The organism is Streptomyces yerevanensis, assembly GCF_000716805.1.
GTDB lineage: Bacteria > Actinomycetota > Actinomycetes > Streptomycetales > Streptomycetaceae > Streptomyces > Streptomyces flaveus.
Map to the genome: position 1 here is coordinate 1 of NZ_JNWJ01000087.1, position 83,582 is coordinate 83,582.

Annotated in this window: 89 protein-coding genes, 1 tRNA gene and 4 pseudogenes; 46 read left to right on the forward strand and 48 right to left on the reverse strand. The window is 68.3% G+C overall.

What is annotated here, in order from left to right; genetic code table 11:
• Positions 1-309: 309 nt before the first annotated feature.
• Together OP79_RS44505 and OP79_RS44510 are read right to left on the reverse strand one after the other, a co-directional pair.
• Entirely contained in the window at positions 310-1,041 is a 732-nt protein-coding gene (locus tag OP79_RS44505; protein ID WP_033328874.1) for a maleate cis-trans isomerase family protein, read from the reverse strand.
• Positions 1,038-1,901, reverse strand: coding sequence for a maleate cis-trans isomerase family protein (locus OP79_RS44510; protein WP_033328875.1), 864 nt, complete (start codon positions 1,899-1,901; stop codon positions 1,038-1,040). The genes OP79_RS44505 and OP79_RS44510 overlap by 4 nt, the downstream gene beginning before the upstream one ends.
• Before the next feature lie 243 nt (positions 1,902-2,144).
• Between OP79_RS44510 and OP79_RS44515 the strand changes: the two genes are divergently transcribed.
• Together OP79_RS44515 and OP79_RS44520 are read left to right on the forward strand one after the other, a co-directional pair.
• Positions 2,145-3,122 (forward strand): D-2-hydroxyacid dehydrogenase, encoded by a 978-nt coding sequence (locus OP79_RS44515; RefSeq protein ID WP_245685671.1) that lies wholly within the window; start codon positions 2,145-2,147, stop codon positions 3,120-3,122.
• A gap of 39 nt (positions 3,123-3,161) precedes the next feature.
• A complete protein-coding gene (locus OP79_RS44520) occupies positions 3,162-4,571 on the forward strand; it encodes an amidase (protein ID WP_033328877.1) in 1,410 nt (469 codons plus the stop codon).
• A gap of 7 nt (positions 4,572-4,578) precedes the next feature.
• Here OP79_RS44520 and OP79_RS44525 read toward each other — a convergent pair whose 3' ends face one another.
• A complete protein-coding gene (locus tag OP79_RS44525; protein WP_033328878.1) occupies positions 4,579-5,079 on the reverse strand; it encodes a DUF3830 family protein in 501 nt (166 codons plus the stop codon).
• Between the two features lie 200 nt (positions 5,080-5,279).
• On the opposite strand from OP79_RS44525, the gene ehuB reads away from it, so the two are divergent.
• The 6 genes from ehuB to OP79_RS44555 all read left to right on the forward strand — a co-directional run bounded on the left by ehuB (position 5,280) and on the right by OP79_RS44555 (position 9,714).
• Positions 5,280-6,209, forward strand: coding sequence for an ectoine/hydroxyectoine ABC transporter substrate-binding protein EhuB (gene ehuB / locus OP79_RS44530; protein WP_033328879.1), 930 nt, complete (start codon positions 5,280-5,282; stop codon positions 6,207-6,209).
• Positions 6,206-6,943 (forward strand): ectoine/hydroxyectoine ABC transporter permease subunit EhuC, encoded by a 738-nt coding sequence (gene ehuC / locus OP79_RS44535; protein ID WP_033328880.1) that lies wholly within the window; start codon positions 6,206-6,208, stop codon positions 6,941-6,943. The genes ehuB and ehuC overlap by 4 nt, the downstream gene beginning before the upstream one ends.
• Positions 6,943-7,590 carry an ectoine/hydroxyectoine ABC transporter permease subunit EhuD gene (gene ehuD / locus OP79_RS44540; RefSeq protein WP_033328881.1) on the forward strand — a complete coding sequence of 216 codons (648 nt, stop codon included), beginning with the start codon at positions 6,943-6,945 and terminating at the stop codon, positions 7,588-7,590. Before ehuC ends, ehuD begins: the two co-directional genes overlap by 1 nt.
• Before the next feature lie 43 nt (positions 7,591-7,633).
• Positions 7,634-8,404: an ectoine/hydroxyectoine ABC transporter ATP-binding protein EhuA gene (ehuA, locus tag OP79_RS44545; protein ID WP_033328939.1), complete on the forward strand. Its 771-nt coding sequence runs from the start codon at positions 7,634-7,636 to the stop codon at positions 8,402-8,404.
• Positions 8,405-8,638: 234 nt separating this feature from the next.
• Positions 8,639-9,397 (forward strand): IclR family transcriptional regulator, encoded by a 759-nt coding sequence (locus OP79_RS44550; RefSeq protein WP_033328882.1) that lies wholly within the window; start codon positions 8,639-8,641, stop codon positions 9,395-9,397.
• Positions 9,398-9,637: 240 nt separating this feature from the next.
• Positions 9,638-9,714 (forward strand) — tRNA-Lys (locus OP79_RS44555).
• A 98-nt stretch (positions 9,715-9,812) separates the two neighbouring features.
• On the opposite strand, the gene OP79_RS44560 is transcribed toward OP79_RS44555, so the two are convergent.
• The 4 genes and pseudogenes from OP79_RS44560 to OP79_RS44575 all read right to left on the reverse strand — a co-directional run.
• Positions 9,813-10,328, reverse strand: a complete 516-nt coding sequence (locus OP79_RS44560; protein ID WP_033328883.1) for a DUF3592 domain-containing protein — start codon at positions 10,326-10,328, stop codon at positions 9,813-9,815.
• A 95-nt stretch (positions 10,329-10,423) separates the two neighbouring features.
• Positions 10,424-11,068, reverse strand: a complete 645-nt coding sequence (locus tag OP79_RS44565; RefSeq protein ID WP_051745593.1) for a lytic polysaccharide monooxygenase auxiliary activity family 9 protein — start codon at positions 11,066-11,068, stop codon at positions 10,424-10,426.
• Between the two features lie 94 nt (positions 11,069-11,162).
• Positions 11,163-11,843, reverse strand: coding sequence for a nucleoside/nucleotide kinase family protein (locus OP79_RS44570; RefSeq protein ID WP_033328884.1), 681 nt, complete (start codon positions 11,841-11,843; stop codon positions 11,163-11,165).
• Positions 11,844-12,011: 168 nt separating this feature from the next.
• Positions 12,012-12,797, reverse strand: a pseudogene (locus OP79_RS44575) (SPFH domain-containing protein); the annotation flags it as partial.
• Positions 12,798-12,995: 198 nt separating this feature from the next.
• Between OP79_RS44575 and OP79_RS44580 the strand changes: the two are divergent.
• The 3 genes from OP79_RS44580 (at position 12,996) to glxA (ending at position 17,913) form a co-directional block, all read left to right on the forward strand.
• Positions 12,996-13,697, forward strand: coding sequence for a FadR/GntR family transcriptional regulator (locus OP79_RS44580; protein WP_033328885.1), 702 nt, complete (start codon positions 12,996-12,998; stop codon positions 13,695-13,697).
• A gap of 329 nt (positions 13,698-14,026) precedes the next feature.
• Entirely contained in the window at positions 14,027-15,976 is a 1,950-nt protein-coding gene (locus OP79_RS44585; protein WP_033328886.1) for a glycosyltransferase family 2 protein, read from the forward strand.
• Positions 15,973-17,913, forward strand: a complete 1,941-nt coding sequence (gene glxA, locus OP79_RS44590; protein ID WP_033328887.1) for a radical copper oxidase GlxA — start codon at positions 15,973-15,975, stop codon at positions 17,911-17,913. The genes OP79_RS44585 and glxA overlap by 4 nt, the downstream gene beginning before the upstream one ends.
• 83 nt (positions 17,914-17,996) lie before the next feature.
• Here glxA and OP79_RS44595 read toward each other — a convergent pair whose 3' ends face one another.
• The 6 genes from OP79_RS44595 to OP79_RS44620 form a co-directional block, all read right to left on the reverse strand.
• Positions 17,997-19,016 carry a glycoside hydrolase family 6 protein gene (locus tag OP79_RS44595; RefSeq protein WP_033328888.1) on the reverse strand — a complete coding sequence of 340 codons (1,020 nt, stop codon included), beginning with the start codon at positions 19,014-19,016 and terminating at the stop codon, positions 17,997-17,999.
• Positions 19,017-19,343: 327 nt separating this feature from the next.
• A complete protein-coding gene (locus tag OP79_RS44600) occupies positions 19,344-20,039 on the reverse strand; it encodes a class F sortase (RefSeq protein WP_033328889.1) in 696 nt (231 codons plus the stop codon).
• A gap of 9 nt (positions 20,040-20,048) precedes the next feature.
• Complete coding sequence (locus OP79_RS44605; RefSeq protein ID WP_051745595.1) at positions 20,049-20,390, reverse strand: hypothetical protein; 342 nt, start codon at positions 20,388-20,390, stop codon at positions 20,049-20,051.
• 177 nt (positions 20,391-20,567) lie between these two features.
• Positions 20,568-21,347, reverse strand: coding sequence for an HAD-IIA family hydrolase (locus tag OP79_RS44610; RefSeq protein ID WP_033328890.1), 780 nt, complete (start codon positions 21,345-21,347; stop codon positions 20,568-20,570).
• A 124-nt stretch (positions 21,348-21,471) separates the two neighbouring features.
• Positions 21,472-22,143 (reverse strand): hypothetical protein, encoded by a 672-nt coding sequence (locus tag OP79_RS44615; protein WP_342669590.1) that lies wholly within the window; start codon positions 22,141-22,143, stop codon positions 21,472-21,474.
• Between the two features lie 256 nt (positions 22,144-22,399).
• Entirely contained in the window at positions 22,400-23,503 is a 1,104-nt protein-coding gene (locus OP79_RS44620) for an ROK family transcriptional regulator (RefSeq protein WP_033328892.1), read from the reverse strand.
• Positions 23,504-23,571: 68 nt separating this feature from the next.
• Between OP79_RS44620 and OP79_RS44625 the strand changes: the two genes are divergently transcribed.
• Together OP79_RS44625 and OP79_RS44630 are read left to right on the forward strand one after the other, a co-directional pair.
• A complete protein-coding gene (locus tag OP79_RS44625; RefSeq protein ID WP_033328943.1) occupies positions 23,572-24,657 on the forward strand; it encodes a Gfo/Idh/MocA family oxidoreductase in 1,086 nt (361 codons plus the stop codon).
• Positions 24,654-25,148: a heme-degrading domain-containing protein gene (locus OP79_RS44630; RefSeq protein ID WP_033328893.1), complete on the forward strand. Its 495-nt coding sequence runs from the start codon at positions 24,654-24,656 to the stop codon at positions 25,146-25,148. The genes OP79_RS44625 and OP79_RS44630 overlap by 4 nt, the downstream gene beginning before the upstream one ends.
• Here the strand turns inward: OP79_RS44630 and OP79_RS44635 are convergent.
• From OP79_RS44635 to OP79_RS44655, 5 genes are all read right to left on the reverse strand, one after another.
• Entirely contained in the window at positions 25,145-25,750 is a 606-nt protein-coding gene (locus tag OP79_RS44635) for a Uma2 family endonuclease (protein ID WP_033328894.1), read from the reverse strand. The genes OP79_RS44630 and OP79_RS44635 overlap by 4 nt on opposite strands.
• A gap of 121 nt (positions 25,751-25,871) precedes the next feature.
• Positions 25,872-26,729 (reverse strand): fumarylacetoacetate hydrolase family protein, encoded by an 858-nt coding sequence (locus OP79_RS44640; RefSeq protein ID WP_033328895.1) that lies wholly within the window; start codon positions 26,727-26,729, stop codon positions 25,872-25,874.
• A 139-nt stretch (positions 26,730-26,868) separates the two neighbouring features.
• Positions 26,869-27,636, reverse strand: a complete 768-nt coding sequence (locus OP79_RS44645; protein WP_033328896.1) for a YidC/Oxa1 family membrane protein insertase — start codon at positions 27,634-27,636, stop codon at positions 26,869-26,871.
• Between the two features lie 92 nt (positions 27,637-27,728).
• A complete protein-coding gene (locus OP79_RS44650; protein ID WP_033328897.1) occupies positions 27,729-28,037 on the reverse strand; it encodes a DUF6412 domain-containing protein in 309 nt (102 codons plus the stop codon).
• A gap of 60 nt (positions 28,038-28,097) precedes the next feature.
• Complete coding sequence (locus OP79_RS44655) at positions 28,098-28,661, reverse strand: winged helix-turn-helix transcriptional regulator (protein ID WP_033328898.1); 564 nt, start codon at positions 28,659-28,661, stop codon at positions 28,098-28,100.
• 146 nt (positions 28,662-28,807) lie between these two features.
• On the opposite strand from OP79_RS44655, the gene OP79_RS44660 reads away from it, so the two are divergent.
• Entirely contained in the window at positions 28,808-30,208 is a 1,401-nt protein-coding gene (locus tag OP79_RS44660) for an MFS transporter (protein WP_033328899.1), read from the forward strand.
• Positions 30,209-30,261: 53 nt separating this feature from the next.
• On the opposite strand, the gene OP79_RS44665 is transcribed toward OP79_RS44660, so the two are convergent.
• Positions 30,262-31,089, reverse strand: coding sequence for a class E sortase (locus tag OP79_RS44665; protein WP_033328900.1), 828 nt, complete (start codon positions 31,087-31,089; stop codon positions 30,262-30,264).
• Between the two features lie 351 nt (positions 31,090-31,440).
• On the opposite strand from OP79_RS44665, the gene OP79_RS44670 reads away from it, so the two are divergent.
• Positions 31,441-32,232 (forward strand): IS5 family transposase, encoded by a 792-nt coding sequence (locus tag OP79_RS44670; RefSeq protein ID WP_033328901.1) that lies wholly within the window; start codon positions 31,441-31,443, stop codon positions 32,230-32,232.
• Between the two features lie 9 nt (positions 32,233-32,241).
• On the opposite strand, the gene OP79_RS44675 is transcribed toward OP79_RS44670, so the two are convergent.
• The 5 genes from OP79_RS44675 to OP79_RS44695 all read right to left on the reverse strand — a co-directional run bounded on the left by OP79_RS44675 (position 32,242) and on the right by OP79_RS44695 (position 37,050).
• A complete protein-coding gene (locus OP79_RS44675) occupies positions 32,242-32,583 on the reverse strand; it encodes a hypothetical protein (RefSeq protein WP_051745597.1) in 342 nt (113 codons plus the stop codon).
• A gap of 28 nt (positions 32,584-32,611) precedes the next feature.
• Entirely contained in the window at positions 32,612-33,658 is a 1,047-nt protein-coding gene (locus OP79_RS44680) for an ABC transporter substrate-binding protein (RefSeq protein WP_033328902.1), read from the reverse strand.
• Positions 33,659-33,692: 34 nt separating this feature from the next.
• Positions 33,693-34,580: an ABC transporter ATP-binding protein gene (locus OP79_RS44685; protein ID WP_051745621.1), complete on the reverse strand. Its 888-nt coding sequence runs from the start codon at positions 34,578-34,580 to the stop codon at positions 33,693-33,695.
• Between the two features lie 221 nt (positions 34,581-34,801).
• Positions 34,802-36,052 (reverse strand): FecCD family ABC transporter permease, encoded by a 1,251-nt coding sequence (locus OP79_RS44690; protein ID WP_245685672.1) that lies wholly within the window; start codon positions 36,050-36,052, stop codon positions 34,802-34,804.
• Positions 36,049-37,050 carry a FecCD family ABC transporter permease gene (locus tag OP79_RS44695; protein ID WP_033328903.1) on the reverse strand — a complete coding sequence of 334 codons (1,002 nt, stop codon included), beginning with the start codon at positions 37,048-37,050 and terminating at the stop codon, positions 36,049-36,051. Before OP79_RS44695 ends, OP79_RS44690 begins: the two co-directional genes overlap by 4 nt.
• A gap of 418 nt (positions 37,051-37,468) precedes the next feature.
• On the opposite strand from OP79_RS44695, the gene OP79_RS44700 reads away from it, so the two are divergent.
• From OP79_RS44700 to OP79_RS44725, 7 genes are all read left to right on the forward strand, one after another.
• Positions 37,469-38,107: a LamG domain-containing protein gene (locus tag OP79_RS44700; RefSeq protein ID WP_033328904.1), complete on the forward strand. Its 639-nt coding sequence runs from the start codon at positions 37,469-37,471 to the stop codon at positions 38,105-38,107.
• Between the two features lie 14 nt (positions 38,108-38,121).
• Positions 38,122-38,496: a DUF3592 domain-containing protein gene (locus tag OP79_RS44705; RefSeq protein ID WP_033328905.1), complete on the forward strand. Its 375-nt coding sequence runs from the start codon at positions 38,122-38,124 to the stop codon at positions 38,494-38,496.
• A 75-nt stretch (positions 38,497-38,571) separates the two neighbouring features.
• The gene (locus tag OP79_RS44710; RefSeq protein ID WP_033328906.1) at positions 38,572-39,588 is read left to right on the forward strand and encodes an SEC-C domain-containing protein; all 1,017 of its coding nucleotides are present in this window, start codon (positions 38,572-38,574) and stop codon (positions 39,586-39,588) included.
• Between the two features lie 67 nt (positions 39,589-39,655).
• Positions 39,656-40,123, forward strand: coding sequence for a DUF3592 domain-containing protein (locus tag OP79_RS44715; RefSeq protein ID WP_033328907.1), 468 nt, complete (start codon positions 39,656-39,658; stop codon positions 40,121-40,123).
• Between the two features lie 200 nt (positions 40,124-40,323).
• Positions 40,324-43,464: a DEAD/DEAH box helicase gene (locus OP79_RS44720; RefSeq protein WP_033328908.1), complete on the forward strand. Its 3,141-nt coding sequence runs from the start codon at positions 40,324-40,326 to the stop codon at positions 43,462-43,464.
• 44 nt (positions 43,465-43,508) lie between these two features.
• Positions 43,509-44,498 (forward strand): SRA domain-containing endonuclease, encoded by a 990-nt coding sequence (locus tag OP79_RS55690; protein WP_157857483.1) that lies wholly within the window; start codon positions 43,509-43,511, stop codon positions 44,496-44,498.
• Between the two features lie 199 nt (positions 44,499-44,697).
• Complete coding sequence (locus OP79_RS44725) at positions 44,698-45,444, forward strand: hypothetical protein (protein ID WP_157857484.1); 747 nt, start codon at positions 44,698-44,700, stop codon at positions 45,442-45,444.
• A gap of 124 nt (positions 45,445-45,568) precedes the next feature.
• Here OP79_RS44725 and OP79_RS58355 read toward each other — a convergent pair whose 3' ends face one another.
• On the reverse strand, positions 45,569-46,897 hold the full coding sequence (locus tag OP79_RS58355; protein ID WP_033328910.1) for an outer membrane protein assembly factor BamB family protein: 1,329 nt from the start codon (positions 46,895-46,897) through the stop codon (positions 45,569-45,571).
• Positions 46,898-47,310: 413 nt separating this feature from the next.
• On the reverse strand, positions 47,311-47,982 hold the full coding sequence (locus OP79_RS44735; RefSeq protein WP_033328911.1) for an ATP-binding protein: 672 nt from the start codon (positions 47,980-47,982) through the stop codon (positions 47,311-47,313).
• A 203-nt stretch (positions 47,983-48,185) separates the two neighbouring features.
• Here OP79_RS44735 and OP79_RS44740 point away from each other — a divergent pair, with 203 nt between their 5' ends.
• From OP79_RS44740 to OP79_RS53005, 3 genes are read left to right on the forward strand one after another with little or no spacing between them, the layout of a single operon-like run.
• The gene (locus OP79_RS44740; protein WP_033328912.1) at positions 48,186-49,031 is read left to right on the forward strand and encodes a helix-turn-helix domain-containing protein; all 846 of its coding nucleotides are present in this window, start codon (positions 48,186-48,188) and stop codon (positions 49,029-49,031) included.
• Positions 49,031-49,231 carry a DUF397 domain-containing protein gene (locus OP79_RS53000; RefSeq protein WP_078492429.1) on the forward strand — a complete coding sequence of 67 codons (201 nt, stop codon included), beginning with the start codon at positions 49,031-49,033 and terminating at the stop codon, positions 49,229-49,231. Before OP79_RS44740 ends, OP79_RS53000 begins: the two co-directional genes overlap by 1 nt.
• A 41-nt stretch (positions 49,232-49,272) precedes the next feature.
• Complete coding sequence (locus OP79_RS53005; protein ID WP_078492430.1) at positions 49,273-49,488, forward strand: DUF397 domain-containing protein; 216 nt, start codon at positions 49,273-49,275, stop codon at positions 49,486-49,488.
• Positions 49,489-49,527: 39 nt separating this feature from the next.
• Here the strand turns inward: OP79_RS53005 and OP79_RS44745 are convergent, their stop codons facing one another.
• Positions 49,528-50,700, reverse strand: a complete 1,173-nt coding sequence (locus OP79_RS44745; protein ID WP_033328947.1) for a serine hydrolase domain-containing protein — start codon at positions 50,698-50,700, stop codon at positions 49,528-49,530.
• Positions 50,701-50,821: 121 nt separating this feature from the next.
• A complete protein-coding gene (locus OP79_RS55695; protein WP_157857485.1) occupies positions 50,822-51,310 on the reverse strand; it encodes a hypothetical protein in 489 nt (162 codons plus the stop codon).
• A gap of 62 nt (positions 51,311-51,372) precedes the next feature.
• Between OP79_RS55695 and OP79_RS44755 the strand changes: the two genes are divergently transcribed.
• Positions 51,373-51,840, forward strand: coding sequence for a hypothetical protein (locus OP79_RS44755; protein WP_033328914.1), 468 nt, complete (start codon positions 51,373-51,375; stop codon positions 51,838-51,840).
• 107 nt (positions 51,841-51,947) lie between these two features.
• Here the strand turns inward: OP79_RS44755 and OP79_RS44760 are convergent, their stop codons facing one another.
• Together OP79_RS44760 and OP79_RS57610 are read right to left on the reverse strand one after the other, a co-directional pair.
• Positions 51,948-53,174: a serine hydrolase domain-containing protein gene (locus tag OP79_RS44760; RefSeq protein ID WP_245685673.1), complete on the reverse strand. Its 1,227-nt coding sequence runs from the start codon at positions 53,172-53,174 to the stop codon at positions 51,948-51,950.
• Between the two features lie 309 nt (positions 53,175-53,483).
• Positions 53,484-53,570 (reverse strand): annotated as a pseudogene (locus tag OP79_RS57610) (transcriptional regulator); the annotation flags it as partial.
• Positions 53,571-53,650: 80 nt separating this feature from the next.
• On the opposite strand from OP79_RS57610, the gene OP79_RS44770 reads away from it, so the two are divergent.
• Positions 53,651-54,550: a hypothetical protein gene (locus OP79_RS44770; protein WP_033328916.1), complete on the forward strand. Its 900-nt coding sequence runs from the start codon at positions 53,651-53,653 to the stop codon at positions 54,548-54,550.
• A gap of 349 nt (positions 54,551-54,899) precedes the next feature.
• Here OP79_RS44770 and OP79_RS44775 read toward each other — a convergent pair whose 3' ends face one another.
• From OP79_RS44775 to OP79_RS57620, 6 genes and pseudogenes are all read right to left on the reverse strand, one after another.
• The gene (locus OP79_RS44775) at positions 54,900-55,748 is read right to left on the reverse strand and encodes an urease accessory protein UreD (RefSeq protein WP_078492431.1); all 849 of its coding nucleotides are present in this window, start codon (positions 55,746-55,748) and stop codon (positions 54,900-54,902) included.
• Positions 55,745-56,440, reverse strand: coding sequence for an urease accessory protein UreG (gene ureG / locus OP79_RS44780; RefSeq protein WP_033328917.1), 696 nt, complete (start codon positions 56,438-56,440; stop codon positions 55,745-55,747). Before ureG ends, OP79_RS44775 begins: the two co-directional genes overlap by 4 nt.
• Positions 56,441-56,469: 29 nt before the next feature.
• Complete coding sequence (locus tag OP79_RS44785) at positions 56,470-57,144, reverse strand: urease accessory protein UreF (protein ID WP_033328918.1); 675 nt, start codon at positions 57,142-57,144, stop codon at positions 56,470-56,472.
• A 117-nt stretch (positions 57,145-57,261) separates the two neighbouring features.
• A complete protein-coding gene (gene ureC, locus OP79_RS44790) occupies positions 57,262-59,310 on the reverse strand; it encodes an urease subunit alpha (RefSeq protein WP_078492432.1) in 2,049 nt (682 codons plus the stop codon).
• Positions 59,307-59,888 (reverse strand): urease subunit beta, encoded by a 582-nt coding sequence (locus OP79_RS53015; protein ID WP_245685677.1) that lies wholly within the window; start codon positions 59,886-59,888, stop codon positions 59,307-59,309. The genes ureC and OP79_RS53015 overlap by 4 nt, the downstream gene beginning before the upstream one ends.
• A pseudogene (locus tag OP79_RS57620) lies at positions 59,868-60,164 on the reverse strand (urease subunit gamma); the annotation flags it as partial. The gene OP79_RS53015 and the pseudogene OP79_RS57620, both read right to left, overlap by 21 nt.
• A 517-nt stretch (positions 60,165-60,681) precedes the next feature.
• Between OP79_RS57620 and OP79_RS44805 the strand changes: the two are divergent.
• Complete coding sequence (locus OP79_RS44805; protein WP_245685674.1) at positions 60,682-61,233, forward strand: N-acetyltransferase; 552 nt, start codon at positions 60,682-60,684, stop codon at positions 61,231-61,233.
• 147 nt (positions 61,234-61,380) lie between these two features.
• Here the strand turns inward: OP79_RS44805 and OP79_RS44810 are convergent, their stop codons facing one another.
• Complete coding sequence (locus tag OP79_RS44810) at positions 61,381-62,265, reverse strand: sigma-70 family RNA polymerase sigma factor (protein WP_033328921.1); 885 nt, start codon at positions 62,263-62,265, stop codon at positions 61,381-61,383.
• 67 nt (positions 62,266-62,332) lie between these two features.
• Here OP79_RS44810 and OP79_RS44815 point away from each other — a divergent pair, with 67 nt between their 5' ends.
• Complete coding sequence (locus OP79_RS44815; RefSeq protein ID WP_245685675.1) at positions 62,333-62,815, forward strand: carboxymuconolactone decarboxylase family protein; 483 nt, start codon at positions 62,333-62,335, stop codon at positions 62,813-62,815.
• A gap of 15 nt (positions 62,816-62,830) precedes the next feature.
• Positions 62,831-63,073, forward strand: a complete 243-nt coding sequence (locus OP79_RS44820) for a hypothetical protein (protein WP_033328922.1) — start codon at positions 62,831-62,833, stop codon at positions 63,071-63,073.
• 38 nt (positions 63,074-63,111) lie between these two features.
• On the opposite strand, the gene OP79_RS44825 is transcribed toward OP79_RS44820, so the two are convergent.
• The 3 genes from OP79_RS44825 to OP79_RS44830 form a co-directional block, all read right to left on the reverse strand.
• On the reverse strand, positions 63,112-63,516 hold the full coding sequence (locus tag OP79_RS44825) for a hypothetical protein (RefSeq protein ID WP_157857486.1): 405 nt from the start codon (positions 63,514-63,516) through the stop codon (positions 63,112-63,114).
• Positions 63,517-63,700: 184 nt separating this feature from the next.
• Complete coding sequence (locus OP79_RS55700; protein WP_157857487.1) at positions 63,701-63,871, reverse strand: hypothetical protein; 171 nt, start codon at positions 63,869-63,871, stop codon at positions 63,701-63,703.
• 459 nt (positions 63,872-64,330) lie between these two features.
• Entirely contained in the window at positions 64,331-64,513 is a 183-nt protein-coding gene (locus OP79_RS44830; RefSeq protein WP_033328923.1) for a hypothetical protein, read from the reverse strand.
• Between the two features lie 385 nt (positions 64,514-64,898).
• On the opposite strand from OP79_RS44830, the gene OP79_RS44835 reads away from it, so the two are divergent.
• The 3 genes from OP79_RS44835 (at position 64,899) to OP79_RS44845 (ending at position 67,847) form a co-directional block, all read left to right on the forward strand.
• Positions 64,899-66,068 carry a sensor histidine kinase gene (locus OP79_RS44835; RefSeq protein WP_033328954.1) on the forward strand — a complete coding sequence of 390 codons (1,170 nt, stop codon included), beginning with the start codon at positions 64,899-64,901 and terminating at the stop codon, positions 66,066-66,068.
• A complete protein-coding gene (locus tag OP79_RS44840; RefSeq protein WP_033328924.1) occupies positions 66,065-66,733 on the forward strand; it encodes a response regulator in 669 nt (222 codons plus the stop codon). The genes OP79_RS44835 and OP79_RS44840 overlap by 4 nt, the downstream gene beginning before the upstream one ends.
• 331 nt (positions 66,734-67,064) lie before the next feature.
• A complete protein-coding gene (locus OP79_RS44845; protein WP_157857488.1) occupies positions 67,065-67,847 on the forward strand; it encodes a transposase in 783 nt (260 codons plus the stop codon).
• A 38-nt stretch (positions 67,848-67,885) separates the two neighbouring features.
• Here the strand turns inward: OP79_RS44845 and OP79_RS44850 are convergent, their stop codons facing one another.
• On the reverse strand, positions 67,886-68,488 hold the full coding sequence (locus OP79_RS44850; RefSeq protein ID WP_051745605.1) for a hypothetical protein: 603 nt from the start codon (positions 68,486-68,488) through the stop codon (positions 67,886-67,888).
• Between the two features lie 255 nt (positions 68,489-68,743).
• Here OP79_RS44850 and OP79_RS44855 point away from each other — a divergent pair, with 255 nt between their 5' ends.
• The 6 genes from OP79_RS44855 (at position 68,744) to OP79_RS44880 (ending at position 73,364) form a co-directional block, all read left to right on the forward strand.
• Positions 68,744-69,358 carry a TetR/AcrR family transcriptional regulator gene (locus tag OP79_RS44855; protein WP_063742132.1) on the forward strand — a complete coding sequence of 205 codons (615 nt, stop codon included), beginning with the start codon at positions 68,744-68,746 and terminating at the stop codon, positions 69,356-69,358.
• Positions 69,359-69,426: 68 nt separating this feature from the next.
• On the forward strand, positions 69,427-69,924 hold the full coding sequence (locus OP79_RS44860) for an SRPBCC domain-containing protein (RefSeq protein ID WP_211270994.1): 498 nt from the start codon (positions 69,427-69,429) through the stop codon (positions 69,922-69,924).
• Positions 69,925-70,019: 95 nt separating this feature from the next.
• On the forward strand, positions 70,020-70,544 hold the full coding sequence (locus tag OP79_RS44865) for a hypothetical protein (RefSeq protein ID WP_033328926.1): 525 nt from the start codon (positions 70,020-70,022) through the stop codon (positions 70,542-70,544).
• Positions 70,541-71,011, forward strand: coding sequence for a GNAT family N-acetyltransferase (locus tag OP79_RS44870; protein WP_033328927.1), 471 nt, complete (start codon positions 70,541-70,543; stop codon positions 71,009-71,011). Before OP79_RS44865 ends, OP79_RS44870 begins: the two co-directional genes overlap by 4 nt.
• Before the next feature lie 140 nt (positions 71,012-71,151).
• Complete coding sequence (locus OP79_RS44875; RefSeq protein WP_051745616.1) at positions 71,152-72,360, forward strand: acyltransferase family protein; 1,209 nt, start codon at positions 71,152-71,154, stop codon at positions 72,358-72,360.
• A gap of 134 nt (positions 72,361-72,494) precedes the next feature.
• Positions 72,495-73,364, forward strand: a complete 870-nt coding sequence (locus tag OP79_RS44880) for an alpha/beta fold hydrolase (RefSeq protein WP_033328928.1) — start codon at positions 72,495-72,497, stop codon at positions 73,362-73,364.
• Between the two features lie 133 nt (positions 73,365-73,497).
• On the opposite strand, the gene OP79_RS44885 is transcribed toward OP79_RS44880, so the two are convergent.
• Both OP79_RS44885 and OP79_RS44890 read right to left on the reverse strand, forming a co-directional pair.
• Positions 73,498-74,007 carry a hypothetical protein gene (locus OP79_RS44885; RefSeq protein ID WP_033328929.1) on the reverse strand — a complete coding sequence of 170 codons (510 nt, stop codon included), beginning with the start codon at positions 74,005-74,007 and terminating at the stop codon, positions 73,498-73,500.
• Positions 74,008-74,144: 137 nt separating this feature from the next.
• Positions 74,145-74,669 (reverse strand): dirigent protein, encoded by a 525-nt coding sequence (locus OP79_RS44890; RefSeq protein WP_245685676.1) that lies wholly within the window; start codon positions 74,667-74,669, stop codon positions 74,145-74,147.
• Positions 74,670-75,306: 637 nt separating this feature from the next.
• Here OP79_RS44890 and OP79_RS44895 point away from each other — a divergent pair.
• Positions 75,307-75,885, forward strand: coding sequence for a snapalysin family zinc-dependent metalloprotease (locus OP79_RS44895; RefSeq protein WP_425428685.1), 579 nt, complete (start codon positions 75,307-75,309; stop codon positions 75,883-75,885).
• 161 nt (positions 75,886-76,046) lie between these two features.
• Here the strand turns inward: OP79_RS44895 and OP79_RS44900 are convergent, their stop codons facing one another.
• Positions 76,047-76,508 carry a peptidoglycan-binding domain-containing protein gene (locus tag OP79_RS44900; RefSeq protein ID WP_033328931.1) on the reverse strand — a complete coding sequence of 154 codons (462 nt, stop codon included), beginning with the start codon at positions 76,506-76,508 and terminating at the stop codon, positions 76,047-76,049.
• A 306-nt stretch (positions 76,509-76,814) separates the two neighbouring features.
• Here OP79_RS44900 and OP79_RS44905 point away from each other — a divergent pair, with 306 nt between their 5' ends.
• Positions 76,815-77,618 (forward strand): peptidoglycan-binding protein, encoded by an 804-nt coding sequence (locus OP79_RS44905; protein ID WP_033328932.1) that lies wholly within the window; start codon positions 76,815-76,817, stop codon positions 77,616-77,618.
• Positions 77,615-78,484, forward strand: coding sequence for a helix-turn-helix domain-containing protein (locus tag OP79_RS44910; RefSeq protein WP_033328933.1), 870 nt, complete (start codon positions 77,615-77,617; stop codon positions 78,482-78,484). The genes OP79_RS44905 and OP79_RS44910 overlap by 4 nt, the downstream gene beginning before the upstream one ends.
• 74 nt (positions 78,485-78,558) lie before the next feature.
• Here the strand turns inward: OP79_RS44910 and OP79_RS44915 are convergent, their stop codons facing one another.
• From OP79_RS44915 to OP79_RS57625, 3 genes and pseudogenes are all read right to left on the reverse strand, one after another.
• Positions 78,559-79,938 (reverse strand): erythromycin esterase family protein, encoded by a 1,380-nt coding sequence (locus OP79_RS44915; protein WP_033328934.1) that lies wholly within the window; start codon positions 79,936-79,938, stop codon positions 78,559-78,561.
• Positions 79,939-80,318: 380 nt separating this feature from the next.
• A complete protein-coding gene (locus tag OP79_RS44920) occupies positions 80,319-80,732 on the reverse strand; it encodes a hypothetical protein (protein WP_051745619.1) in 414 nt (137 codons plus the stop codon).
• Between the two features lie 94 nt (positions 80,733-80,826).
• Positions 80,827-80,940 (reverse strand): annotated as a pseudogene (locus tag OP79_RS57625) (transcriptional regulator); the annotation flags it as partial.
• Positions 80,941-80,981: 41 nt separating this feature from the next.
• On the opposite strand from OP79_RS57625, the gene OP79_RS44925 reads away from it, so the two are divergent.
• Positions 80,982-81,326, forward strand: coding sequence for a hypothetical protein (locus OP79_RS44925; protein ID WP_033328935.1), 345 nt, complete (start codon positions 80,982-80,984; stop codon positions 81,324-81,326).
• Entirely contained in the window at positions 81,323-81,649 is a 327-nt protein-coding gene (locus OP79_RS44930) for a hypothetical protein (RefSeq protein WP_033328936.1), read from the forward strand. The genes OP79_RS44925 and OP79_RS44930 overlap by 4 nt, the downstream gene beginning before the upstream one ends.
• A gap of 154 nt (positions 81,650-81,803) precedes the next feature.
• Here OP79_RS44930 and OP79_RS55705 read toward each other — a convergent pair whose 3' ends face one another.
• Positions 81,804-81,953 (reverse strand): hypothetical protein, encoded by a 150-nt coding sequence (locus tag OP79_RS55705; RefSeq protein WP_157857489.1) that lies wholly within the window; start codon positions 81,951-81,953, stop codon positions 81,804-81,806.
• A gap of 240 nt (positions 81,954-82,193) precedes the next feature.
• Here OP79_RS55705 and OP79_RS44935 point away from each other — a divergent pair, with 240 nt between their 5' ends.
• Together OP79_RS44935 and OP79_RS44945 are read left to right on the forward strand one after the other, a co-directional pair.
• On the forward strand, positions 82,194-82,625 hold the full coding sequence (locus tag OP79_RS44935; RefSeq protein ID WP_033328937.1) for a hypothetical protein: 432 nt from the start codon (positions 82,194-82,196) through the stop codon (positions 82,623-82,625).
• A 509-nt stretch (positions 82,626-83,134) separates the two neighbouring features.
• Positions 83,135-83,488, forward strand: coding sequence for a hypothetical protein (locus tag OP79_RS44945; protein WP_157857490.1), 354 nt, complete (start codon positions 83,135-83,137; stop codon positions 83,486-83,488).
• Positions 83,489-83,582: the final 94 nt, after the last annotated feature.

Sequence of the window (83,582 nt, forward strand, 5' to 3'; positions counted from 1 at the left end):
CCCCACCAGGGGCTCCGCCCCTGGACCCCGCTGGGGCTGCGCCCCAGACCCCCATCGGCCTGAACGGCCTCGTCCTCAAACGCCGGACGGGCTGACTTGTGCCTGGCTGGGCTGAGTAGCTGAGCTGAGCAGAAGCGCCCCTCAAGGAGGCCGCAGGCCTCTTGGGGGCGCGGGGCTGTGACATATGCGGCTCCGCCGCGCGGGCGCGACCAGCCACAACCGACCCGCAGCCGAAACACGACCCCTCAAGGGGGTCCGGGGGCCGGCCCCCGGAAACGGGGCCCGGGGCGGAGCCCCGAGGACCCCCCCTCAGACCTGCACGATCGGCTCGCGCGTGAACAACGTCCCCAACTCCGGCGCGTTCACCCGGCGGTCAGCCAACCGCAGCGCCTCCCACACCGTCACCTGGTTCGCCGTGAGGACCGGTTTGCCGACGGCCTTCTCCAGGGCTGGAATGTGGGACGCCGTGTGGAGGGCGGTGTCCGGGAGGAGGACCGCGTCCGCGTCGGGGTGGTCGCCCGAGCGGGCGAGGGCGAGGACCTCGTCGGCGCCCCACGTTCCGACCTCCGCCGCCGTGATGATGCCGCTGCCGCGCATCGAGACCACCTCGATTCCCGCGCCCTTCAAGAAGGCGGAGAACATCGCCGCCACATCCTCCGGATACGTCGCCGCGATCGCGACCCGTCGCGCCCCGATCTCACGGATCGCGTGGGCGAAGGCGAAGGACGTGGAGGAGGCGGGCATGCCGGCCGCCAGGGCGAGGGTGCGGACCTGCTCATGGGCGCCCTCCCAGCCGTACACGAAGCTGCCGGACGTGCACGCCCACACCACCGCCTCCGCACCGGACAGCCGCAGCTCCTCGACGCCGGCCGCGAGCCGGGCCGCCGAGCCCATCTCCAGCAGCGCGTCCTCGCGGTGGGCGTCCTCGCCGATGTCCGTGTGGACGAGCGGGAGGCGGATGTCGCTGCCCAGGAGCTGCTCGATGCGCGGGTAGTCGTCCTCGGCCGAGTGGCCCGGGTAGAGGAATCCGAGTGCCGTCATGCCCAACCTTCCTGTTCTTCCGGCAGTACGGGCCCCTGTGATTCGGACACTGCTCCCGGCATCGCTCCTGGCAGTGCGCCCGGCATTGACTCCGGCAGTGCTTCCGGCGTCACCGGACGCTGCCGCGCCGAGTGGTCGATCAGTGCCTGATAGGGCCCCACCGCTTGCGTACCCAGGTGACGCAGTGCTGCCCACATCGTCACTTGGTTGGCCGAGATGACGGGAATCCGCAGTTCGGCCTCCAGCTGCGGGATCACGTCGTACGTGGGGAGATTGGTGCAGCTGATGAACAGCGCGTCCGCGGCACCGCGCACCGCCTCGCGGGCCATGTCGACGACGTCGCGGTAGGGGACCTTCCAGATGTGCCGGGTCAGGCCGAGAGAGGAGGTGCCGATGATCTCGATACCGGCCTCGGCGAGGTACTCCTCCAGCGCCTGGGTCACGGACACGGTGTAGGGCGTGACCAGGGCGATACGGCGGGCGCCCAGCTCCTGGAGGGCTTCGAGCAGGGCGCCGGAGGTCGTCAGGGACGCCACCTCGCCGGCCCGGGTCATGGCCTCGCACATCGCCCGCTCGCCCGCGATGCCGCCGACGAAACTGCCCGACGTACAGGCGTACGCGACGACCTCGGGATGTACCGCGTTCAGCGCGCGCACCGCCTCACCGAGCGTCTCGTGCTCGCTGACCAGCCGCGCGAGGTCGAGGCTGACCTCGACGGGCACAAAAGGGGTGCGGGTCAGATGCAGTGAAACCTCGTCCGGCACCCATCGCCACAGCTCGCGATCGAGCGCGAAGTCGAAGGGAGCGACGATGCCGACACCACGCTGCGGGTGCGGTCCACCGAGGAAGGAGACGTCCATGAGCAGGCCCCAAACTCAAGTCGAGCGAGTGGTGGAGAACCGGCCAGTGGGCCGGGGGACACAAGCCGGCGCATGCCGGGACGTCGGGACAGGAAGCGGACTGCTTACGGGTCCGTGTTGACGAAGGTAGGTTCCGGTGCCAGCGTGGTCAATCCGTGCATCTCAGACGGCCGCCGCCGTTGCCCCGCAGTTGTGCCCAGATCCAAGAGAAGCGGACTCGCATTGCGAAACGGTTTCCCCCCGATGACCGGACCCATTACCCCGCACATGGCCGAAAACAAGACGACTCTTCTGGTGCTGGACACCGAGCCACCGCCCCGCCTCGGCAAGCTCACCGGACGGGTCCGGATCGAGCACGCCGACGAGTCGACGCTGGCCTCGCTGCTGCCGGCCGCGGACGTCCTGCTTGTGTGGGACTTCACATCGCACGCGGTGCGTCGCGCCTGGCCCGGCGAGGGTCCGCGACCGCGCTGGGTGCACACGGCGAGCGCGGGCGTGGACCACCTGATGTGTCCGGAGCTGGCCGCGTCCGACACGGTGGTGACGAACGCGCGCGGCGTCTTCGACCAGCCGATCGCGGAGTACGTGGCCGCGCTCGTCCTCGCGATGGCCAAGGATCTGCCGCGTACGTGGGACCTTCAGCGGGCGCGCCAGTGGCGGCACCGCGAGTCGCAGCGGGTCGCGGGCACGCGTGCGTGCGTGGTGGGTTCCGGACCGATCGGGCGGGCGATCGAGCAGACGCTGAAGGCCCTCGGCATCAAGACGGCCCTGGTGGGGCGCACCCCGCGCCCCGGCATCCACGGGCCGGACGAGCTGGACCGGCTGATGGCGCGCGCGGACTGGGTGGTGTCGGCGGCGCCGCTCACGGACGAGACGCACGGGATGTTCGACGAGCGGCGCTTCGGGCTCATGCAGCCCTCCGCGCGCTTCATCAACGTCGGACGCGGGCAGCTCGTCGACGAGGACGCACTCGTGGACGCCCTGTCGAAGCACTGGATCGCGGGGGCGGCGCTCGATGTCTTCGAGCGCGAGCCCCTCACCCCCGAGAGCCCCCTGTGGGAGGTCCCCGGACTGATCGTCTCGCCCCACATGAGCGGGGACACGATCGGCTGGCGGGACGAACTCGGCACGCAGTTCGTGGAGTTGTACGAGCTCTGGGAGGCGGGCGAGCCGCTGCCGAACGTGGTCGACAAACAGCGTGGGTACGTACCCGGGCACTGAACTCTCTTCGGACTCCGGAGAACTCCCTTGGAGGGGTGCATGACCGAGCTCACCGAGCTGACCGCGCTACAACTCGTCGACGGATACCGCAAGGGCGAATTCAGTCCCGTGGAGGCCACGCAGGCCGCGCTCCAGCGGGCCGAGGAGATCCAGCCCTCCGTGAACGCCTTCGTACGCCTCACCGCTGACGAAGCGCTCCTACGGGCGCGGGAGTCGGCCGAGCGCTGGCGGCGCGGTGAGCCGGTCGGGCTCGTGGACGGGGTGCCGGTCACGGTGAAGGACATCCTGCTGATGCGCGGCGGGCCGACCCTGAAGGGCTCCAACACCGTGCGCGCGGAAGGGCCTTGGGACGAGGACGCGCCCTCCGTGGCCCGGCTGCGTGAGCACGGCGCCGTCTTCCTGGGCAAGACGACCACGCCCGAGTTCGGATGGAAGGGCGTCACGGACTCGCCGCAGTCCGGGGTGACGCGGAATCCGCACGACGTGTCGCGTACGTCGGGCGGTTCGAGCGGCGGGAGCGCGGCGGCCGTGGCCATGGGCGCGGGCCCGCTGTCCCTGGGCACGGACGGCGGCGGCAGTGTCCGTATCCCCGCCTCCTTCTGCGGGATCTTCGCGCTGAAGCCGACGTACGGGCGGGTGCCGCTGTATCCCGCGAGCGCGTTCGGGACGCTCGCGCACGTCGGACCGATGACGCGCGACGCCGCCGACTCGGCCCTCATGCTGGACGTGATCAGTGGCACGGACGCCCGCGACTGGTCGGCGCTCACGCCGCCGCCCGGGCCGTTCACGGACGCGCTGGACGGTGGCGTACGGGGCCTGCGGATCGCGTACTCCCCCTCCTTCGGCGGCCAGGTCCCCGTGCACCCCGCAGTCGCGGCGGCCGTGCGGCGGGGTGTGGAGGGGCTCGCCTCTCTCGGCGCGTACGTCGAGGAGGCCGACCCCGACTTCACCGAGCCCGTGGAGGCCTTCCACACCCTGTGGTTCAGCGGAGCCGCCCGCGTGACGCAGAACCTCGGCCCGCACCAGCGGGAGCTGCTGGACCCGGGCCTGCGGGAGATCTGCGACCTGGGCGCCCGCTACAGCGCGCTCGACTATCTGGCCGCGGTGGACGTACGGATGGACCTGGGCCGCCGGATGGGCCGCTTCCACGAGACGTACGACCTGCTGGTCACGCCGACGCTGCCGATCACGGCGTTCGAGGCGGGCGCCGAGGTGCCGAAGGGTTCGGGGCTGGGGCGCTGGACGGGCTGGACCCCGTTCACGTACCCCTTCAACATGACGCAGCAGCCCGCGGCGTCCGTCCCCGTCGGGTCGGACGGTGACGGACTGCCGGTGGGCCTGCAGATCGTGGCCGCCCGGCACCGGGACGACCTGGTGCTGCGAGCGGCGCATGCGCTGTACGAGGCGGGGGTGGCCCAGGCGGCTCCCCCGCCACGCCGCGCCGCTTAGGCCCTGCTCAGACCCTTCGGAAGCTGAGCGTCTCCCCCAGTGCCCCGGCCCGCCACAGGTCGTTGCACGCCTCCGCCATGGCGTCCAGGCCCTCCACCACCTGGCCCCAGACGATGCCGGGCACCCAGCCGACGTCGGCGTTGATCAGCAGGTTGTTGCGTTCGTAGAAGAGGGCCAGGTCGATCACCGGGGTGCCGGCCTGGACGCCGGAGGCGCCGCCGTAGCCGTACGACTGTGTGCCCAGCTGGGTGCCGGAGAAGGAGAAGTAGCACAGGTCGCCGGGGATGGGGGTGACGGTGGGGTTTTCGAGCGGAGGCTCGGCGGGGGCGAAGGCGGGGAGCAGGGTGTAGATCTCGTTGCGGGCGTACTTCGCGTGGTAGACGTCGCTGCCGAGCGGGAGCGCGTTCCACACCGCCTCGCAGGTGATGGGAGCGCGGTCGTCGAGGAGCTTTGCTGTGCAGTGGACTCCGCGCTTGGTCAGAGAGACGTCGATGTAACGGTCGGCCATGGTCACACCCGTACCCCGCTGTGGACAGGAATCCACGGGTGGGCCGTGTGCAGCGTGTGGGTCAACGCGCACTCTCGACGGAGTCACAGGTGAGCCACCTCACACAACTAATCCCTATATACCGGGCATTGATGGATGAATTGACTCAGTGGCTGGGAAGGAAGGGCATGACTTCCATTGGTTCGGGTAGTCGCGCGCCCATGGCTCGACCACACGCAAACCGATCAGGAACCGACAACGGACCCCACAGAGGGCTCAGCCGTCGCTCACTCCTCACTGGAGCGGTGGCGCTGGGCGCTGCGGGAAGTCTCGGGGTGGCGGGCTGCAGCCGCGTCCCCGACGAAGGGAAGGTGCTGGGAGGCAGCCTGCTGGACACCTTGAAGGACCAGGGTTCCGTGAAAATCGGGATCGCCAGCGAGCCGCCGTTCGGTTATGTGGGAGACGACGGACAGGCCACCGGAGAAGCGCCCGCGATCGCCGAGGAAATCTTCGGGCGGCTGGGCATCGGCGAGATCAAGCCAGTGCCGGTGGACTTCGGCGCCCTCATTCCCGGGCTGAAGGCGCGGCAGTTCGATGTGGTGTCCGCCGGGATGTACATCAATCCCCCTCGATGCGAACAGGTGCTTTTCGCCGACCCGGACTACCTCATGCTGGACGCCTTCATCGTCAGGAAGGGGAATCCGCACGGCATCAGGACATATGAGGACATCAAGAAGAAGGGCCTCAAGCTTGCCTCGGGCAAGGCCTATGCCCAGATCGACTCCGCCAAGGGCGCGGGCATCAGCAACGTACTGATCCTGCCGGACCAGGTGGCCGGACTCGACGCGGTGTCCCAGGGACGGGTGGACGCCTTCGCCGGTACGCGCATCACGGTCAGCGACGCGGTGAAGGGATCCGCCCGGGCGGAGGCGACCGAGCCCTTCCAGCCCGAAATCGATGGAAAGCCCGTCTACGGCGCGGGCGGATTCGCCTTCCGGCTGTCCGAGCAGAACTTCCGTGACGCGTTCAACGAGGAACTGCTCAAGCTCAAGGAGAACAACTACAAGGAGCTTCTCAAGATCGTCAGGCCCTTCGGTTTCGGTATGGCCGAGATGACCGACCTCACCGCGAAGGAGCTGTGTGCCGGATGATGAGCTGGGAGTTCTTCACCACCTGGTTCCTGCCGGGCATCTGGATCACCATCCAGGTGACGGTGTACGCCGCTGCCCTCGGCGCGGCCATCGCGTTCGGAATCGGCCTCGCGCGCGATTCGCAGTACTGGATCGTACGTTTCCTCGCCGGGGTCTATTTCGAGATCTTCCGCGGTATGTCGGCCCTGGTGCTGATGTTCTGGATGTTCTTCGCCCTGCCGTTCTTCGGCTGGCAGCTGGTGCCCATGTGGGCCGGCGTCAGCGCGCTCGGCCTCACCTACGGCGCCTACGGTTCCGAGATCGTCCGCGGTTCCCTGGCCGCCGTCGCCCCGGCGCAGAAGGAAGCGGGCATCGCGCTCAACTTCACCCGCTGGCAGCGGCTGCGGCTGATCGAGATGCCGCAGGCCTGGCCCGAGATGGTGCCGCCGTTCAACAACCTGCTGATCGAGCTGCTGAAGGGCACCGCCCTGGTCTCCGTGATCACGGTGGCCGACATGACCTTCGCCGGCGGCCTGATCCGGCTTGGTACCAATGAGACGACCCCGGTCTACACGCTGCTGCTGGTCCTGTACTTCGTACTCGCTTTCATCATCACCCGCGGTATGCGGCTGGTGGAGCGCAAGGCCAAGGCAGGTATCGGGCAGCAGCCGGAGAAGCGGGGCGGGATCACCGCGAAGCTCAGCGCTCGCGGTGAGAACCTGCAGGCCAGCTCGGGTTCAGCGGGAGGCATCTGATGGACTGGGACTGGCAAGTCGTGGACGACTTCATGCCGCGGTTCTGGGACGGCGTGCTGGTCACGCTGCAGGCCCTGGCTTTCGGCACTCTGATCGCCTTCGCCCTGGGCCTGGTGTGGGCCATGGCGCAGCGCTCCACGCTGGTGTGGGTGCGCTGGCCGGTCGTCGCGGTCACGGAGTTCATTCGCAACACTCCGCTGCTGGTGCAGCTGTTCTTCCTGTTCTACGTGGTGCCGAACTTCGGCCCCTCGATGTCGCCGCTCACCACCGGCATCATCGGCCTCGGGCTGCACTACTCCACGTACACCGCGGAGGTCTACCGCGCCGGCATCGACGGCGTACCCGCCGGCCAGTGGGAGGCGGCCACGGCGCTCAGCCTGTCCAAGGGCCGTACGTGGCGTGCGGTGATCCTTCCGCAGGCGATCCGCCGCGTCGTCCCGCCGCTGGGCAACTACGTCGTGGCCATGCTCAAGGACTCCCCGATGATCGCGACCATCGGCGCCTTCGACATGCTGGGCGAGGCCCAGGCCTTCAGTAACGAGACCTTCACCACGGAGGCTCTCACCGTCGTGGGTGTGGCGTTCATCGTCATCGCCTACCCCGCTTCCCTCTTGATCCGAGCCCTGGAGCGTCGTCTTGTCCGCTGACACCCCTCTGCAGAAAGAGCCCGAAAGCAGCGAGAACCCGCCGGTGGACGGCAGTGAGCTGATCCGCTTCGACAAGGTCACCAAGCGCTTCGGCAGCAACGTCGTGCTCGACAACCTCGACTTCTCGGTGGACTCCGGCAAACACGTCACGCTGATCGGCCCGTCCGGCTCCGGCAAGACGACGATCCTGCGCCTGCTGATGACCCTGCTCAAGGCCGACGAAGGCACGATCAAGGTCAACGGCGACTACCTCACCCACGAGGAGAAGAACGGCAAGCTCGTCCCGGCGGGCGAGAAGCACATCCGCGAGGTCCGCAAGAACATCGGGATGGTCTTCCAGCAGTTCAACCTCTTCCCGAACATGAAGGTGCTGCGCAATCTCACCGAGGCGCCGGTCACCGTGCTCGGCATGTCCAAGGAGGCGGCCGAGGAACGGGCCCGCGATCTCCTCGAACTGGTCGGCCTTACCGAGCACATCGACAAGTACCCGACCCAGCTCTCCGGCGGCCAGCAGCAGCGCGTCGCGATCGCGCGGGCTCTCGCCATGCGGCCGAAGGTGCTGCTCCTGGACGAGGTCACCTCGGCCCTCGACCCCGAGCTGGTCGCGGGCGTCCTCGACGTGCTGCGGGACATCGCGCGCACCACGGACATCACGATGCTCTGCGTGACCCACGAGATGAACTTCGCCCGCGACATCTCCGACGCGGTCCTGATGTTCGACAAGGGCCGCGTCCTGGAATCCGGCCCGCCGGAGAAGATCTTCGGCGACCCGGAGCACGACCGGACGCGGGAGTTCCTGAGCGCGGTTCTGTAGGGCAGCCGTATCGCAGTCGCGTAATGCAGTCACGCGACGACGAGAGGTGAAAACGGCGATACCCGAGGTCGAGCCGCCGTGCCTTGACCCTGGCATATGCCAGAGTGGTGCGTTCCTGCTGAGAGCGCCGGAACGCGCCACTCTTCTCGTCAACAGCCGCTCCCCGTCAGCCCTTTGGCGGCTATCGTGGAAGCAGCCTCCATCCGAGAACGGCCAAGCAGCGCAGGGGGAACCGTGGCGCTCAAGCACGAGCCGACCGCGCCGTACCACTCGGCCCAGGACGCCCTGCGCGTACTGGAGACCGTGGCACGGCACACCACCGGCGTCACCGACACCCAGCTCGCCCGCACGACCGGCCTCGGCACGGAGCGGCTGACCACGCTCCTGCGGATGCTGCGCCGCGAGGGATACGTCGAGCAGGTCGCCGACGGCGCGTACGTCACCGGTGCCGCCCTGAGCAGGCTGACCTCGGCACGCGGCCGCGACCAGGCGCTGCGCGAGCAGGTCCAGCGCAACCTCGACCGGCTGCGCGACTCGGTGGGCGCCGCCGTCTACATCAGCCGTTACGTCGACGGCGAGGTCCACGTCACCCAGTGCGCCGACAGCCCGAGCACACCCGCGGTGAACGAGTGGGTGGACTTCCGGCGCTCCGCCCACGCCAGCGCGATCGGCAAGAGCCTGCTCGGCCAGCTCGACGTGAACGCCCGCCGCGATCACCTCGCCCGCCACAAGATGGCCCGCCTCACCTCGCGCACCATCACCAGCGAGCGGATCCTGCTGTCCCGCCTCGACGCCCAGGCGCCCAGCGTCCCGGTCCTCGACCTCCAGGAGTACGCGATCGGCACGGTGTGCGCGGCGGTCCCCATCACGGCCGGCTCCGCCGTGGGCTGCCTGGCACTCTCCCTCCCGGTCGCACACGCGCACCGGCTGCGGGCGGCGGCGGACACACTGAACCGGGGCGCGGCACCCGTGCTGCTGTCCCTCGCGATCTGAGCCACCGGCTCTAAGCGGACTCGGAGAAGTCGCGCCCCGAGGGGGCCGAAGGCCCTCAAGGGGCGCGGGGAACTGCGCGACCAGCCACGACGGACCTGCAGTCGCCCATGAACCGGACCCACCCTCCCGGTGGGCGCACCCGCGCGGCCCGGAGGAGCGCTGACGCGGTCACAAGCACCCCCGCGGACCGGGTATTATTTTTTCCGTCGCCGACCGCCGCAAGCGGGAGGCGGGAGTCATGCGCCGCTAGCTCAGTTGGTTAGAGCAGCTGACTCTTAATCAGCGGGTCCGGGGTTCGAGTCCCTGGCGGCGCACCACCGAAGGGCCTCTCGTGGGAGCGAGAGGCCCTTCGACGTATGCCAGGGCCCGTCGGCCCCCGGCCCCGGTCAGCCGCACGAACGTCAGATGTGGAGGGTCACGGGGTCATCGTGACGCCGTCGACGACGAAGGTGTCGGTGGTGCCGCCCGTGTCCCCGTCGAAGCCGAACTCGTCGGACATCTGGTTGTACGTGACCATGAAGCCGACGCAGAACACCGCGGCCACCCCGAGGAACACCAGGCTGGCGCCGGTGGACGCCGCCAGCCCGGCCCGGCCCGGCGCCTTCGCCGTGGCGACCACGTCGCGGCCCTCGGCGTAGTAGACGGTGACGAAGTCGCCCTCGAGGTTCGTCGCCGGGCCGTCCTCCTCCTCGAAGCGGACCGTCCGGCCGTCGCGAGCGGTGAACTCGTAGACATGGTGCAGCGTGGTGCTCACGGACGAGTCGCCGCTGCCGCCGTGCGTCGTCGTGAACATCCGCAGACAGCGCCCCTCCGCCGTCAGGCCGCTTTTCCAGGCGCTTCGGATCTGCAGCGAGCGGCGCACCACGTGGTACGCGCCGAAGAGGACCACGGCCAGGATCAGGCTGGGCACGAGGTAGAACAAGAAGTCCATGATGCTTCCCCCGAGGTCAGGTACTGCTTGTGGGGGAACCTACCCCCGGGGGAAGCACGCCTGTCTCAAGTAACGCTCAGAGATCCGGAGTCGGGTCAGAACGTGACGTCCGAGCAGGCGTAGAACGCGTTGCCCGTGTCGGCGACCGTCCACACCGCGAGGATCACGTGGTGCCCGCTCTTGCCGGACGGCAGGGTGCCGCTGTGGGAGAGCGTCGCGGGCGGCTGGCCACTGTAGGGGACGGTCAGGAACGGGGTGGCGTCCAGGGCGGCCCGGGTCAGCGGGGCGTTCTGGTTCCAGCCGTTCTTGGTGACGTAGTACCGGAAGTCGGTCGTCGAGTGCCGTGCCGTGAACTGCCAGCGGAACGTGTAGCTCTGCCCGCCGGTGACCTGGGTGGTGGGCCAGGCGCCGCCCGACGGGGTCCTCGGCTGATCGAGCGCGCCGAAGTTGCCATGGCCCGCGGAACAGATCTGCCCGTCCGCGGGTCCGGCCGACGGGAAGCCCTTGGGGCCCTCGACGCTCTGGGGCTCGTACTGGATGGCGCCGCAGCCGGTCACCGTGCCGTTGGCGCAGAGCTTCTGCCGGCTGACGGGGAGGTCGGTGTAGCCGTGGCCACTGGCGCCGCCGCTGGAGAGCACGAACGCTCCCGTGGTGGCGAGGCCGACCACGGCCGCGTACCACTTGGTCCGCTTCTTGGACTGTTTCCCATGATTCTCGTGATTCCCGATGCTTTTGCGCATGCTGCCGCTCCTGGAGAACGTGGGGGATTTCCGTGAGCTGTGCGTGCGCATCGCGATGCGTGGAGCGATGGTTCAGGTCTAGACCAAGTTCAGATTATTGCTGACCCCTGAACATGTCCATACCAATCACGGAAACGTCCGTACCAATCGTCGAAACGATCCGATGGCACCGATCCCGCGACTCCTCCACCAGCTTCCCGTTCGGGTCGTCGTTGGTCCTCACCCAGTCCCGGGCCGCCACCTCACTCCTCCCACCCGCCAACTGCCGCTCCACCAGCCTCACTTGACGCACCTCCCCGGGCGCTTCCACATACCAGCACTCCCGCATGAGCCCGTACGCCTCGCGCCAGCCCGGCAGATCGCAGGCCAGGTAGTTCCCCTCGGTGACGATCAGCCGGGCGGTCGGCGGCACCAGGTGGCGTGCGGCGATGGGCTCGTCGATGGTGCGGTCGTAGTCCGGTACGTAGATGTCGGCGCCGGTGTCCTCCAGCACCCGGCGCAGCAGCGCGACGTATCCCCACACGTCGAAGCTGGGTTCCGAGCCCTTGCGGGAGGCCAGGGCGAGCCGTGCCAACTGGCGGTTGGAGAGGTGGAATCCGTCGAGCGGAAGATAGGCGGCGCGCTCGCCGAGGTGCGCGACCAGGGCGCGGGCGAGGGTGGACTTTCCGGCGCCGGGTGGGCCCGCGAGGCCCAGTACGGCGCGCGGCAGGCGGGCGGCCAGTTGCCAGGCGTCCGCGGCGAGGTCGGCGAGGGCGGGGCGGTCAGCGATCTCCATGCCGTGTATGGAACGCCACGGGGGCGCTTCGCTGGAAGGGCGGGGATGAACCTGCGGGTTCGTTGTGGCTGGTCGCGCCCACGCGGCGGAGCCGCAAATCGATACCGCCCCGCGCCCCTAGAAGGAAGGCCTGCGGCCTCCTTCTAGGGGCGCCGCCTAGTCTCCGTCCCGGGCCTCCAGGGCCGCTAGGCGGCAGCGCTGGATCACCGCGGCGACTTCAGGGGCGTACTCGGTGCGGACCGGCTGTACGGAGAACACCTGGAGGCCGGCCGCCGCCGCGTCCGTCGCCACGAAGCGGGTCAGTTTCTCCCTGGCGGCCTCGGTGCCGGCGGGGAGCCGTGCGAGCGCCGCCTCCACGCATTCGTGCAGATACCGCTCGTGGTCCTCGACGCCGAGCGCGGCGCGGGCGGTGTCCCTGACCCGCCAGAGGACCAACACGTCGACGCGCAGGGCGAGTCCGTGCGCGTCGACGGCGGGCATCGGCTCGCTGCGCCAGTGCCGCAGCCGTACGTCGATCCGGCGGCGCAGCAGCAGCGGGTTCACCCACATCAGTCCGGTACGCCGGACGGTGCCCCGGTAGCGCCCGAAGAGCCCGAGCACCCAGGCGCTCCCGGTCCGCCCCCGGGCCAGCCCGCCGAACCCGAAGAGCGCGACCGCCCCGGACGCGGCGAGCCCCGCCCACTGCGGAGCACCGAGCCCGACACCCGCGTACGCGGGCAGCCCCGTCAACTCCCCGGCGAGCGACGGCAGTACACCGGCCCACCAGGCCGCCACCACACACCCGGCGACCCCGCCGCTCCCCGCCAGCACGCCCACCGCACCCGGCAGCACCCGCGCCGGACGCTCCACCAGCTCGGGATCGACGACGACCGGCGGCGGCACCGACTCCCGCCGGGCCACCCGCGGTTGCTCCCTCGTCTCCCGCCGAGGCCCGGCCTGCCCGGCCTCGGCGGGCCGGAACAACAGTGGAAATGTCAGCACTTCCGCATGTTCGTCAGTTTCTCAACCGCCGCCGGGCGCCGCATGCTGATGGTCCGAACGATGTACGGGCTCGGGGGGACCCCAGCAGCCGAGACCCCAACAACCGGGATCCCAACAGCCGGGATCCCAACAGCCGGGACCCCTCCCAAGGTCACCCGCTACTCTCTCGCCATGGCGCGTGACCTGCAGGAGCGGATCAAGAAGCTCATCATCGACCGTCGGCTGCCCTCGGGAGCCACGCTGCCGACCGAGCCCGAGTTGATGGAGCTTCTCGGCGCCAGCCGGAATTCCGTACGCGAGGCGCTGAAGGCCCTCCAGGCGATGGGCATCGTGGAGATCCGGCACGGCTTCGGGACGTATGTGGGTCCGATGTCGATGGCGCCGATGATCGAGGGCCTCGCCTTCCGCACGGTCGCCGGGCACTACCGGGGCGAAGACTCCCTGGTCCAGCTGCTCGAACTGCGCGAGGCCGTGGAGACCGGGCTCATCTCGCGGCTCGCGGGACGTGTCCCGGAAGCGGACCTCGTTGAACTGGACGCGCTCGTCGACCGTATGGAGAGTCAGGCCGCCGAAGGGACAGGCCTCGCGGAGACCGATCGGGCCTTTCACGCCACGCTGTACCGAGGCCTCGGCAACCTCCTGCTGGGCGAGGTCCTTGAGGCGTTCTGGGACGCCTTCCACCGCGTACGCACGGATCTCGTGGAACCGCCGCAGGATCCGAAGGTCACGTGCCGGCAGCATCGGGAGATCCTCGACGCGGTCCGCACCGGTGATGCGCGACGGGCGGAGGATGCAGTAAGGGAACACTTTGGTCACATTCGAACACGCCTGACCGCTACCGCACCGCATGAGACCATCAGTCCTCCTAATTAGCGCGAATGACCGGTAAACACCGCGTTTCGCGTCTTGCGATCATGATGATCGTCGTAGAACCCTGAACCCTGGGCTACGAGAGGCTGCGGTTACCCGGCAGTTGGGGGCCCGGAAAACGGTTGCACCGGAAGCGGGGAGGAGGGGCCCCGTTCAGAGCCCGATGTCGAGGGGGGCATCATGCAACCGGAAGCCCGCCGTTCCATGTCTATAGGGTGTGGATGGTGTGGTGACGGGGGCCTGCTATTGATACGTCTGTGAAAGTCGAGGGGGACCTCAGCAGGCGAACGGAACAAGGAGCACGCGATGCACTGCGTGTGGGGGGATGACTCATGACGTCGACGCCGAGCGGCGGCCGGCAGAACTCTGACCCGTCTCAGACGACCCAACTCAGGGTGCCGTCACAGACGACGACGGGCAGTTTCCGCAGAATCAAGAAGACGCTGCCGAGATACGACTACGAGCACTACAGCAGGCTCGCGGGTCCTCTCACCCAGCCCGATCCGCACAAGCCGTACAAGGTCAAGTACCGCTCGCTGATCTCGCAGGAGCCGCACCGCATCCGGGTCGCCCTGATGCTGATCGCCGCCCCCGTGCTGTCGCTGGTACTGCTCGCCTGGCTGCTGCAGCCCACCCACTGGACCGAACGCGAGAACCCGGTCTACGACTTCCTGCCCGCGCTCGACATAGTCATGCTCGTCTCGATCGGCCTGATCGAGTTCTTCCGCTGCATGAACGTGGTGTCGAACGCGCACGCCACGCTGGTCGCCCGCGACCCGATACCGGTGGTGCCCGAGTCCGGCACCAGAGTGGCCTTCCTCACCTCCTTCGTGCCCGGCAAAGAGCCGCTGGAGATGGTGACGAAGACGCTGGAGGCCGCGGTGAAGATCCGCCACCGAGGCCTCATGCATGTCTGGCTCCTCGACGAGGGCGACGACCCCGAGGTGAAGGAAGTCTGTGCGCGCCTCGGTGTGCACCACTTCTCCCGCAAGGGCGTCGCGAAGTGGAACCAGAAGAAGGGCCCGCACCGCGCCAAGACCAAGCACGGCAACTACAACGCCTGGCTGGACGCGCACGGCGACAACTACGACTTCTTCGCCTCGGTCGACACCGACCACGTGCCGCTGCCCAACTACCTGGAGCGGATGCTCGGTTTCTTCCGCGACCCGGATGTCGGCTTCGTCATCGGCCCGCAGGTGTACGGCAACTACGACAACCCCATCACCAAGTCCGCCGAGTCGCAGCAGTTCCTGTTCCACGCGCTGATCCAGCGCGCGGGCAACCGCTACGGCTCGCCGATGTTCGTGGGCACCTCGAACGCCGTACGGATCACGGCGCTCAAGCAGATCGGCGGTCTGTACGACTCGATCACCGAGGACATGGCGACGGGCTTCGAGATCCACCGTCACAAGAACCCGGCGACGGGCAAGAAGTGGCGCTCGGTCTACACCCCCGACGTGCTCGCGGTCGGTGAGGGTCCCAACGCCTGGACGGACTTCTTCACCCAGCAGATGCGCTGGTCGCGAGGGACGTACGAGACGATCCTCAAGCAGTACTGGAAGGGCTGGTACTCGCTTCCGCCGAGCAAGCTCTTCAACTACACGATGATGATCATCTTCTACCCGATGTCGGCCCTCAACTGGATCCTGGCGGCGCTGAGCTGTGCGCTGTTCCTGGGCCTGGGCGCCTCGGGTGTGAACATCGACCCGGCGATCTGGCTGATGCTGTACGGCAACGCCTCGGCGCTGCAGATCGGCCTGTACGTCTGGAACCGCCGCCACAACATCTCTCCGCACGAGCCGGAGGGCTCCGGCGGTGTGGCCGGCATGATCATGTCCGCGCTGTCGGCGCCGCTCTACGCGAAGGCGCTGATCGACTCCGTACTGCGCCGCAAGAGCAAGTTCGTGGTCACCCCGAAGGGCGACTCGGCGAGCCCGGACACCTGGTTCGGGACCTTCCGTTACCACTGGTACTTCATCCTGATCTTCGCCGGTTCGATCAGTGCCGGCTTCTACTTCGGCAACTCGCACCCCGCGATGGTCATCTGGGCGACGTTCGCGCTTCTGATCACCGCCTCGCCGATGTTCGCCTGGCGCTATCAGATGCGCCAGGACGCGAAGAAGCCGCCGGCCGGACCGCCGGAGCCGCAGCACGCGGTGACGACACCACAGCCTCTGCCCACCCAGCAAAGCGCCCCGCACGGACAGCACAAGCCGAGCTGGGCGGCGGACGGGGGCAGTGACCAGACAGTGCAAATCGCTCTTGGGGGACGCAAGAAATGAAAGACCGCTCCAGCCGCCACCGCCGCGCCCGCCGCATCGCGATAGGCGCGGCGGTGGTGGTGGCGCTGGCGGGGATGAACGGACCGGCGCTCTACCGCTTCGGTTCGGCCCAGTACCACGACTACAAGATCAACCGGCCCGAGTACAAGGCCGCGAACGGCAAGTGGGAGATCGTCGATTTTCCGGAGAAGTACCGGCTGAACACCATCCACGCCGCGCTTCTGCGCACCGGCAAGGTCCTGCTGATCGCGGGCTCGGGGAACAACCAGGACAACTTCGACGCGAAGAAGTTCGACACCCGTATCTGGGACCCGGTCAAGGGCACGATCAAGGACATCCCGACGCCCAAGGACCTGTTCTGCACGGGCCACACCCAGCTCGCCAACGGCAATCTGCTGATCGCGGGCGGCACCAAGCGGTACGAGAAGCTCAAGGGTGACGTCACCAAGGCCGGCGGCCTGATGATCGTCCACAACGAGAACCCGGACAAGCCGATCACCATCCCCGCGGGCACCAAGTTCAAGGGCAAGGAGAACGGCAAGACCTTCGTGTCGAAGGACCCGGTCGTCGTCGAGCGCGCGAAGAAGACGTTCGACAAGGAGACCGGCGAGTTCACGGGCAACCAGCCGGGCCTCGGCCGTATCTACGTCGAGGCGCAGAAGCGCGGCGCCAAGTACGAGACCGGCACCGAGGACAACTACACGGTCCTGGGCCTGAAGGGCGCCGACGCGCGCAACACGTACGGCATCGCGCAGAAGCTGGCCCTCGACAAGAAGGACTTCCAGGGCATCAGGGACGCCTTCGAGTTCGACCCGGTGGCTGAGAAGTACATCAAGGTCGACCCGATGAAGGAGGCCCGCTGGTACCCGACGCTCACCACGCTGTCCGACGGCAAGATCCTCAGCCTCTCCGGCCTGGACGAGATCGGCCAGCTGGTGCCGGGCAAGAACGAGGTCTACGACCCGAAGGCCAAGGAGTGGGAGTACACCGCGAAGGAGCGGCAGTTCCCGACGTACCCGGCGATCTCCCTGATGCAGAACGGCAAGCTGTTCTACTCGGGCGCGAACGCCGGCTACGGCCCGGACGACGTCGGCCGTGACCCGGGCATCTGGGACCTGGAGACGAACAAGTTCGACAAGGTCTCCGGCATGTCCGACCCCAAGCTCCTGGAGACCGCGGGCACGGTGCTGCTGCCGCCCGCGCAGGACGAGAAGTACATGGTGATCGGCGGCGGCGGCGTCGGCGAGTCCAAGCAGTCCAGCAAGAAGACCCGCATCATCGACCTGCTGGCGGACGACCCGAAGTTCGTGGACGGCCCCGACCTGGACAAGGGCACCCGTTACCCGCAGTACTCGATCCTGCCCGACGACAACGTGCTGGTGTCCGGCGGCTCCGAGGACTACCGCGGGCGCGGCGACTCCAACATCCTCGAGGCGCGGCTCTACGACTCGAAGAAGAACGAGATGAAGCGGGTCGCCGACCCGCTCGTGGGCCGCAACTACCACTCGGGCTCGATCCTGCTGCCCGACGGCCGTGTGATGGTCTTCGGCTCTGACTCGCTCTACTCGGACAAGGCCAACACCAAGCCGGGCGAGTTCGAGCAGCGCATCGAGATCTACACGCCGCCGTACCTCTACGGCGACGCTCAGCCCACGCTCTCCGGTGGTCCGAAGACCATCAAGCGCGGCGAGTCGGCGACGTTCAAGTCCCAGCACGCCTCGTCCATCAAGTCGGCCCGTCTGATCCGGCCGAGCGCCTCGACGCACGTCACCGACATCGACCAGCGGTCCATCGCCCTGGACCTGGAGAAGACGGACGACGGCATCGAGGTCACCGTCCCGAAGAACCGCAACCTCGTCCAGTCGGGCTGGTACATGCTGTTCGTGACGGACGACCAGGGCACCCCGAGCAAGGCCCAGTGGGTCAAGGTCCCGTAGTTCCCTGACCGCCCTGACGGTTACGTGACTGGGGGCGCCCTCCTTGGCGGAGGGCGCCCCCAGTCACGTACTGCCTGCTGCTCCTACGACTGGCTGGCCTTCGCCAGTTCCAGCGCGTACTCCGGCCACCACTCGCCCGCCTTCGGGCCCCCCTTACAGGTGCCGTCGGACTCGCCGGGGCGCTTGACCCACAGATAGGCGTCGACGAGGTCGTCGCCGGTCTTCGTCGTGGGCTCCTCGCCGAGCGCGCGGCCCGGCGGGTTGCACCAGTTCTCCGCGGGATCACCCTCGGTGTACGGGCCGTTGCCGTTGCGGCTGGTGTCGATCACGAACGGCTTGTTGCCGATCTTCGCCGACAGCTCCTTGCCGTACTTCGTGCTGTCCTCGGTGGTGAAGAAGTTCGACACGTTCACCGAGAAGCCGTCGGCCTGGTCGATGCCCGCCTTCTTGAGCGGGTCGTAGAGATCGCTGGGATTGCTGCCCGCATTGCCCGCGTCCAGATAGACCTTCGTGTTCTTCAGAGCCGCGAGCTTCTCGACCGCCCCCTTGAGGAGGTCGAGGCGCTCCTGATGGAACTCCTCGGCCGTGCAGCCGTCCACCACGTGCAGCAGAGCGTCCGGCTCCACGATCACCGTGGCGTTCCGGTCGCCGATGCCGCTGGCGACCTGGTCGATGAACGTCCGGTAGGCGTCGCCGTCCGCGGCGCCGCCCTGTGAGAACTGGCCGCAGTCGCGGTGCGGAATGTTGTAGAGGACGAGCAGCGCGTCCCGGTCGGCCTTCTCGGCCGCCTCGGTGAGACCGCGCGCCTCGTCCTCGGCGTTCTCCGGAATGATCCACTCGCCGGTGGGCTGCTCGGCGATCTTCTGGATCAGCTCGGCTTCCTTCTTCTTCCCTTCCTCCGTGAACGTGGCCACCTGCTCGGCCGCGGTCCCCTCGGGGTTGACCCAGTACGGGTCGTCGCCCTTGGGCTGCTGGCTGACCTGACCGGCCGACCCGTTCGAGTCGTCGCCGTCGTCCCCGGAGGAGGAACACCCCGCGAGCAGCAGCACCACTCCGGCCACCGCCACGGACGCTATGGCTCCGGCCCCCCTGCGCTCGTACATCCAGCTCCCCCCATGAGTGCACTGTTCGAAGTACCAATCCTGACATACGTGTCTGTGCGGCAACGAGGGCGGCCAACCCTTGTCGGACACCTGTTACAGCGGCTCCGATCGGCTCCCGTCGGCCCGCGATGTCACCGTAACTTCTCTAGGCCAAAGCGCCCATCCGTTCTAGAGTCGTCCCGGACTTCGACTTCGTCGCTACTTCGACATCGACGACGTTGACGACGACGACATCGACGACATCGACACTCCGAGACCTCCCGCGCCGACGCCGGGTTACTCCCGCAGCCCGTGCGCGCGTGGTCGAGGACCAGCCCGGCCGGCGGCTCAGGGGGAGCGGTCGTCGGCCGGGCCAGGTGCGCTGCTGTTCGTGAGGTACGCCGAGGCCACCACGTTCGCCGTGTATGTACGGCTGTCCGGGTCGAAGCTGCCGCCGCAGGTGATCAGCCGCAGCTCGGCGCGCCCCGACTGCCGTACCCCGTACGCCTGTTGGGCATCGAAGCGGTCCCGCTCGATGACCTGTACGTCGTCCACCGTGAACTCGGCGGCCGTGCCGTCGTCGCGGATCACCCGGACCTTCTCGCCCGGCCGCAGCTCGCTGAGGCGGTAGAAGACCGCGGGCCTGGACTCGGTGTCGACATGCCCCACGAGCAGCGCGGCGCCCTCCGCACCGGGGCGCACACCGGCCCCGTACCACCCCACGGCCCTCGCGTGGGCATAGGGCGGCGCTTCGACCGCCCCTCGCGCATCGAGCCCGCGGGCCATCACAGGCGCCCGCACGCCCAGAGAGGGGATGACCAGCCGCCTCGGCCGCCCGTCCTCCCTCAACGGTTTTGCGGCGGGTGGCAGCCGGACACCGAGCGGCCGTCCCACCGCCGCCACGTCACCCGTGGTCGGCGCGTACGTCCCAGGGCGTACGTCGGTCACCTCGCTGGCCCACAGCCACAGCCCGAGCAGCAGCACCGCCCAGACCAGGCCCGTCGTGAGGCGGCCGGCGCCGGAGGAACTCTCCCGGTCGGACATGTCCGGCCCTCACCTGCCGCGTCCCCGGCGCACACTGCGCACCGCCACGGCCACCGCTGCGGCACCGGCCAGGATCAGCCCGATCACGGTGTGCGGGGTACCGGGCCCCTCCGCCGCCCGCTCCTGAACGGCGGAGAGCCGCGCGGTCCCGCCACCGCCGGCGCTCACGGGGGCGGTGGGGGACTTGTGCGCGGAGGGCGCGGTGGGCACAGAGGGCTTCTTCACGACAGTGAGGGTGCCCGTGGCCTTGTCGGCCTTGTCGGCCTTGTCGGCCGCGTACGAGGCGGGTGCGGTGGCGGGGACGGGGGTGAACTCGGGTGTGAGCGTGGCCGTGACCACGGCCGCTCCCATGGTCACGGCACAGAGAGTTAGTCGTAGCGACCCCATCGTGAACCTCCAGACAGCTGAAGACTCCTCTCCCGGGCGCGTGGACGCACGCGGGGAGAGGGCTCGACTGCTCCGTTCGGGTGCCGGCCGGGCCGCCCGTCCGACACAGACTCGGTCTCAGACCCGGCCGACGACTCGGTCTCAGACCCGGTCGACGAGATCCGCTATCGAGTCGACGACCTTGGACGGGCGATACGGGTACCGCTCGACGTCCTCGGGCGTGGTCAGCCCGGTCAGCACCAGGAACGTCATCATCCCGGCCTCGAGCCCGGCGAGGACGTCCGTGTCCATCCGGTCGCCGATCATCGCGCTGGTCTCGGAGTGCGCGCCGATGGCGTTGAGTCCCGTACGCATCATCAGCGGGTTCGGCTTGCCCGCGAAGTACGGCTTCTTGCCGGTCGCCTTGGTGATCAGCGCGGCGACGGCGCCGGTGGCGGGCAGCGGGCCCTCGGTGGACGGTCCGGTCTCGTCGGGGTTGGTGCAGATGAAACGGGCCCCGCCGTTGATCAGCCGGACCGCCTTGGTCATGGCCTCGAAGGAGTACGTACGGGTCTCGCCGAGGACCACGTAGTCGGGCTCGTGGTCGGTGAGGACGTACCCGATGTCGTGCAGCGCCGTGGTCATGCCCGCCTCACCTATCACGTACGCGGTGCCGCCGGGCCGCTGGTCGTCCAGGAACTGGGCGGTGGCCAGGGCGGAGGTCCAGATGTTCTCGACGGGTACGTCCAGGCCCATGCGCTTGAGGCGGGCGTGCAGGTCGCGGGCGGTGTAGATGGAGTTGTTGGTGAGCACCAGGAAGGGCCGCTCGGACTCCTTGAGCTTCTTGATGAAGGCGTCGGCGCCGGGGATGGGCACGCCCTCGTGGATGAGTACACCGTCCATGTCGGTGAGCCACGATTCGATGGGCTTGCGCTCTGCCATGTCCCAGTCTCCTGACGTACGCGTGTACCGACGCCCCAGCGTAGCCATCGGCCGGATCATGGAGGAGGGGCGTCCCGCCCTGGGAACGGGGAGAGGGGAGAGGGGGCAGGACAGGGCTCGGGTCTCAGCGTCGGCGTCGGGCCAGGAGCACGGCACCGGCTCCGGCACCGACGAGCAGGAGCGTGCCGACCGCCCCCGCGACCAGTTCGCGCCGCGAGACGGGCCCGGTCCCGGCGAGCTTGTCGGCGAACGGCAGGCCTTTCTTCGGTACGGGTTCGGGGGTGGCCTCGCCTTCAGGGGTGCCTTCGCCTTCAGGGGTGGTCTTGTCCTTGGGCGTGGTCTCGTCCTGGGGCGTGCCCTCGTCGGCAATGCGGAACCGGTAGTCGTTCGACTGCCCCACCCAGTCGCCGTCGTCGTCATGGCGCTGCACGACGGCCGCGTTGGCGACGACATCGTTGGGCACGGCGTCGTCGGCGACAGCGAGCCGAACCTTGACGGACAGGGTCTTCCCCGGCCCCACGGTGAATCCCGAGAACCCGTCACCGCCATCGTCACCCTCGCCGCCATCGCCGAAGACCCCGATGTTCTCGTCCTTGTCGGTCCTCTCGAAGCGGACGGGATACGGCCGCGCCCCGGCGCCCTCACCCTCGTAGAACTCGAGCCGCACCTGCCCGCCCTTCAGGACCCGCTTCTGATCCACGAGCACGACGACGGGGTGGATGCTCCGGCAGGTCCCGTCGGTGGTGTTGGTGAGATCGAGATACCAGGTCCGGTAACCCCCTCCGGCCTCGTACACGGAGGGCCCTCCATGAATCCGGGTACGGACGGGAAACGCCCGACTGCCAGAGCCGGACGAGCAGTTGGGCTCAGCGTCGAGGGCCTGCGCGGGCAAAGGGGCGAGGGCGGCGACAGTCAGGGAGAAAAGCGGCAAATATGCACACAGTCGCATGAACATCGGAGTTTGCCAGGGGTAGGCGGGGTCGGAACGCCGGGAGACTCCTGGCGGGACCCGTTCGGGGGGCGAGTTCAGCAGGTCGGCTCAGCGGGGGAGATCAGTCCTCCGCCCGCCCGAACAACGGCGCCAGCAACAGCTGAGCCGCCCCCTCGGCCACCCCCCACTCACCGCCGGAGGCAACCCGTACCGGCACAGGACTGCTCGCCCCCTCCCGCTGAGCCCGGGCATCGAGAACCGCCCCGACCCCTCGCACGAACCGCTCGGGCTCAGCGGCGACAATCCGCCCGCCCAACAGCACAAGATCGATATCAAGCAGCCCCACGAGATTCGAAGCGCCGGCGCCCAGCACCCGAGCCGCCTCGTCCACATCCCCCCGAGCCACGGCCCCCAGGCACAACACCTCCACGCATCCACGGTCCCCGCACGAACACACCGGCCCGTCCAGCTGGATCACCTGATGCCCGAACTCCCCCGCCCCCGTATGCGCCCCCCGATGCACAGCCCCACCCAGTACGAGCCCGGCCCCCAGCCCCGTACCGAGATGCAGATACGCGAAGGACCCGACCTCGCCCTCGACCGCGAGCCCCAGCGCAGCGGCATTGGTGTCCTTGTCCAGTACGACCGGCATCCCCAGCCGTCGAGCCAGGGCATCGCGCAACGGAAACCCGTCCCACTCGGGGAACCCGGTCACCCGATGCAGCACCCCGTGGGTGTGGTCGAGCGGCCCGGGCATGGCGACCCCGACCCCGAGAACCGCCCCCAGCTCCCCGTCCACCCCTCCGACCAGCCCTTCGACCTCCCTCGCCGCCACCTCCACCACGGCCTCCGAGCCCGCCCCCAGATCCAGTGGCCCCCGGCGCTCCCCCACAACCGCCCCGGTCAGATCGACCAGCACCGCCCGCAGCTCGTCCCGTTCAAGATGCAGGCCCACCGCGTGCCCGGCCTCCGGCACGAGGCGCAGCGACGTCCGCGGCTTGCCCCCCGTGGAGGCCTGTCGCCCCGCCTCCGCCACCAGCCCGTCGTCCCGCAACCGCGCGGTGATCTTGCTGACGGCCTGGGGAGTCAGCCCCGTACGCTCCGCGAGCTCAAGCCGGCTGATGCCCGCGCGCCCGGCGCTGCGCAGCAGATCGAGCACCAGCGCGGCGTTGTAGCCGCGCAGTGCGTACAGATTCGCGCCGCCTCCGCCATTGGTCCTGTTCACGAACCCATTGTCCCCCCGGCTTGCCCTTTGGCAACAGCGTTGCTTAAGTGGGTGCCATGGTGGAGAACATGACCGACATCCCCCCTGTCGCCCCCTTCCGCGTGGGCCTCGTCGGCTACGGCCTCGCGGGCTCCGTCTTCCACGCCCCGTTGATCGCCGCCACCGAGGGCCTCGCCCTCGACACGATCGTCACCGCGAACCCGGAACGGCAGCAGCAGGCGCGGACCGAGTTCCCGGACGTACGGATCGCGGCCACCCCCGACGAACTCTGGTCCCGCGCCGACGACTTGGACCTGATCGTCATCGCGTCCCCTAACAAGACGCACGTCCCGCTCGCCACCGCCGCCCTCGAGGCGGGCCTCCCGGTCGTGGTCGACAAGCCGATCGCGGGCACGGCGGCGCAGGCCCGCGCGCTGGCCTCGTTGGCCGACGAACGCGGGCTGCTCCTCTCCGTCTTCCAGAACCGCCGCTGGGACCACGACTTCCTGACCCTCAGCAAGCTCCTCGCCGATGGCGAACTCGGCGACGTCTACCGCTTCGAGTCCCGCTTCGAACGCTGGCGTCCCCAACTCAAGGGCGGCTGGCGCGAGTCCGGCGACCCGGCAGAGGTCGGAGGTCTGCTGTACGACCTCGGCAGCCACGTGGTCGACCAGGCCCTGGTCCTCTTCGGCCCCGCGGCCTCGGTGTACGCGGAGTCGGACGTACGCCGCCCGGGCGCCGAGGCGGACGACGACACGTTCATCGCGATCACGCACACGAACGGCGTCCGCTCCCACCTCTACGCCTCCGCCACCACCGCCCAACTCGGCCCGCGCTTCCGGGTGCTGGGCTCGAAGGCGGGATACGTGAAGTACGGCCTGGACCCGCAGGAAGACGCGCTGCGCGAGGGTGAACGTCCAACACCCGGCAAGGCTTGGGGAGTTGAGCCGGAGGACCTGTGGGGCCGCCTCGGCTCCGGCGAATCCCCCCTGACCGGCGGCGGCCACCCCGTCCCGACCCTCCCCGGCGCGTACCCCGCGTACTACGCCGCCGTCGCCGCCGCCCTCCGAGGCACCGGCGAGAACCCGGTCACCGCCCTGGAAGCAGCCGCCGCCCTCGACGTACTGGAAGCCGCGCGCCGCTCGGCCCGCGACGGAGTGGCGGTGACCCTGTGACCCCCAAGGCACCCACCGACGTCCCCACCATCGCCCCCAGCGTCGCCGAACTCGAGGCACAGGAACGCCGGTTGACCCTCCCCCACTTCACGTACGACGACGCCTGGGCACTCGGCACGCTCCTCGTCGACCTCGCGCGGGAGCGAGGCGCCCCGGTAGCGATCGACATCACCCGCTCCGGCCAGCAGCTCTTCCACGCCGCCCTCCCCGGCTCCACCCCCGACAACGACGCCTGGATCGCCCGCAAACGCCGAGTCGTCGAGCGCTACGCCGCCTCCTCCCTCCTCATCGGCACCCGCTTCCGCGCCAAGGGCACCACGTTCGAGGCCGACTCCCGCCTGGACCCGGACGTGTACGCGGCCCACGGCGGCGCGTTCCCGATCACGGTCGAGGGCGCGGGCGTCATCGGCACGGTGGTGGTGTCGGGGCTGCCGCAGCTGGAGGATCACGCGCTGGTGGTGGAGGCGTTGGAGCGGTTCATCGCGGGTTAGCGGGGGTTGGCGGGGGCACTGCTCTCGCGCGGGAACTCGTCCGTGGTGAGCTTGATACCGACGGGGGTCTGAGTGAGGTCGACCGCAGTGCCGAAGTCGAGGCTCAGGTTCGAGCAGTACTCGCCGTCCTTGGGCAGCGTGTGGAGGTGCCACTTCGCGGTGTACGGGTCGACGATCAGGTAGACCGGCACCTCCGCCGCTGCGTACGCCTCCAGCTTGGGCCCGTAGTCGTTGGCCGCCGTGTCCTTGGAGATCACCTCGGCGATGAACTCGACGTCCTGGTAGCGCCAACGGCCTTTACTGTCCTGGACAGCGTCCTCTTTGAAGGCGGCGACGTCAGAAGCAAAACCGTTGAGGTGGCCGGGGAAGTCGATCCGGACATCGGAGGCGATGCGCTCTTCCGGATACCGCGCCAGAAGCTGCACGATGATGTTCAGGATGATCCGCCAGTGCGTCTGGCGCTGCGGCGACATGTAGATGGCCCCCTGGACGATCTCAACCTTGTATCCCTCAGGGGCGGGCTCAAGCCACTCGAACATCATGTCCAACGTGCGCTCGTCGCTCTGCTCGGCCATCGCGATCCTGTCGTCGAGAACAGTCACTGTGCCGCTCCTCCCCGCTGCCGCAGGGTCGCGCGCAGCCGCGTAGTACAACGATACGCTCGGCATTCCGGTCGCACCGGGACACCGAGCGCCGCCGTCACACTCGCCGCCGCCGGAGGCGCTACGCGTCTTTGAACTCCTGCCGCTGCCTCCCCAACCCCTCGATCTCCAGCTCCACCACATCCCCCGCCCGCAAGAACGGCTTCGGCTCCGGCTGCCCCATCGCCACCCCCGCCGGCGTACCCGTATTGATGACGTCCCCGGGATAAAGCGTCATGAACTGGCTTACGTAGCGCACCACTTCAGCCACGGGAAAGATCTGGTCGGCCGTGCTGCCGTCCTGCTTCAGCTCGCCGTTGACCCACAGCCTCAGCGACAGCTGCTGCGGATCCGGCACCTCGTCCGACGTCACGAGCCACGGCCCGAGCGGGTTGAACGTCTCGCAGTTCTTGCCCTTGTCCCAGGTCCCGCCCCGCTCGATCTGGAAGGCGCGCTCGGAGACGTCGTGCGCCACCGCGTACCCGGCGACATGCGCGAGCGCCTCCTCGTGCGAGCCGAGATACCGCGCCGTACGCCCGATGACGACCGCCAGCTCGACCTCCCAGTCGGTCTTCTCCGACGTGCGCGGCACCAGCACGGTGTCGTACGGCCCGACGACCGTGTCCGCCGCCTTGAAGAAGATGACCGGCTCGGCGGGCGGCTCGGCGCCGGTCTCGGTGGCGTGGTCGTGGTAGTTGAGGCCGATGCAGACGACCTTGCCGATCCGGGCGAGCGGCGGCCCGACCCGCAGCCCCGCCGCGTCCAGCGCGGGCAGCTCCCCCGCCTCGGCCGCGCTCCGGATCCGGCCGAGCGCCGCGTCGTCGGCGAGCAGCGCCCCGTCGATGTCCGGGACGATGCCCGACAGATCCCGCAGCACCCCCTCGGCGTCGAGCAGCGCGGGCCGCTCCGTCCCGGCCGTACCGACTCGCAGCAGCTTCATGAATCCCCATCTCCCTCGATCGCGGGCAGCCCGCCGATGGGTGCGGTCATGGGTGCAGGACGGCTGAATCCATCGGAGGACTGGTCGATCCTCCAAGCTGTACGTCCACTCCGCAATACCCGGTTCACAGGCTGGACTTTCACCCGGCGGCAGCCGCCAACGGCGAGGCCCCCGGCATGTCCCGGTACAGCACAGCCCGCTCGACCGCGCTCCACGTCGTACTGGTCACCACGTACAAGGCGGCGGCCAGCGGCACGAAGGCGACCGTGAAGAGCGTCATGAACGACATCAGCGGCATGAACTTCAGGACCGCCCCCATCCCCGGCACCTGCTGCTCACCACTCCCCGCGGCCGTCACCTGGGTGGTGGCCATCTGCCGCTTCGTACGCCGGTAGTTGAAGGTGGCGACGCAGGCGACGAGCACGAACAGCACGAGATAGACCAGCCCCCGCGCCCCGAACACCCCGCCGTCCCCCAGCGCGTCCATCCACCGTCCGCCGAGCGGCGCCGCGAGCAGCTTGTGGGCGAGCAGGGCGTTCGCCTCACCGCCGATCGTCGAGTTGGAGAACAGGTGGTAGAGCAGGAAGAAGGCCGGCAGCTGGAACAGACTCGGCAGACAGCCGGACAGCGGCGAGACCTTCTCCTTGGCGTGCAGCTCCATGACGGCCTTCTGGAGCTTCTCGGGGTTCTTCTTGTGCTTCTTCCGCAGCTCGGCGATCTGCGGCTGCAGCCGGGCGCGTTCCCGCTGCCCGCGCGCCGCGGCCCGCGACAAGGGGTGCACGAGGAGCCGTACGAACGCGGTGAACAACACGATCGCCGCAGCCGCCGCGGACGCCTGGAACAACGGCTCGAGGAGATCGGCCAGCCCTTCGACGAGGCTGGCGAAAACGGACATGAAAGCGGACATGGGTGAGCCCTCCGGGGTCTCGTCGTGCCGGGAGATGTACGTCGGCATGACGGCCCGCGAGGGGGGCTGCGGGTGAGGTGCTGCCAGGTCCCCTACGCGGCCGTCAGGAGGAGACGGCCGGGTGCTCGAGGACGCGTACGCCCGGAGGCGTCGGGATCACGTTGCGGCAGGAACGCCGTACGCCGCTCACGGTCGCGGATGGCCGTACGCACCCGCGTACGGGGCACGGCGGGCGCGAGCCGCGCGGAGATGACGGAGCAGACGGCGAGCGCGGACCCGGCCGCGGCGGTCGCGGCGAAGGCGACGGCGCCGACGAGGCTGCCGGAGTCGAGGAGCGCCACCTCGAGGAGGAGGACGAACAGCACGGCGACGGGCTTCAGTTGGGCCCAGGTCCGCACCATCGGCTGTCCCCCCCTTCCTTCCTGCCCCATGCTCCATGGCTTCTCCATGGCCTCCTGCCGTTATACAGGATCCGTCTGCGCAGATGCCGTCTGCACAGGATCCGTCTCGATCGGCTGAAGCAGCCTCTTGGGCTTGAGCAGCGCACGGCTGACCGGGTCCTCCGGGTCCGGGTCGAGTCCGGGCCCCGGTGCCATTTCCACATCCTCCAGGGGTACGACGATTCCGCACGCGGGGCATTCGCCGTACGGGCCGAGTTCCGTGGCCGTACCGCAGGTGGCGTGCCGGAAGTAGCGCAGCTGCCTCTGTGTGAAGTGCTCGCGCCCCCACAGGCCGAGGGACCGGAGTGTGGGCCACAGCGCCTGGCCGCGCTCGGTGATGACGTACTCGTCGCGCGGCGGCGACTCCTGGTAGCGGCGCCTCTCGAGAATGCCCGCGGCGGTGAGCGCCTGGAGGCGGGCGGCCAGGACGGCGCGCGGGATACGGAGATGGACGAGGAAGTCGTTGTAGCGCCGCACTCCGTAGAGCGCGTCGCGGACGACGAGCAGCGTCCAGCGCTCGCCGACGATCTCCAGCGCGCGGGCGATCGAGCACTCCTGCGCGGCGTAGTCCTTGCCCAGAGCCATGGGTTCCACTGTAGCCACTTTTCGACCTCAGGGTTCAGTCACTGAACCTACGGTGCTACGGTCGACCCTGGACGCATGAGTTCATTCACTGAACCTAATCGCTGATCGCGCCTGAATCCGCACCCGAACGCTGAAAAGGGCAGCCCATGCCACGCACCGACGCCACCCCACCCGCCGCAAAGCAGCCCGTACAGCAGCCCGCGCGAGCCGCCCCCGCCCGCCCCGCCGCCACCCTCGCCGTCACGAGCGCCGCCACGGCCGTGGCCCTGATGACGTACACCGCGCCGATGGTCACGCTCCCCGACACCGCCGCCGCGCTGCACACCCCGCTCTCCGCCCAGGCCTGGCTGCTGAACGGCACCCCGCTCGGTCTCGCCGCCCTGCTCCTGGTCGCGGGCAGCCTCGCCGACGACTACGGCCGCCGCCGGATCTTCCTCGGCGGCACGGTCGCGCTGGGCATCACCACGGCACTGGGCGCGCTCGCGTCCTCGACCTGGCTGTTCACGGCGGCCCGTATCGCGCAGGGCGCGGCGAGCGCGGCGATCCTCGCCAGCAGCCTGGGCCTGATCGTGCACGCCTTCCCGACCGCGGCCGGGAGGGTGCGGGCCACGGGCGTCTGGGGCGCGTTCGTCAGCGGCGGCATCGCGACGGGCCCGCTGCTCGCGGGCGCGATCGCCTCCTGGGACTGGCGGGCCGCGTACGCGGTCCTCGGCGCGGCGGCGCTGATCGTCGCGCTCTTCGGGGCCCGTACGCTCACGGAGTCCCAAGCCCCGCGCGGCGGCCGCCCGGACCTTGCCGGGGCGTTCACCTTCGGCCTCGCGCTCGCCTCCTTGGTGGCCGCGCTGACGCTGGGCCGCGACGGCTGGCTGCGCACACCGGTGGGCCTCCTGCTCGCCGCGACCGTCCTGCTGACCTTCGCGTTCGTCCTCATCGAGCGCAGAGCCACGACACCCATGATCGACCTCGGCCTGCTGCGCCGCCCCCGCTTCCTGGCGTCCTCCGCGGGCGGCCTCTTCACGGGGCTCGCGGTGATCGGCCTGTTCAGCTTCCTGCCGGCCATCCTGCAACAGTCGCTGGGCCTGTCCGCGATGGACACCGCCTGGCTGTTCCTGCTCTGGTCCGGCCTCTCCTTCGCGGTCGCCCTGCAGGCGAGGCGGCTGACCGGCCGGGTCCCCCCGCGCCGCCAACTCGCCCTGGGTTTCGCCCTGCACGCCGCCGGCGTCCTGTCGATGCTCGGCGCGATCGGGTCCGGCTCCTGGCACCGCCTCCTGCCCGGCCTCGTCCTCGCGGGCATCGGCAGCGGCCTCCTGAACGCCGCGCTGCCGTTGGTAGCCGTGGACTCCGTCCCCGCCACCCGCGCCGCAATGGGCTCGGGCGCCAACCAGACGTTCCGCTACATCGGTTCGTGCGCGGGCGTCGCACTCACGATCGCGGTGGTGACCTCCTCCGGCTCACTGTCCCGCGGAACGGACCTCGCGCTTGGCGTCTCGGCGGGGCTCGGCCTGCTGGGTGCGGTCAGCGTGCTGCTTCTCCGAGACCGGACGTGAGGCGTGACCGGGCGTGAGGCCGTCCTGCCCCGTCCGGCACCAACTGGCCCGGCCTAGCGAGGCCGCATGGAGGCGAGCTTCCCCCAGACCACCAAGCGGTACTTGGAGGAGTACTCCGGGGTGCAGGTGGTGAGGGTGAGGTAGTAGCCGGGGCCGGAGTAGCCGTACCGCGGGTGGACGAGGCTGCGGGGAATCTCGCGGATCACCCCGCCGTCGCGCGGGGCGGTCTGCGGGAGCGTCCGGTCGACGACGTACGTATAACCGGCCGTACGGGTCTCGACCTCGATCCGGTCCCCTTCCCGCAGCCGGTTGATGTACCGGAAGGGCTCGCCGTGCGTGTTCCGGTGCCCCGCGAGCGCGAAGTTGCCGGCCTGGCCCGGCTGGGCGGTGTCCGGGTAGTGGCCGGCGTACCCCTTGTTGAGGACGTTCGGCTCGCTGATGCCTTCCGCGACGGGGACGCGGAGCCCGAGGCGGGGGATGGTGAGGATGGCGTAGGCCTGGTCCCAGCGGGGTTGCCGGGCGGGGGTGGGGATGGGGTTGGTCGGGGAGCCTGATCGCTGGTCGGCACGGGAGGACCCGCTGGAACTGCCGGAACCGCTGGAGCTGTCGGAACCGCTGGAGTCGCCGCCCGCTTCCGGAGGATCACCGTCACCGGTCACGGAAGGGCTGCCGCCCTCACCCTCCCCCCACTCCCTCTCCAGAGCCTGGACCTCCCTCTCGGCGCCCTCCCGTGCCTGCCGATTGGTCCACCACAGCTGATGGACGACGAGCAGCATGAGGACGACACCGAGGGTGACGAGAAGCTCGGCACCGTTCCAGAGAACGCGCGCCGCCAGGGCACGCCGCCGCAGGCTCCGCCGACTGGTGACGGGAACCCGCATGCGTACGCCTCCTGCCCCACGCCTCCTGCCGTTCACTGCGGGCGCACGATAAGGGCTGCGGCCTCAACTCACCATCCCCACAAGCGCGATGAGAGCCTTGGCTTAGAGCCTGATCACTAACCACACAGACCGCTGGATCGGGTGATCATCGCGAGGCGAAGGCATAGAAGAAGGACCTCCTGGTAGCTCGAAAGGTGTCAACGCAACCGAGCACCAGAAGATCCTGTGCCGCAGTTCTACCGTGAGTCCCGCAGTGTCTTCAACTTGCGTACCTCAATGTGTCGTTGTGCCGCTCACCTGTACGGATCCGCGCACGAGCACCACGACCGACGGCCTGTGTACTCCAGTGACATGACCGACGCGGAGTGGGAGGTCACCCTCGCCGCACTGCCCTCACCGCCCTGGCTGGAAGGCCGCGGCGGCCGCCCGGCCCAGTACTGCGAACGCCAGCTCATCGACGCGGTCCGCTACGTCGACGACAGTGGCTGCAAGTGGCGCCAGCTCCCGGTCGACTTCCCACCCCGCTCCGCGGTCTACGCCTACTTCCAGCGCACCACCCACAACGGCGCCCTGGCCGAGTACCACGACCGGCTCCGGGCCCGTGTCCGCGAAAGCGAGGGCCGCGCCGCCGAGCCCACCGCCGCGATCATCGACTCCCAGTCCGTTCCCGCCGCCGAGACCGTCTCCGCAGGTCACCGTGGCTACGACGCCGGAAAGAACATCGACGGACGCAAACGCCACATCGCCGTCGACACTCTCGGCCTGCTGCTCGCCTGCCTGGTCACCCCCGCCAGCGTCCCCGACCGCGACGCCGCAGAGCCACTGCTGCAATTCCTGCACGACCGCTGCCAGGACGTCAGCCTCGTATGGGCCGACGGCGGCTACACCGGCCTGCTGATCGAGTGGGCCCTTGCCGCGCTCACCCTGACCATCACCGTCGCCAAACGCGCCGACGACACCAGCGGCTTCACCGTCCTGCCCCGCCGCTGGGTCGTCGAGCGCACTCTGTCCTGGATCTGCCGGCGCCGTCGCTGTGTGCGCGACTACGAGCGCCTGCCCGCCCACCACCTCGCCATGGTCACCTGGTCGATGACCATCCTCATGACCCGCCGCCTGGCCCGACGAGCCGGCCACGCCGGATGAACCGGCCGGTCAGGCCGCCACCGCCCGTACCGCCGCCGCCGACGCGAACCGGCCCCGACCGGCCTGCACCGCCCACCCCCGCACCATCAGCCGCTTCGCCTTCCCCCGCACGCCCTCGACCGCCGAGGCCGTCGCCTCCAGCCCGAGCAAACGGGTCAGCTCGCCTGCCTGCAACGACTCTGACGACGCCTCCAACACCTGCGCCAACTGTCGGTAGATCCCGGGCAGCGCAGTCAGGCCCATCCCCGGCTCCCGCACCGGCACGGCCACCCGGATCCCACCGCCCGATCCCGTCCCCGCCGGGCCGATCGCCACCCCGCTGCCCCGGTCGCCGGGCTCCGCGCTCAGCACTTCCCGCAGCGTCTCCCGGGCGATCCGGCTACGGGGCGAGGTGGTCCTCCAGGTCGCCGAGCACCTCGTCGGTGGCGGTCACGCCGAGGCCGAGGTACCAGGTCTCGTCCGAGACGTCGTACGCGTGACCGGCCTTGACGGCGGAGAGGTTCTTCCACAGCGGGTTGCCCTGGGTGGCGGACTTGTCGGTGGCCTTCGGGTCGCCGTACACGCCGGTGAAGATGTAGTCCGCGTCGGCCTGGTCGATGTTCTCGGCGCTCACCTCGGCGGCGAGGTCCTCGATGTCCTGGTTCTTCGGGCGGGGGACGCCGACGTCCTTGAGGATCGTGCCGATGAACGAGGCGTTGGCGTAAAGGCGGATGACGCCGTCGGGCATGTAACGGACCATCGAGACGGTCGGCTTGTCGGCGCCGATCTTCGTGCCCAGCGCGTCGGCCTTCGCCTCGTACGCCGCCAGCTTCTCCTTCGCCTCGGCCGTCCTGTCGAGGGCGGCGGCGTTGAGGAGGTAGTTCTCCTTCCAGGTGAAGCCGGGGCGGACGGAGAAGACCGTCGGCGCGATCTTGGACAGCTCGTCGTACTTGTCGGCGGCGCGCAGCTGGCTGCCGAGGATCAGGTCGGGCTTGAGCGCGGCGATCGCCTCCAGGTTGAGGCTGTTGATCGTGCCGACGTTCTTCGGGCTGCCCGCGTCCTTCTTCAGATACGACGGCAGCTCGGGCGAGCCCTCGGTCGGGGCGAGCCCGACCGGCTTCAGGCCCAGTGAAACAACGTTGTCGAGCTCGCCGACGTCAAGGACGACCACGCGCTTCGGCTCCGACTCGATCTCCGTCTCGCCCATCGCGTGCTCGATGGTGCGCGGCCACTCGCCCGCCTTGGCGTCGGTGCCCATCGCGGCGGTCTTCTTCGCCGCGTCCGCGAAGTCCTTGCCGCCCTTGGCGACGTCCTTCTTCCCGGCGGCCCCGGCGGAGGCCTTGGCTTTCGACCCCTCGCTGTCGGAGGAACCGCCGCACGCGGTGAGGGCCACTGCGGAGGCGAGAGCGAGGGCTGCGGCGCAAGTGCCGCGGCGGCGGAGGGACATGGGGGGAGCTCCCGTCGTAGAACTTAGGTACCCCTTACTTTATGGGCTCCCTGTGGGCCGGGAGGCCAGAGAGCGTGTGGTTCCTGACACCCGGAGGGCCCGGCACCACCAGCGGATCACCCGTCACCGGATCCGGTACGACGACCGAGGCGAGCCCGAAGACATCCTGGACGAGGTCGGCCGTGACGATGTCGGCGGGCGGGCCCTGCGCCACGATCCGGCCCGCCTTCATGGCGATCAGATGGTCGGCGTAGCGGGCGGCCTGGTTGAGGTCGTGCAGCACCGCGACCACCGTCCGGCCGCGTTCGTGGTTCAACTGCCGTACGAGGTCCAGAACTTCGACCTGATGGGCGATGTCCAGGTAGGTCGTCGGCTCGTCGAGCAGCAGCAGGTCGGTGTCCTGGGCGAGGGCCATCGCGATCCACACGCGCTGCCGCTGACCGCCCGACAGTTCGTCGACCGGGCGGTCGGCGAGGTCGGTGGTCCCCGTGCGTTCCATCGCGTGGGCGACGGCCGCCTCGTCGGAGTCGGACCACTGCCGCCACCACTTCTGGTGCGGCTGCCGCCCGCGCGAGACCAGGTCCGCGACCGTGATCCCCTCCGGCGGCACCGGAGTCTGCGGCAGCAGCCCGATCACCTGGGCGATCCGCCGGGTGGGGACCTGGGCCAGTTCGGTGCCGTCCAGGAGCACGGCGCCCCGACGCGGCTTCAGCAGCCGGCCCAGCGCCCGCAACAGCGTCGACTTGCCACAGGCGTTGGGCCCGACGATCACCGTGACCTTTCCGTCCGGGACCTCCAGATCCAACTCCTCGACGACCGTACGGTCCTCGTAGGCGAGGGTGAGCTTGCGGGCGGCGAGGCGGTTGGCGGGGGCGGGGGTGCCGTTGCCATGGGCGGTGGGGGCGTTGTCCTGTGCGGGGATGGGGCTGTGCTGTGCGGTGGGGCCGCTGTGCTGTGCGGCGGGGATGCCGTCGCCCTGGATGGTGGGGGCGCCGTCCCGCACGGCGGATGCGGTGACCGGCACGGCCGGGACACCGTCCTGTGCGGCGGCGTTGTCCCGCGCGGCACTGGGACTGTCCGGTTCGGTACGGGGACTGTCGGTTTCAGTACGGGGACTGTCGGGTTCGGCGGGGCGGTTGCCGGTCACGCGGTTCCTCCGGAGCGGTTGCCGCGGGTGCGGACGATCAGCCACATCAGATAGGGGGCGCCCACGAGGGCGGTGAAGACGCCGACCGGCAGTTCCAGCGGCGAGAGCAGCTTGCGGGCCAGCACATCCGCGACGACCACGATCAGCGCGCCCGTCAACGCGGAGCACACCAGCGGGACATGCGGGGTGCGGGTCAGCCGCCGGGCGATCTGCGGGGCCAGCAGCGCCACGAAGTCGACAGGGCCGGCGGCGCCGGTCGCGACGGACGCGAGAACGACCCCGAGGACGCTCAGCCCGAGCCGTACCCGGCCGAGCCGGATGCCGAGCGCGGTGGCCGTGTCGTCGTCGAACGCCGCACTGCGCTGCGCGCGGGCCGCCCACAGCAGGAACGGTACGAGCAGCAGCAGGACCGTCGCGAGCGGCGCCGCCTGGTCGTAGCCCCGGCCGTTGAGCGACCCGGTGAGCCACACCTTGGCCTGCTGGGCGACCAGATAGTCCCCCTTGGTCACCAGCAGCCGGGTCAGGGAGCCGAGCGCCACTGAGATGCCGATGCCGACGAGGACGAACCGGGAGGCGCTGAGACCGCCCCGCCAGGCGAGCAGATAGACGAGCAGGGCGGTCAGCAGCCCGCCCGCGACGGACACGTACGGCAGGGCGGCGTACGAGGTGAGACCGAAGGTCATCGCGGCGACCGTCGCCGCGCCCGCGCCGTGCGTCACCCCGATGACGTCGGGGCTGGCGAGCGGGTTGCGGGCCATGGTCTGGATCAGCGCCCCGGACAGTCCGAACGCGACCCCCACCAGCAGCCCCGTCATCAGGCGCGGCAACCGCAGCGTCCCGACGACCAGTTCATCGGGACTGGGCAGCCCGAACAGCACGCGGACGACCTCGACCGGCGAGACGAAGGCCTCCCCGACGCACAGCGACACGACCACCGCACCCGCGAGCAGCACGGCCAGCACGACGGCCACGACAAAGGCCCGCCGATGCACCAGGAAACTGCTCCCCCGCCCACCCCGCACGACGACATGCCCGGCGGGCCGGACGGAGACGGAGCCACGCGGCCCGGGGACGACGGAGGTCGGGGAGGAGGGCAGGGGCGCCGGGGAGGCGGCGGTCCGAGGGGGAGTGGGGCACTCCGGGGACGCGGGGGTCCCGGCCGGGGCGGGCCGCTCGGGTTGCGAGTGGTGGCGGTCCTCGCGCTCGTCACGGTCGTCGCGTCCGTCGCGGTCGTCGACGTACGTCATGCCGCCGTCACCTTCCGGCGCACCAGCACGATCAGGAACGGCACGCCCGCCAGCGCCGTCATGACGGCCGCCGGTACCTCCGAGGGCCGTACGACGACCCGGCCGAGGACGTCCGCGAGGAGCAGCATCACCGGGCCGAGCAGCGCGGCCATCGGCAGCAGCAGCCGGTGGCCGGGGCCGACGAGGGCGCGGGCGATGTGAGGTACGGCGAGCCCGACGAACGCGATCGGGCCGGCCGCGGCGACCGCGGCGCCCGTCAGGACGGTCGCACCCAGGGCGCCGGTCGTCCGCAGCAGGGCCACGTTGCGGCCGAGCCCCCGGGCGATGTCGTCGCCGAGGGCGAGCGCGTCGAGGCCGCGGGCCATGGCCAGCACCAGCAGCAGACCGGCGAGCAGGAACGGCCAGACCTGACCGGCGATCGACGCGTCCCGCCCGCTGATCGAGCCGACGTCCCAGAACCGGAACTCGTCCAGCGCCCGCGCGTTGGTCGTGAGGATCGCCGAGACGACGGAGGCGAGGAACGCGTTCATCGCCGCCCCGGCCAGCGCCAGCTTCACCGGCGACGCCCCGCCCCGCCCGCTGCTCGCGACGGCGTAGATGCAGACCGCCGCGACTCCGGCGCCGGCGAAGGCGTACCAGACGTACCCGGTCAGACTGTGCACGCCGAGAAAGGCGATGGCGCAGACGACGCCCAGGGAGGCGCCCTGGCTGATGCCGAGGATGCCGGGCTCGGCGATGGGGTTACGGGTGATGCCCTGCAGGACCGTGCCGGCGACGGCCAGCGCGACGCCGACGAGCACGCCGATCACCGTCCGTGGCACCCGCAGCGCCCGTACGGCCTGGGCGTCGTCACTGGTACCGCCGTGCGCCAGCGCGTCCCACACCGCCGAGGGCGGGATCGTACGACTGCCCACGGCGAGGCTCAGCAACACGGCCAGCGACAACAGGAGAAGGGTGGCGCCCAGCCAGCCGACGCGGCGACCTACGACTCCCGACATGCACCCTTCTCCATCACTTCCACTTCCCCCTGCTCAAGCAGCTGAGGCTTGCCTAACAGTACGTTGCGGGATGAGGGTGCCCTTCGTCCGATCCACCTGATCCCGGGGCAGCGCCCGGCTCGACGTCACCGGGGCTTGCCGGTTGTGGGCGGAGTACGGGCTGAAGGTGCGCGATTTCAAGCCACGCGGGCCCGTTAATTTGCGCGGCGTGGTTTGACGGCTGCATCCGTGGCGGGATGGCATGCATATCCAAACATCGATTTTGAGCCTCAACGGACAGTCACGGAAGGTGCGTTGGCGGCTGGCCCGTGCACGTGGGGCGTCGATGTATTCACTTTGAAATTGCTTGACCGCTCACGATCAGATGGGTTGGATATGGAGGCTCGTAAAGATCACGTAAAGCAGGGGTGGGGAATGGGTGGGGACTCTTTGCCTGGTCGACACGAGGTTCTCGTTCACCGTCTCGGCGTGGGTCAACCTGAGTGACGCGTCCTCCTACAGGAGGGTCCTGTCCCAGACCGGCAGCGACAACTCCAACTTCTCGCTCTACTACTCGTCGGGCGTACAGCGCTGGGTGTTCCTGCGGAGCTGGTACGAGAACGGCGTACGGGAGTCGGAGGGCGCCAACGCGACTGCCACAGGCGTGCCGCTCAATACGTGGGTCCACGTGGCGGGTTCCTATGACGCCGAGAAGCAGGAGGTCCGCCTGTATGTGAACGGTCGGCCGCAGGGCGCGTCGGTGGCCCTGTCCAGTACATCGGACGCGACGGTCGCGGGCAGCGCTCTGCAGGTCGGCCGGGTCGCGTTCACGTCGGGCGACACGTACCAGAACTACATGAGCGGCCGCGTCGACGAAATGGCTGTCTGGCAGCGGCTGCTGACCGACGATGACGTGGCGACCGAGGCCCAGCTGCTGGACGAGAACAACAGTGCGTACGCCACCGCCCGATCCCGTCCCCGCCGGGCCGATCGCCACCCCGCTGCCCCGGTCGCCGGGCTCCGCGCTCAGCACTTCCCGCAGCGTCTCCCGGGCGATCCCTCGGCGGCCTCGCTCTGAGCGCGCAGCAGGGCATGCTGGCGATCACCGAACGCCTGCTGCGTCGCACCGCGCGCCGCGTCGAAGGCACGGTCACCGGCCACGTGGCCTCCCGCGAGGCGACGTACGCCGCCCTCCACCCCGTCGTCCGCTGGACGGACGCCGACGGGACCGAGTACGAACGCGCCACCCCCGACACGATCAGCGCCCACCGCGTCCAGGAGGGCAGCCGCGTACGCCTCCTCGTCATGCCGGGTACCCCCGACACGGTGGCTCTGGACTCGCCGGACCGCTACAGGTCGGCGGTGTTCGGCATGTGGCTGGGAGTGGTGCTGTGGGGCGGCACGCTGACGGCGGTACTTGTCCGCATCGCGACGCTGTTGCCCTCTTCCTGCTACCGCTACTGCTGAGCGGGTCCTGGCCTGCACATCTCTCTTGCCCGCACATCCCTCTTGTTCGTACGGCGACGGCAGTACGGTGATCCCATGCGCCCCGACACGCCTGCCGAACACGTCGACCACAACGCCGAAGCAGCACGCCTGGAGCGGACCGCCGGCCTCTACCCCGAGGACGCCGAGCACCTGCTGCTGCAGGCCGCGGCCCACCTCGAACTGGCCGACGACCGCCCCCGAGCCAGCACCCTCTACGACCACCTGCTCTCCACCCCCGACTCCCTGGAGAACCCCCTCCTGGTACGCGCCCTGAAGGCGGCCAACCTCTGGGAGTACGGCCACGAGGCGGAAGCGAGAGCGATCATCGACGGCGTCCGCGCCGCGTCCCCCCGCGACCCGGCCCCCTGGGTGATCGTGGCGGAGGCCCTGGAGTCCCACGACGAGCTGGAGGCGGCACAGGAGACGTTCACGGAGGGCGCGACGCTGCTGCTGACCGACGTGACGGACCCCCCGTACGCCACCCACCCCCTCCTCTTCGGCCGCCACCGAGTCCGCCGCATGCTCGGCATGCCCCACGACGACTGGGACACCCGCGCGGACACCCTGCACAAGGCCCCGGTGTCCCTGGACGAACTCCACGACCCGAAGCGGGTGTGGTCCCTGGGCTCCGACAACCCGGCAGAACTCCAGGCAGAGATCGCCCGCCTCCAGTCGGAACTGACGACGGCACGGGAGGCCCTGTCCCGCCCGTTCCCGGTGGCGATACTGCACTGGCCGGCGGACGAGCTCGCCGAACTGGTCGCCGCGTACCCGTCGTTGGGGTCGGAGTACCCGTCGCACGAGGAGCACCTCGCGACGATAGAGACGTCGCTGAGGGAGCTGGCGGCCTCGGGGACGGGGAACTTGGGGATCGTGCCGGGGACGGTGCCGTCTTACGAGGCGTTCGCGGCTTCGGAGCTGGCTTCGCCTGCTGACGCTTTGCTGCTGCCGCAGTATGCGACGACGTTGGCTGCGCGGGGGCGGGCTGTGGCTTGGCCGCCGGAGCGGGGGGCTGGGTGTTGGTGTGGGTCGGGGCGGGCTTATGAGGGATGTCATGGGGGTGGCGGCTGACGGGAGCGCCAGGGCGGCGCCGACGGGCAGGGCACCGCGGGGACACGACTGACAGGGGGAGCTCGACGTGGATCAACCTTGGCTCACCTTCGAGTTCCTCTTGGCCGCACTCCTGCTGGGCTTCGGCGTCTTCGTCCTGCGTATCGTTCTCCGAGAACGCCGGGCCCTGGCCCGCCTCGGCGTCCGGGGCGTCCGTACATCGGGCGAGGTAGTACGTGGAGAACGCCGCGAGGGCGACACCGTCCACCCGCCCCAGGTCCGCTACAAGGCCCCACCCATCGACCACCCGAACGCCCCCGCCGAACAGATCTACCGTCGCACCCCGCTCAACGCCGAGCAGCACCCCCTCCAACGCGGCGTCCCGGTCACCCTCCGCTACGACCCGAGAGACCCACGCCGCATCGTGGTGATCCGAACGGACAGCGGAGCCCCGGGAACCATCTCCTACTCCGCAACGGCCCACTTGATCTGGGCCATTTTCTTCCTCCTGTTCGGAGCGGTGGTAGCAGCGGTGGCTATCTCGGACCTCGTCTGACGGATCAGCGACGCCTGTCGCCTGACATGGGTCGGGCCTCCGTGGTTCGGGCATACACGGGGAGCCACTACACCCCAGCCCCCGCGATGCTCTCGCGCCTTGTGTCCCTGCCCACGGGGCGCTTGCGACCCGCGCACTCGATTGTCAGTGACTGCTGTTAGAACTGAGCCCCATCAGTGTGAGCAATCGAAGGAGCATCGGTGGCGGACCCGGGGGACCTGACGCAGCCTGTCGCAGGCGTCTACGAGCAACTCATAACGCACAGCTTGCACGGTGAGATAGAGCGCCTCGAAGCGGCAGGCTGGAAGGCTATTGACGCGGAAGTCAGCGCAGAATCGTCCCCGCACGTGCTGGCTCGCTACATCGGTGAAGCCGTCGGACGCAGGCTGAGCCAGCTCCCCCACGACAAGCAGGTCGCCGTCGCGAACCAGATTCTGGAGTCGCTGGCCGCAAGTGCGCCCAACCCGGACGAGACCTTCGGCACCATCGTCGAAGGTCCACGACAGCTCCTGACCCTCGCAGAGCAGGAAGCTCCAGGCGTCTACGCGCTGCGCCCACTTACGCCCCTCTCGGAAACGTCGCTGATCACCAACTCCTCGGACGACCCCAGCCTGGGCGCGGAGTTGAGGGCCGAGCTTGCCACCGCAGACCGCATCGACCTGCTCTGCGCATTCGTGAAGTGGTACGGCATCCGCGTCCTCGAGGATTCGCTGCGCGCCGCGAAGGAGCGAGGGGTGCCAATCCGGGTCATCACGACGACCTACATGGGCGCCACCGATCGGCTCGCGCTCGACCGCCTTGTTCGCGACTTCGACGCCGAGGTAAAGGTCAACTACGAGATCCGCTCTACGCGACTGCACGCGAAAGCGTGGCTGTTTCGGCGCAACAGTGGTTTCGACACTGCATACGTCGGTAGCTCGAACCTGTCCAAGGCCGCGCTGCTTGATGGCTTGGAGTGGAATGTACGGCTGACATCGGTCGTGACCCCAGCGGTGCTCGACAAGTTCGAGGCGACCTTTGACGCGTACTGGAATGACAGCGCCTTCGAGTCGTACGACCCCGACACCGATGGCGAGCGCCTCGATCGAGCCCTGGCTCAGGCGGGAGGCTCCAGCTCCCCGAGCGAATCGAAGATCAACTTCTCCGGCTTTGAGGTGCGTCCCTTCCCGTACCAGCGGGACATGCTTGAGCGTCTTCGTGTAGAGCGCGAAATCCGCGGCCGAAACCGCAACCTCCTGGTCGCTGCCACCGGTACCGGCAAGACGGTGATGGCGGCCCTGGACTATCGATCACTACGCAGAAAGTTCGGCAACGGAAATCCGAGGCTGCTCTTCGTCGCCCACCGCAAGGAGATCCTCAAGCAGTCCCTGCGTACGTACCGCGAAGTACTCGATGACGCATCCTTCGGGGAGCTACTCCACGGCGGTGAGGACCCACGCGCCTGGAACCACGTCTTCGCGAGCGTCCAGTCACTCAACGTCAAACGGCTGGAGCAACTCGCTCCCGACCACTTCGACTTCATCGTCATTGACGAGTTCCACCACGCCACCGCGGCTACTTACCAGCTCGTCATCGACCACTTCAAGCCGAAGGAACTGTTGGGCCTCACCGCCACCCCCGAGCGCATGGACGGGCGGAATGTGCAGGACGAGTTCTTCGAGGGACGCATCGCAGCAGAGATGCGGCTCTGGGAGGCCCTCGAGAACGATCTGCTGTGCCCCTTCCACTATTTCGGCACCCCAGACGGCACCGACCTGACCAACATCGGTTGGCAGAAGGGCACTTACGCAGATCACGACCTCAGCAACCTCTATACGGGCAACCACGCGCGCGCCCGCATCGTGCTCAAACAAGTCCGGGACAAGATCTCCGACCCGGGAGCCATGCGCGCCCTGGGCTTCTGCGTGAGCAAGAAACACGCGCACTTCATGGCCTGCTTCTTCCAGAAGGCTGGGTTCCAGGCTGTAGCGCTCGACAGCGATTCCCCGGCTGCCGTACGAGCGCAAGCTCTGGCTGATCTACGCGACGGAAAGCTTCAAGTGATCTTCTCCGTCGACCTGTTCAACGAAGGTCTCGACATCCCTGACGTCGACACCCTGCTCCTGCTGCGCCCAACGAGTAGTGCCACGGTCTTTCTCCAGCAATTGGGCCGAGGGCTACGCCGCACGGAGACGAAGCCAGTACTCACCGTCTTGGACTTCATCGGCCACCATCGGGCGGAGTTCCGCTTCGAGGAGCAGTTCCGAGCCCTGACGAATCTGTCCCGGAACCGACTCGTCGACCACATCGAGCGTGACTTCCCCCTGCTTCCCTCCGGATGCCAGATCATCTTGGAGGGCGTCTCGAAGGACCTCGTCCTCGACAACATCCGCACCCAACTCGGCGCCACCATCAAGACCTTGGTGACCGAAGCCAAGGCGTACAGCACCCCGCGCCTTGCGGACTACCTCCGCGAGAGCCGCCGCGAGATCAAGGAGCTCTACAAGAGCGCCAACTCCTGGACGACGGTCATCCGCAGGGCAGGCCTGGTCGAAGGCCCGACACCTTCAGGAGAAACGGAACTCCTCAAGCGTGTCCACGCGTTCTTGCACGTCGACGACCCCGAGCGCGCTCAGGCCTACCTTCGCCTCCTCGCCGACGAAGCCCCCACATACGAGACTCTGGGGCCCACTGACCAGACGTACGCCCGCATGCTCTTCTTCAACCTGTGGGACAACGCCGGAAGTTTCACCAGCTACCAGCAAGGCCTCGAGTCGCTGCGTTCCCAGCCCGTGTTCCGTGATGAGCTTCGGCAGGTGCTGTCGTACGTCATCGAGCAGGCCGACCACTTCCCAATCCCTCTGTCCGGGTCCCATAGCTACGTCCCTTTGAAGGTCCACAGCGCCTACAACCGCTCCGAGATACTGGCTGCTCTCGGTGTAGCCCGCCTCGGTGGCCAGATGCCTCGGTCCTTTGCCCAGGGCGTCCAGTACGTCGACGGTCTCCAGACGGACGCCCTGCTCATCACGCTGGAGAAGAACGAGAAGGACTTCTCCCCCACCGTCCGCTACAAGGACTACGCACTGAGCCCCACGCTCTTCCACTGGGAATCGCAGAACGCCACCGCAGAAAGTTCCCGTACGGGCCTGCGATACCAGCATCACGCCCAACAGGGCAGCCACGTCCTCCTGTTCATGCGCCGCTACAAGAACAACGACATCGGCAAGTCCCAGCCTTGGATGCTCCTGGGCCCAGCCACGTACGTAGAGCACACCGGCAGCAAGCCGATGGCGATCACTTGGCGGCTAAAGCATGAGCTTCCAGCTGACGTGTGGACGTATTCAGCCATCGCAACTGGCTAATTCCTTAGCAGTCCGACGTCAGTGATGTCCGTTAACGTCGAAGGATGAACAAACCTTCGATGCTCGAACCTGGGCAGTTCACAACACGGGCTGAGATGAAGGAGCTGTTCGGCGGCGGGGACCAGGAAGGGATAATTCTATCCAAAACTACCCCAAATATCCTGATCTATACAGATCACGACAGCGGGAAAGAGTACGGATATCAGGATGGCTGGCTCGCCGAGGAAGACAGCCAAGGACCTGTATTCGAGTACACAGGTAAGGGCCGCTACGACCACCAGACCTTCATAGGGTTGGCCGGCTCCCGGAACAAAGCCATCTTGCGTCATGCCGATGACGGGAGATCTCTGCGAGTCTTCATAGCGGCGGGAAAAGAGCCGGGCTCTAAGTCTGGCGCGAAGAGGCAGCGATACCTTGGCGAGTTCGAGCTGGACTCAGAGCAGCCATACACCATTCGCGAAGCCGACGACCCGGCGGGGAACCGGCGACGCATCATTGTCTTCCGACTGCGACCGAAGGGAAACGTCCAGCACTCTCCTGAGGATGTAATTACACCGGCCAAGGAAAACGAAGTTCAGCAAGTGTCGGCGGCTGTTACCGCGAGCTCGATTGCCGAACCACCAAGAGGGAAGGCAATAGAGAGCCGTCGCGCCGCCCAACCGAGCTCTATCGCAGAACTTCGCAAAGCGAAACTTCAAGACGAATACCTGAAGTATCTAGAAGACCAGCATCACGACGTCTTCGCTTATCAAATCAAGATCGCTGGAACGACGCGCACTCTGAAGACCGACCTCTACGACGCCACCGCCCACGTGCTGTATTCCGTAAAAGGTGAAAGCAACCGTGATGAAATACGCATGGCCATCGGTCAACTCAAGGACTACGTCCGACACATAAAGCCGGCCAATCCAAAGCTGGCTGTGCTACTTCCTGAGGAACCTCACGATGACCTTCAGGACCTTCTCGACAGAGAGGGAATCAGCTTGGTCTACCAGAACGGCGAGCAATACGTCACAAAGAACTCTGGGAGCTAACGTGCCATCAACAGAGCACAAATTCTTATCAGATTCCGCTCTCAGGATAATGGAGAGCGCCTCGGAATCTGGACTCTTCACCTACCAAGAGGGGGGTCGCAACCTCTTCGACTTCTCATGCGATCTGAAGAGGGACTGGTCAAAGGCGGTATCGGGCCAAACCCTTTGGAAGCACGATAGGGATGGCATAGACAAGGACATGAGAACCTTACTCACCGCGCAGGACATTTCGGCCGCAGTATATATAGCGCGTCATTCGACGCAGAACAAGGTTCGACTCGCTGAAGTTGTGGGGGCGTTCCGTGATACTCCGATGCGCGAGAGTTTATCTCGCTTGCGCGTCTTCTGGGTTCCAGGAGATTTTGATGCAGACGATGAGACCGCCAGAGATTCAGTGTACGCGACCCTGAGGGACGAAATGACGAAGGACCTCCTCATGCAGGTGACTCTCGGTGGACTCACCTCTCAGGATGTATCTCGTTTCGCAGCTTCTGGCCGCCCTGGCTACCCGATTGCGATCTTGTCGCACATCAAGAACGAAGGCTTCCGAAGCCTCAACGACACCTCTAAGGAACTGGGATTCAGTAAGCAAATCCTCCGGGATGAGATTCAACGACTTTTCGTTATAGGGTTCTTAGAAAGCGACAGCTTACAGGGCGGAATCTACCGCGTTAGTGACAGTGGAAATGCCATGCTCGACGTGTGCTCGCGCCTGCGCGACTACTTGCAGGAAAACCTCGGCGAGGGCAACGAAAATAAAGAGTTCGAGCACATATGCGGCTTGCTCGGCATCGACTACCCGTCCATACCCGCCGGGCCCATCACAACCACCACACGAGTTGATATCCAAAGCCCAACGGCGCTTCTGATGCAGCATGTTGGCCAAGCCGAAGCTGACGGGTCAGTGGAGTGGCCTGAACCGTACTTCGCGATGCCGAGCATGTAGCAGCACGTCTTTGAGACGGCTCCACTCTCCAGCTTACTGATCTCTTCGAAGTGTTCTCCGGTGGTGGGGGAGTTCGAGCCCGGTGCCGGTCAAGCGCGCCAAGCTGAGTCGAGCGGCTGCCGGGTCACTCGGGGTCGGCCGAGGCGCCGGTCTCGGCGTCGACCAGGCGGAGGTGGTCGTGGTCCTCGTGGCCGTCGAGGATGAGGACCTGGTCGCCGGTCGGGACGGGTGGGGTGATGCCGCCGATGCGGCGCTGCCACAGCACCCGACCCTGCCGGAGGGCCACGGCGCAGGCGGAGCCGAGCCGCCGGTTGGCTGCTCTCACGTAGACGTGATCGTGTCCTGCCACGAGTCCGCCCAAGAGCTTGTCGCATCGCAACGCCGGGGGGATCCGGTCGGGCCAACGGACGCGACGCAGTGGATGCCATCGGCCGCTGCGTGCCACGCGGGCCGTCCGCAGTCGCCTCTCCTCGTCGATGGCGTACAGCCAGCCGTCCGCGGATGCGATCGGCTGGTCGCTGCGGCCGGGCCAGGAAAGTCTCTTTCGTAGCCAGTCGTAACGGGTCACAGGCGTCGAGGGCTCGAAGGGGCGGGCGTGCAGCACGTGGTGGCGCCCCGAGGAGAGCCAGACGGACCGGCCGCCGTCCAGTACTAGCAATTCCCGCTCGCGGGGGTAGAGGTCGTAGGGGCGTCGATAGAACGGCAACTGACCGATTGTGTTTCCGGTGGCCAGGGAATACCAGCTCAACAGGTTGTGCGGCTGGTTCCAGAGGTAGATGAGCGGTTCTTGGGGGCTACTTCCGTGCTCGGGCAGGCGGAGTTCGCACTGCTCGGCTGTGGACTGCTGCCAGATTTGGTCACCGGTGCGGAGTTCGTACGCGCGGACGGCGTAGTTGTGGGGCTGCTGGCCCTGGACGACGACCACTTCTTCCGCCAGCTCCATGCTCTCGATCCGACGGAAGGGGTGTCGCCACAGCAAGCGCCCGTCGAGTCCGTCGAACGCGCTGACCGCGAGTCCCGAGCGGTCTCGGTGACAGACCACGACGGTGCGGCCGTCGCTCCGGTACCTGCCGTTCGTATCGACCACCCCCACATCGAAGGAGCACAGCGGGGACCCCGACTCGTTCTCCACGACGGTGAACCGGGAGTGCCGGGGTGAGGGTCCGTTCAGCAGCTCCGCGATGACGATCTGGCCCCCGCTCGCCTTGAACCGGACGCTTCCGTCAAACCATCGGAGGAGCCCTCCGCCGTGCCCGTCGTACCAGCGCCGCTCGCCCTGCCACACGACCTCGCCACTGGCCCGGTCCAGCGCGGTGAGCCGCCCGGCGACGAACGCGTAGACCCGGTGGCCGGCGACGGTGGGCGTGTGCAGACTTCGCCCGGGCGCGGTCACCGTCCACAGCCCTGCTTCCGCGTCCCGTACGACCCGCATGGGCACGGCGTCCGCGACCACGGTTTCCCCCTCCGTCGTCCAATGAACAGGAACCGTCGCTTCGTACCCTCTTCATACCCAAGAAGTCGCCATGCCCGCTTCGGTGGTCAAGGTCGGCTGAGTCCACCTGGTCATGCGGCGGAAACGAGCCAAGGCACGGACCAAGATCCGGGCCAGGCTCGGGCTATGAGGCGCAGCGAGCCGCAACTCTGCACGTAAGTGACGTAATCCACAGCCCTCTCTAAATCTGCTGGTTCAGCCTTCCAGGTTCGAATCCTGGCGCCGCCACGCTGAGGGAGACCTTCTCTACGGCATCCATCGATGGTGTCGGGGCGGTGCTGGATGTATCGAATGCCCCGGCAGTGGGTGCGTCGAGGTGATCGTCATCGGTGAAGGCGTGGTTGGCCAGCAACACTCGCCGTAACAGCGTCGGTTCAAGCCGGGAGTCCCTCACCCTCAGCGGCCTCCGCCTCGAAGTGGATCTGCGCACGATCGAGCGCCTCGTCCGCGTCGCAACCGTGCGCTCTGAGCCAGTGGAGGAGGTCGGCGATCATGTCGATCGCCGCTTCCTCTGCGACAGTCACCATGAGAGTGCGCGACCTTGCCGTCTGCGGGAGCACCGGCATTCCGTTCCCGTACAGGCGGAGCATCGCCTCGACTCGAGTCACGCGGGTGCCTCCGCAATGTCCGGCGGCGGAGGCCAGCCCCGTCTCCAGTTCGCACCAGGTCACTTTGCGGTCGGCGAGGAGTTCGACGCCCCACCGGTCGGCGATGGCGTCGACGAGGGCCATGCCACGCCCGGTCTCGGAGTCAGAGTTAGCTGCAATAAGGGTGGGTAGCGCGCGCGTATCAGGGTCGTGGACTTCGATACGTAGGTGAGTACCGCTCATTGAGACGGCGAGCGTCGTTGGTGTTCCGACGCCTACGTGAGTGATGACATTGGACGTCAGCTCGCTGACGCAGATTTGGGCTGCGTCGATCACCTCATGCAAGCCCCACAGCCCCAAGCGCAGGCGCATGATGCGGCGCAGGCCCGCGATCTTCTCGGGCTCAGCCACGAAAGAGAGATCCCATGGCTTCCTCAGGAGGCCAGCGAAGCAGTCCATCTTCCAACTCCCTTGATGTCACGTCGCGTTGCGGTAGGCAATCGACTACACACCGAGAGTTGCATTGAAACTCTCAAAATGGAACTCTCATCTTGAGCCAACGGGAGCACGACCGCGGACCGCGCGCCCCCAGCGCACACCGCCTTGCCGTCGCGGTTGGGCAACCCCCACGATCTGACAGATCGACATGAAGGGCCTTGGACATGGCAGTCGGACCCACCACCCGTAGGCGCCAGTTGGGCGCCGACCTGCGCCGCCTCCGTGAGCTCAAGGGCCTCACCTTGGAGGAAGCAGGCGCGCGCGTCGGCATCTCGAAGGCGACGCTGAGCCGCTACGAGACCAAGGAAGGCTCGGTCAAGTGGCCTGCTGTGGACGCCCTTTGCCGTGAGTACGGCGCCTCGGACGAGGAACGGCTTGCCCTAGTCGAGCTAGCGAAGGGCGCCAAGATCCAAGGCTGGTGGCGCTCTCTCGCCGACCCCATCCCCGAGTCAATGAATCTCATGCTCACGCTCGAAGACGAGGTGGTACGGGAGGACCACTACGCCTGTATGTACATCCCTGGTCTCCTCCAGACCCGCGCCTACGCCGAAGCCGTTCACCGCGCCTCGGAGATGCGGTGCCCCGAGAGGGAGGTGCAGCACATGGTCGACATCCGCATGAAGCGACAGGAGCTCCTTCAACGGGAAGATCCACCGCACATCTGGTGCGTAATCGACGAGGCGGCAATCCGGCGAAAAGTCGGCGGGCACGAGGTCATGAGCGAGCAACTGCGCCACCTGCAGACCCTGTCGGAGCTCCCCCATGTGACCGTACAAGTTCTGCCGTTCTCAACCGGGGCCCATGCAGCAGCAGTTGGAAGCTTCGTCGTCCTGGGAGGCCAGACTCCCGAGCTGGATGTGGTGTACGTGGACATCCTCGGCGGTGGGCTCTTCATGGAGAAGCCCGAGGAACTGGAGCGTTATAGGTTGGCGTTCCAATACCTCCGCGCACAGGCACTCGACCTTGAGTCCTCTGCGACGCTGATCCACCGCATAAGCCAGGAGTCGTGATGGCCGTACGGTCCGAGCCCCGCTGGTTCAAGTCTTCGTACAGCGGCGGCAGTGGTACCGAATGCGTCGAGTGCGCCCGCGGCGTAGACGGTGCCCTCGTACGCGATTCCAAGAACGCCAGTGGAGCTGTAGTCGCCGTCTGTGCAGACGCGTGGCAGGCCTTCATACAGGCTTTGAGGACGGCGAAGCCGGAGGGCTGATGGTAGCTCCCCTGATCCACCGCATCCGCAAGGAGCTATGAATGCCCGCCGCCCCTCAACTCCCTCCTGTCCACGCCTGGTTCAAGTCGTCGTACAGCGGCGCCAACGCAACCGAGTGCGTGGAGGCCGCCTTCGTACCGGCCGGTGTGCTGGTACGGGACTCCAAGCGGCCGGAGGGGCCTCACGTCGCGATATCGGCGGAGGCGTGGGGGAGGTTCTTGGCTGCTCGTGGCAGCTCAAGCAGCCGTAGGCTCTGACCGCCAAGGGTTGGGCCGGTGCTCCTGCGTCTACCTCGGTTACGCCAGCGACCTTCGCACAGCGTCAACCAGCAACATCGCACGCACATCGTCAAGGCCACCGATGATGTGGTTCATCGCGTAGCCGAAGGCGATGCCGTGTTCCGGGTCGGCGAAGGCGAGTGAGCCGCCTCGGCCGGTGTGGCCGAAGGAGTTCGGCCCGGTCATGGGGTTGGTCTCGGTGGGCAGCATGTATCCGGAGCTGAACCGGCTCGGCATCACCATCACCTGGTCCATGCCACTGGCCTGCTCCTTGGTCGCCGATGCGAGGGTCTCTGGGGTGAGCAGGCGTACTCCGTCCACGTCTCCGATCAGCGCGGCGTACATCCGAGCCAGTCCGCGTGCCGTGCCGATGCCGTTGGAGGACGGGAGCTCCGCGGCTTGTACCTCAGGCGAGTTGAAGTCGATCTCGGCCGGGTCGGTGACCTGGAACGCCCTGTTGCTGAACGAGTTCGGGTCGCGCCAAGCGGCGACCATTTCGCGAAGTTCCTCGGGGATCGACTCTGGGGGCACGGTGGTGAAATCGACCTCGGGTTGCTGGTACGCCATGCGGCTGACTCGGTGGCGTTCACTCGCGGGCAACCCGATGAAGAAGTCCAGTCCCAGGGGGCCGCCGATCTCGTCGACGAAGAAGCGGCCCGGCGTACGGCCGGACACTCGGCGGATCACCTCGCCGACCAGCCAGCCCCAGGTCCGGCCGTGATACCCGTGGGCGGTGCCTGGAGTCCACAGGGGACGCTGAGCGGCCAGTGCCGCCACCATCGGCTGCCATGCCAACGCCTCGGCCAGCGGCACCGGTTGGTCCAGGGCGACCAGGCCGGCCTGGTGGGACAACAGCCAGCGCACCGGGATCTCTGTCTTGCCGTTCGCGGCGAACTCCGGCCAGTACTCGGCCACCGGGGCGTCCAGGTCCAGCGCGCCGCGCTCGGCCAGCAGGTGCGCCGCGGTCGCGGTCACCCCCTTGGTCGCCGAGTAGACCAGTTGCAGAGTGTCCCGCGTCCACGGACGATCCGTGTCAGGGTCGGCGATGCCACCCCAGAGGTCCACCACCGGTCGGCCATCCCGGTAAACGCACACCGCCGCGCCGATGTCCCCATGCCGGGCGAAGTTCGCCGCGAACGCCTCGCGCACCGGCTCGAACCCGGCCTCGACCTCACCGTCGATCGTCGTCATGCCGATCATCCTGGCATTCTGTCCGCCGGGCTCCGAGAGGGCGGGCTCGGCGCACAGTTGGTACCAATCAGGCGGTGACGCGCAGCGCCTGAAGATGCTCACGTAACTCACGGACTGAGGGTCAGCTGTCCCCGCCACCGCAGTCGTAGTTCTCCACGGCGTCGAAGGCGGGACGGTTGCGCTCGCCGTACACCGGATCCAGGACATCATTCGCGTTGGCGCCCGATTTCAAATTGCTCACAGAGGTATCGATCGCCTTGAGCACCGTACGGAACTCTTCGGCGATGTCCGGCGGCGCGCTCGCCCGCATCGGCTCACCGGTGTCGGCGATCAAGGCGGCCTTCCTCCGCAGCTCTTTGAAGTCCAGCGGCTCCCCTTCAATCGCCGCACCCACTTCGGCGCTGTAGGCAATGACACCCATCTGGAAGAGCGACAGATCAAGGCAGAAGGGCGAGGTTGGCGTGGCGCTCGGGCGTGCGGTCGATGCGCTGGGTGATGGGCTGGACGAGGCCGGGACCGATGCCGGTGGCGCAGCGTCCGGGGAACTGGAGCAGCCCGCCGTCATCAGCGCGGCGGCCATCGCGAGGATCCATCTGCGTGGGGCGGTCATGGGCGGAGAGTAGGCGGCGGAGTCCGGGAGGGGTCCCGGCAGACAGACGTCATGCTTCGTGAGTGGCTGGCGACGAGTCTCTTGTCTGGCATCGCAGGTATTCCTCAGAGCTCATCACCGGGTGCGGCTGCTTGTGCCCTCTCGCCCTCCCGTTCCTCTCTCCGTTCCTCTCGCTGTCACCCGTAGCGATGAGCGGCATTGCTGCCGCCTTCGTCGCCGTTGCGTTCCTCATGGCGCTGTTCGAGGTCGACACGGTGGAGTTCACCGGGCAGCAGGTGTGTCTGATCAGCAGGATCTGTACTCGCACAAGGGAGGTCGCCGACCTGGTATCGGTAAAGGTGGTGCACTCAGGCTCCGCAGAGTGCGGCTACACCCAGACGTCGTTGCGGCTGGCATGGCAGAACTGGGAGGGGCAGGAGATCGACGGCGAGTTCGACCCCGGGCTGGCCGACTCCCTCCGCCGGAAGCCGACGTTGGGCGACCTCGTCGAGGAACGGTGGAGTCCGCTCATGTCCTCCACCGATCCGTAGGTGCGGTGGGGGTGGTGCCAAGTGGCCGACGGTAGGTCTCTCACCTGGACAGGCAATCCGTTTCCCAGCCTCAAGCTGGGGTGCGGCTGCATGCCGGTGGGCGGCGGCTACTGAGCAGCCGAGCGGCGACCCCCGCAAAGTGCCGTCTGGACAGCGGCTTTCATGCCGTCGCTCTGTGCGTCCGAAGCAGCCGGACCGAGGTTCACCATGACCGTCGCCTGCCTGCCGTCGACCGTGGCTCCGCCCGCCGTTTCGTACCCGAGGAAGTCGCCGGTGTGCCCCCAGTAGAGGCCGCCGCAGGGCAGCGGCCTGCTCTCCAGGCCGAGGCCGTACGCCCGGCCGTCCGGGTTGCCGGTCGGCCGGGTCTTCGTCATTTCCCGGAGCTGGGCCGGGCGCAGCAGTCTGCCGCGTACGAGCGCGTCCAGGAACCGGTTGACGTCGCTGCCGCTGGAGATCACCTCGCCGGCCGCGCCCGCGACCGTGGGGTTGATCGCCGTGATGTCCCTGAGCGGCGCGTCCTCGCCCGGCCGGACGTACCCGCGCGGGTGCGGCCCGGGGATCGCCGAGGCGTCGCCCGGTACGTACGTCTCGCGCAGGCCGAGCGGCGTGATGATGCGCCGGTGGATCTCCTCGCCGTACGTGTGGCCGGTCACCTTCTCGATGATCATGCCGGCCAGCAGGTAGCCGGTGCTGGAGTAGCGCCAGCCGGTGCCCGGCTCGAAGGTCGGGGGGTGGGCGAGCGCGATGTTCACGAGGTCACGGGTGTCGTGGTGGGCCAGCGGGTCCTTGAGGACCTCCTGCGGGCGGAGGTGGTCGAGGATGTCGGGCAGGCCGCTGGTGTGCTGGAGCAGTTGACGGACCGTGATCTTCCGTCCGTCGTTGCCGTGTCCGCGGACGACGCCGGGCAGATAGCGCTCCACTGGCGCGTCGAGGACGACGCGATGTTCTCCCACCAGCTGGAGCATGACCGTCGCCACGAACGTCTTGGTCATACTGCCGATCCGGAACCTGCTGTCACGCCGCACGGGCGCCTGGCTCTTCACGTCCGCGACACCGCTGGTCAGCACCCTGCTGCCGCGCCGGTCCGCCACTTCGAGGAGCGCTCCGGGTCCGCCGTCGACCGTGGTCAGCCGGTGCATGAGTTCGCGTAACCGAGCGTGGTCGGCAGCAGAGGACTCAGCTGCGGTGACCGTGGTGGCGGCGTTCCGCCACGGCACGTCGTTACCCGTCGGCGCGGCCACCGCGACACCGACCGCCACGGCCAGCGTGAGTACGCCACCCAGCGCACGCTTGTGCTTGATCACATGTGCCCCCTTGATCGTGAGAGTCGGCATGTCAGGGGTCGCGGTGTTCGCCGCATCACCCGTGAGAGCCAGCCTCAGGCCCCGCCTGCCTGTGTCGTCCCACGATGGCCGCAGAGTGCGAGTCGGCACGATGGGGCGATCATCCGGATCAGTGGTGGGGTTAACCCCCTGCCGCGATTGAGCCGTTGCCGACAGCAGCGTGAGCGTTCTCATCGAACTCCGGTCACTGGCCCTGGCGTTGGAATCGGCCGACGAGTGCGAAGGCCGCATGGCCGAGCCGCAGCGCGATCACGTCCGCCGAGCCGGGCCGCCTCATCCGCCCTCGTCCGGCGGGGTTGGTCAGCTCAACGCCTCGATCGCCTTGAGGATCAAGGTCCGCGCATCCGCCCCGTATACCGCCATGCTTCTCAGCTGCTCGAACGCCTTCGGGGAGGGGTCCCGGAGTCCCGGCCGGATGATGGTGGGCGGCTGCGGCTGAAGCGGTGGGACCGACGAGGGGAACAGCTATGCCGGTGAAGACAGGGATGAGGCGCGTCGCCGTACTGACGACCGGAGTTGCACTGGCCGTCGGCGGCTGTTCGGCGGGGACGGACGACGGGGGCGATTCGGGGAGGCCCGTGGCGAGTGCCTCGAAGTCGGCGTCGAAGTCCGCTGGGCCGGACCGCGCGCTGGTGAAGTGGGCCGATCAGATGTGTGAGGCCACGGAGCTCTTCGAGACGATGAAGACGGACAGTGCCGCCGAGGTCAAGGAGATCACGGATCCGTCCGGGGACGCGGGCATCGCGTCCGACTTGGCCGTCATTGGCTACCTGATGGCCACATCGTCGTCTTTTGACGAGGTCGCGCAGGGGCTCGACAGCGTACGGCCGTCGGGCATCACCACTGCGGACCGGCTGCACGACACCTTGGCCAAGGAGGTCGAGCGGGCCCAACCGAAGGTCACCGAGCTGACCGACCGCCACACGTTCCTCACAACCGAGAGGGGTTCGGTCAACCGGGTCGAACGTCTCGGCAAGCTGATCCAGTCCCTGAAGATGCCCGAACCCGACCTGCCGGCCGTGGTCGCCAAGGAGCCGAACCTCCAGGCCGCCTACCGCACGGCGCCCAACTGCGCCCCGCCCGAACCCCTGCCCAAGGCCGCGGACGGCACGAACGCCTCCGCCTGCAAGGACGGGACCTGCGAGATCCTGGTGACGAAGCGGACGGACGTCGTGGTCGGCGGATGGAACCTGCGTGTGTCGCTGACGGAGACCAAGGCCACGGTGCTCAACAACGGCCCCAGGGGTGGAGTGGGGCAGTTCACGCTGGGCGCCGACGGAACCGGAACATTCGGCTCGCGCGGCGACCGGCTCACCATCCATGCCGTCGCCGTCAACGAGGACGGCGCCGTACTGAAATTCACCTGAAGTGACACGCATGCCCGACCTGCACTGTGCCGGCCTGTCGGCAGTCACTGAGCCACTTCAGCGCGTTCGCCCGTGATGGGTATGCCGGTGAGTGGCGAGCGCGGGGCAGACGAATTGCGGGACCGATCCCGAGCGCGATCAGTACGCCCGGGTCAAGACTCGCTGATGCCTGGTTTGTGGCGGTGGGGCGGCAGGGGCAACGAGATCACAGGGCCTGCCGCGCCGCGTGGATGATCCGCTGGGCGTCGGTACCGACGACGGCGGACTCGCGGAGCGCGTTCCACACCCGCAGGTACGTCGCGACGCTGTCGGAGTCGTCGATCCACCGAGGGGCGGCGGGCCGTCCGCGCTACTCTCGGAGGGCGTGTGCGAGGGCTTCGTCGAGCAGTTCCCGCAGGGCCGAGGAGGTCGGTGCGACGGCGGTGGCGAGCAGTGCCGGGCCGCCTGCCAGCGGTGTGAGGACGGCGGCCCCGTCCTGGGAGCCCTCGCGGAGGAGGACGGGGTCGCGGCGAGTGCCCATCTCCGGGTCGACGAGCAGGAGTTGGCCGACGGCGCGGTGTCCGTGCAGGACGGCCGGGCCGTCCCAGCCGGGCTCTGGGGCCCCGTATGCCGTCTGCTGGTCGAGCAGCGGTCTTCCGGCACGGCGGACCAGGAGCCGGCTGACCAGGTGGCCCGGATCCTCGTCGGTCCGGCCCAGGAGCTGCTCCTCCCGTAGCAACAGCCGGGCGGTGGCGGCGAGTTCGACGGTGTACGTCTGCCGGAGGTTGCTGCCGGCGGCGCTGATCAGCGGCTGGGGCAGCCAGCGCAGGCTGGCGTGTTCGCCGGCGGTGAGCCGTACGTCGTAGGTGGCCGGGGCGGTGGTGGGGCCGCGCAGGGCGAGTGTGGCGGCGGCCGTCGTGACCTCCAGTACGGCCCGGTCCCCGGCGGTGACGTCGATGGTGAGCCGGTCGCCCCCGAGGGGGGCGCTCATCGCACCGATGATGCCCACCTTGGCGGAACTCCCGTCGGTGCGCATGCGCCGAAGGTGGAACGGGCCGTCACTGCGTAGCTGCGGAAGCGTGGTGACGCGTCCGTTGTACGCGGCGTGGATGCGGGCTGTTGCCCGCACACCGTGCGGGTGCCCGGCGGGCTCCTCGGCGCCGGAGAGGGCTCCGGCCAACGCTGCCCGGTCATTGACGAGTTGTACGGCGGGGCTCATACGGCCGCCTTCGCGTGCCACTCGGTGAGGTGGGTGGTGACCCAGTCGGCGACCTCGCGGATGCCGTCGTCGGAGGTGAGGCTGGTGAAGATGACGGGAAGGTCGCCGCGTTGCCGTTTGGCGTCGTCGGCCATGGTGGCGAGGTCGGCGCCCACATGCGGGGCGAGGTCGGTCTTGTTGACGAGGAGGAGGTCGGCGGTGGTGATGCCGGGGCCGCCCTTGCGGGGGATGTCGTCGCCGCTGGAGACGTCGATGACGAAGACCTGTACGTCGACGAGGCCCTTGGAGAAGGTGGCGGTGAGGTTGTCGCCACCTGACTCGACGAGCACGAGGTCGAGGGGGTGGAGGGTCTCCTCCAGGTGTTCGACGGCTTCGAGGTTGGCGGAGATGTCGTCGCGGATCGCGGTGTGCGGGCACGCGCCGGTCTCCACCGCGGTGATCCGCTCGGGTGGCAGCACGGCCTCGCGCAGCAGGTACTCGGCGTCCTCGCGGGTGTAGATGTCGTTGGTGACGACGGCGATGGACCAGCTCTCGCGCAGGGTTCGGCAGAGCGCGGCGACGCTGGCGGTCTTGCCGGAGCCGACGGGTCCGCCCAGGCCGACACGGAGGGCTCGGCGGGTGCCGTCGGCGCTGAGCGGCTCGGCGCTGTGGGTGTGGCGCTGCGGCATGGTCACGGGATGGTCGAGGTGCACGGAGAACTCCAGGTGGGCGGGGGAAGGTTTCAGGAGGCGAAGAGCCGGACGCTCCAGGCGGCGTGCTGTTCACCGGTGATGTCCAGTAGCGGCGAGGACGCCGACGGCAGGGCGTCGATGCCCTCGGCCGCGACGCGGTCCGCGGCCTGGGCGGCAGCTGTGGCGACGGCGTCGGTCTCGGAGCTGAGGCGGGCCAGCAGCCCCGAGGCGTCGAGCGGGTCGAGGCTGAGCAGGCGCACTGCCGCGGTTGCCGGGCCGCCGGCGTTCTCGTACGCGGCGGCATGGGCGGCGTCCAGTGGGGTGAGCCCGGCGGCCCGGGCGGCGAGGCCCAGCACGAGCGGCTGGTGGGCGCCTTGGGGACGTTCGGCGGCCAGCCGTTCCAGGTCTTCGGACGGGAAGGTGGCACGGGCTGCGCGCATCATCTGCCGGCCGAGCCGGCGGGCGACGGCGCGCAGCGCGGGGGCGGGGGTGCGTGCGTCGGCGGCGTCGTCCAGCAGCAGCGGGTCGACTCCGGCGGCGGCCGCGGCGGCCAGGCCGGCCATGGTCAGGCCGGTGGTGTGCAGACGGCCGCGGCAGAATTCCTCCAGGCTGTCGGTGTCGTGTACGGCTTGGTGGGCGATTGCGGCTTCGACGCCGCCGGAGTGGGCGTGCCCTCCGGCGGGAAAGCGGCCGTCGGCCAGCAGGAGCAGGGCTGCACGGCTCATGGGTGAGCGGCTGCCTTTCGCAGGGTCGGAAGGTGTGCCGAGCGCGGGCGGGCATCGCGTACCCGCCCGGGGCCCGGCCGCAGTGCTGTTGCTCCGACGGCCGGGCAGGTGGCGGTTTCAGAAGAGGAAGTACCGCTGTGCCAGGGGTACTTCGGTGACGTAGGAGCGCGGCACGGTCGCACCATTGAGTTCGGTGCGGGCGTCGGATGTGGTCGCACCGCCGATGGTGACCTCGAAGCTGTTGTGGTCGACTTCCAGGCTCGTCAGCGCAGTGCCGTCGTTCAGTTTCATGTCGGCCTTCGTGATGTGCCGGGTGCTGGTGATGTCCACGAAGTCCTTGTCGAGACCGAGACCCGGATGACTGCTGGTGCCGTCTCCGTTGAGTTTGCCGGCCACGCCCGGAGCCACGAAGTTCACCGAGTTGCGTCCCGGGGAGCGGCCGGTGGAGCCCCAGACCGGGCGCGGCAGGTAGGGCTGCGGCGTCGTGATCGACGCGTTGGCGTCGCCGACCTGCGCGTATGCGAGCTGCCCGCCCTTGAGGAGCATGTGCGGTTTGACGCCGAAGAACTTCGGCTCCCACAGCACCAGGTCGGCGAGCTTCCCCATCTGCACGGAGCCGACATGGCCGTCGATGCCGTGCGTGATCGCCGGGTTGATCGTGTACTTGGCGACGTACCGGCGCGCACGGAAGTTGTCGTTCGGCTGTAGCTGCTGGTCGTTGAAGGAGTGGTGCGTGTCGTCGGTGTCGTCGGTGATCGTGCGGACGTTTGCTGCTCCGAGGTCTTCCTTCAGCGGTCCGTAGCGGCACTTCATGACGTGCGCGGTCTGCCAGGTACGCATGATCATCTCGCCGATGCGGCCCATCGCCTGGGCGTCGGAGGACATCATGGAGATGGCGCCCATGTCGTGCAGGAGGTCCTCCGCGGCCATGGTGGACGGCCGGATCCGGGAGTCGGCGAAGGCCATGTCCGCCGGAATCTCCGGGTTGAGGTGATGGCACACGATCATCATGTCGACGTGCTCCTTGACGGTGTTGACCGTCAGGGGACGTGTCGGGTTGGTCGAGGCCGGCAGCACGTTCGCCTCCTTGACCAGCTCGATCATGTCCGGCGCGTGACCGCCGCCGGCGCCCTCGACGTGGAAGACATGGATGGAGCGTGCCTTCTTCTTGGTGAACTTGCCCCCGGCGTCCCTGCCGTCGCCGGTGAAGGCTGCCCGCGTACTCTCCAGGAACCCCGACTCGTTCAGTGAGTCGGCGTGCAGAGCGAGCTGGACACCGCGCTCTTCGCAGATGTCCAGCGCCCGGTCGATCACCGCGGGCGTGGCGCCCCAGTCCTCGTGGATCTTGAAGCCGCAGACACCGGCGTCCACCTGCGCGTTGAGCTCGTGCTCGTTCATCGTGCTGCCCTTGCCGAGCAGGCCGATGTTGACCGGGAACTCATCCAGCGCCTCGAAGACACGCCTGATGTGCCATGCGCCCGGGGTCACGGTGGTGGCCGTGCTTCCCTCGGCCGGTCCCGTGCCGCCGCCGATCAGGGTGGTCACACCCGAGGCCAGAGCCTCGTGGATCTCCTCGGGGCAGATGAAGTGGACATGGGTGTCCACACCCCCCGCGGTGAGGATCCGCCCGTTGCCGGAGACGACCTCGGTGCTCGGCCCGATGACGAAGTTTGTCGGCGTCACCGGCGGGGCTTCCTTCGTGGGCCCACGATCCGGCATCTCGAAGCGCGTGATCTTGTCCATCGTCTCGGGGTTGTACGCCTTGCCGATGGCCGCGATCCTGCCGTCGCGGATGCCGATGTCGGCCTTGACCACGCCCCACCAGTCGAGGATCAGCGCGCCCGTGATGACGGTGTCCACGGGCCTGTGGTCCGTGTCATCGCCTTCGCTGTTCCTCCCGTCCCTGGCGAGGTGTGACATTCCCATCGACTCGCGGATCACCTTGCCGCCGCCGAAGACCATCTCATTGCCGCTGTACGAAGGGCCGCCGCTCCAGTCGGCCTCGATCTCCAGCGTGAGGTCGGTGTCGGCGAGCCGGACCCGGTCCCGCGTGGTCGGCCCGTACAGCGCGGTGTAATCCGCCCGCGTCAGCACATTGCTCGGCTTCGGCCGGCCCTTCACCGGCTCCGGCGCCTGGCCGCGGGTCTGTCCCTGCGGGTTGCTCATCGCACGATCCCTTCACGCAGTCCCTGGATCTTGGTCAGGTCGCTGGTGTTGCTGCCGCCGGCCGTGACATCACCCTGGATCTGCACCAGCTCCACACAGCACTCGTCGCCGGGTTCGAAGCGCACGGCCGTGCCGGCGGCGACGTTGAGCCGTCGGCCCTTCACCGCATCGCAGTTCCACAGACTGCGGTCATCCGGGACTGTCTGACCGGCAGGGACCTCGATGCTGACGACCTTGAGCCCCGGGTTGACCTCGGCGAAGTGATAGTGGGAGGCGACCTGAATGGGACGGTCCGACTCGTTCTTCACCTTGATCTTCGTCTTGCCCGGCCCCGGCAAGGTGGTGGCGCCCCTCTGCAGACTGACGCCCTGCGTGTCCCCGTCGAGGTGCACATTGAAGGAGATCGCGTCGTACCGGGAGACTGTGTCGTCGTCCTCGTCGCAGCACACAGGCGAGGTGCCGCTGTCATCGCAGTCGACCGGGGAGCCTGGTTTGCGGGGCGGCTGGGGGTGCTCGACCTTGCCCGGGTAGACCTCGCTCTCCTCTGCGCCCTCCGGGATGGGGTCGTGGATGGTCACCAGCTTGGTGCCGTCCGGGAAGGTGGCCTCCACCTGGACGTTCTTGATCATCTCCGGGACGCCGTCCATCACCTCATCACGGGTGAACAACTGCCGACCCGAGTCCATGATGTCGCTGACAGTCTTGCCGTCGCGCGCCGCCTCAAAGACGTGCACCGTCAGCAGGGCCATCACTTCCGGATAGTTGAGGCGCAGCCCGCGGTCGCGGCGCCTTTGTGCAACGTCGGCCGCGACATGGATCAACAGGCGCTCCCGCTCATGCGGAGTCAAATGCACGATGAGCCATTTCTCTTGGTCGGACAGTGCATGCGGCCAGGCACGCCGGAGAACACGAACACGTTCCCCCAGGATGCAACCGGGCGCTCCTCGATCATCAGCGGGCAAGATCAGCCAAAGCGACCAAACGGTAGATAAACCACACCACCTGATGAATCCGCGAGGCGGGATACGCAGAGCTCACCCCGCCCGGGCCAGAGAATCCCCGGGCCGAAATCCAGCTGACCGTAGGCGAGTTGAACGAGCCCATCAGCTGCCAGTGCCGACCGATGTGCACAGGCCTCACCGAGCCAGAGCACCTCGGGCAAGCCGCGCCCGAATGGTCAACACGTACAAGGAATTGTGGGATGCGAGGTGGACGGCGCACATTCGCCGGCGCTTCGAACTCGACGCGCTCTTCGCGAATCACGACGTTCTGATGACGGGCCGGATTGCGGTGCCGGGCCTCTGAGCAGAGTCGGTGAATGGTGCGGTCACTTCCCGGCCGACGAGCGGGATGTTTGGAAAAGGAGCCCCTGTGAGCCTTGAGCTGCGGCACTACACCGACATGAACCCGGTGCGCCAGACGATCGTGGACATCCATGTCGAGGTCCGTCAGCGCGACTTGGGCCTCACCGGACCCTTCTACACCGCCGAACGCTTCAACGAGCGCCTGATCAGCCACCGTTCGGCACCCGGTTGGGAGGCGGTCATCGCCTACGACGGGACCGAGCCCGCAGGCTTCACCTACGCCACCCCCCTCAGCCCCAACACCCGCTGGTGGACAGCCATGACCACCCCGCTGCCCGACGGCTACACGCTCGAGACGGGCAAGCGCACGCTCGCGCTGAACGAGATCGTCGTCCGGCGCCCGTGGCGCGGCACCGGCCTCGCCCACCACATCCACGAGGAACTCCTGGCGGGCAGAGGCGAAGACCGGGTCACACTGCTGGTCAACCCGAAGGCAGGAGACGGCAAGGTCCAAGCCGTGTACGAGCGTTGGGGATACGAGAAGATCGGTGAGCAGCAGCCGTTCCCCGACTCCCCCGTGTTCGCCGCAATGATGCGCGACCCGCTGCACCGGGCGTGACCCTCACCGATTCCTGTTCAGCAGCCGAAGGTAGGAGGACGCGGTGACCAGTTCAGTCCCGTGGCAACAGCGACTGTCCACCGACACGGCATGGTCCCGCCTGACGCCGCGGTGGCCGATCGGCCACTGCGGCGGGGCCTGCAGCGGTCAGGCGATCAGGCCGAGGGTGGCCAGGCGCGACGGGTCGGTGAGGATGTCCAGTGCGGTGATCCGGCCGTCCCGGATGGTGAACGACATGACCGACAGCGGACGGCCTTCGGCGAACGACACCACCCCGGGCGTGCCGTTGACCAGCACCAGGCTGGCGTCCGCCGCGAAGCGGGCGAAGGTGATCGCCTGGGACGCCACGTCGGCCGCGCCGCGCCGCAGAACGCTCGGGACGAGCGTGCCGCCGTCGGAACGCGCCACCACCTCGGGGTCGAGGACGGCCAGCAGCGCCTCGAAGTCACCGCCACGGGAGGCGGTCAGGAACGCGTCCACCACCTCGCGCTTGCGAGTGATGTCCGCATCGGCGGCCGGGGCTGCGCCCTGAACGCGGCGGCGGGCACGGCTGGCGAGCTGCCGGGTGGAGGCGGAGTTTCGGCCGAGGACGGGTGCGATCTCGTCGAAGGGCACGTCGAACATGTCGTGCAGAACGAAGGCCAGCCGCTCGGCCGGGGACAGGGTCTCCAGCACGACCATGAGCGCGATGCCGACCGAGTCCGCGACCAGGATCTCCTGCTCGGGGTTGCTCGTGGCGAGGCCGCTGACGACCGGGTCCGGCAGCCGGACCTTGCCCTCCTGCTCGGGGAGCGGGTCCTCACGGCGCGAGGTACGGGAGCGCAGCATGTCCAGGCAGACCCGGCCGACGACTGTGGTGAGCCAGGCCCCGAGGTTCTTCACGTCGCTCACGTCAGTGCGGCTGAGCTTCAGCCACGCCTCTTGGACGGCGTCCTCGGCCTCGGCGAGCGACCCGAGCATCCGGTAGGCCACCGAGCGCAGTTGGGGACGCTCCGCCTCGAAGCGCTCGGCCAGAAGAATTTCTTCGCTCACCTGTCACATCCTCGCGTCGGGGCCCGTCGGTCCAGTGACGGACGCTAACCGATGAAGGGGAAACATCATGTCGAACGCCAACATCACGACCACCGCCCGCATGAAGAACCCCGCGATGGTTCTGCCGGACGCCATGAAGGGCATCCAGAACATCTACAAGGCCATGTACAAGGGCGGCGTCGCGCCGCAGATCCTGGAGCTGGTCCACCTGCGGGCCAGCCAGATCAACGGCTGCAGCGCCTGCGTGTTCTCGGGCGTAGCGGGCGCCAAGAAGCACGGCGAGACCGACGAGCGGCTGCACGCGGTGGCCGCCTGGCGCGAGGCCCCGTTCTTCACCGACGAAGAGCGCGCCGCCCTGGCCCTGACCGAGGCTGCCACCCGGATCGCCGACCGCTCCGGCAAGGCCGTCACCGACGCGATCTGGGACGAGGCGGCGGACCACTTCAACGACGAGCAGCTCTCCGCGATCATCCTGATGATCGGCCTCACCAACTTCTTCAACCGCATCAACACGACGATCGAGGAGCCGGCCGGCGCCTCCTGGAACTGACCTTCGTACACGGCCGTGGCCGCCACCCCGCAGTGGAAGGGCCAGAATCGCGGCGCCGAACCCGAGTCCCCGCCCTGGCTGCTGCGCGGCGCCGCAGGCAGAATCACCTCCGCGCCGGCCATGGCTGCCGACGCGGACCTGAAGATCCTCCGCGCGCACTACGCGACCCGCCCCCGGACCTCGACGCGCTCACCAAGCAGGGAAGAGGAAACGCCGACAGTGGGTACCACCCCGCCGGAGCCGACGCTCTCGGAGTGACCCGGTGGCATGGCCCCGGCGGGGCGTCGGCAGGGGCCTCAGGATGTGGGCTCGTCCAGCTGCGGCTCCAGCCGCACCTCGGTCACACTCCCGCCCTCCGGAGCGCCGAACGCCTCAACCATCACGCCGTTGTTGATGTCGGTAACCTCCAGAGCCAAGTGCTCGGCCCCCACGCGCAGGTCGAGCCTTGCCACGGGCTCGCCCGAGAAGTCCGGCATGCGGTGGATCCGCGCCGCCGGGTAGTTCAGGCTCGTCAGCTTGTCCCGCATCTCCTCGTACGCGGCCGTGTCCGTCCCCGAGAACGCCCTGCTGATGCGCAGTTGGTGCCTCTGGGCGGCGCATTCCTCTGTCGCGGTCAGCGGCACCGGGTCGACCAGGACGGGCAGGGTGGAGTCGGGGGTCGGCTCCGCTGCCGTGGTGTCGGCCACAGAGGCTGATGCCACGTCATCGACGCCGCTGGAGACATCCGGTACACCGCCACCCCCTTCACCGGCTGAGAGCCAGTGCCCTATGGGCAGCCCCCTGACACGACCGCACCCCAGTGGCCGACACAGCGGGGCCGTCCATAACCTCTGCCGGTCTTACCGGTACCTCCTGTCGGAGCACCAGTCAGGCCCGCTCACGCTCTCACTTCCAGACCTTGACGTAGACGCCGTGGCCGTCCGCTTCGACGTCACATGCATAGACGTTGTCGTACCAGCTGTTCTGGTACAGATAGGCGTAGTCGTCGCCCTGGGTGACCTTGATGAGAGTCTCCGCGGATGCCGGTGCGACAGCCAGTGCAGAAAAACCAGCCACAACGGCAGCCAGGGGACGAGGTGTCCGGTTCTTCGGCACTCCGCAATTGCGCCGTTATCGTTTCGTGATCTATTGGGCCCTGTCATCGGCGGGCCGCGTCCGACCAGTCCCCCAGGCGGCGATCACGCAGGGTGCACAGGCGATGGCGACCGCGGCAGCGAACCCTGGCCATGCAGCTCCCCTCCCGGCTCTGGAACGGCAAGTCTGGGAATTCCGGGCCCGTGTGATGCAGTGGGAGCGGGATCTCGCCCGCTGGGAAACCGGTTACTCGCGCACGCAAGCACCGGCATCGCCTGGACCGTCCCGGCCCGGGGTGCCCCACCCGGTTCGTCAGAGCCGGCATCCTGCTGCCCCCTGGCGCGTCCGCACCCCAGTGGCCGACACAGCGGGGCCGTCCATAACCTCTGCCGGTCTTACCGGTACCTCCTGTCGGAGCACCAGTCAGGCCCGCTCACGCTCTCAGGAATACCCGCTCCTCTTCCAGACCTTGACGTAGACGCCATGGCCGTCCGCTTCGACGTCACATACGTAGACCGCGTCGATGGTCTCCGCGTCCAGATAGGCGTAGTCGTCGCCCTGGGTGACCTTGATGAGAGTCTCCGCGGATGCCGGTGCGACAGCCAGTGCAGAAAAACCAGCCACAACGGCAGCCAGGTGTACGCATCAGGACGCCCGAGGATGCTGGAATTTGCACGGGCGAGGTGTCCGGTTCTTCGGCACTCCGCACACGTAAGTTGCACCGTTCCTGACCTAAGGCGGCCTGTCATTGGCAGGCACCCTCCGGCGCATCGCCGCAGAGACAGTTCAGCCCGCGAGTTGTGTGGCGCCGCTGGTCGGGCGGTGCCGCTACGCCATGACGGTAGGGGCGGCGGCGCAGTTGTCGCGTCCCGCGCCGGGTGGAACTCTGGCCCCACCGCGCGCGGTAGCCGCGCGGTTCGTGCGACTTCCGCGGTAGTGGTTCCTGCAACTTCCGGGATACCGCGAAAGGTTGACGCCGCCCCGCATGACCTGGCGTTACGCTGCCGCGATGCGCATGCATACGCCCCGCCCGCTGGTTGTCGACACGCTGATCGCGCTGGCCATGGTCTGCATGGCGGTCCGGCTGGGGCAGGAGTCGGTGACGCAGGGCTGGCCGGAACTCGACGCGGACGCCTACGTGCTGGTCGTCGTGGCGCATCTGCCTGTCGCTCTGCGGCGTAGGGCACCGCTGGTGGTCTTCGCGGTCGTGCAGGTGGCCGGTGTCGCCTACATCAGCCTTGGCTACTGGCCGGTGGTGTCTGCGTTCGGCTCGATGCTCGCTCTCTACACGGTGGCGTCGGTGCACTCGGCACGGATCGCCGTCGGCTGCGCGGCCCTGATGGCCGCCAAGTGGGTGTATGGCGGTGTGATCAGCGACAGCAGGTTCATGGGATGGCTCGTGGGCCAGGCGCTGCTGTTCTGCTCGGTGCTGGTGTGGTTCGGCATTCTGGCCCGCCGCTCCCGCGAACTCGCCCAGCAGCTTCGGGCCGAGCAGGCCGAGCGGGCCCGCCGTGAGGTCGCCGCCGAACGCGGGCGCATAGCGCGGGAGCTGCACGACGTCGTCGCCCACCACATGTCGGTGATCTCCGTGCAGGCGGGCCTGGCCCGGTTCGTCCTCGACTCCGATGCCGCGACGGCCCGGGGCGCGCTGGGCACCATCGAGGACACCAGCGCGGAGGCCCTGGAGGAGCTGCGGCGCATGCTCCAGGTGCTGCGGGAACACGATCTGGGCGGCGCCGCCGGGTCGCCCGCTCCCATGCCCACCCTGGCCCGCCTCGACGACCTGGTGCAGCGAGTCCGGGCCGGCGGTGTCCCTGTCGGGTTGAGCATCCAGGGCACCGTGCGCCCGCTTCCGCCCGGCGTCGAGTTGTGCGCGTACCGCGTCGTCCAGGAGGCCTTGACCAACGTCCTCAAACACACCCGCAACGCCGGTGCGCAGGTGCGGCTGAACTACACCCAGCACGAACTGACCGTCAGCGTCACCAATGAGGGAGAGGAGGTGAATCCGGCCAGAGTCCCGGCGGGAGGCGGACATGGCTTGATTGGTATGCGGGAGCGGGCCAAGCTCTACGGCGGGACGATCAGCGTCGGCCCACGCGCCGAGGGGGGTTTCGCGGTCCGCCTGACCCTGCCGACATCGGCGACTGCCGCACGGTGGAAGGACGAACGTACGAGATGACCAGAGTCCTCGTCGTCGACGATCAGTTCCTCATCCGCGCCGGGCTTGTCGGCCTGCTCAACGCGGCGCCCGGCTTCGAGGCCGTCGGCGAGGCGGGGGACGGCGAGGAGGCGGTGCGGCTGGCCGCCAAGACGCGGCCCGACGTGATCCTGATGGACATCCGCATGCCCGGCATGAATGGCATCGAAGCCACCAAGCGCATCCTCGCCGACGCGGCCGACCAGGCTCCCCGGGTGCTCGTCCTGACCACCTTCGACCTCGACGAGTACGTCTACGGGGCATTGAAGGCCGGAGCCTCCGGGTTCCTGCTCAAGGACTCAGGACCCGAACGGCTGCTGGCAGCGGTGACCGCGGTCAGCGGCGGCGACGCGCTCTTCGCCCCCAGCGTGACCCGGCGACTGGTTGAGGCATTCACCCAACAGGCCAGGTCCGCGCCCGATGCCCAACGCCCGTCGGTCCTCGGCACCTTGACCTCCCGCGAGGTCGACGTCCTCAAGCTCATCGCGTGCGGCCTGTCCAACCCGCAGATCGCCGACCGGCTCTCCATCAGCGAGGCGACGGTCAAGACTCACCTCAACCGCACCATGACCAAACTGGACCTGAACAGCCGAGCGCAGGCGGTCGTGATCGCGTACGAGACGGGGCTGGTGACACCGAGAGGGTAGGCGGGGGGCGTTCCCCACGCGTGGGTGCGAGGAACGGGTGCGGGTCAGGGAGTGGTGGCGGCGTCCCACAGGTCGCATTTGTGTGCGGCCTCGGTATCCGACGTTGCGGTATTGCCACTCTGTGAGGCGGTCCGTAGCTGAAGCACTTCACCAGGCGTCGAGGTCTGGTCCGGCATGGCGGGCTGGCCGGAGGCGCTCGGGGCTGAGCCGTGGATGAAGGAGCTCCAGTAGGCGGTCATCTGGTCGGCCAGGGTGCGTTGTTCGGTGTTGAGACGGGCGCTGATGCCGTATGGCTTGAACAGGTAGTTCAGTGGTGCCGGAGGTGGCCCCGGTGCTGTTACCGCCCGCGGAACTGCCCCGCACCCAGATCATCGAACGCGCCCGCCACCGCTACGAAGACATCCACAGCCTGCTGGAGAAGCGCTGGACGATCAGCGCCATTGCCCGCCGTCTGAACCTCGACCGCAAAACAGTGCGCCGCTTCCGCGACACTGACCTCGACCACCTGCTGGCCTCCGCCCGCGACCGCCGCCCCAACGGTGTGCTGGAGCCGTTCAAGGCGTACCTCAACGCTCGCTTCACCGAAGCACAAGGCCAGGTCAGCGGCACCCGGCTGTTCCTGGAGATCCAGGCTCGCGGCTATCGCGGCAGCCGCCAGGTCGTCCGCAAACACCTCGCCGCCCTCCGCGCGGGCACCGCCGAACCGGTCCGGGCCGACATCCCCAGCCCTCGCAAGATCACCTCGTGGATCATGCGGCCCCGGGAGACGCTCACCGAAAGCCAGGATCAGCGCCTGCTTCAAGTCCGGCTTGCCTGCCCGGACCTCACCCGCGCTTGCGACTTGGCCCGCGCGTTCGCCGACCTGGTACGTCATCGGCGCGGAAACCTGCTGCTGGAGTGGATCCGCCAAGCCGAGCAGGATGCGCCGAAGCCGATGCAGGGCTTCGCCGGCTTCCTCCGTCAGGACCTCGACGCCGTCACCGCCGGACTTACCCTCCCGTGGAGCTCTGGGGTGGTCGAAGGACACGTGAACCGGGTGAAAACACTCAAGAGAGCCATGTATCGCAGGGCCTCGTTCGAACTCCTGCGGACCCGCGTCCTCACCCGGCCATGAGCTTCCCGAAGCGTTCCGCCGGGCCGCAGGCTTTCGGGTCAGCGTCGATAGAGCTGCCACATGGCAAGTTCGTCGTCGTGCGCGCGCAGGCGTTCGACGGCCTCCATGGGGGTGCGCTGTTCAGTGAGCTCGTAGAAGAAGAACAACGGGGCGAACACGCTCGCATAGCCGAACGGGGCGCCCCGAGGGGCGATATAGATGCTGGCGCCGGCATCGAGGAAGGCGTCGGCGAGCGCAGGCTCCCCCGTGTCGCAGCCGGTGACGAGAGTGACGCTGCCTGGCAGCTGGAAATGTTCGCGTACTCGGTCTGGCCCGATGGCACCGTTGAACGGCTGGAATCTGGTCAGTTCCTCGGCGACATCTTCCATCAGGATGCGTCCCTCGTCGCCGTGGCAGGACAAGATCACATAGGGTGCGATCGGTCTGGTGCCGTCCAGCGCCGCCACCAGGTGGCGAGGCTGGCCGACCCGCAGATAGTTCACATGGACGCCGAAGACTTCCAGCCCGTCACGCAACGGATGCGCGAACCCGCCCTCGATGTCGATCAGGTCAATCTCGGTCCAGGCCAGGCGACCGGCCTGGACCTCGCGCACGCGCGACGGACGCTGAGTCGCCAGCCACTCCTCTTCTTCTCCATGCATCACTCGGCCAAGATGCCACGGCACAGCCGTCGACACCGCTGATCACGAAATTGCGGTCGAAGCCTTGAAAATCCCCAGCCCGCTCTTCGCACCCACTCGCTTGCGGCCTCGACCAGGGGGCGTGCCCACAAGGTCGTTCCGACGTCCCACTGATCCGAGACAGGTATTTCGCTACGGCCGTTGCGTAAATCCCGGGGACGCCGTACGGTCGATTTACGAAACAGCCGTAGCGGAAAAATGATGGGGTGCAGAGACGTGGCACAACGGGGACGACCTCGGGACGCGGAGGCGGATGAGCGGATTCTGCGGGCGGCGCTGGAACAGCTCATGGAGTACGGCTATGCCGGCTTCGTCGTGGACAAGGTCGCCGAGCAGGCCGGAGTGGCCAAGACGACGTTGTACCGGCGTTGGCCCACCAAGGATCACCTGGCTGTCGCGGTGATCGCCCGGATGCAGGACGACGTGGCCGTCCCGGACACCGGGGACGTCTGCGCAGATCTCATCGACTACGTGGAGGAGATCGCTCTGGGACTCAACCGCATGCGGCGCGCCGGACGGCAGGACGAGGCGGACGACCCTTCGGCCGGCGTGGTCGCCGAGCTGGTGGCCGCGGCCGCCCGGCATCCCGACATAGGCGCACTGGTACGGGCCGTCTTCGCCCGCCGCAACCAGGTCGTCCTGGGGCTGATCGACCGCGCCCGGCAACGCGGCACCTTCCACCCCGCCACCGACCCCGGCGTGCTGTTCGACCAGCTCGCCGGTGCCCTCTACTACCGGCTCCTCATCACCGGCCAACCGATCGACCGCAGCTACGCCGAACGCCTCGTCACCGGCGCCGTCAACGGCGCCCTTCCCCTCAGGGAGAGCTGATGACCGTATTACCGGAAGCCCCTGTTCACCCGCACCGGAATCGTCTCCGGCGCCGTCGCCTGCCGGCCGTGCTCGCATCCCTCCTCGCCCTGCTGACGGTCTTCACCATCTGGACGAACGCCCGCCCCTACACCCTGAGCTCCTCGATCGAGCTCGACGCCACCCCTGATGAGGTCTGGCGAGTCCTCACCGACCTGCCTGCCTATGACGAGTGGAACCCGTTCATCGTCTCCGCCGACGGCACGGTCGAGAGGGACGCCACCTTGCACCTGGTGATGCGCGATGAGACCGGAGACACCACCTTCACTCCCACCGTGCTGGTCGCCGAGGCCGGCAAGGAACTGCGCTGGATCGGCCGGATCGGCCCCGGCTGGATCTTCGACGGTGAACACCGTTTCCTGATCGAGCCGTTGGGGAAGCGCCGGGTCAAGCTGACCCAGAGCGAGAACTTCAGCGGCGTGGTGGTCCCGTTCTACCGCGGCACGCTGAACGCCAACACCCTGCCGCAGTTCAGCGCGATGAACCAGGCGCTCGCCGACCGGATCGCCGCACTCCGGGCCTCATGACCCACCGCGGAGCACCCGCTCGATGGGACGCGCTCATGTACCGGCGGATCACAGGTCCTTGTCGGGCGCCACAGGGGAGCATGCATCATGAGCGTGTGACCACATTTGATGAAGCCCAGTCTCTGTCACCTGCTGATGCGGGCGCGTTATTTGCGCTGGCTGACGGCCACCATGCCCGCACCGTGCGCCCGCTGGGCAGCCATGAGATCGCCGGGCACGTGGTGAAGTCCTATGCGATCGAGGCGCCCGAGCGGTCCGTGACGGACCAGGACTCACAGGCCGCGCTGCGGGTCGCGGCCGATCACCTGTCGTCGGCTTATCTGCGGGGCTCCCTTGGGCTTTCCGTGGTGCTGCTGCATGCCGGTGGCGACGGTGACTACGTGCTGGTGCACACGTGGATCGAGGGGTACATGTCCGACCTCGCTGTCTTCACCGGGCCGGCCGGGGACATCAGCCAACTGCGGACCGGCCGGTCGGGCCTTGCTCCTTGCGTCTGGGAAGCGGCGGTACTGGCCTACGAACGGGACGCGTTCAGCCGGCATGTGCTGGACGGAGACGGCGCTTTGGAAGCACGGTTGTCCGCATGGCGCGGCGACATGCTGGAAGGCAAGGTTCGTTGACGGGCGCCGGTGTGCCGCGGGTGCGGCACGCGCGCCCCGCCGATCTGCCGCACATCGCCCTGCTGGCGGCCGAACACGCCGCGTACGAGAAGGCGGTGCCGCCGCCTGCCGACCTGCCCCAGCGGCTGGAGAAGCTGCTCTTCGGTCTGGCGGCTCCGCGTCTGTGCTGCTTCATCGCGGAGCTGGAGGACGGCGAGATCATCGGATACGCCTCGTGCGCGCCCGAGTTGTCCACATGGGACGGTGCGGAGTACCTCCACATGGACTGCCTGTTCCTACGAGACGGCCACCGCGGCCTGGGCGTCGGCCCGATGCTGGTGGATGCCGTGCTGGCCGAAGCACGTGCACGGGGACTCGGCCAGGTCCAGTGGCAGACTCCACCATGGAACGAGGACGCGATCAGGTTCTACGACCGGCTGGGTGCCCAGGCGAAGGAGAAACGGCGCTACTTCCTTTCCGTCGACTGAGGTTCGGTACTTCATTGCGGGATCCCCGCGCCTGCGGACCACTATGAGAACCGAGACCGGAGTCCGTTGCGGGGGTAGCGCCCCGGCGGCCGCCTTCCCGACACTGGTGGCGTACAGGTGACGCGACGGGGGGCGCAGACATGGCGACGCGCACAGAACCGGAGCAGGCGCCGCTACCGGAGCGGCGGCCGGAGCTGGACGCGATCCGGATGCTGGTCGTGATCGGGCTGGTCTTCTTCCACTCGGCGCTCGTATTCGCTGCCGACGACGACTTCTACGTCAAGAACGCCGAGACCACCGAAGCCATCATGATCATCGCCGGGTTCGGGGTCGTCTGGGCCATGCCGCTGCTGTTCCTCATCTCCGGCCTCGGCGCCTGGCACTCGCTTCAGCGCCGCGGCGCGGGCGGCTTCGCCGGCGAGCGGCTGCTGCGGCTCGGCGTTCCGCTGGTCTTCGCGACCCTGGCGCTGAACCCGCTGCCGCAGTGGCTGCGGCTGCGCTCGGCCGACGCCGACTACCACGAGTCGTACCTCGGCTTCCTGCCCCGCTTCTACGACGTACACCTGGAGCCCGAAGAGTTCCCGTTCCTCGTCCAGGGCGAGCACTTCGAGACCGGCCATCTTTGGTTCGTCGTGCTCCTCCTGGCGTTCTCCCTCATGCTGGTGCCGTTCCACCGGTGGTTGCCGCGCGAGCGCGTCCGCCGCATCGGCGACCGGGTGGCGGAGGCGACCCTGCACCGGCAGGGCGTGGTGTTCCTGCCGGCCCTCGCCTTCGCGGCGATCTGTGCCTTCGCAGGGCTGGAGGAGGACTACGCGGGCTGGCACCGCTGGTCGTACCTGCTGTTCTTCGTTGCCGGCTTCGCGCTCGCCGGCGACGACCGCTTCCGCACCGTGATGCGGCGTGACGCCGGGACCGCGGCCTGGCTCGGCGTCCTGCTGTTCGCGGCAGCCGGCCCCGGCTTTGCCCTGGCCGACGAGCCCTTCACGGAGATGACCGCCCTGGCCACCGTCTCACGGGCGCTGTTCGGTGCGGCCGGATGGTGCCTGGTGGTCGCCATCCCAGGCCTCCTCGACCGTCGGCGGCCAGAGCAATCGCGTGCGGCGGCGAACCCGGCCGCGACGACGCGTCGGCGCCTCTATGGCTATCTCGCCGCAGCCGTGCTGCCGCTGTACGTCCTGCACCAGCCGATCGTGGTCGCCGTCGCATACTTCGTGACCGGCTGGTCGGCGCCGATCCTGGTTGAGTACGCCGTGCTCGTGGCGATCGCCCTCGTCCTCACCCTGACCGCGTACGAGCTGCTGGTCCGCCGCACGCGGGCGACCCGCTTCCTGTTCGGGATGCGATCCTAGGGGCGTCTCGAATGTGCTGGTCACAGCCACTCGTTGACAGACGCCACTCCGAACGAGCCTCGACCGTCAGATGCCGGGGCGCTGCCGAGCGTAGGGGCCGATGAGTTCTCGGCGCGGAGCGGGTCTACACGGTTATGACTACACACACGCTCGAGACCCCCGAGGTCGACCTCGTCTACGACGTCCACGGCCCGCTGCCGACCGCCGACGGACGCCCACCGCTGGTCATGATCGGCCAGCCCATGGACGCCGGCGGCTTCCGCGCGCTGGCGTCGCACTTCCCCGAGCGCACCGTGATCACCTACGACCCGCGCGGCCTCGGCCGCAGCACCCGCAAGGACGGCCGCGTCGACCACGCACCCCAGATCCAGGCTGCCGACGTGCACGCCGTCATCGAGGCGCTCGGCGCGGGCCCGGTCGAGATGTTCGCGAGCAGCGGCGGTGCGGTGACCGCGCTCGCCCTCGTGGCGGCCTACCCCGAGGACGTGACCACCCTGGTGGCCCACGAGCCGCCGCTCATTGCGGTGCTCCCCGACGCCCAGGCCGCCGAGCGCGCCCGGGCCGGCGTCCGGGACGTGTACGAGAAGAAGGGCTGGGGTGCCGGCATGGCGGCCTTCATCGCGATGACGTCGTGGCAGGGCGAGTTCACCGACGACTACTTCGCCCAGCCCGCACCGGATCCCGCCGCCTTCGGGATGCCGGCCGAGGACGACGGCTCCCGTGACGATCCGCTGCTGTCCGACCGGTCGTGGGCGGTCAGCAGCTACCGGCCCGACGTCGACGCGCTGACCGCGGCGCCGACGCGGGTCGTGATCGCCGTGGGCGAGGAGTCCGAGGACACCTTCACCGGACGCACCTCGGTGGCGACGGCCGAGCTGCTCGGTCAGCAGGCGACGGTGTTCCCGAGCCACCACGGCGGCTTCCTCGACGGCGAGTTCGGCTACCCCGGGCAGCCCGAGGCCTTCGCGCGCAAACTGCGCGAGGTCCTCGTCGACGCCGTCTGACGATCGTCCTCCTCACCGTCACGCGGTGTCCGCACGCGGTGTTCGTCTGCCTCCCCGACGCCCGGACACATGGCGAGCCGGCCGGCGCCAACCCCTTGCTTCGCCTCGAGAGAGTGGATGCCGCCGGCCGCTGTCAGGCGGGGATGATCTGCCCGTCTTTGATCTGGAAGTTCTCGGTCGGTGAGCAGCCGATCGATGGCGTGATCAGCAGACTGACGGCAACCGGTGCGGGCTCGGTGCCGGCGGTCGAGAACTCGCACACCGCGTGGCGGCCGGTCAGCGGGAACCAGAACCAGCCGTCCACGTCGCCGACCAGAGCACGGTCCGATTCTCTCCACGCGCCGTCCTTGAAGACGAAGACTTGGAGGCGCACGGATGCCGCGAGCGGATCGGCCTGCGACCTCAGAGCGGTGAGTGTGAACTTGAAGTCCCGGTCCAGGACCGATGTGGCGATCCGTCGGCGCTCTGTCACTTGAGGCTCAGTCGGCGGTTCCTTCCCCTGACTGGCCGTCGGGCGGCCCTGCGAGTCGGTTGGCAGCGGGTTCGGCGGGCCACCGGTGGTTGCGCCGATCGTGACGGTGGCGGCCGTGGCGGTGGCCAGGGCGACGCCCCAGCCTGTGAACGTGCGGGAGTTCTTGATCACGACGTCTCCATGGGTGGTCATTGCGTGTGGTCGATGACCGGGACGGGCCGATGGACGGGGCGAGCCGATGACCGGGGGCGGGCGGAACCGCTGCTCTCGCCACTGCATCCGGGGCGGCGTCGATACCGCCTCACGCGCTACTTGCCGGGGAAGGACGGAGGCATGGGCATCGGCGCCTCGGACGGACTGTGACCGTCCCCGGTCCGGCGAGGCTGCACGTCGAGTACTTCGAATGTGAGTTGCCAGGTCGCCGACGTCAACACCCGCTGTGTCACCTGGCCACGCGCCTTACGGAACTCCCCGGTGCCTCCGGTGATCGCGTTGACGACCGGGCTCGGTACCGGAATTCCGGCTTGCTCGCCCTGGACGGTGATCTGTCCTTCCGGCAGCACCGCGGTCGACGAGCATTGTCCCGCGTTGCGTTCGAGGTCGGTGATGACGCAGAACCCGCCGAAGCGTCCGACGGAGCGTTCTTCCGGTCCCTCGGTCGAAACCAGATTCCCGCTGAAGATGAACTGGTCGCCGACGCTGCGGCCCGTTGCACCCAGATCCAGCTCTTCACCGACTTGTAGCCGGGCCTCCACGCGGATGGTGCGGCTTTTCGCCGAGGAGTTGTCGGCAGGGTGGGTTGCCGCAGTCGCAGCCGTCTTCTGCGGGGCCACTCCAGCCGACGCAGATCCGATGAGAGCGAGCCCTGCAGAGCCGCTGAGACCTGCAACGGCGAGGAATATGAAGGGCCGACGAGCGAAGCCCATGGTCGCCTCCGTGTGGTGGGAATGAACAGATTCAGGGCTGCCCAGCTTTGTCCGACGCCGATGTCGCCGGACGGCGAAGCGTTGGGCCGGTTCGCAGAAGGCAAGCCGCCCCGAGCGGACCTGGGGACCGCAGGCGAGAACGTACGAGAAGGCCTGCGGCATTACCGGGAGAGTTCGCCATGTTCATTCTGGTCGGACGATTTTCCTCCGAATTCGTGAATTCGTGAATTCGTTCATGGCGGTCCCTCCGTCTAGCGGCAACGCTAATGGCGGTGATGGCGACGCGCTCAACATAGGGCCAGCAATGGGGCCATTGGGGCGAGTTCCCGGGGCAAGGAGCGAGTCCCTGAACGCCTTCGAGATCACCTTCGGCGGACGGCTCTCCGCCGCCCGCCGCTGAATCCCTGACAGCTCCAGAACCACCGTTCACTGGGCAGACCCAACGGCGGACGGGTTGGAAGGGGCGAGGGAGGGGCAGATGACGAGCAGCATGTCATGAACATGATGAGACTCGACATCCCTCTCCCCCCACAGGAGGATCATCGTGACACTCAGAAACGCCGCGCGGGCGCTGATCACCATGCTCGTGGTGACGCTGTCGTGGACCATCGGTCAGGCCACGGCCTCGGCCGCGTCTCCGGCGGCCACCGCCGCGGTCGTCTTGACGTACGACACGGAGGGGGCTGCGGAGTTCGTCGACGCGGTCCACAGCGGTGCAAAGGTCTGGAACGACAGCGTGGCCAACGTTCAACTGGAGCCGGCGGCCGCGGGCGACGAGGCCGACATCGAGATCCTCGCGGACGACGGCTGGCCGCGCGCCCAAACCACCAGCCTGGGCAACGGCACCGTCTGGATGGGACGTCAGGCGGTGAACGAGGGCTACGACACCATCCGCATCGCCGCGCACGAACTCGGTCACATCCTCGGACTGCCCGACGTGAAACCGGGCCCGTGCAGCAGCCTCATGTCCGGCTCCTCGGCCGGGGTCGACTGCACCAACCCCACTCCGGACGCCGCCGAACGAGCCGCCGTCGAGGACAACTTCACCGCCGCCGGCAACAGCCCGGCGTACGCCTACAACAGCCCGGCGTACGCCTACGAGCCGCGGATGTACCGGGACTGACCGGCCTTTGCGACGTCACGGCCCGCACGCTGCACCGGGACATGGCCCTGCTGGGCATCCGGACGCCCGAGCGGCTCTGAGTCGCGTCGAGCACGGCACGCGGCCCGTCCTCTCCCTGAGGGGAGGACGGGCCGCGGCGTGTGTGCGGGCGTCGGGTCGGCTCAGCAGAGGTGCGAGAACCTGTCGGCGTAATGCGCGAACGCGGCCTTGGTGCGTGTTCCGGCGATCCCGTCGACGTCGAGGTCGTAGCCGAGGTTGCGGGAGTTCAGGTAGCGCTGCAGCGCCTGGATCGTGTTGGGTCCGACGATTCCGTCGATGGAATCGTTGTAGAAGCCCTGGGGAGTGAAGAACCTCTGTGCCGCCTTCCAGCTGTTGGTACCCAGCTGCCCGTCGATCGTGCCGGGGTTGTAACCCAATGCGCGCAGCCAGCACTGCCAGTCCTTCGCCTGGGCGGTGCTCAGCCCCAGGTTGACCACCGCGAGCGTGCCGACCTCGGCGCTCACCGCCTGCTGCTGGGCCGATGACGCGGGAGCCGCCATGGCCGTTCCCGCGGTCGCCAGGCCGCCGGCGGCGATGCCGACCGCGGTGGTGACACTGACGAGTGCCTTGGTGAGAGCTCGCATGCTGTTCCCCTCGTTGACGTGTGTTGGTCGGAGTCGACCGCACCGGCCGGCTCCGGAATGAGACTGCGGGTTCGGCGCGATGTCCGGCCACAGTTGGTACAGAAGTGGCGCCATCCCGGGCCGTCCCACTCGCTGACCTGCGGGGACGTCGCCCGCCGAGTCACTGCGGCGGGACGGCCGCGAGCGGGGATGGCCAGTTCCGCACGGGGTGTGGTGGCCGCTCCGTGAGCGCCGTGACGGCTGAGGCAGAATGAGGCCGGGACACGGAGGGCCGGACCAACGGTCCCTGACGCGAGCGGGGGAAACATGTCGCGTTGGAAAGAGCTGCCTGCTGAACTGCATCCACAGGTCCGCCAGTTGATCGTGCGATTGCGCAAACTGAAGGACCGCGGCGAACTGAGTACGCGTCAACTGGCTGCGAAGACCGGGTACAGCGCGAGGTCGTGGCAGCGGTATCTGAACGGCAGGTCACTGCCGCCCCCGGAGGCCGTCGAGGCGATGGCCCGCATCGGCGGTGACGATCCGACCCGGCTGCTGGTGCTGCACGAGATCGCCGCCGAACGCTGGGCGGAGGGACGCGTGGTCACCACCGGTGCCCCAGAGAGCGCCCCGGCGACGTCGGCACACACACCCACGCCCACGGACCAGCAGCCGTACGGGCGTCACCTGCGCGTCGCGGTCACGGCGGGAGCCTTGGTCACGGCACTGTCCGTCTCCGCCGCGCTCCTGCTGGCCGTGCGGCTCACCGAGGCCCGTGCCCAGCTCGCGGACGACCGCGCCGCTACGGTCGCGGCGGCCCCGGCCACCGTGTCGGAGTCCCTGGTGCCGGTCATCTACACCTGCCGGCTGGAGCAGCGTGACGGCCGCTGGTACGCGGGCCTGAGCCGGACCACGGACATCCTCCTGTCCAACACCCAAGTGGGACTCGAAGTGGCCGAGGCGCAGTGCCTGCTGCACCGGGCGGGCACTGCGCCAGGGGAGATCGACGGCATCTTCGGCCCCAAGACGCGGCGAGCGGTCGAGCGCATGCAGAAGCAGAACGGGCTGATCGTGAACGGAGTCATCGACCCGCCCACCTGGCAGGCCCTACGGAAGGCGTCGCCGAAGTGACCACGGAACACACCCGGCTGGTCGCGGCGCTGCGGGAGCTGCGGGCCGGTGCGGGGCTGAGCCTGGCGGCGCTGGCGGAGCGGACGGCGTACAGCAAGTCCTCGTGGGAGCGTTACCTCAACGGCAAGAGCCTGCCTCCTCGCCAGGCCGTACGGGACCTGTGCCGGCTCGCGAACGAACCGGACGGGCGGCTGCTGGCCCTGTGGGAGATCGCCGAGTCGCACTGGAGCGGACGCGCGGAGGCCCCCGCACCGGCCCCCACCCCTCCCGGGGACGAGTCACCGCGGCCACAACCTCAGGAGCCGCCGTCCGCCGGGACCGGGCGGCGGCTCCTGAGGGGCAGGCTCCTGGTGGTGCTGGCGTCGGCGTACACCGTGATCGTCGGTGGTGCTGCGGCCCTGCTGTTCCTCCTGCTGCCGGACTCGGAGGCTCAGGAGGACGGACCGCTGCCGGCCTCCGTCCCGTTCTCCCTCGCTCCCGAATGCCACGGAGCCGCCTGCGAGGGCCGGGACCCGATGCGCCTGATCTGCGGCATCGGCCCCGAAACCCTCGCCTCGTACCGCACGGCCACCGGCGCCCACGTCGAGCTGCGCCACAGCAAGAAGTGCGGCGCGAGCTGGGCCCGGAGCTGGGGGACCGAGATCGGCGACCGGGTGGACGTCACGGCAGGCGGCCCGACCCACGACGTGCGCATCAGGAACAAGGACGACGCGGCAACCTTCACCTATACCGAGATGACCGAAGTCCGGCCCGGCAGCACCGTCCGGGCCTGCTTCCGGCCCGCGTCGGCCGACGGCGAACGGGAGTGCTTCGAGGCCCGCGTGGGCGGGGCCGCCACCACGACTCGGCCGCCCTCACCTCAGTAACGTCAGGTCCTCGGACGCGTCGATGCCTAAGTCCTCCGCCGGCACGGAGCGCGTCCAGGAACCGGTTGAGGTCGCTACCGCTGGAGATCCGCGGCCGTGACGCGATGGAGGTGTATCAGCACGTCGAACTGGCGCCCGAGCGAGGTTCGGTAGGGGTCCTCCGGCCAGGCGTTCCCGATGGAGCGGGTCAGCCGCTTTGCCATCAGCCAGTCTCGCGTCGGCTCGGGCACGGCCCGCAGATCGACGTAGTAGTCCCGGCGCGAGACTCGCTCCAGCACCTCCTCATTGCTGCCCGCGCCCAGCGGCTCCACGGAGAAGCGGCGGTAGGGCTCCTCCGGATCCGTCAGATCCATCGCGTTGAACGAGCCCTGCCCGAAGGTGTAGCCGATGTTCATGTACTCGCCCCCGACCATCTGGCGCAGGAACTCCCCCTGGGTCTTCGGATACTGCTCAGGGTTGTCGGACTCGTAGGAGACATGGCCGTTGTGGGCCGACAGCAGCATCCGGTGGCCGGTGTGCCGCTGCCACCACACGGTGTTCTCCGCCATGATCCGGTCGCGGTAGAGCATGGCCCGAGCGATCTTCTCCGGGTCGGAGAAGTCGTAGTACGAGTAGAAGGTGCCGGTCTGGGAGATGGCCCTGGCGTGCTGGAGGACCCACTCGTACGCCTGCCGGTCCCCGTCCGGCCCCTGCGCCCGAAGCAGCTCGTAGGCGCGCCGAACAGCCGCGGCCGTCCGCTTACGCTCGGCGATGGGCTTGGCCATGTTCTCGTTGACGGTCTCCTCCACGCTCCCCGTCGGCCGGAGCTCGCGGTACAAGCGGCGGAACTCCGGCAGCAGCTCCGGGTGGTGCGCGGACACATAGTCCGTGACCTCGTCGAAGAGCTCAGGTCCCGCGTAGCCGTTGTCCTCACCCATGAACTGCACGGGGTGGCCGGGGTGACGGACGTTGTGGGCGCGCATCCACCTCAGCAGATCGAGATACTCGCGGGTGTTCCACAGCCGGTACGAGCTCTGGAACTCCTTCCGCATGATCTTCTCCGGGGCGCCCTTCCCGTACAACACGTACTCGTTGAGGACCAGGCCGGTGGACCAGGGCGCCTCCAGCGCGAAGGTGGTGAAGCCCTTTTCCTCGACGAGGTACCGGAAGACGCGGTGCTTCATCGTGAAGAACTCCCGGGAGCTGTGCGTGGCCTCACCCAGCCCGACGATCTTCGCCGAGCCGATCATGCGGCCGAGCGGGCGCAGATCGCCGCCGGGGGCGCCGGGCTCCGTGGAGCGCAGCGGCTCCGCGACGCGCGCCAGTTCGCGCACCGGATAGGTGGTGGTCATCGCGTTCGCGTGCGCCGACCGGGAGGCAGCCGTCAGAGTGCCGACCGCGAGCGTCAGCGCCAGCAGGAGCAGCAGCAACCGACGTGATCGATATGGTCGATGTGATCTGTGCAATACAGGCATGGATCAAGGCTGCCGATGGGCGACAGGTCCCGGACAGCCTGCCACCTTCAGTTTTCTTCCTGGGGACAACCACAGGTCCGCTGTAGTGCAGATGCCACTCCGGGGCCTGCCGCTTACCTGCGGCGCCCCCTGGCACCCGCAGCCCACACCTGCCGGAACCGGGTGGACCCGAACCCGTCCACGTCGTGAGCCTGTGTGGGGATCGCGGGTCACCCGCCGGCCCGGGTGGTGGGTCTTGAGGCTGCGGTGGCGGCTGCACAGCGGCTGGAGGTTGTCCGGCACCGTCTGGCCGCCGCGCTCAGGACGGGTGGATCGAACGGCTGGATGTGGTCGATGTCGCAACGGCGGGCGGGCAGTTGGACACGCCTCGGCCTACGTGCCTACGTCTGGATCCACCGCCTCAGCGCCTCGACCGTATCCTCCGGCGACGTGTTGAAGCACAGCCGGATCCCGGGCGCCGCCTCGGTGAGGACGTTGACCAGCCGCTCGAACAGCAGGGTGTTCTCCGGCAGCATCCGTACGCCACCGCCGATCATCGCCACGCCGAACGCGTGCTCCTGGAGATGCTCCCGCACGGTCGCCTCGGCGCGGTCCGGAGAGAGGTCGATCAGGCACACAACAGCATCGAACCCCGCTTCGCGCAGCGCCGCGTTCGCCGCCTCGACCCGGGCAGTGAGCGTCGCCTCGTCGACACCGTCGGGCATCCGGCTGTAGTCGAGCGCCCTCGGATGCAGCCCGATGGACAGGACCTTCGTGTCGCCCGGCAGCGGAGTCGAGGTCGTCGGTCGGCCCATGGGCGGTTCCCTCTCTGCTTGCGTCACGGTGATCTTCCCGGTGTATCACGGAAGTTGGGCACAAACACCGGATCCGCTCCACGGCTGGTCGGCTCAGCGCTTCGGTCGCCTTGAGGATCAAGCCCCGCGCATCCGCCCCGTAAACCGCCATGCTCCTCAGCTGTTCGAACGCCTTCAGGTACAGCGCGATCTCGGGAGGTGCGGTGATCTCACTCCCCACCTGTCGGTGGTGATCGCCATCATGGGGATATGGCCAACCCGAACCTGCCCATCGGCAGTATCTGGCGGCTCCACCACAACGACCAGGAGATTGCCCGGCTGACCGTGACCGGCGCCGATATGCCCTGGACTTACGCCGAAGTCGAGACACTGCCTGGCTTTGAAGAATTCCGCCCCCTCTTCCGTGAGCAAGAGCGGGCTGTCCATGAGGAGGACTGGGGGCGGGCCGACGCCTGTTACACCCGGATTCGCAGTGCGCTGACCATGATGTTCCCCGGCGGCGGCCCGGTCGCTGAGTTCATGCTGCACATCCATGACGACGGCACCGCCGGCTGGCGCTGGCACGATGAGCCCTTCGACGTGGTGGACCAGTGACGCGCTGGGTTCGCTGCTTCTGGGACGAGGAAGCCGTCTGGTTCTACTTCGAGCTGGACAACGAGGGGTATGTGATCCGGCAAGTCGAGTTGCGGGAGCCCGGAAGCAAGGCTGTGGCCGCTGCCTCGCTGGCCGAGTGGCAAGAAGCCCGAAGTGCCGGTCGGTTGGCTGAATACGAGAGCGTTTACGGTTGGACCGCGGAGCCACCTGTCTCCGAGTGGGAGGGGCACGACCCGCAGTGGTTGTCGGCCCATGAGTTCGAGATTGTCTGGTCGACCGCCCGTCGGCAGCTTCAGGATCGTCAGCGGCTACGTCCTACTTGAGCGCGCGTCCACCGTTACAGCCTCTGATGTTCCGTCTTAAATGATCTGGCTCCGAGTCGAGCTCCTGAGCTGCGGCGACCAGTTCATCTGAGACGTGGAGGCACTGGGAATCTCAGGTGATGTGGTCCCGGGCGGGTGAATGCCGAACGCTGTCTCAGCCGAACTGGTCCGGCTTCGCTGTTTCGAACTGATACCACGCCTGTGTCGTCAGCCAGGATTGGTGGTCCCTGAAGCTTCGCCCGAGGCCGTCGGGCGGTTCTCGCACGTTGAAGAACTCGCCGAGGAGCCGCTGGAGCGCGGTCACGGCTGCGGCGTCGGCCTCCTTCCGCACGACGCCCCCTGAGCTCTTCTCCTCATGTCCGGGTGCCCAGGGCGGGAGCCGTGATGGCGTATGGCAAGGTATGCCGACGACTCACGTCGACCGGGCCTCGCGAAGGAGTCCGGCCCACGGCCGCTTTGCGAGCACGGGGTCCTGCGGCGACGCCCGGCGAGCTGGACGGGAGCGTTCCGTCCGGTCCACGCCCAACCTTCAGGAGTGCCACCCGTGAACGGAAGACGCCGTCGATTGCTGTTGGCCGCCATCGACCCCATGCTCGAGCCCGAGGAGCAGGTTGAGGTAGCGACCATCGTGAACCTGAGTTCCGTCTCCGTGCGCCGGACGGCAGCGTTCGCGGCAGCCTCGGCGATTATGAGCGGTGGAATGGCAGTGATCCCGGTGCCGGCCCCCATGTACCTGGCAATGACGGACCGTCGCATCTTCATCTTCCGGGCGCACCCGACGTTTGCTCAGCCTGAGGAGCACCTGATGACGATTCCGCGCGCCGGTCTCGTCCGCTCGGAGATCAAGGAGCGCGTGCTCAACTCGTCCTTCGTCGTCTCCTCACCGGACAGCGAGCAAGGCTTGAAGATCACCTTTCCCTTGGTCGGCCGCAAGGACCGGAACGCGATAGCGGCCGCCCTGTCCCTGGCCAGTTGACTGCTGCAAGACCCGCTCTGGCCGCAGATGGACACGTCCATTCAAATCGGCCTACGGGGAAGAAGTTGCTGCCGCTGACGGTCAAGAAGCCTTCTCCGACCAGCTGAAATGTCGGTTGACGTGAGCGAGCCGTTGCGGCGCATCGCTGAAGCTTTGGGGGAGGCCGGTGAGGACGAGGTGACTGTGGTCCTGGGCGCGCTTGGCGCTCAGGGCCGTCGGCCGGTCGCGGGGGCTACGGCCAGGACGCCGCTGCCGTCGCCTGGAGGCGCTTCGGGGGTCCACTCTGAGGTGGAGTGGGTCTGAGACCACAAGCGAATCGGACCAGATCATCTGAGATGCGTACCAGTTCCCTGGAGACGAGACATCTGACCAGGCAAACTGTGCGGGGCAGGTGCTGTCCCGTCTCAGCCGAACCGGCCCATGTCTCAAGCCACTTGAGTACATGCTCTCTCTGCACATGAGTATTCGCCACGATGCTCGGGCAGCGCGCGTGGGCCAGCATGGCGGTCATGACCACACTCACCCCGGATTCCACCGACGCCCCCGCAGCGGCGGTGACCGACCCGTTCGCGCCGTCCACACCGGCAGTGCGCATGTTCGCCTGTATCGGCCTCCTGCTGCTCGTTTTTGCCTTCGGGGCGTTTCTCATCATCGTTCTCAATCAGGCATACAGCGGAGACGGGGCAAGCGGGCCGTTGGTGGGCGCCGCCCTGTGGTCGATGGGTCTGTCCGCAGCCGCAGGCCTTTTGGCGCTTTGCCTGCCCAGCGCCGCGGTGAGCCACACAGCGCGACGCGGAGCCGTCTGGTTGCAGTACGCGCTGGCGTTCACCGGCCCGGCGCTGGCCGCCATCGACTTCGCCTAGGACTTGTCCGGTCGATCATGTGACGACTCCGTTCCCAAGTCGTTGATATGGACATGGGACGGGGTGATCTGACGGATGCCGAGTGGGAACGACT

Coding starts and splice junctions, on each gene's coding strand:
- OP79_RS44505 (WP_033328874.1), bottom strand. CDS start 1,041: ATGACGGCACTCGGATTCCTCTACCCGGGCCACTCGGCCGAGGACGAC.
- OP79_RS44510 (WP_033328875.1), bottom strand. CDS start 1,901: ATGGACGTCTCCTTCCTCGGTGGACCGCACCCGCAGCGTGGTGTCGGC.
- OP79_RS44515 (WP_245685671.1), top strand. CDS start 2,145: ATGACCGGACCCATTACCCCGCACATGGCCGAAAACAAGACGACTCTT.
- OP79_RS44520 (WP_033328877.1), top strand. CDS start 3,162: ATGACCGAGCTCACCGAGCTGACCGCGCTACAACTCGTCGACGGATAC.
- OP79_RS44525 (WP_033328878.1), bottom strand. CDS start 5,079: ATGGCCGACCGTTACATCGACGTCTCTCTGACCAAGCGCGGAGTCCAC.
- ehuB (WP_033328879.1), top strand. CDS start 5,280: ATGGCTCGACCACACGCAAACCGATCAGGAACCGACAACGGACCCCAC.
- ehuC (WP_033328880.1), top strand. CDS start 6,206: ATGATGAGCTGGGAGTTCTTCACCACCTGGTTCCTGCCGGGCATCTGG.
- ehuD (WP_033328881.1), top strand. CDS start 6,943: ATGGACTGGGACTGGCAAGTCGTGGACGACTTCATGCCGCGGTTCTGG.
- OP79_RS44560 (WP_033328883.1), bottom strand. CDS start 10,328: ATGGACTTCTTGTTCTACCTCGTGCCCAGCCTGATCCTGGCCGTGGTC.
- OP79_RS44565 (WP_051745593.1), bottom strand. CDS start 11,068: ATGCGCAAAAGCATCGGGAATCACGAGAATCATGGGAAACAGTCCAAG.
- OP79_RS44570 (WP_033328884.1), bottom strand. CDS start 11,843: ATGGAGATCGCTGACCGCCCCGCCCTCGCCGACCTCGCCGCGGACGCC.
- OP79_RS44580 (WP_033328885.1), top strand. CDS start 12,996: ATGGCGCGTGACCTGCAGGAGCGGATCAAGAAGCTCATCATCGACCGT.
- OP79_RS44585 (WP_033328886.1), top strand. CDS start 14,027: ATGACGTCGACGCCGAGCGGCGGCCGGCAGAACTCTGACCCGTCTCAG.
- glxA (WP_033328887.1), top strand. CDS start 15,973: ATGAAAGACCGCTCCAGCCGCCACCGCCGCGCCCGCCGCATCGCGATA.
- OP79_RS44595 (WP_033328888.1), bottom strand. CDS start 19,016: ATGTACGAGCGCAGGGGGGCCGGAGCCATAGCGTCCGTGGCGGTGGCC.
- OP79_RS44600 (WP_033328889.1), bottom strand. CDS start 20,039: ATGTCCGACCGGGAGAGTTCCTCCGGCGCCGGCCGCCTCACGACGGGC.
- OP79_RS44605 (WP_051745595.1), bottom strand. CDS start 20,390: ATGGGAGCGGCCGTGGTCACGGCCACGCTCACACCCGAGTTCACCCCC.
- OP79_RS44610 (WP_033328890.1), bottom strand. CDS start 21,347: ATGGCAGAGCGCAAGCCCATCGAATCGTGGCTCACCGACATGGACGGT.
- OP79_RS44625 (WP_033328943.1), top strand. CDS start 23,572: ATGACCGACATCCCCCCTGTCGCCCCCTTCCGCGTGGGCCTCGTCGGC.
- OP79_RS44640 (WP_033328895.1), bottom strand. CDS start 26,729: ATGAAGCTGCTGCGAGTCGGTACGGCCGGGACGGAGCGGCCCGCGCTG.
- OP79_RS44645 (WP_033328896.1), bottom strand. CDS start 27,636: ATGTCCGCTTTCATGTCCGTTTTCGCCAGCCTCGTCGAAGGGCTGGCC.
- OP79_RS44650 (WP_033328897.1), bottom strand. CDS start 28,037: ATGGTGCGGACCTGGGCCCAACTGAAGCCCGTCGCCGTGCTGTTCGTC.
- OP79_RS44655 (WP_033328898.1), bottom strand. CDS start 28,661: ATGGCTCTGGGCAAGGACTACGCCGCGCAGGAGTGCTCGATCGCCCGC.
- OP79_RS44660 (WP_033328899.1), top strand. CDS start 28,808: ATGCCACGCACCGACGCCACCCCACCCGCCGCAAAGCAGCCCGTACAG.
- OP79_RS44665 (WP_033328900.1), bottom strand. CDS start 31,089: ATGCGGGTTCCCGTCACCAGTCGGCGGAGCCTGCGGCGGCGTGCCCTG.
- OP79_RS44670 (WP_033328901.1), top strand. CDS start 31,441: ATGACCGACGCGGAGTGGGAGGTCACCCTCGCCGCACTGCCCTCACCG.
- OP79_RS44680 (WP_033328902.1), bottom strand. CDS start 33,658: ATGTCCCTCCGCCGCCGCGGCACTTGCGCCGCAGCCCTCGCTCTCGCC.
- OP79_RS44690 (WP_245685672.1), bottom strand. CDS start 36,052: ATGACGTACGTCGACGACCGCGACGGACGCGACGACCGTGACGAGCGC.
- OP79_RS44695 (WP_033328903.1), bottom strand. CDS start 37,050: ATGTCGGGAGTCGTAGGTCGCCGCGTCGGCTGGCTGGGCGCCACCCTT.
- OP79_RS44705 (WP_033328905.1), top strand. CDS start 38,122: ATGCTGGCGATCACCGAACGCCTGCTGCGTCGCACCGCGCGCCGCGTC.
- OP79_RS44710 (WP_033328906.1), top strand. CDS start 38,572: ATGCGCCCCGACACGCCTGCCGAACACGTCGACCACAACGCCGAAGCA.
- OP79_RS55690 (WP_157857483.1), top strand. CDS start 43,509: ATGAACAAACCTTCGATGCTCGAACCTGGGCAGTTCACAACACGGGCT.
- OP79_RS44725 (WP_157857484.1), top strand. CDS start 44,698: ATGAGAACCTTACTCACCGCGCAGGACATTTCGGCCGCAGTATATATA.
- OP79_RS44735 (WP_033328911.1), bottom strand. CDS start 47,982: ATGGACTGCTTCGCTGGCCTCCTGAGGAAGCCATGGGATCTCTCTTTC.
- OP79_RS44740 (WP_033328912.1), top strand. CDS start 48,186: ATGGCAGTCGGACCCACCACCCGTAGGCGCCAGTTGGGCGCCGACCTG.
- OP79_RS53000 (WP_078492429.1), top strand. CDS start 49,031: ATGGCCGTACGGTCCGAGCCCCGCTGGTTCAAGTCTTCGTACAGCGGC.
- OP79_RS53005 (WP_078492430.1), top strand. CDS start 49,273: ATGCCCGCCGCCCCTCAACTCCCTCCTGTCCACGCCTGGTTCAAGTCG.
- OP79_RS44745 (WP_033328947.1), bottom strand. CDS start 50,700: ATGACGACGATCGACGGTGAGGTCGAGGCCGGGTTCGAGCCGGTGCGC.
- OP79_RS55695 (WP_157857485.1), bottom strand. CDS start 51,310: ATGACCGCCCCACGCAGATGGATCCTCGCGATGGCCGCCGCGCTGATG.
- OP79_RS44760 (WP_245685673.1), bottom strand. CDS start 53,174: ATGCCGACTCTCACGATCAAGGGGGCACATGTGATCAAGCACAAGCGT.
- OP79_RS44770 (WP_033328916.1), top strand. CDS start 53,651: ATGCCGGTGAAGACAGGGATGAGGCGCGTCGCCGTACTGACGACCGGA.
- OP79_RS44775 (WP_078492431.1), bottom strand. CDS start 55,748: ATGAGCCCCGCCGTACAACTCGTCAATGACCGGGCAGCGTTGGCCGGA.
- OP79_RS44785 (WP_033328918.1), bottom strand. CDS start 57,144: ATGAGCCGTGCAGCCCTGCTCCTGCTGGCCGACGGCCGCTTTCCCGCC.
- ureC (WP_078492432.1), bottom strand. CDS start 59,310: ATGAGCAACCCGCAGGGACAGACCCGCGGCCAGGCGCCGGAGCCGGTG.
- OP79_RS44815 (WP_245685675.1), top strand. CDS start 62,333: ATGTCGAACGCCAACATCACGACCACCGCCCGCATGAAGAACCCCGCG.
- OP79_RS44835 (WP_033328954.1), top strand. CDS start 64,899: ATGCGCATGCATACGCCCCGCCCGCTGGTTGTCGACACGCTGATCGCG.
- OP79_RS44840 (WP_033328924.1), top strand. CDS start 66,065: ATGACCAGAGTCCTCGTCGTCGACGATCAGTTCCTCATCCGCGCCGGG.
- OP79_RS44850 (WP_051745605.1), bottom strand. CDS start 68,488: ATGCATGGAGAAGAAGAGGAGTGGCTGGCGACTCAGCGTCCGTCGCGC.
- OP79_RS44875 (WP_051745616.1), top strand. CDS start 71,152: ATGGCGACGCGCACAGAACCGGAGCAGGCGCCGCTACCGGAGCGGCGG.
- OP79_RS44880 (WP_033328928.1), top strand. CDS start 72,495: ATGACTACACACACGCTCGAGACCCCCGAGGTCGACCTCGTCTACGAC.
- OP79_RS44900 (WP_033328931.1), bottom strand. CDS start 76,508: ATGCGAGCTCTCACCAAGGCACTCGTCAGTGTCACCACCGCGGTCGGC.
- OP79_RS44905 (WP_033328932.1), top strand. CDS start 76,815: ATGTCGCGTTGGAAAGAGCTGCCTGCTGAACTGCATCCACAGGTCCGC.
- OP79_RS44915 (WP_033328934.1), bottom strand. CDS start 79,938: ATGCCTGTATTGCACAGATCACATCGACCATATCGATCACGTCGGTTG.
- OP79_RS44920 (WP_051745619.1), bottom strand. CDS start 80,732: ATGGGCCGACCGACGACCTCGACTCCGCTGCCGGGCGACACGAAGGTC.
- OP79_RS44925 (WP_033328935.1), top strand. CDS start 80,982: ATGGCCAACCCGAACCTGCCCATCGGCAGTATCTGGCGGCTCCACCAC.
- OP79_RS44945 (WP_157857490.1), top strand. CDS start 83,135: ATGACCACACTCACCCCGGATTCCACCGACGCCCCCGCAGCGGCGGTG.